The sequence below is a fragment of the Streptomyces sp. NPDC012935 genome (assembly GCF_042900345.1).
Taxonomy (GTDB): Bacteria; Actinomycetota; Actinomycetes; order Streptomycetales; family Streptomycetaceae; genus Streptomyces.
This window is the reverse complement of record NZ_JBIBBC010000001.1, coordinates 56974-169968: the sequence shown is the minus strand read 5'-3', so window position 1 is coordinate 169968 and position 112995 is coordinate 56974. Positions and strand designations below refer to the sequence as shown.

Annotated in this window: 100 protein-coding genes and 2 pseudogenes (2 of these 102 cut by a window edge); 63 read left to right on the top strand and 39 right to left on the bottom strand. The window is 71.2% G+C overall.

The window, feature by feature from the left end; translation table 11 throughout:
- The 8 genes and pseudogenes from ACFY5C_RS00755 to ACFY5C_RS00720 all read left to right on the top strand — a co-directional run.
- On the top strand, positions 1–3776 hold the 3' portion of the coding sequence (locus ACFY5C_RS00755) for a hypothetical protein (RefSeq protein ID WP_389438978.1). It extends 13408 nt beyond the left edge of the window; only the last 3776 of its 17184 coding nucleotides appear in the window; its start codon lies off the left edge, out of view; its stop codon occupies positions 3774–3776.
- Between the two features lie 69 nt (positions 3777–3845).
- Positions 3846–4136, top strand: a pseudogene (locus ACFY5C_RS00750) (nitrate reductase); the annotation flags it as partial.
- Positions 4133–4573 (top strand): hypothetical protein, encoded by a 441-nt coding sequence (locus ACFY5C_RS00745; protein WP_389438976.1) that lies wholly within the window; start codon positions 4133–4135, stop codon positions 4571–4573. The pseudogene ACFY5C_RS00750 and the gene ACFY5C_RS00745, both read left to right, overlap by 4 nt.
- An 85-nt stretch (positions 4574–4658) precedes the next feature.
- On the top strand, positions 4659–5405 hold the full coding sequence (locus ACFY5C_RS00740; protein ID WP_389438974.1) for an SOS response-associated peptidase: 747 nt from the start codon (positions 4659–4661) through the stop codon (positions 5403–5405).
- A gap of 141 nt (positions 5406–5546) precedes the next feature.
- A complete protein-coding gene (locus tag ACFY5C_RS00735) occupies positions 5547–6491 on the top strand; it encodes a metal ABC transporter solute-binding protein, Zn/Mn family (protein WP_389438972.1) in 945 nt (314 codons plus the stop codon).
- Positions 6488–7327 (top strand): metal ABC transporter ATP-binding protein, encoded by an 840-nt coding sequence (locus ACFY5C_RS00730; RefSeq protein WP_389438970.1) that lies wholly within the window; start codon positions 6488–6490, stop codon positions 7325–7327. Before ACFY5C_RS00735 ends, ACFY5C_RS00730 begins: the two co-directional genes overlap by 4 nt.
- A complete protein-coding gene (locus tag ACFY5C_RS00725) occupies positions 7324–8211 on the top strand; it encodes a metal ABC transporter permease (protein ID WP_389438968.1) in 888 nt (295 codons plus the stop codon). Before ACFY5C_RS00730 ends, ACFY5C_RS00725 begins: the two co-directional genes overlap by 4 nt.
- A 41-nt stretch (positions 8212–8252) precedes the next feature.
- Entirely contained in the window at positions 8253–10238 is a 1986-nt protein-coding gene (locus tag ACFY5C_RS00720) for a heavy metal translocating P-type ATPase (protein WP_389438966.1), read from the top strand.
- 166 nt (positions 10239–10404) lie between these two features.
- On the opposite strand, the gene ACFY5C_RS00715 is transcribed toward ACFY5C_RS00720, so the two are convergent.
- Both ACFY5C_RS00715 and ACFY5C_RS00710 read right to left on the bottom strand, forming a co-directional pair.
- Positions 10405–13086, bottom strand: a complete 2682-nt coding sequence (locus tag ACFY5C_RS00715) for a M4 family metallopeptidase (protein ID WP_389440614.1) — start codon at positions 13084–13086, stop codon at positions 10405–10407.
- Positions 13087–13418: 332 nt separating this feature from the next.
- On the bottom strand, positions 13419–13631 hold the full coding sequence (locus tag ACFY5C_RS00710; protein ID WP_389440611.1) for a hypothetical protein: 213 nt from the start codon (positions 13629–13631) through the stop codon (positions 13419–13421).
- 212 nt (positions 13632–13843) lie between these two features.
- On the opposite strand from ACFY5C_RS00710, the gene ACFY5C_RS00705 reads away from it, so the two are divergent.
- The 3 genes from ACFY5C_RS00705 (at position 13844) to ACFY5C_RS00695 (ending at position 16035) form a co-directional block, all read left to right on the top strand.
- Positions 13844–14560, top strand: a complete 717-nt coding sequence (locus tag ACFY5C_RS00705) for a transcriptional regulator (protein WP_389438964.1) — start codon at positions 13844–13846, stop codon at positions 14558–14560.
- The gene (locus ACFY5C_RS00700) at positions 14557–15534 is read left to right on the top strand and encodes a threo-3-hydroxy-L-aspartate ammonia-lyase (RefSeq protein WP_389438962.1); all 978 of its coding nucleotides are present in this window, start codon (positions 14557–14559) and stop codon (positions 15532–15534) included. The genes ACFY5C_RS00705 and ACFY5C_RS00700 overlap by 4 nt, the downstream gene beginning before the upstream one ends.
- A gap of 141 nt (positions 15535–15675) precedes the next feature.
- Positions 15676–16035, top strand: a complete 360-nt coding sequence (locus tag ACFY5C_RS00695) for a cupin domain-containing protein (RefSeq protein WP_369275100.1) — start codon at positions 15676–15678, stop codon at positions 16033–16035.
- Between the two features lie 104 nt (positions 16036–16139).
- Here the strand turns inward: ACFY5C_RS00695 and ACFY5C_RS00690 are convergent, their stop codons facing one another.
- Entirely contained in the window at positions 16140–17117 is a 978-nt protein-coding gene (locus ACFY5C_RS00690; RefSeq protein WP_389438960.1) for an NAD(P)-dependent alcohol dehydrogenase, read from the bottom strand.
- A 182-nt stretch (positions 17118–17299) separates the two neighbouring features.
- Here ACFY5C_RS00690 and ACFY5C_RS00685 point away from each other — a divergent pair, with 182 nt between their 5' ends.
- Positions 17300–18001 (top strand): SDR family oxidoreductase, encoded by a 702-nt coding sequence (locus ACFY5C_RS00685; protein ID WP_389438958.1) that lies wholly within the window; start codon positions 17300–17302, stop codon positions 17999–18001.
- Positions 18002–18024: 23 nt separating this feature from the next.
- Here the strand turns inward: ACFY5C_RS00685 and ACFY5C_RS00680 are convergent, their stop codons facing one another.
- Positions 18025–19383 carry a VWA domain-containing protein gene (locus tag ACFY5C_RS00680; protein WP_389438956.1) on the bottom strand — a complete coding sequence of 453 codons (1359 nt, stop codon included), beginning with the start codon at positions 19381–19383 and terminating at the stop codon, positions 18025–18027.
- On the bottom strand, positions 19380–20237 hold the full coding sequence (locus tag ACFY5C_RS00675; protein ID WP_389438954.1) for an AAA family ATPase: 858 nt from the start codon (positions 20235–20237) through the stop codon (positions 19380–19382). The genes ACFY5C_RS00680 and ACFY5C_RS00675 overlap by 4 nt, the downstream gene beginning before the upstream one ends.
- Positions 20238–20394: 157 nt before the next feature.
- Between ACFY5C_RS00675 and ACFY5C_RS00670 the strand changes: the two genes are divergently transcribed.
- Positions 20395–20964 (top strand): TetR/AcrR family transcriptional regulator, encoded by a 570-nt coding sequence (locus tag ACFY5C_RS00670; protein ID WP_389438952.1) that lies wholly within the window; start codon positions 20395–20397, stop codon positions 20962–20964.
- 266 nt (positions 20965–21230) lie between these two features.
- Here the strand turns inward: ACFY5C_RS00670 and ACFY5C_RS00665 are convergent, their stop codons facing one another.
- The gene (locus ACFY5C_RS00665) at positions 21231–22541 is read right to left on the bottom strand and encodes an FtsX-like permease family protein (RefSeq protein WP_389438950.1); all 1311 of its coding nucleotides are present in this window, start codon (positions 22539–22541) and stop codon (positions 21231–21233) included.
- A gap of 3 nt (positions 22542–22544) precedes the next feature.
- Positions 22545–23336, bottom strand: a complete 792-nt coding sequence (locus ACFY5C_RS00660; RefSeq protein WP_389438948.1) for an ABC transporter ATP-binding protein — start codon at positions 23334–23336, stop codon at positions 22545–22547.
- Positions 23337–23658: 322 nt separating this feature from the next.
- On the opposite strand from ACFY5C_RS00660, the gene ACFY5C_RS00655 reads away from it, so the two are divergent.
- Complete coding sequence (locus ACFY5C_RS00655) at positions 23659–26799, top strand: family 78 glycoside hydrolase catalytic domain (RefSeq protein WP_389438946.1); 3141 nt, start codon at positions 23659–23661, stop codon at positions 26797–26799.
- Between the two features lie 47 nt (positions 26800–26846).
- A complete protein-coding gene (locus tag ACFY5C_RS00650) occupies positions 26847–28385 on the top strand; it encodes an FAD-dependent oxidoreductase (RefSeq protein WP_389438945.1) in 1539 nt (512 codons plus the stop codon).
- 10 nt (positions 28386–28395) lie between these two features.
- On the opposite strand, the gene ACFY5C_RS00645 is transcribed toward ACFY5C_RS00650, so the two are convergent.
- The 6 genes from ACFY5C_RS00645 to rhaI all read right to left on the bottom strand — a co-directional run bounded on the left by ACFY5C_RS00645 (position 28396) and on the right by rhaI (position 36246).
- Positions 28396–29067, bottom strand: coding sequence for a lactate utilization protein C (locus ACFY5C_RS00645; protein WP_389438943.1), 672 nt, complete (start codon positions 29065–29067; stop codon positions 28396–28398).
- Entirely contained in the window at positions 29064–30551 is a 1488-nt protein-coding gene (locus ACFY5C_RS00640; protein WP_389438941.1) for a LutB/LldF family L-lactate oxidation iron-sulfur protein, read from the bottom strand. The genes ACFY5C_RS00645 and ACFY5C_RS00640 overlap by 4 nt, the downstream gene beginning before the upstream one ends.
- Positions 30548–31303, bottom strand: a complete 756-nt coding sequence (locus tag ACFY5C_RS00635) for a (Fe-S)-binding protein (RefSeq protein ID WP_389438939.1) — start codon at positions 31301–31303, stop codon at positions 30548–30550. The genes ACFY5C_RS00640 and ACFY5C_RS00635 overlap by 4 nt, the downstream gene beginning before the upstream one ends.
- 108 nt (positions 31304–31411) lie before the next feature.
- Positions 31412–32851, bottom strand: a complete 1440-nt coding sequence (locus tag ACFY5C_RS00630; protein ID WP_389440608.1) for a rhamnulokinase family protein — start codon at positions 32849–32851, stop codon at positions 31412–31414.
- Between the two features lie 8 nt (positions 32852–32859).
- Positions 32860–34899: a bifunctional aldolase/short-chain dehydrogenase gene (locus tag ACFY5C_RS00625; RefSeq protein WP_389438937.1), complete on the bottom strand. Its 2040-nt coding sequence runs from the start codon at positions 34897–34899 to the stop codon at positions 32860–32862.
- 186 nt (positions 34900–35085) lie between these two features.
- Positions 35086–36246, bottom strand: coding sequence for an L-rhamnose isomerase (gene rhaI / locus ACFY5C_RS00620; RefSeq protein WP_389438935.1), 1161 nt, complete (start codon positions 36244–36246; stop codon positions 35086–35088).
- A 281-nt stretch (positions 36247–36527) separates the two neighbouring features.
- Between rhaI and ACFY5C_RS00615 the strand changes: the two genes are divergently transcribed.
- The 11 genes from ACFY5C_RS00615 to ACFY5C_RS00565 all read left to right on the top strand — a co-directional run bounded on the left by ACFY5C_RS00615 (position 36528) and on the right by ACFY5C_RS00565 (position 48184).
- Positions 36528–38045 carry a sugar ABC transporter ATP-binding protein gene (locus tag ACFY5C_RS00615; RefSeq protein ID WP_389438933.1) on the top strand — a complete coding sequence of 506 codons (1518 nt, stop codon included), beginning with the start codon at positions 36528–36530 and terminating at the stop codon, positions 38043–38045.
- Positions 38042–39082: an ABC transporter permease gene (locus tag ACFY5C_RS00610; protein ID WP_389438931.1), complete on the top strand. Its 1041-nt coding sequence runs from the start codon at positions 38042–38044 to the stop codon at positions 39080–39082. The genes ACFY5C_RS00615 and ACFY5C_RS00610 overlap by 4 nt, the downstream gene beginning before the upstream one ends.
- Positions 39075–40076, top strand: coding sequence for an ABC transporter permease (locus ACFY5C_RS00605; RefSeq protein WP_389438929.1), 1002 nt, complete (start codon positions 39075–39077; stop codon positions 40074–40076). The genes ACFY5C_RS00610 and ACFY5C_RS00605 overlap by 8 nt, the downstream gene beginning before the upstream one ends.
- A gap of 30 nt (positions 40077–40106) precedes the next feature.
- On the top strand, positions 40107–41189 hold the full coding sequence (gene rhaS / locus ACFY5C_RS00600) for a rhamnose ABC transporter substrate-binding protein (protein ID WP_389438927.1): 1083 nt from the start codon (positions 40107–40109) through the stop codon (positions 41187–41189).
- A gap of 74 nt (positions 41190–41263) precedes the next feature.
- The gene (locus ACFY5C_RS00595; protein WP_389440606.1) at positions 41264–41584 is read left to right on the top strand and encodes an L-rhamnose mutarotase; all 321 of its coding nucleotides are present in this window, start codon (positions 41264–41266) and stop codon (positions 41582–41584) included.
- Between the two features lie 40 nt (positions 41585–41624).
- Positions 41625–43055 carry a BNR repeat-containing protein gene (locus ACFY5C_RS00590; RefSeq protein ID WP_389438925.1) on the top strand — a complete coding sequence of 477 codons (1431 nt, stop codon included), beginning with the start codon at positions 41625–41627 and terminating at the stop codon, positions 43053–43055.
- 87 nt (positions 43056–43142) lie between these two features.
- Positions 43143–44168 carry a LacI family DNA-binding transcriptional regulator gene (locus ACFY5C_RS00585; protein WP_389438923.1) on the top strand — a complete coding sequence of 342 codons (1026 nt, stop codon included), beginning with the start codon at positions 43143–43145 and terminating at the stop codon, positions 44166–44168.
- Between the two features lie 132 nt (positions 44169–44300).
- Entirely contained in the window at positions 44301–45602 is a 1302-nt protein-coding gene (locus tag ACFY5C_RS00580) for an alpha/beta fold hydrolase (protein WP_389438921.1), read from the top strand.
- Between the two features lie 28 nt (positions 45603–45630).
- Complete coding sequence (locus ACFY5C_RS00575) at positions 45631–46374, top strand: PIG-L deacetylase family protein (RefSeq protein WP_389438919.1); 744 nt, start codon at positions 45631–45633, stop codon at positions 46372–46374.
- Between the two features lie 33 nt (positions 46375–46407).
- Complete coding sequence (gene sigJ, locus ACFY5C_RS00570; protein ID WP_389438917.1) at positions 46408–47301, top strand: RNA polymerase sigma factor SigJ; 894 nt, start codon at positions 46408–46410, stop codon at positions 47299–47301.
- A gap of 37 nt (positions 47302–47338) precedes the next feature.
- Complete coding sequence (locus ACFY5C_RS00565; RefSeq protein ID WP_389438916.1) at positions 47339–48184, top strand: pentapeptide repeat-containing protein; 846 nt, start codon at positions 47339–47341, stop codon at positions 48182–48184.
- Here the strand turns inward: ACFY5C_RS00565 and ACFY5C_RS00560 are convergent.
- Positions 48146–49669, bottom strand: a complete 1524-nt coding sequence (locus tag ACFY5C_RS00560) for a cytochrome P450 (RefSeq protein WP_389438914.1) — start codon at positions 49667–49669, stop codon at positions 48146–48148. The genes ACFY5C_RS00565 and ACFY5C_RS00560 overlap by 39 nt on opposite strands.
- A gap of 118 nt (positions 49670–49787) precedes the next feature.
- Here ACFY5C_RS00560 and ACFY5C_RS00555 point away from each other — a divergent pair, with 118 nt between their 5' ends.
- Both ACFY5C_RS00555 and ACFY5C_RS00550 read left to right on the top strand, forming a co-directional pair.
- Positions 49788–50396, top strand: a complete 609-nt coding sequence (locus ACFY5C_RS00555; protein WP_389438912.1) for a TetR/AcrR family transcriptional regulator — start codon at positions 49788–49790, stop codon at positions 50394–50396.
- Positions 50397–50501: 105 nt separating this feature from the next.
- Positions 50502–51227, top strand: coding sequence for a DUF2470 domain-containing protein (locus tag ACFY5C_RS00550; RefSeq protein WP_389438910.1), 726 nt, complete (start codon positions 50502–50504; stop codon positions 51225–51227).
- On the opposite strand, the gene ACFY5C_RS00545 is transcribed toward ACFY5C_RS00550, so the two are convergent.
- From ACFY5C_RS00545 to ACFY5C_RS00535, 3 genes are all read right to left on the bottom strand, one after another.
- The gene (locus tag ACFY5C_RS00545; RefSeq protein WP_389438909.1) at positions 51195–52415 is read right to left on the bottom strand and encodes a lactonase family protein; all 1221 of its coding nucleotides are present in this window, start codon (positions 52413–52415) and stop codon (positions 51195–51197) included. The genes ACFY5C_RS00550 and ACFY5C_RS00545 overlap by 33 nt on opposite strands.
- Positions 52416–52578: 163 nt before the next feature.
- The gene (locus ACFY5C_RS00540) at positions 52579–53637 is read right to left on the bottom strand and encodes a hypothetical protein (protein WP_389438907.1); all 1059 of its coding nucleotides are present in this window, start codon (positions 53635–53637) and stop codon (positions 52579–52581) included.
- Between the two features lie 55 nt (positions 53638–53692).
- On the bottom strand, positions 53693–54946 hold the full coding sequence (locus ACFY5C_RS00535) for an FUSC family protein (RefSeq protein ID WP_389438906.1): 1254 nt from the start codon (positions 54944–54946) through the stop codon (positions 53693–53695).
- Between the two features lie 260 nt (positions 54947–55206).
- Between ACFY5C_RS00535 and ACFY5C_RS00530 the strand changes: the two genes are divergently transcribed.
- Positions 55207–56577 carry an erythromycin esterase family protein gene (locus tag ACFY5C_RS00530; protein WP_389438904.1) on the top strand — a complete coding sequence of 457 codons (1371 nt, stop codon included), beginning with the start codon at positions 55207–55209 and terminating at the stop codon, positions 56575–56577.
- 7 nt (positions 56578–56584) lie between these two features.
- On the opposite strand, the gene ACFY5C_RS00525 is transcribed toward ACFY5C_RS00530, so the two are convergent.
- Complete coding sequence (locus ACFY5C_RS00525; protein ID WP_389438902.1) at positions 56585–57079, bottom strand: FBP domain-containing protein; 495 nt, start codon at positions 57077–57079, stop codon at positions 56585–56587.
- A gap of 214 nt (positions 57080–57293) precedes the next feature.
- On the opposite strand from ACFY5C_RS00525, the pseudogene ACFY5C_RS00520 reads away from it, so the two are divergent.
- Positions 57294–57407 (top strand): annotated as a pseudogene (locus tag ACFY5C_RS00520) (DUF3626 domain-containing protein); the annotation flags it as partial.
- 221 nt (positions 57408–57628) lie between these two features.
- Here ACFY5C_RS00520 and ACFY5C_RS00515 read toward each other — a convergent pair.
- Positions 57629–58225 carry a PAS domain-containing protein gene (locus tag ACFY5C_RS00515; protein WP_389440603.1) on the bottom strand — a complete coding sequence of 199 codons (597 nt, stop codon included), beginning with the start codon at positions 58223–58225 and terminating at the stop codon, positions 57629–57631.
- Between the two features lie 189 nt (positions 58226–58414).
- Here ACFY5C_RS00515 and ACFY5C_RS00510 point away from each other — a divergent pair, with 189 nt between their 5' ends.
- From ACFY5C_RS00510 to ACFY5C_RS00495, 4 genes are all read left to right on the top strand, one after another.
- On the top strand, positions 58415–61591 hold the full coding sequence (locus ACFY5C_RS00510; protein WP_389438900.1) for a cytochrome P450: 3177 nt from the start codon (positions 58415–58417) through the stop codon (positions 61589–61591).
- A gap of 24 nt (positions 61592–61615) precedes the next feature.
- On the top strand, positions 61616–62578 hold the full coding sequence (locus ACFY5C_RS00505; protein ID WP_389438898.1) for a phosphotransferase family protein: 963 nt from the start codon (positions 61616–61618) through the stop codon (positions 62576–62578).
- Positions 62579–62637: 59 nt separating this feature from the next.
- Positions 62638–63927, top strand: a complete 1290-nt coding sequence (locus ACFY5C_RS00500; RefSeq protein ID WP_389438896.1) for an ROK family protein — start codon at positions 62638–62640, stop codon at positions 63925–63927.
- 71 nt (positions 63928–63998) lie between these two features.
- Positions 63999–64241, top strand: a complete 243-nt coding sequence (locus tag ACFY5C_RS00495; RefSeq protein WP_389438894.1) for a hypothetical protein — start codon at positions 63999–64001, stop codon at positions 64239–64241.
- Positions 64242–64296: 55 nt separating this feature from the next.
- Here the strand turns inward: ACFY5C_RS00495 and ACFY5C_RS00490 are convergent, their stop codons facing one another.
- The 3 genes from ACFY5C_RS00490 to ACFY5C_RS00480 all read right to left on the bottom strand — a co-directional run bounded on the left by ACFY5C_RS00490 (position 64297) and on the right by ACFY5C_RS00480 (position 67725).
- Positions 64297–65325: an SDR family oxidoreductase gene (locus tag ACFY5C_RS00490; protein ID WP_389438893.1), complete on the bottom strand. Its 1029-nt coding sequence runs from the start codon at positions 65323–65325 to the stop codon at positions 64297–64299.
- An 86-nt stretch (positions 65326–65411) separates the two neighbouring features.
- Positions 65412–66377, bottom strand: coding sequence for an SDR family NAD(P)-dependent oxidoreductase (locus ACFY5C_RS00485; RefSeq protein WP_389438891.1), 966 nt, complete (start codon positions 66375–66377; stop codon positions 65412–65414).
- A 325-nt stretch (positions 66378–66702) separates the two neighbouring features.
- Positions 66703–67725, bottom strand: a complete 1023-nt coding sequence (locus ACFY5C_RS00480; protein ID WP_389438889.1) for a PHP domain-containing protein — start codon at positions 67723–67725, stop codon at positions 66703–66705.
- A gap of 125 nt (positions 67726–67850) precedes the next feature.
- On the opposite strand from ACFY5C_RS00480, the gene ACFY5C_RS00475 reads away from it, so the two are divergent.
- On the top strand, positions 67851–68087 hold the full coding sequence (locus ACFY5C_RS00475; RefSeq protein ID WP_389438887.1) for a hypothetical protein: 237 nt from the start codon (positions 67851–67853) through the stop codon (positions 68085–68087).
- A gap of 15 nt (positions 68088–68102) precedes the next feature.
- Here the strand turns inward: ACFY5C_RS00475 and ACFY5C_RS00470 are convergent, their stop codons facing one another.
- The gene (locus ACFY5C_RS00470; RefSeq protein WP_389438885.1) at positions 68103–69332 is read right to left on the bottom strand and encodes a ricin-type beta-trefoil lectin domain protein; all 1230 of its coding nucleotides are present in this window, start codon (positions 69330–69332) and stop codon (positions 68103–68105) included.
- 213 nt (positions 69333–69545) lie between these two features.
- Here ACFY5C_RS00470 and ACFY5C_RS00465 point away from each other — a divergent pair, with 213 nt between their 5' ends.
- The gene (locus tag ACFY5C_RS00465) at positions 69546–70322 is read left to right on the top strand and encodes a sulfite exporter TauE/SafE family protein (RefSeq protein WP_389438883.1); all 777 of its coding nucleotides are present in this window, start codon (positions 69546–69548) and stop codon (positions 70320–70322) included.
- Here ACFY5C_RS00465 and ACFY5C_RS00460 read toward each other — a convergent pair.
- Positions 70319–70780, bottom strand: coding sequence for a VanZ family protein (locus ACFY5C_RS00460; RefSeq protein ID WP_389440601.1), 462 nt, complete (start codon positions 70778–70780; stop codon positions 70319–70321). The genes ACFY5C_RS00465 and ACFY5C_RS00460 overlap by 4 nt on opposite strands.
- Before the next feature lie 614 nt (positions 70781–71394).
- Here ACFY5C_RS00460 and ACFY5C_RS00455 point away from each other — a divergent pair.
- The 6 genes from ACFY5C_RS00455 to ACFY5C_RS00430 are packed head-to-tail and all read left to right on the top strand — an operon-like array spanning position 71395 to position 75125.
- Positions 71395–71577, top strand: a complete 183-nt coding sequence (locus ACFY5C_RS00455) for a hypothetical protein (RefSeq protein WP_389438881.1) — start codon at positions 71395–71397, stop codon at positions 71575–71577.
- Positions 71574–72026, top strand: coding sequence for a monovalent cation/H+ antiporter complex subunit F (locus ACFY5C_RS00450; protein ID WP_389438879.1), 453 nt, complete (start codon positions 71574–71576; stop codon positions 72024–72026). The genes ACFY5C_RS00455 and ACFY5C_RS00450 overlap by 4 nt, the downstream gene beginning before the upstream one ends.
- A complete protein-coding gene (locus tag ACFY5C_RS00445) occupies positions 72019–72270 on the top strand; it encodes a hydrogenase subunit MbhD domain-containing protein (RefSeq protein ID WP_389438877.1) in 252 nt (83 codons plus the stop codon). Before ACFY5C_RS00450 ends, ACFY5C_RS00445 begins: the two co-directional genes overlap by 8 nt.
- Positions 72267–73007 carry an MnhB domain-containing protein gene (locus ACFY5C_RS00440; protein WP_389438875.1) on the top strand — a complete coding sequence of 247 codons (741 nt, stop codon included), beginning with the start codon at positions 72267–72269 and terminating at the stop codon, positions 73005–73007. Before ACFY5C_RS00445 ends, ACFY5C_RS00440 begins: the two co-directional genes overlap by 4 nt.
- 10 nt (positions 73008–73017) lie before the next feature.
- Positions 73018–73365, top strand: a complete 348-nt coding sequence (locus ACFY5C_RS00435) for a sodium:proton antiporter (RefSeq protein ID WP_389440599.1) — start codon at positions 73018–73020, stop codon at positions 73363–73365.
- Positions 73365–75125 (top strand): complex I subunit 5 family protein, encoded by a 1761-nt coding sequence (locus tag ACFY5C_RS00430; protein ID WP_389438873.1) that lies wholly within the window; start codon positions 73365–73367, stop codon positions 75123–75125. Before ACFY5C_RS00435 ends, ACFY5C_RS00430 begins: the two co-directional genes overlap by 1 nt.
- A gap of 305 nt (positions 75126–75430) precedes the next feature.
- Here the strand turns inward: ACFY5C_RS00430 and ACFY5C_RS00425 are convergent, their stop codons facing one another.
- On the bottom strand, positions 75431–76093 hold the full coding sequence (locus ACFY5C_RS00425) for a DUF4230 domain-containing protein (protein WP_389438871.1): 663 nt from the start codon (positions 76091–76093) through the stop codon (positions 75431–75433).
- Between the two features lie 181 nt (positions 76094–76274).
- Here ACFY5C_RS00425 and ACFY5C_RS00420 point away from each other — a divergent pair, with 181 nt between their 5' ends.
- Positions 76275–77228 carry a ribose-phosphate diphosphokinase gene (locus ACFY5C_RS00420; protein ID WP_389438869.1) on the top strand — a complete coding sequence of 318 codons (954 nt, stop codon included), beginning with the start codon at positions 76275–76277 and terminating at the stop codon, positions 77226–77228.
- 9 nt (positions 77229–77237) lie between these two features.
- Here the strand turns inward: ACFY5C_RS00420 and ACFY5C_RS00415 are convergent, their stop codons facing one another.
- Positions 77238–77618 carry an anti-sigma factor antagonist gene (locus ACFY5C_RS00415; RefSeq protein ID WP_389438867.1) on the bottom strand — a complete coding sequence of 127 codons (381 nt, stop codon included), beginning with the start codon at positions 77616–77618 and terminating at the stop codon, positions 77238–77240.
- A gap of 167 nt (positions 77619–77785) precedes the next feature.
- Positions 77786–78223: a MarR family winged helix-turn-helix transcriptional regulator gene (locus ACFY5C_RS00410; protein WP_389438865.1), complete on the bottom strand. Its 438-nt coding sequence runs from the start codon at positions 78221–78223 to the stop codon at positions 77786–77788.
- A 103-nt stretch (positions 78224–78326) separates the two neighbouring features.
- Between ACFY5C_RS00410 and ACFY5C_RS00405 the strand changes: the two genes are divergently transcribed.
- Complete coding sequence (locus tag ACFY5C_RS00405; protein ID WP_389438863.1) at positions 78327–79778, top strand: aldehyde dehydrogenase family protein; 1452 nt, start codon at positions 78327–78329, stop codon at positions 79776–79778.
- A 25-nt stretch (positions 79779–79803) separates the two neighbouring features.
- Complete coding sequence (locus tag ACFY5C_RS00400; RefSeq protein WP_389438861.1) at positions 79804–80910, top strand: NAD(P)-dependent alcohol dehydrogenase; 1107 nt, start codon at positions 79804–79806, stop codon at positions 80908–80910.
- Between the two features lie 132 nt (positions 80911–81042).
- On the opposite strand, the gene ACFY5C_RS00395 is transcribed toward ACFY5C_RS00400, so the two are convergent.
- The gene (locus tag ACFY5C_RS00395) at positions 81043–81993 is read right to left on the bottom strand and encodes an NADP-dependent oxidoreductase (RefSeq protein ID WP_389438859.1); all 951 of its coding nucleotides are present in this window, start codon (positions 81991–81993) and stop codon (positions 81043–81045) included.
- A 71-nt stretch (positions 81994–82064) separates the two neighbouring features.
- On the opposite strand from ACFY5C_RS00395, the gene ACFY5C_RS00390 reads away from it, so the two are divergent.
- From ACFY5C_RS00390 to ACFY5C_RS00365, 6 genes are all read left to right on the top strand, one after another.
- Positions 82065–83066, top strand: coding sequence for a GlxA family transcriptional regulator (locus tag ACFY5C_RS00390; RefSeq protein WP_389438857.1), 1002 nt, complete (start codon positions 82065–82067; stop codon positions 83064–83066).
- 273 nt (positions 83067–83339) lie between these two features.
- A complete protein-coding gene (locus ACFY5C_RS00385; protein ID WP_389438855.1) occupies positions 83340–85100 on the top strand; it encodes an ATP-binding protein in 1761 nt (586 codons plus the stop codon).
- 5 nt (positions 85101–85105) lie between these two features.
- A complete protein-coding gene (locus tag ACFY5C_RS00380; protein WP_328420191.1) occupies positions 85106–85516 on the top strand; it encodes a roadblock/LC7 domain-containing protein in 411 nt (136 codons plus the stop codon).
- Positions 85513–85884 carry a DUF742 domain-containing protein gene (locus ACFY5C_RS00375; protein ID WP_362385710.1) on the top strand — a complete coding sequence of 124 codons (372 nt, stop codon included), beginning with the start codon at positions 85513–85515 and terminating at the stop codon, positions 85882–85884. The genes ACFY5C_RS00380 and ACFY5C_RS00375 overlap by 4 nt, the downstream gene beginning before the upstream one ends.
- Positions 85865–86470: an ATP/GTP-binding protein gene (locus tag ACFY5C_RS00370; protein WP_389438853.1), complete on the top strand. Its 606-nt coding sequence runs from the start codon at positions 85865–85867 to the stop codon at positions 86468–86470. The genes ACFY5C_RS00375 and ACFY5C_RS00370 overlap by 20 nt, the downstream gene beginning before the upstream one ends.
- Positions 86467–87711 carry a cytochrome P450 gene (locus ACFY5C_RS00365; protein ID WP_389438851.1) on the top strand — a complete coding sequence of 415 codons (1245 nt, stop codon included), beginning with the start codon at positions 86467–86469 and terminating at the stop codon, positions 87709–87711. Before ACFY5C_RS00370 ends, ACFY5C_RS00365 begins: the two co-directional genes overlap by 4 nt.
- 63 nt (positions 87712–87774) lie before the next feature.
- On the opposite strand, the gene ACFY5C_RS00360 is transcribed toward ACFY5C_RS00365, so the two are convergent.
- From ACFY5C_RS00360 to ACFY5C_RS00350, 3 genes are all read right to left on the bottom strand, one after another.
- The gene (locus ACFY5C_RS00360) at positions 87775–89505 is read right to left on the bottom strand and encodes a hypothetical protein (RefSeq protein WP_389438849.1); all 1731 of its coding nucleotides are present in this window, start codon (positions 89503–89505) and stop codon (positions 87775–87777) included.
- A gap of 328 nt (positions 89506–89833) precedes the next feature.
- Positions 89834–91480 carry an amidohydrolase gene (locus ACFY5C_RS00355; protein WP_389438847.1) on the bottom strand — a complete coding sequence of 549 codons (1647 nt, stop codon included), beginning with the start codon at positions 91478–91480 and terminating at the stop codon, positions 89834–89836.
- Positions 91481–91500: 20 nt separating this feature from the next.
- Entirely contained in the window at positions 91501–93006 is a 1506-nt protein-coding gene (locus tag ACFY5C_RS00350) for an APC family permease (protein WP_389438846.1), read from the bottom strand.
- A 139-nt stretch (positions 93007–93145) separates the two neighbouring features.
- On the opposite strand from ACFY5C_RS00350, the gene ACFY5C_RS00345 reads away from it, so the two are divergent.
- The 3 genes from ACFY5C_RS00345 to ACFY5C_RS00335 all read left to right on the top strand — a co-directional run bounded on the left by ACFY5C_RS00345 (position 93146) and on the right by ACFY5C_RS00335 (position 94853).
- Complete coding sequence (locus tag ACFY5C_RS00345; protein ID WP_389438844.1) at positions 93146–93904, top strand: TetR/AcrR family transcriptional regulator; 759 nt, start codon at positions 93146–93148, stop codon at positions 93902–93904.
- 15 nt (positions 93905–93919) lie between these two features.
- Complete coding sequence (locus ACFY5C_RS00340) at positions 93920–94381, top strand: pyridoxamine 5'-phosphate oxidase family protein (RefSeq protein ID WP_389438842.1); 462 nt, start codon at positions 93920–93922, stop codon at positions 94379–94381.
- A 79-nt stretch (positions 94382–94460) separates the two neighbouring features.
- Positions 94461–94853, top strand: coding sequence for a VOC family protein (locus tag ACFY5C_RS00335; RefSeq protein WP_389438840.1), 393 nt, complete (start codon positions 94461–94463; stop codon positions 94851–94853).
- Between the two features lie 69 nt (positions 94854–94922).
- Here the strand turns inward: ACFY5C_RS00335 and ACFY5C_RS00330 are convergent, their stop codons facing one another.
- Together ACFY5C_RS00330 and ACFY5C_RS00325 are read right to left on the bottom strand one after the other, a co-directional pair.
- Positions 94923–95234 carry a DUF4235 domain-containing protein gene (locus ACFY5C_RS00330; RefSeq protein ID WP_362385694.1) on the bottom strand — a complete coding sequence of 104 codons (312 nt, stop codon included), beginning with the start codon at positions 95232–95234 and terminating at the stop codon, positions 94923–94925.
- 24 nt (positions 95235–95258) lie between these two features.
- Positions 95259–96272, bottom strand: a complete 1014-nt coding sequence (locus tag ACFY5C_RS00325) for a glutathione S-transferase family protein (protein WP_389438839.1) — start codon at positions 96270–96272, stop codon at positions 95259–95261.
- 120 nt (positions 96273–96392) lie between these two features.
- Here ACFY5C_RS00325 and ACFY5C_RS00320 point away from each other — a divergent pair, with 120 nt between their 5' ends.
- On the top strand, positions 96393–97364 hold the full coding sequence (locus ACFY5C_RS00320; protein ID WP_389438837.1) for a cation diffusion facilitator family transporter: 972 nt from the start codon (positions 96393–96395) through the stop codon (positions 97362–97364).
- A gap of 110 nt (positions 97365–97474) precedes the next feature.
- On the opposite strand, the gene ACFY5C_RS00315 is transcribed toward ACFY5C_RS00320, so the two are convergent.
- Entirely contained in the window at positions 97475–97924 is a 450-nt protein-coding gene (locus ACFY5C_RS00315) for a nitroreductase family deazaflavin-dependent oxidoreductase (RefSeq protein ID WP_389438835.1), read from the bottom strand.
- Between the two features lie 82 nt (positions 97925–98006).
- Complete coding sequence (locus ACFY5C_RS00310) at positions 98007–98633, bottom strand: LysE family transporter (RefSeq protein WP_389438833.1); 627 nt, start codon at positions 98631–98633, stop codon at positions 98007–98009.
- Between the two features lie 328 nt (positions 98634–98961).
- On the opposite strand from ACFY5C_RS00310, the gene ACFY5C_RS00305 reads away from it, so the two are divergent.
- Complete coding sequence (locus ACFY5C_RS00305; RefSeq protein ID WP_389438831.1) at positions 98962–100170, top strand: cytochrome P450; 1209 nt, start codon at positions 98962–98964, stop codon at positions 100168–100170.
- 12 nt (positions 100171–100182) lie between these two features.
- Positions 100183–100428 (top strand): ferredoxin, encoded by a 246-nt coding sequence (locus ACFY5C_RS00300; protein ID WP_389438829.1) that lies wholly within the window; start codon positions 100183–100185, stop codon positions 100426–100428.
- A gap of 139 nt (positions 100429–100567) precedes the next feature.
- Here ACFY5C_RS00300 and ACFY5C_RS00295 read toward each other — a convergent pair whose 3' ends face one another.
- Complete coding sequence (locus ACFY5C_RS00295) at positions 100568–101119, bottom strand: TetR/AcrR family transcriptional regulator (protein WP_389438828.1); 552 nt, start codon at positions 101117–101119, stop codon at positions 100568–100570.
- 108 nt (positions 101120–101227) lie between these two features.
- Here ACFY5C_RS00295 and ACFY5C_RS00290 point away from each other — a divergent pair, with 108 nt between their 5' ends.
- From ACFY5C_RS00290 to ACFY5C_RS00280, 3 genes are all read left to right on the top strand, one after another.
- Positions 101228–101686, top strand: a complete 459-nt coding sequence (locus ACFY5C_RS00290) for a DUF1348 family protein (RefSeq protein WP_389438826.1) — start codon at positions 101228–101230, stop codon at positions 101684–101686.
- Between the two features lie 31 nt (positions 101687–101717).
- Positions 101718–102251 carry a flavoprotein gene (locus ACFY5C_RS00285; protein WP_389438825.1) on the top strand — a complete coding sequence of 178 codons (534 nt, stop codon included), beginning with the start codon at positions 101718–101720 and terminating at the stop codon, positions 102249–102251.
- A 112-nt stretch (positions 102252–102363) separates the two neighbouring features.
- A complete protein-coding gene (locus tag ACFY5C_RS00280; protein WP_389438823.1) occupies positions 102364–103332 on the top strand; it encodes an aldo/keto reductase in 969 nt (322 codons plus the stop codon).
- Between the two features lie 36 nt (positions 103333–103368).
- Here ACFY5C_RS00280 and ACFY5C_RS00275 read toward each other — a convergent pair whose 3' ends face one another.
- On the bottom strand, positions 103369–104190 hold the full coding sequence (locus tag ACFY5C_RS00275; protein WP_389438821.1) for a phytanoyl-CoA dioxygenase family protein: 822 nt from the start codon (positions 104188–104190) through the stop codon (positions 103369–103371).
- Between the two features lie 64 nt (positions 104191–104254).
- On the opposite strand from ACFY5C_RS00275, the gene ACFY5C_RS00270 reads away from it, so the two are divergent.
- Together ACFY5C_RS00270 and ACFY5C_RS00265 are read left to right on the top strand one after the other, a co-directional pair.
- Positions 104255–105214, top strand: a complete 960-nt coding sequence (locus tag ACFY5C_RS00270) for a helix-turn-helix domain-containing protein (protein ID WP_389438819.1) — start codon at positions 104255–104257, stop codon at positions 105212–105214.
- Between the two features lie 328 nt (positions 105215–105542).
- On the top strand, positions 105543–107846 hold the full coding sequence (locus ACFY5C_RS00265; protein WP_389438817.1) for a ricin-type beta-trefoil lectin domain protein: 2304 nt from the start codon (positions 105543–105545) through the stop codon (positions 107844–107846).
- A gap of 15 nt (positions 107847–107861) precedes the next feature.
- Here the strand turns inward: ACFY5C_RS00265 and ACFY5C_RS00260 are convergent, their stop codons facing one another.
- Positions 107862–108548: a DUF4232 domain-containing protein gene (locus tag ACFY5C_RS00260; protein WP_389438815.1), complete on the bottom strand. Its 687-nt coding sequence runs from the start codon at positions 108546–108548 to the stop codon at positions 107862–107864.
- 52 nt (positions 108549–108600) lie between these two features.
- Complete coding sequence (locus ACFY5C_RS00255; protein WP_389438813.1) at positions 108601–110979, bottom strand: SpoIIE family protein phosphatase; 2379 nt, start codon at positions 110977–110979, stop codon at positions 108601–108603.
- Between the two features lie 315 nt (positions 110980–111294).
- Here ACFY5C_RS00255 and ACFY5C_RS00250 point away from each other — a divergent pair, with 315 nt between their 5' ends.
- Positions 111295–112995: the 5' portion of a glycoside hydrolase family 9 protein gene (locus tag ACFY5C_RS00250; RefSeq protein WP_389438811.1), read on the top strand. 543 nt of this gene lie beyond the right edge of the window; only the first 1701 of its 2244 coding nucleotides appear in the window; it begins with the start codon at positions 111295–111297; the stop codon falls past the right edge of the window.

Genomic DNA, 112995 nt, shown 5'->3' with positions numbered 1-112995 from the left:
CCGGCTGGTACCGGCTCTACCACCCGGGGTCGCCCGAACTCGACCTCGTCAAGAGGGCGTTGTCCAACCCGACCGTCCTCAACGTCAGCGGCCGTGACGCGACCCCGGCCTTCGGGTCGTACGGCTCCGAACACGGCGAGATGACCCTGCTCGGGCACTGGGTCGAGCACTGGCAGAACAACCCCGGTGACCCGCACGACCCGCAGACGCTCGACCTGGGCGGCTTCAAGATGGCCTGCGCCTCCTGCGACCTCGCCTACCAGGCGGTCAATGAGTACATCGGGCGCCCCCTCGGGTACCGGGTGCGGGCGTCCGGGACCCACGGCACGTTCTTCCCCGGCTGGCGCATGCCGCAGTGGATGCAGCAGCGGGCGGAGCTGTGGAACCACATCCGGGACAACGCGGACGGTGTCGGCGGAACTCTCGACGACAACGGCGTGCTCAACGGCGACAGGACCGGTACCGGGAACCCGCAGAATCCCGACGCGTCCTCCTCCGAGTACGAATCCGGCGGCGAGGCAACGGACACGGATGCCGCGATGGACACGGATGCCGCGCCGGACGACGCCGCGCCGAGCCATGAAGCGGTGAGCCCGCGGCTGCTGCAGAACCCCGCCGCCGAACCACCGAGGGCGACCATCCCCACTCCGAGGGGCCCGCGGGACACCCGCCCCCGTTTCGTGGTGCGGTCGGGCTTCGACGCCCGCCGGTTCTCGTACCAGGGGGAGCGGGTCACGGACCTCACGGTACGGCTGGCGATCCGGGGCCCGGAGGGCCGGATCGCCCACGTTCGCGATCAACTCGACGCAGGGGTACGCGACTTCCTGAACCACCCCGCGTACCGGTTGCCGAACGGCGACCGCCTGCATGTGACGGTCGAGCACGTCGATCCGTCCGATGCCCCGCACCTGACGGTGGATCTTGCGGACCGGGACCGGGCGATGGACCAGAACACGTGGTGGGCGGACGCCGACCCGGTGCACATGGTCCACGAACTCACCCACCAGCTCGGCCTGCGGGACGAGTACCGGGATGCCGATTCCCCGCACCGCCCACACATCCCGGGCAGCCTGCTGGGCGACCTGAACGCAAGCCCCGAGGACTCCTCCCTCGCCGCGTCCGGCCTCCGTGGCCGTCACCTCGCCCTGCTCGGCGCGCTCATCGGGAACGTGACCCCGCAGCCTCAGCAGAACGCCGTACAGACCTGGGAAGCGGCGCGCACGGCCACCGCACCGATCACCCGCGAATCCGTCTGGGTCGACCCGGTCTCCCTGCCCCGACCGGCCAACGGCACGGCAGGCACCGAAGTCGCGGCCCACATGCCGCCGGCGGCGACGCTCACACCGTTCAAGTCGGGCGGCTTCGAGTTCACGAACCTGAAGCACACCGAGGAGAGATACCGCGACAAGGCCGTCCGGATCATCGAACTGCTCAGGGACCACCCGACGATCCGGGACTACATCGGCTCCCGCCCCTGCCGCATCACCCTGCATCTGCGTACCACGGAGACGCCGGCCGACGTACGCGACCTGGGGGACGAGGGTGTCCAGATCAACCTGGCCAGCTACTACTTCGAGAAGTACGGCATCGGCCACATCATGGGCATGCTGGCCCACGAGATCGGTCTCCACCCTCTCGCCTCCCGCAACCGGGACATCCCCGACGAGGAGGCGATGTTCCGGGGCATCCCGCTGCCGGTGCCGGGGCTGGCCGATCTGAAGACGCCGCGCACCATGAACACCGACAGCGCGGGTCAGGCCGACCACATCATGGCCGCCTTCCCCAGCAGCACCCGGCACCGGATCTACCGCGACATCGTCCTGAAGATGGCCGACATGCTGGCCGACGCCGCGCGGGACGGCGTGGAGGGCGCCAAGGCCAAGGACGTCACGGACCTGATCGACTGCTATCTGATGGACGTCGCCTCGATCGCCATCACCAGCGACTACCGGATGAACGCGGCCAAGGAACCAGGCAACACCGCCAAGGTCTACAACGCGTACAAGGCCCTGCTCGCCGAGCACATGGCCGAGGACAGCCCCGCTCGCCCCCTCCTTCCCACCGACAAGGGACTGTTCGGCGTCGTACGGGACTTCGCCCAGCTCGCCACCAGCCTCGCGACCAACAACCGCGGCGACAGCATCCAGCAGCCCATCGCGACGGACGAGGCCCAGCCGCGGCTCCCGCAGCCGCGCGAGACGCCCGCGCAGAAGACCTCGCCTCCCACCCCGTCCCCGCACGACACCCGCCCCCGTTTCGTGGTGCGGTCGGGCTTCGACGCCCGCCGGTTCTCGTACCAGGGGGAGCCGGTCACCGACCTCACCGTCCGCGTCGCCCTGCGCGGTACGGACAGGCAGATCGCCCACGTACGTGACCAACTCGACGCCGGGGTAGGTGAGTTCCTCAATGACCCCGCGTACGGCCTGCCGAACGGGGACCGCCTGCACGTGACCGTGGAGTACGTAGACCCTGCGGATGCCCCGCACTTGACGGTGGACCTGGTGGACCGGGACCGGGCGATGGACCAGAACACGTGGTGGGCGGACGCCGACCCGGTCCAGTTCGTCCACGAACTGACCCATCAGCTCGGCCTGCGGGACGAGTACCGGGATGCCGATTCCCCGCACCGCCCGCACATCCCGGGCAGCCTGCTGGGCGACCTGAACGCAAGCCCCGAGGACTCCTCCCTCGCCGCGTCCGGCCTCCGTGGCCGTCACCTCGCCCTGCTCGGCGCGCTCATCGGGAACGTGATCCCGCAGCCTCAGCAGAACGCCGAGCAGACCTGGGACGACGCCCGCGCGGTCACCACACCGCTCCCGCGCGCGTCTGTCTGGGTCGATCCGGTCTCCCTGCCCCGAACGGCCGATCACACCGGCCCCACGGCCCCGGAGGTCCCGCCCCACATGCCGGCGGACGCGAACACGACGGCCACCCCCGCCGAGCCGACCCTCGTCCCCTTCAAGTCGGGGAACTTCGAGTTCACCAACCTGAAGCTCACGGACGACAGGTACCGCGACAAGGCCGTCCGCATCATCGAGCTGCTCCGCAAGCACGCGACCATCCGGAGCTACATCGACGATCGTCCGTGCCGCATCACCCTGCTGGTGCGGACCACGGAGACGCCGGCCAATGTGCGCGACCGGGGCGCGGACGGCGTCGACATCGAACTCGCCAGCTACTACTTCGAGAAGTACGACATCGGCTACGTGATGGGCATGCTCTCCCACGAGATCGGTCTGCACCCGCTGGCCTCCCAGAACACAGGCATCCCCGACGAAGAGGTGATGTTCCAGGGAGTGCCGCTGGCGGTGCCCGGACTGTCCGATCTGAAGACTCCCCGCACGATGAGCACGGAGGGCGCCGGGCAGGCCGACCACATCATGGCCGCCTTCCCCAGCAGTACCAGGCACCGGATCTACCGCGCGATCGTCATGGAGATGGGCCAGGTACTGGCGCGGGACGCGGCGAACGGGGACGAGAACGCGAAGTCCAAGGACGTCACGGACCTGTTCGACTGCTACCTCATGGACCTCGCCTCGATCGCGGTCACCAACGACCACCGGATGAACGCGGCGACCGAGCCCGGCTACACGGCGAGGGTCTACAACGCCTACAAGGAGATGCTCCGGGCCCAGCTGGCACAGGACCCCGCTCTCCCGGCCCTCCTGCCGTCGGACAAGAGCATGTTCGGCGTGATCAACGATTTCCGGCGCATCGGCACTCACATCGCGATCAGCAACCGCGGCGACAGCATCCAGCAGCCCCTCCCGACCTGAGCCCACCCTGCGGCGGCGTTATGCGGCCGTGGCCAGGGGTACCGGTGACGCACGGCGTGACGGGCGTCGCCGCTGGTCTCCGGCTACTGGGACACCAAGGCCGGACACGCACCCGACGGCGGGACACCCGGGCGGGCCGCGAACGAGACGACCGTCACGGACTGGGACCCGACCTCCAAGCAGCCCCTGTTCAAGACCGCCGCCGCAGCACTGAGCCGCGTCGAGCGCGCCGACGGCCGGACCGCTCCCGCCCCGACGACCACCGCCTCCGCACCCTCCCGTGCCGACGCCGTACCGGACACGACCGGCGGCCCGTCAGCACTCGTCAGTGAGAGCAGCCCTCAAGAGGAAGCCCCGTGAACGGCATCAACCTCACCTTGCGCGCTCTCCACCACGGCGAACAGCGCCTGGCGAAGGAGCTGACGGATGTGGCGGAGCGGCACCGCGCGGAGCACGAGGTCCATCACGTCGCCACCGACCTCGCCGGCTGGTCCCGCGAGCACGTCCGACGCTTGGCCGAGAGTGGTCGCGACCACGACCTGAAACTCGGCGACCCTTCCGAGCCCGACACCTCGGGTCTGCTGCCGACGCTCAGGGAGAAGGCGGCCGAGGCGGTGGGCCGGCGTCCGGAACCGGGCCTCCTCCTGCTGCGCGACCTGCGTGAACTGCACCTGGACGCCACGGAGAACTCCCTGTACTGGGAGATGCTCGCCCAGGCAGCACAGGCCACCAGGGACGACGGGCTCCTCGCCCTGGCCTCCGCATGCCATCCGCAGACTCTGCGCCAGCTCGGCTGAACGAACACCATGATCAAGAACCTCGCCCCCCAGGTCCTGACCAGCTTGTGAGGACCGGCGGACCGCACCGTGGCACAGTGGCCGTATGTGCGGACGCTATGCCTCCAGCCGCAGTCCCGAGGACCTCGCCCAGCTGTTCCAGGTGTCCGAGTGGCATCCGGAGGAAACCCTCGCGCCCAGCTGGAACGTGGCCCCGACCGACGAGGTCTGGGCCGTCCTGGAGCGCACCCCGCGCGGCGCCGACGAGGACGAACCGGTACGGCGCCGGCTGCGGCCGCTGCGGTGGGGGCTGGTGCCCTCGTGGGCGAAGGACACCAAGATCGGCGCGAGGCTGATCAACGCGCGGGTGGAGACCGTCCACGAGAAACCCGCCTTCCGCCGCGCGTTCGTCAAACGCCGCTGCCTGCTGCCGGCCGACGGCTTCTTCGAGTGGGACGAGGTCAAGGACAAGAAGTCGGGCAAGGTCCGCAAGCAGCCGTACTTCATCCATCCGCAGGACGGGCAGGTCCTGGCCCTCGCCGGACTGTACGAGTTCTGGCGCGACCCGGAGATCAAGGATTCCGACGACCCTGCCGCCTGGCTGCTGACCTGCACCATCATCACCACCGAGGCCACCGATGCCGCAGGCCGCATCCACCCCCGCATGCCCCTCGCCCTCACCCCCGAGCACTACGACGCCTGGCTGGATCCGCACCACCAGGACACCGACGACCTCCGCGACCTGCTGGCCCCGCCGGCAGACGGCCACCTGGACGCCCGTCCTGTCTCCCCGGCCGTCAACAGCGTCCGCAACAACGGCCCCCAACTCCTGGACGAGGTCCCCGCACCCTGACCCCGAAGGTGAGTTCTGGGTAAGGGTTGCCCGGGCGGACGCCCGTCAGACGCTTTTGACATCCGTTTTCATCTAGCGTGGGGCTCGAAGCCGGGACGGGTGGAGCTCGGCGGACCATTCGCCTTGCCCTCGGAGGGTTCCATGCCTGCGTCCTCGTACCGTCGTCTTCCGCTTGTGCCGTTGACAACCGGCGCATGCCTGATCCTCCTTGCGGGCTGCGGCAGTTCGCAGGATTCCGCAAGCGGCACCGACGCCGGGCAGGGTCCCGCTGCCGCCTCGGTCGTCCCGGTGGTGGCCTCGACGAACGTCTACGGGGACATCGCAAAGCGAATAGGCGGCGGAAAGGTGCAGGTCACTTCGATCATCAGCGACCCCGACCAGGACCCGCACTCCTACGAGGCCAACACGCAGAACCAGTTGGCGCTGTCCAAGGCGAAGGTCGTGATCGAGAACGGCGGCGGCTACGACGACTTCGTCGACCGCATGCTGAAGAGCGGCGGCTCGTCCGCGGAGGTGGTCAGCGCGGTCAAGGTCTCCGGGAAGACCGCGCCGGCGGGCGGGGAGCTCAACGAGCACGTCTGGTACGACTTTCCCACGGTCGCCAGGCTCGCCGACCGTGTCGCCGCCGCCCTGACCGAGGCCGACCCGGCCGACGCCGCCACCTTCACCAGGAACGCCAAGAGCTTCGAGGCGAAGCTCAAGCCGCTGGAGCAGAAGGAAGCCCGGATCAAGGCCGACCACGGCGGCGAGCGCGTGGCCATCACCGAACCCGTGCCGCTTTACATGATCGAGGCCGCCGGGCTGGAGAACGCGACGCCCGAGGAGTTCAGCGAGGCCATCGAAGAAGGCGGCGACGTCTCCGCGAGGACCCTGCAGGAGACTCTGTCGCTCTTCACCGGCAAGAAGGTCAAGGCGCTGGTCTACAACGAGCAGACCTCCGGCCCGCAGACCGAGAAGGCCGAGCAGGCGGCCAGGGCCGCCAAGATCCCCGTCGTCCCCGTGACCGAGACCCTGCCCCACGGCAAGGACTACCTCACCTGGATGACCGACGACGTCGACGCGCTCGCGAGCGCGCTGGCCAAGTGACGCGGTCCACCGCGGCAGCCGACGCCGCGCTGATCAGCCTGCGCGGGGCGGCTCTGTCCTACGGCGAGCGCGTGCTGTGGCGGGACCTCGAACTCGACGTCCGGCCCGGCGAGTTCCTGGCGGTACTCGGACCCAACGGCGCGGGCAAGACCAGCTTCGTGCGGGCCCTGCTGGGTCAACGGCCCTTGTCCGCCGGTACGTTGACGGTCCTCGGCCGCCCGCCACGCAAAGGCAGCCGCCGCATCGGCTACGTACCGCAGCAGGCGACCCTGTCCGCCCACGCGATGCTGCGCGCCCGGGACCTGGTCCGCTTCGGCATCGACGGACACGGCTTCGGACCCCGCTTGCGCACGGGCGCCGTACGCCGCCGCGTGGACGAGGTTCTCGCCGCGGTCGGTGCCGCCGCGTACGCGGATGTCCCCGTCGGCCTGCTCTCCGGCGGCGAACGGCAGCGCGTACGCGTCGGGCAGGCGCTCGTGACGGACCCGCGGATCCTGCTCTGCGACGAGCCGCTGCTCTCCCTCGATCTGCACCATCAAAAGGCCGTCACGCAACTGGTGGACGCCCGGCGCCGCTCCCACGGCACCGCCGTGGTGTTCGTGACCCACGAGATCAACCCGGTACTGGGGCTGGTGGACCGCGTTCTCTACCTCGCCCGTGGCGGCCACCGCATCGGCACCCCCGACGAGGTGCTGACCTCCGAGGCGCTGTCGCAGCTGTACGGCACCCAGGTCGACGTCATCCGCGTCCGGGACCGTGTCACGGTCGTCGCCGTACCCGACGAGGTGGCGCAGTCGCCGCATCATCCCGAACTGCCGCACGGAGTGAGGACATGATCATCGCCGGCGGGCTCTGGCAGCAGGTCTTCGACTTCGACCACTACGGCGAACTGCTCGCCCTGGTCCGCAACTCCCTCGTCGCCGGCGCCGCACTCGGTCTGGTCGGCGGTCTCGTGGGCGTGTTCGTGATCATGCGGGACCTGCCGTTCGCGGTGCACGGGATCAGCGAGTTGTCGTTCGCCGGCGCCTCGGCCGCGCTGCTGCTGGGTGTGAACATCGTGGCCGGTTCGATCGTCGGCTCGCTCATCGCCGCCGGGGTGATCGGACTGCTCGGCTCCCGTGCCCGGGACCGCAACTCCGTGATCGGCGTCATCATGCCGTTCGGCCTCGGGCTCGGCGTGCTCTTCCTCGCCCTCTACAAGGGGCGGGCGGCGAACAAGTTCGGCCTCCTCGCCGGGCAGATCGTCGCCGTCGACACCCCGCAGATGTCCTGGTTGCTCGGCACGTCCGCTGTGGTGCTCCTCGCCCTGACGGTGATGTGGCGCCCGCTCGCCTTCGCCAGCGCGGACCCGGAGGTGGCCGATGCGCGGGGCGTACCCGTACGGGCGCTGTCGTTCGCCTTCATGATCGTGCTGGGACTGGCGGTCGCCCTGTCCGTGCAGATCGTCGGCGCGCTGCTGGTGCTGACACTCGTCGTCACACCGGCGGCGGCCGCGGCCCGGCTCACGGCCTCGCCGGTGCTGCTGCCCCTCCTGAGCGTGGTGTTCGCGGTGGCCTCCATCGAGGGCGGAATCCTGTTGGCGCTGGGCAGCAGCATCCCCATCAGCCCGTACGTGACCACGATCTCGTTCGCGATCTACCTCGGGTGCAGGCTGCTGGGCCGCCGTCGGAAGACCGTCCGAAAGGAGAAGCCCTTCCGGGAAGAAGCCCGCTCGACATGAAGACATGAAGGGGTGTTCATCTATTCCTGTATCGTGTGCGCATGACTTCGACGCTCACCCCGCCGTCGGCCGAGCGGGCCGTGTCCGCGCGAGCCGGAGGCATGCCGCGACGGCGTACCCGGCTCCTCGCGCTGCCCGAGGTCCGCTGGGCTGTCGCGGCCACCGCGCTGTTCCTGCTCGCGCTGCCCCTGCAACTCGCCGGAGCGCCCGCCTGGACGTGGGGCCCGCTCTACGCGCTGTCGTACGTCACCGGCGGCTGGGAGCCGGGCTGGGAGGGGCTCAAGGCGCTCAAGGACAGGACGCTCGACGTCGATCTGCTCATGGTCGTCGCCGCGCTCGGCGCCGCATCGATCGGGCAGGTGATGGACGGCGCCCTGCTCATCGTCATCTTCGCGACCTCGGGCGCGCTTGAGGCCCTCGCCACCGCCCGCACCGCCGACTCCGTGCGCGGACTGCTCGACCTGGCCCCTGCCACGGCCACCCGGCTCGCCCCCGACGGCACCGAACAGACCGTCGCTGTCGAGGAGTTGACGGTGGGCGACACCGTCCTCGTACGGCCCGGCGAGCGCGTCGGAGCAGATGGCCGGGTGCTGGACGGCGCCAGTGAGGTGGACCAGGCGAGCATCACCGGCGAACCGCTCCCCGCGCCGAAGCAGCCGGGCGACGAGGTGTTCGCGGGCAGCCTCAACGGCACCGGGGCGCTGCGCGTCCAGGTCGAACGTGACGCCTCCGACTCCGTGATCGCCCGGATCGTACGGATGGTGGAGGAGGCGTCCGAGACGAAGGCACCCACCCAGCTGTTCATCGAGAAGGTCGAACAGCGCTATTCGCTGGGCATGGTCGTCGCGACGCTCGCCGTGTTCGGGATCCCGCTCGCGTTCGGCGAGGAGTTCTCCGAGGCGTTGTTGCGCGCCATGACCTTCATGATCGTCGCGTCGCCCTGCGCGGTGGTCCTTGCGACCATGCCCCCGCTGCTGTCGGCCATCGCCAACGCCGGCCGGCACGGTGTGCTGGTCAAGTCGGCGGTGGTGATGGAACGCCTCGGCCAGGTCGACGCCGTCGCGCTGGACAAGACCGGCACACTCACCGAGGGCACGCCGCGCGTCGTCGACGTACGGCCCCTGCCCGGCACGGCATTCGACGAGGACGAGTTGCTGACGCTCGCCGCGGCGGCCGAGCATCCCAGCGAACACCCACTGGCCCGGGCCGTGGTGGACGCCGCGCGCGAGCGGCGCCTCCGACTGCCCGACGTGCGGGACTTCATGTCCGCGCCCGGGGTCGGAGTGAAGGCCGTCGCGGACGGACGGACCGTCGAAGCGGGCTCGCCGGCCCGCCTGCTCGACGACACCGACGACGCGAGCCCGGTGGCGGCGCTGGTCGAGGAACTCCAGCGGTCCGGCCGTACCGCCGTCCTCGTGGTCGTCGACGGCATCCCCGCCGGGGTGCTCGGCGTCGCGGACCGGCTGCGCCCCGACGCCGCCGCCACGGTCGCGTCCCTCACCGCACTCACGGGCGCCGCCCCGACCCTGCTCACCGGCGACAACCCGCGGGCCGCCGCCCACCTGGCCGCGGAGGCCGGGATCGAGGACGTGCGCGCGGGGCTGCTGCCGCAGGACAAGATGGCCGCGGTCAAGAAGATGGAGGCGGCGGGCCGTAAGGTGATGGTCGTCGGGGACGGCGTGAACGACGCACCGGCCCTGGCCGCCGCCCACATCGGTGTCGCCATGGGCCGTGCGGGCTCCGACCTCGCCCTGGAGACCGCCGACGCGGTGATCGTCCGCGACGAACTGGCCGCCGTCCCCACCACCGTCGCCCTCTCCCGCCGGGCCCGGACCCTGGTCGTGCAGAACCTCGTCGTCGCCGGGGTGTTCATCGCAGGCCTTGTCACCTGGGACCTGGTCGGCACGCTGCCGCTGCCGCTCGGCGTCGCGGGCCACGAGGGCTCCACGGTCCTCGTCGGCCTGAACGGACTGCGCCTGCTGCGTGACGCGGCCTGGCAACGGGCGGCGGCCGACGGGGTCGGTTGACGGCACCTGCTGACCGGACCTGCCGACGCAACCCGTCGACGGGATCTGTTGCTCAGGGGCCGTACGAGCAGTCGGCCCACAGCGCGCAGCCGTTGGCTCGCCCGGTCGGACTCCGGGCGGGCCAACGGTCCCTTACGCACCGCTCCTGTCGGACTGCTGCTTGAGGTCAGTCGCAGCGGCCCGCCGGCCGAGCGCGGGTCACGACATCGGTGGTGCCGGTCGTCGAGTCCAGCCACACCAGCCGGGCGCCGCCGACCGCGGCCGCGGACGACTGCTCGCCGCGGTTGCAGGAGACCCGGCCCTTGCGGGTGGCCGGATCATCGGGCGCGCCGGCCGCGGCGAACTGGTGGAGCTTGGGCGCTGATTCGTTGCTGAGCGGGGCGCCGTCCAGGTAGCTGCCGACCGTCACCCTGTCCTCGGAGACCGTCAGATCGTAGGCATTGAGGGCGTTCGGCCCGGTCTCCGGGCTCAGGTCCACCACGCCGGAACCGTCCAGCGCGGCGCGGCGCAGGGCCCTCGTCCCGTCCGTGGCGTCGTCGTCGAGGAGCCAGAAGACGTGCGTGCCGTTGATGGCCGTCGGGCCCAGACCGGTGCCGTCCGCGGCCGATTGGACCGCCGTGTTCTCACCGGTCGCGACGTCGATGACCCGGGTGCTCACCGCGTATTCGGCGCGCACCCGCCGCCTCTCCTGGTAGGCGACCTTCCCGTGGCTCACCGACGGAGCCCACGCCCGGTAGTAGGTGCCCCCGCCGATCGTCTCGACGTTCGCCGGATCCTTGATGCTCAGATAGGCCACGGCCCGCCGCCCGCCGTAGGTGACGTAGTCGAAGGCCACGAGGTCACCGTCGACATCCACCGAGCTGCCGGGGGTCCGGCCGTGCCAGAGCTTCTTGACGGGGCCGCCCGCGAGCGGCCTGGCCAGGACGTCGACGCCGTCGGCGCCGTACGCCTGCCACACGACTGTCTTGCCGTCGGTGGCCGGGTTGACGTGGTAGCGACCGTCGTTGGGGCTCATCAGCCTGAGCGGGCCCTCGCCGTCGGCGCGCCCGGCCCACACCGAGTACGGCTCCGTGCCGTCCTCGTCCGACTTGGACGCCGCCCACCAGCCGCCGCCCCCGCCCAGGTGCGTGTTGCTGGTGTTGATCCGGTCGAGGAGGACGTCGGCGTCCAGGCCGAGGGCCGACTCCCAGCCGGGCACTATGCCGTGAGCGGTGAAGGCGCGCTGCAGGGTCTTCCGGCCTGCCGCCGGCATCCCCAGGTCCTGGGCGGCGGCGAGCACGGCGGCCCGGGCCTCGGTGAACCCGTCGAGCGGGGTGAGGTACTCGGTCAGCGCCCGGTAGACGATCTTGTCCATCGTCTCGGCGCCCAGGTCCTCACGGGCGTCCCACAGCGCGCCGCCGACGATGGTCGAGTTGAGGTGGACGCCGCCGCTGTCGGTGGCGAAGCCGACGCCGAGGAACGATTTGGCCGTGGTGCGTCCGTCGCCGAGGTCGCGCAGCGCGCATTCCCGCGGGGTCTTGGTCCGGCAGAGCCGCTCACCCAGGAGGCCCGAGTCGGGGTCCGTCGCGGGGACGCCGTACACGTCCGCCTCGACGGCGTTGCCGAAGTAGTCGGCGATGGCCTCGTTCAGGGCGCCGGACTGGCCGGCGTAGACGAGGTTCGCGGAATGCTCGATCACGCCGTGCGTCATCTCGTGGCCGACGACGTCCATGGCCGCGGAGAGCGGACGGTACTCGGCGTCGCCGCTGCCGTACACCATCTTCTGCCCGTCCCAGAAGGCGTTGACGTACGGCTGCCCGTAACTGGTCACGCCCACCAGGGAGTTGATGGTCATGCCCCGGCCGTCGAGGCTGTCGCGGCCGTGCTTGTCCTTGAAGTAGTCGTAGACCTGCCCGGCGGCCCAGTGGGCGTCCACGGCGCCGGAGTCGGTGGCCTCGGAGCCGAAAGCGGGGGTGGGTGAGCCGAACTCCTGGATGCCCTCGGGCCACACCCCGCCGACGTCGCTGTGCCACCTGCCGCGCGCGTCCCAGGTCGACAGGACGTTGTCGGAGTCGCCGGCGGGTATTCGGGAGCGGTCGCGCAGGACGTACAGGCCACGGTTGTCGTCGTGGTCGACGTCGAGGTCGACGGTGGTGCCGTCGAGCCTGACGCCGGTGCCCACCTCGGCGGCGAGAACCGGCCGCCGGCGCCTGTCGGCCGCGGCCTGCCCGGCCGTCGCGCGAGGCGTGCCGAACGTCTTGATACCGCTGTACTGAAGGACCGGATACCCGGCGCGCGCGTCGACGTAGACCTCGCGGTGCACGGGCGCACCGGTCGCCGGGTCGGTGCCGTGCACCGTGACGTGCCGGGTGAGGACGCCTGCCCCGGCGGGCAGTACGACGAGGCCGCGCGCGGTGCCTTCGAGCGGGCGTGCCTCCCCGGCCCCCTCGCGCGGCGGCGTCGCGGCGAAGTTCCTGTCGCCGAGCTCGGTGAGGACGGCGTCGACGGCACGCTCGACGGCGAGCGCTTCGCCCACTTGGGGCGTCGTGCCGGTGCTCAGCTCGGTGAAGTACTTGCCCGAGGTTCCCGTGACGACCCGCTCGCCGTCCTGCCGCTGCATACGGACGACGTACTGGCCGCCCAGGACGGGCACCCCCCGGTGCCGCTGCTGGAGCCGGACGGTCTCGCGGTCCTCGGCGGCGGTGGTCCCGCCAGGCACCAGATCGCGGTCGGCGTCCGGGATCCGGTACCGGCTCTGCCTGCCGTCCAGATAGGCGCGAGCCGCGGCTGCGGCACTGCCGTCGGCAGGGGCCTGCTCCCGGATGCCCCGTACCAGCGCCGGGGTCAGCGTCTCCCGCCCCGGGATCATCTCCGCCGGGCTCGGCGGCGGTGCCGTCGCCTCCGTCTCGGCGTCGGCGGGGGCCGCCGAGACGACGAGTGCGGCGACGCTCAACAGCGCCGCCGCACCCGGTAATCCGATCGGTTGTGCCCGATGACCGCCTCGGCGGCCGCCGAATCTTCCGGTGACTCTTCTGGGGTGACGCACGATACGCACGGTCTCCCGACCCCCCTCGCTCGCGGTGCCGGGGGCACAGTGCCGCCCGGCCAGGGGTCATCGAAGCGGCGATGTTCCGTTCGATCAACGGGGCGGGTGTGCCCACAGGTGACTTCCGGCCGTACTCGGGGAGGGGCGGCTGCCCGTCAGCACGCGGGCTCGGGCGCAGGGCCGCTGCGGCGGCGGACCCCAGGTCGACCGGGACGAGCGAGTCGATCGGGACGAGCGAGTCTATTGGATGCGGCTCGGCAGGGCCGCCGAGCCGCGTCCAGCAGCAGGCGCAGCGAACGCGTGCCGATCTCGGCGGAGTCCGTGCGCACGGTGGTCAGCGGGGGCAGGAAGTGTGCTGCATCGAGCATGTCCTCGTACCCCACGACGCCGACGTCGCCGGGGACGGACCTGCCGGCTTTGGGCCGAAGTCGTCGACGGGCGGCCGGTCGCCGGCTTGGTGCCCGAGGGCGGTTTGGAATCCGGCTACGTACTTGGACTCCGAGTACAGAACTTGGACGTGTAGTCTAGGCGAGAGTGCGGAGTATCAGGTCGATGAGCCTTTGTGGCAGAGGAGTGTGCGATGGCGGCCGAGCAGGCGCTCGAAGCGGAGCGGGACGCGATCGTGGCTGCGCTGAGGCCGGTCGTCGACGGGCTCGTGGCCACCTTCGGGCCGATGTGCGAGGTGGTCCTGCACGACTACCGGTGGCCGGAGAAGTCCGTGGTCGCCGTGGCCGGTTCGGTGACCGGGCGGGCCGTGGGCGGGGCGATGAGCGAGATCGGCATGCGGGTCGTCGCCCGCGGCGACGGTGCGGGCGACGAGCTGAACTACGTGACCCGCACGCGGAACGGCAAGCTGGTCAAGGCGTCCACCATGGTGCTGCGGGACTCCACGGGCACCGTGTTCGGCGCCCTCTGCGTCAACCTGGACGTCACCGCCGTCCACGACGCCCATGCCCTGCTGGGAGCCCTCGCCGGCACCGGCGCCACGTCCGGCGACGTGCCGGTCACCACCTTCGGCAACGACATCGACTCCGTCGTCGACGCCATCCTCGACGCCCATCAGCTCCGGCAGAACGGCAGCTGGGCCGGTCTCGGACGCGCCCAGCGACTGGAGCTGTTCCGCGGCCTGGACGAGCGCGGCGTCTTCGCCGTGCGGCGCGCGATCGAACAGGTCGCGGGCCGCCTCGGCATCTCCCGCGCGTCCGCCTACAGCTATCTGTCGCAGGCGCGCTCCGAGGCCGCGACGGCGACGGACGAGGCCGCCACCGACACGACACCCTCTGGAGGACACGCGTGACGACCCCCACCCCACCGGTCACCCTCGACGACGTCCGCGATGCTGCCGCCCGGCTCAAAGGCGTCGCACACCGCACCCCGGTACTGCGCTCGCGCACGCTCGACGAACTCGTCGGCGCGGAGGTCTTCCTCAAGTGCGAGAACTTCCAGCGGGTCGGCGCCTTCAAGTTCCGCGGCGCCTACAACGCCGCCTCCCGTCTGACGGCGGAGCAGTTGGAGCGTGGCATCGCCGCATACTCCTCCGGGAATCACGCGCAGGCCGTCGCCCTCGCCGCCCGGGAACTCGGTACCACCGCGGTGATCGTCATGCCCGAGGACGCCCCGCCGTCGAAGCGTGCGGCGACCGTGGGCTACGGCGCCGAGATCGTCACCTACGACCGCTACACCGGCGACCGGGTCGCGATCGCCGAGGAGCTGGCCGCCGAGCGCGGCCTCACCGTCATCCCGCCCTACGAGCACCCGCACATCATGGCCGGGCAGGGCACCGCCGCCCTCGAACTCCTCGAAGAAGTGGGGGAGTTGGGTGCGCTGCTGACGCCCGTCGGCGGCGGCGGGCTGATGGCCGGCAGCTCCACGGTGGCCAAGGGCCTGTACCCGGACATCCGGATGATCGGCGTCGAGCCGGAGGCCGGGGACGACACCAAGCGATCCCTGGAGGCGGGGCGGCGCATCAGTATCCCGGTGCCCCACACCATCGCCGACGGACAGGCCCTGCACACCCCCGGCGAGCTCACCTTCTCCGTCAACCGGCGGCTCATCGACGGGATGGCGCTGGTCAGCGACGACGAGATCCGGGACGCGATGCGGTTCGCCTTCGAACGCCTGAAGATCGTCGTCGAACCGAGCGGCGCCACCCCGCTGGCCGCCCTGCTCGCCGGCCGGACGGACTCGCTGCCGCGACGGGTCGGCGTGATCATCTCGGGGGGCAACGTCGATGCCGAGCGCTTTGCCGAGCTCTGCGGGAGGCGGGTCTGAGCGGGAGTTCCCCGATTGGCGGCCTCGGATGGCCGGGCGGACGATGGAGTGGTAGGGGGCCGGCCGCCGACGGCGGTGCGCAGGGTTCGCCGGGGAGACCGGCCGCGGTCGCGGTGAAACGCGGCCGGAAGGGAGCCCATCATGTTGGAAGTGAAGCCCATCGACAAGCCGGACGAGCGGCGTGATTTCCCCCGCGGGCACCTCGAAGCCGTCCACATGACGGATCTCGACTTCGCCGTGGCGACCTTCGAGCCAGGTTGGCGCTGGACGGAGTCCGTGGCCTCCATCGCGGGCACCGACACCTGCCAGATGCACCACAACTGCTACGTGGTCCAGGGCCGCATGCACATCCGCATGGACGACGGCGGTGAAAGCGAGGTCGGTCCTGGCGATGTCTTCGTCTGCTCGCCCGGACACGACGCCTGGGTCGTGGGCGACGAGCAGGTCGTGGTCTACGACTTCCAGGGACAGACGGCGAGGGAGTACGCGAAGCAGAAGTAGTGCCCGGCCGCCGACCCGGTGCCCGGCCCGTCGGACGGTGACGCGTCGGCCTGCCGCACGGTGGCGACTCCACAGCCTCAGACGGTTCCGACGGTTCCGCGGCGTCAGACGGTGACGACTATCTTCGCGCGCGCGTGCTTCGCCTCCATGTACCGGATCGCCTCGGCCGCCTCGCTCAGCGGATACGTCCGCTCGACGACCGGGGCGATCTTGCCGGACTCGGCGAGTTCGCGCAGCGCGGCCAGGTTCGCCCTGCTCTGCCGGGCCGAGATCTCGAGCAGCTGCTGCGGGCGTGCGAAGGGCGTCGCCAGCCGCCGCTTGAGGAAGAGGCCCATGGGGCCCACGACGCTGCCGCCCTCGTACACCCCGCCGCCGGACAGGATGAGCGTCCCGGTGGGCGTGAGTACGCGCCGGAACTCCCCGAGCGAGCGATTGCCGACGAGGTCCAGCACCACGTCGTAGCGCCTCCCGCCCCGGGTGAAGTCCTCCTGCGTGTAGTCGACGACCCGGTCGGCGCCGAGTGAGCGGACCAGGTCCACGTTCCTCGTGCTGCACACGGCCGTCACCTCTGCGCCGTACGCCTTGCCGAGCTGCACGGCGAACGTGCCCACCCCGCCCGACGCCCCGTTCACCAGGATCGTCCCGCCCGGTTGCAGCCGGGCGACGTCGCGCAGACCGATCAGGGCGGTGTTCCCCGCCAGCGGTATCGCCGCCGCCTGCTCGAAGGTGAGGTTGGCCGGCTTCGGGCCGACCTCGCTGCCCCGCGCGCACACGTACTCCGCGAACGCGCCGTCGGCCTCCCCGAACACCTCGTCGCCCGGCTCGATCCCCGAGACCTTGGCGCCCACCGCCTCCACCGTGCCCGCGAAGTCCCGGCCCCGCACCCGCGCCTTGGGCCTGCGCAGCCCCATCATGCCGCGGCCGATCAAGGGGTCCCCGCGCATGAAGTGCCAGTCGAGAGCGTTGACCGAGGCCGCGTGCACCCGCACCAGCACCTCGTCGGCGGCCGGCACCGGCCTGTCGATGTCCCTGAACTCCAGCACGTCCGCCGAGCCGTACCGGTCCTGAATCACTGCCTTCATGGGATCCCCCTCCATCCCTGGCGAGCCTACGGAAAGCCATCGGAGGCGGATATCGGGGATGAACCCTGATTTTCTCAGGGTCGCCCCCGGCCTTGCCCTGGGAAACCGATCGGTTTACGCTGGGCCCCGAAGTCTGAAACCGATCGGTTTCCTCGCCTCGATCGAGACAGCTGGAGAGTTCCATGACCGCCATCGAAGGATCCGTCGCCCTGGTCACCGGCGGCAGCCGCGGCATCGGCCGTGCCCTGGTCGCAGCCCTGTACGAGCGGGGCGCGAAGAAGGTGTACGCCACCGCCCGCGACCCGCGCACCGTCACCCACCCCGACGCCGTGCCGCTCGCCCTGGAGGTGACCGACCCCGCGTCCGTCGCGGCGGCAGCCGAGCAGGCGCAGGACGTCACCCTGCTGATCAACAACGCGGGCGCGTCGGTGAACGCGAACTTCCTCGACTCTCCCGTCGAGGACGTCCGCCGTGAGTTCGAGACCAATTTCTACGGACCGCTCCTGGTCACGCGGGCCTTCGTCCCCGTCCTGGAGCGCAACGGCGGCGGACACATCCTGAACGTGCACTCCGTGCTGTCGTGGATCGGTCTCGCCGGTTCCTACAGCGCGTCCAAGGCCGCCTTCTGGTCGCAGACCAACTCGCTGCGCCTGGACCTGAAGCCGCGCGGCATCGAGGTCACGGGCCTGCACGTCGGGTACGTCGACACCGACTTGGCCGCCGGCGTCGACGCGCCCAAGTCCTCGGCCGAGAGTGTCGCCGCCCAGGCCCTGGACGGGATCGCGTCGGGAGCCTTCGAGGTCCTGGCCGACGACATCTCGCGGCAGGTCAAGGCGGGCCTGGCGGCCGACCCGGCCACTTTGTACCCGCAACTCGCGGCCTGATCGCCGCTTGGTCTCCGCCCTGATCACACCGGCAGCAGGCGCGCCACCAGCGCGCTGAGCTGCCGGGCGGTGCGGCACTCGTGCATCTCGACCAGCTCGGCGTAGGCGTGCGCGGCGGAGTCGCCCGTGCCCCAGCGGGAGCGCTGCTCCGGGTTCAGCCAGTAGACGCGACGGGCCCGTTCGGAGATCTGCCGTACGGCGGGCAGGTTCGGGTCGCTCTGGTTGGTGCGGGCGTCACCGAGAACGAACACGGTCGTGCGATGCCCGATCGTGTCGACGTAGCGCTCCGCGAACTCGCCCAGCGCCATGCCGTAGTCGCTGCTGCCGTGATAGCCAGTGAGCGTGGCCTCCGCCTCGATGCGGGCGCTGAGCCCCTCCGGGTCGGCGGTCCCGCGCTGGAGCAGACCGGTCACCTCGTCGATCCGGTTGACGAAGGCGAACACGCGCACCTTGCTGAACTGCTCGTGCAGCGCCTGAACCAGCAGCATCGTGAAGTCCGAGAAGCCGGACACCGACCCCGACACATCGCACAGCAGCACCAGTTCGGGGCGGACGGGCCGACGCCGGCGCAGCACCGGCTTCATCGGCACGCCCCCCGTCGACAGCGAACCGCGCAGGGTCCGCCGCAGGTCGATGCTGCCCCGCGAAGCGCGACGACGGCGTGCCGCGAGCCGGGTCGCGAGCTTGCGGGCGAGGGGCTGCACGGCTCTGCGCAGCTCGGCCAGTTGAGCCTTCCCGGCGAAGAGGAAGTCGACCCGGTCGGCGGTCGGAGCCACCGCCCGCCGGGCGATCTCGTCCCGCCCGCGCCGCTCCGCGACCCGGCGCCGCGCCTCCGCGGCCACCAGCGCCCGGAACACCTCGATGCGCTGCCGGATCTCGTCCTCCAGCAGCCGGTCCGTGAACCCCGAATTCCCGCCCTGCCCGCGGATGGTGTCGCGGACGCGGGCCAGCAGGGTCTGCGGACGCAGCCGTTCCAGCGTCTGGTACGACGACCAGCCGTCCGACTCCGGCGAGGAGCCGTATCCACCGAAACCGTCGACCGCCTCGGCCGCCAGCCGGCCCATCAGGGCCTGGTCGTCGGCGGCCAGGGCCGCTGCCAGGCGGTCGCGCAGGTCGTCCCGTCCCGCCGCCTTCTGCTCCGGCGCGCCGACACCACGCGGAAAGTAGAGGTCGAAGACCGGGTCGAACACCTGCCGTTGCCCGTTTCCGTGCAGCAGCGTCGCCGCCAGCCCCTCGCGCAGCAGCTCCCGGTCCGCAAGGCCGAGGGCCTGAATCGCCCGCCCCGCGTCGACCGTCTCGCCGGTGCCGATGCGGATGCCATGCGCGCGCAGCGCCGAGACGAGGGACGTCAGCCGTTCCGCGACGCCCGCGTGCGTCGTCACAGGGCGTCCAGATCGAGCTTGGCGGTCGCCTTGAGGACGTCGTCCTGGTGCTTGAGGAGCACGCCGAGGCTGGCCTGCACGACGGTCTCGTCCAGCGTGCCGGCGCCCAGCGCCAGCAGAGTGCGCGCCCAGTCGATGGTCTCGGCGACCGACGGCACCTTGCGCAGGTCCATCGCCCGCAGCGCGCCCACGACCCGGACGACGGAGCGGGCCAGCGTCTCGTCGAGCCCCGGAACCTTCAGCCGTACGATCCGGCGCTCCAGCTCCTCGTCCGGGAAGCCGATGTGGAGGAAGAGGCAACGGCGGCGCAGCGCCTCGGACAGCTCACGGCTGGCGTTGGATGTGAGGACGACGAAGGGGCGGCGCGTCGCGGTGATCGTGCCGAGCTCGGGGACGGTCACCTGGAAGTCGCTGAGCACCTCCAGCAGCAGGCCCTCCACCTCGACGTCCGCCTTGTCGGTCTCGTCGATCAGCAGGACCTTCGGGTCGTCGCCCCGGATGGCCGTCAGCAGCGGCCGCGTGAGCAGGAACTCCTCGCTGAAGATGTCCGTGCGTGCCTCGTCCCACGTCTCGTCGCGGCCCGCGCTGATGCGCAGCAGCTGCTTGGCGTGGTTCCACTCGTACAGCGCCCGGGACTCGTCGACACCCTCGTAGCACTGCAGACGCACGAGCCGCGCCCCGGCGACCTCGGCCACGGCCTTGGCCAGCTCCGTCTTGCCGACCCCGGCCGGGCCCTCCACCAGGAGCGGCTTGCCGAGTCGGTCGGCGAGGAAGACGGTCGTGGCGACCGCGGGCGAGGCGAGATAACCGGTCTCGGCCAGACGTACGGAGACGTCGTCGACGGATGTGAACAACGGAGCCTCCGGCTGGGTGGGAGAAGTCTGTCCGGACACCTATCTAAGCGCTTGTTCACCTCTGCTGTCATCCGTGATCCCGATGCCTTTTCCGAGGCCTAACTCACTGGATACCGATCGGTTTCCTTCTGGGTCGGGTGCGCGGTAGCCTCGCCGTATGGCCACGACAGACAAGGCGTCCACCAAGGACCGGCTCCTCGACGCGGCGTCCGAGCTCTTCTACCGCGACGGCGTGTCCATCGGCGTCGAGGCGCTGTGCCGGACCGCCGGCGTCTCGAAGCGGTCCATGTACCAGCTCTTCGCGAGCAAGGACGAGGTCCTCGCGGCGAGCCTGACCAGGCGGCTTCCGGCGTACGAGGCGCTACTGGCGCTCGGCTCGCAGGATGCCGGTACGCCCCGCGAGCGGATCCTGCATGTCTTCGAACGGCTGGAGAAGGCGTCCACCGAACCCGACTACCGCGGCTGTCCCTACCTCGCGGCCCTGGTCGAGCTGAAGGATCCCGAGCATCCGGCGAGCGTGGTCGCGCGTGGGGCGAAGGAGTGGATGCGGGACTTCCTGCGCGCGTGTGCGCAGGAGGGCGGGGCGCGTGATCCGGAGCTGCTCGCCCGCCAGCTGATGCTGGTCTTCGACGGGGCCAGTGCCCGGGCGGGCGCGAAGGTCGAGACGCTGGACGGGCTGGCCACCACGACCGTGATCGCACTGCTGGACGCGGCCGGAGTGGAGTGACGCAGGGCGCCCGCCCGCGGTGAGGCAGGGCGCCGGCCCGCGGTGAGGCAGGGCGTCGTCCCGCAGTGACATAGGGCGTCGGCCCGCTGTGACGCAGGAAGGGGCGCCCACCATGGCAACCGCCCCTCGTCCTGCCTGTCGGGCGTCCGCCTGCAGTGGCATAGGGCGTCGGCCCGCTGTGACGCAGGAAGGGGCGGTCACCGTGGCGACCGCCCCTCGTCCTGCCTGTCGTTCTCGTCCTCCTGTCGTTCTCGTCCTGCCTGGCGTCATGACGCCACCGCGACCGCCCCCACCGCCGGAGTGCGCAGCATCCGCCGGGCCGTGGCCAGGCTCGTGCCCAGAGTCACCGTCGCCGCGACCGCGACCACGGCGATTGCCGTGCCGTAGGCCTGGCCCGGCAGCACCCCGTCGGTGCGGACCATCGTGAACGGGACGATCCCGGCCAGCGCGGCCACCATGCCGAGGAGGACGCCGGAGACGGTCAGGATCAGCGTCTCGACGCCGACCGTGCCGAGCACCTGCCCCTCAGTCGCCCCCGCCAGCCGCTGCTGCCCGAACTCCCGGCCGCGGTAACTCGTCGCCGCGTACAGTGAGTTGACCAGCATCACGCAGACGAAGACGACGATGATGCCGACGACCGTGAAGTTGAGCGTCTCCAGGTTCTTGGCGTCGACCGACTTCGTCAGACCCGAGGCCGCGACGGCGTCGCTCTCCACCGCCTGCATGGTCAGCGTGGCCGTGGCCACCGCCGTGAACAGGATCAGCGACATCAGGATCCCGGCCAGCTGACCGGCCCGCTCCCGCAGGTTCCGCACGGCCAGCCAGCCGCTCGCCCCGTTCAGCGGCAGCCGGTCCAGCACGCCCTCCAGGAGCCGCGGCGCCATCAGCGCGAAGCCCACCGACAGCAGGATCGCCCCGTAGGCCGGCGCCGCCATCAGTGCCGCGTCGGTCGCCGAGAACGCGAAGGTGGAGCAGACGGCGACCGCCCCGGTGACCAGCGCGCCATACGCGAGGAACTTCCTTGCTCCGCCTGGCCGTTGTGGTCCACGCGTCGCCCGCCGTACGGCGAGGAAGGCAGCGCCCGCCGACGCGAGCAGTGTGATGTCGATGCCCGACAGGAGCGCGATCGGGCCGAAGGAGTGGTCGACGGACCCGGCGACCTGGCCGCTGTCCTGGAACACCGCCAGCAGCGCCCGACCGCCCAGCATCGCCGGGCCGATCGCCAGTGCCGCGCCCACCAGCGCCACGACCACCGCCTCGCCGACGACCATCCGCTTGAGCTGCGCCGGAGTCGCCCCCGAGCAGCGCAGCAGCTCCAACTCGGCCGTACGCTGACGGACGTTGACCGTCAGGGCGGAGGCGACGGCGAAGAAGACCAGCAGGGTGCCGTAGCCGCCGACGACGCCCGCGGCGGTGGACAGTGTCTCCGCGCTGGTCGAGTCGACGCCGTCCTGCCCGGCCGTGTCGTGCATCGAGTTGAACGTCATGATGATCGCGGCGCCGAGAAACGCGGACAGCAGCGTGGCCAGGAACCGCCCTGGGCGGTGCCGTATCGACCGTATGGCCAGCATGAACATCGCTCACACCCCCGTCGTCACGTTGTCGCCCAGGTGCGCCAGGCGTTCGGCCACCGCGTCCGCCGTCGGGGCGTCCAGCCGGCCCGCGAGCCGGCCGTCCGCCAGGAACACCACCGAGTCCGCGTAGGAGGCGGCGACCGGATCGTGGGTCACCATCACCACCGTCCGGCCGTGCACCCGTACCGCCTCCTGGAGCAGCCGCAGCACGTCGCGCGCGCTGCGCGTGTCCAGGGCGCCGGTCGGCTCGTCCGCGAAGATCACCCGGGGCTCGGTCACCAGGGCGCGGGCGATGGCGACTCGCTGGCGCTGACCGCCGGACAGCTGGTCGGGGCGGTGCCCCAGCCGGTCACCGAGGCCGACGGAGGTCAGCACCTCCTTGGCCCGCCTCCGGTCGACACGCTGCCCGGCGAGCTTGAGCGGCAGCACCGTGTTCTGCGCGACGGTCAGCGTCTCCAGCAGGTTGTACTGCTGGAACACGAACCCGATCCGGCCACGCCGGAACTTCGTCAACTCGGCATCGCCGCCGCCGGTCAGCTCGGTGCTGTCCACGCACACGATGCCGCTGTCGGGCCGGTCGAGACCGGCCGCGCAGTGCAGCAGCGTGGTCTTGCCGGAGCCGGACGGCCCCATCACCGCGGTGAAAGTGCCCCGCCCCAGCCCCAGGGTGACCCCGTCCAGAGCGGTCACCGCGCTGTCCTGCGCACCGTAGGTCTTGGTGACCTTGACCAGCCGGAGCGCCTCGGCGGCGGGCCCCTCGTCGTGCGTGCGTAGTGAGCTTGCCCGAAACATCGTCATCACTCTCCGTCCGGCACTCCCTGTGCCCTGCCGACGAAGCTACGGAGCCGGCGAGTCGACCACATTGGGCACAGAACCCGTATTGCCGGGTGTACTTGGGGACACCCCCTCAGGGGCAGGGCGCACGGGACCCGCACGGATCCAGCCAATTGAACGGTTTCAATTCCATCACCGCCGCACGCTTCACCGGCTGAGTGCTTCTGTTGGAATCTGCACAGAATTCGTGCTGCTCGCACCATGGACTCATGTCACTTCTGCCACTAGCTTCAACCGTCGTTCGAGCTGAATCGTTCCAACTTCGACGAGCCGAAGGGACAACGGCATGAACGACGGAGTCGACAGCACGAAGGGCCGAGGGGTGCGTCGCAGGACCGTGCTCACCACCGCACTGGGCGCCGCACCGGTCGTCCTCGCGGGCGGGATCGCCGCAGGCGGACCCGCATCGGCCGCCCCCACCTCGCACCGCACGGCCGTCGAGGGCCTGACGGTCGAGCACAGAACGAACCCCCTCGGCGTGGACGCCACTCGCCCCCGGTTCGGCTGGCGCATGGCGTCCTCGGTGCGCGGTCGCCGCCAGTCTGCGTACCGGATCCTCGTCGCGACCGCACCCGACCGCCTGACCCCCTCCCGGGCGGACGTCTGGAACAGCGGCCGGGTCACCTCACCCGACTCGATCGCCGTGCGCTACGAGGGCCCCACCCTGCGCGCCTCCACCCGCTACCACTGGACGGTGACCACCTGGGACGAGACCGGCCGAGCCGTCCCTGCCGCCCCGACCGCCCACTTCGAGACCGGGCTGCTCGGCACCGACGGCGTCGCCGGCTGGGGCGGCGCCCGGTGGATCACCATGGCCGGCAAGCAGCCCAACACCGCCGGCGCCCCGCTCCTGCGTCACCAGGCACGCCTGACGGGACGTCAAGTACGGGGCGCCCGGCTCTACATCTCCGCCCTCGGCGTCTACGAGGCCCACATCAACGGCCGACGCGTCGCCGTGCCGCAGGACGACGCAACGACCCATGAACTGCTGACGCCGGGCTGGACCAACTACGACAGCACCGTCAACTACTTCACGTACGACGTGACGGACCTGGTCGTGGGGGAGCGACGTGAGGGGGGCGAGGGGCACGCGGGGCACGTCACCCTCGCCGCCGTACTCGGCAACGGCTGGTACAACAGCCGTGTCTCCGAGAACAGCACCTACTACTCCGCCGACGGCAACCGCCTGGCACTCAAGGCCAAGCTCCTGATCCGGTACGCCGACGGCTCTGAGCAGACGGTGGTCACCGCACCAGGCGACGACTGGAAGGCCACCGACACCGGCCCCTACCGTGCCGACGACATCTACGACGGTCAGACCTACGACGCCCGCAGGGAACTCGAAGGCTGGACGTCCGGCGACTTCGACGCCGCCGCCTGGGCCGGCGTGACCGAGCACGACTTCACCACCAGGTTCCCCGACGCCAGGCTGGTCGCCCATCCGGGAGAGAGCGCCCGCCTGATGCCCCGGTGGGACCGCAAGCCGCAGTCCGTCACCGTCTACACGGGCGTGACCGGCCAGGACGGCAGCCCCAACGGCAAGGGCCGCATCGTCGTCGACCCCGCCCGCACGGTCACCGACCCGGCCGAGGCCGCCAAGGCGGCCGTGACCCTGCACCCCGGCGACACGGCCGTGATCGACCTGGGTCAGAACCTGGTCGGCGTGCCCCGCTACACACTGCGCGGCCAGGCAGGCACCGAAGTCGCCTTCAGGCCCGGCGAGATGCTCAACGACGACAGTGAGGGCGCGGACGGTCCCGTCGGATCGGTCTACCGCGCCAACCTCCGTTCCGCGAAGGCCACCAGCACCTACATCCTCAAGGGCGACCCCGACGGCGAGACCCACGAGGACTCGCTGACCTTCTACGGCTTCCGCTACGTCTCCGTCACCGCGACCGAAACAGTCACCCTCACCCGCTTCACCGGCAGGGTCGCGACCTCCGCCCTCCGCGACATCGGCACGATCACGACCGACGACGCGGACATCAACCAGCTGATCAGCAACGTGCGTTGGGGGCAGCGCGGCAACTACCTCTGGGTGCCCACCGACTGCCCGCAACGCGACGAGCGCCTCGGCTGGACGGGCGACACCCAGCTCTTCTGCAACACCGGGCTCTACAACGCCGACGCGGTCAACTTCCTCAGCCACTTCGAGGACAACCTGATCGACTCGCAGCGCACCTACGGCCTGGACGGCGCCCAGTTCACGGCGGTCGCGCCCGGCAACCGCTACAACGCTGCGGCTCCCGCCAGCGGCTGGGCGGACTGCGGGGTGGTCGTGCCATGGACGGTGTGGCAGATGTCCGGCGACCCCACCATCGTCGACCGCAGCTGGACGGCGATGACGAAGTACGTCGACTGGATCCGCGGACGCACCGGCGACGCGTACGCCGGGCAGGGCGCGATCTTCGGTGACTGGCTTGCCTTCCAGGACACCAGCACCCAGCTGATCAGCGACGTCTACTACGGCTACAGCGTGCGCCTCATGGCGGACATGGCCCGCGGCACCGGCCGCACCACCGAGGCGCGCGCCTACGAAGACCTGTTCGCCCGCATCAAGCGCGCGTTCACCACCAAGTACCTGGCCACCGACGCCACGACGGGCCGGGTGACCGTACGGTCGAGTCTCGGAGACGCACCTCCCACCGGCGGCCGGACCGAGGACGACACCCAGACCGCCCTGCTGTGGGTCCTCAAGCTCGGCTTCTACGACACCGAGGCTCAGCGCCGTCAACTGGTCACGCTGCTCGCCGAGAACATCGGCAACGACGAGGCCTACAAGGAGGCCCACCCCGGCAGCACCCGCGTGAAGTACCCCGAGAACACCCTGTCCGTCGGCTTCCTCGGTGTGAACGTCCTCGCCCCCGTGCTCACCGACGAGGGCCGCGTCGACCTCGCGTACAAGCTGCTCCACCAGGACGCCATGCCGTCCTGGCTGTACTCGGTGCGCAACGGCGCGACCACCATCTGGGAGCGCTGGAACTCGTACTCGAAGGAGGACGGCTTCGGCCCGGTCGACATGAACTCGTTCAACCACTACTCCTACGGCGCGATCATGGAGTGGATGTACGAGAGCATGGCGGGCATCGCGAAGGACCAGGCCCACCCGGGTTTCCGGCACTTCTTCCTGCGCCCGCGCCTCGACCCGACCGGGCAGATCACGCAGGTCGCAGGCTCGCACCACGCTCCGTACGGGGAGATCGTCAGCGAGTGGCGGACGGAGGGCCGGATGCTGACCTACCGGGCCGTGGTCCCCGCGAACAGCACGGCGACCCTGCACATCCCCACGTCCGACCCGGCCTCGGTGCGCACGGGCAGGACCCCCCTGTCCCGGGTACCGGGCGTGAAGTACCTGGGCTTCGAGGGCGGGACGGCGAGCTACCGGCTGCCCTCCGGCCGCTACCAGGTGACCGCCGCCCTCGGCTGACCTGCGGTCCCCCGTGTGGCGGGTCCGGTCGGGGGAACTCGGCCGGCATGGACGAGCCGACCCGCACCCACACGTCGTACTGGATCGAGACGGCACCGCCCGGCGACCCCGCGCCCCCGCCGGACGGTGACCTCACCGTGGACGTCGCCGTCGTGGGCGCGGGGATCGCCGGGATCGCCACGGCCTGGGAGCTGGCCCGGCGAGGTCACGGCGTCGCCCTGCTCGAGGCGGACCGGATCGCCGCCGGCGTCACGGGGCACACCACCGCCAAGCTGACCGCGCAGCACACCCTGATCTACGACCGGCTCCGCCGCACCCGGGGCAAGGACGGCGCACGCCTGTACGCGACCTCGCAGACGGACGCGATCAGGCATGCCGCCGAGGTCGTCGACGAGCTCGGCATCGACTGCGACTGGGAGGAGACGGCGGCCCACACCTACGCCGAGGACAGCGACCGTACCGACGAACTGCGGGCCGAGGCCGACGCCGCCCGGGAGGCGGGCCTGAGCGCCGAGTACGTGACCGAAACGGAGCTGCCGTTTCCGGTGGCGGGCGCCGTGCGCGTCGAGGGGCAGGCGCAGTTCCATCCACGCAAGTACCTGCTGGCGCTGGCCGCCGACCTCCAACGCCTCGGCGGGCAGGTGTACGAGCACACACGCGTGGTGGGTCTGTCCGAGGGCGAGCCCTGCGTGCTGACGACCGAGGACGGTGCGAAGGTGAGGGCCGAAACCATCGTGGTCGCCACCCACTACCCGATCTTCGACCGGGCGCTGCTGTTCACCCGCCTGACGCCCCGCCGGGAACTGGTCGTCACGGCCCCCATCGACGCGGCCGAGGCACCCACCGGCATGTACATCACCACCGAACAGAACACCCGCTCGATCCGCACGGCCCCCTACGGCGACGGAAAACGTCTGCTCATCGTCACCGGCGAGCACTTCACCCCGGGCGCGGGCGGCGACGTCGAGGCGCGCTTCGAGGCGCTGACGCGCTGGGCGCAGGAGCGCTTCGGTGACCTCTCCTTCACCCACCGCTGGGCCACGCAGGACAACGACTCCACCGACTCCGTCCCGCTCGTCGGCCCCCTGCACCCCGCGAGCCGCCATGTCCACGTTGCCACCGGCTTCGGCGGCTGGGGACTCAGCGGCGGCATCATGGCGGGCCGCCTGCTCTGCGACCTGATCACCGGTCGCGAGAACCTGTGGAGCGACCTCTACGACCCCCGCCGTGTGATGTCCGTCGTCCGCGAGGGGAAGGACTTCGTCAAGCACCAGACCGACGTCGCCCGCCACTTCGTCGGCGACCGGCTGCACCACCTGCCCGGCCCGTCGACCAGCTCGGTGGACGACATCGCGCCCGGGGAAGGCGCCATCGTCCACGTGTCCGGCAAGCGCTGCGCCGTCCACCGCGACGACGACGGAAAGGTGCACGCCGTCTCCGCGAAGTGCACCCACCTGGGCTGTCTGGTCGCGTTCAACCGCGCGGAACGGACCTGGGAATGCCCCTGCCACGGCTCGCGCTTCGATCCCGACGGCCGAGTCGTCCAGGGGCCCGCCGTACGACCGTTGGAGCAGCGAGACCTCTGAGGCGGTGCCCTCAGCTGCCGTCTGGGCCGACCAGGACGACCTCCAGCGTGCGCGGGCCGTGCACCCCCTCCACCCGGTCCAGCTCGATGTCGCTGGTGGCCGAGGGGCCGGAGATCCACGTCAACGGGCGGGTGGGAGCGAGGCGTTCCAGCGCCTGCGGGACCGACGACACGACCTGCTCGGGGACCCGAACGACACAGATGTGGTGGTCGGGGACGAGCGTGATGCGGCGCCGGCCCTGGTCGGGGGAGCCGTCGAGGACGATGGTGCCGGTCTCGGCGATGGCGAGCGCGCAGCCGGTGACCACGCTCTCGACCTTGTCGAGTTCGTGAGGCGTACTCACGGCGCGGTCGTGGACGCGGGTGGGATCGGCGGCCGACATCCACTCCGGGGGGAGGCCCGGAGGGACGAGCACGTACTGGGGCCCTCGCTCGGCGAGCAACCGCATGATCAGGTAGGGCACGTCCTCAGTGGTCGTCCGGTGCACGATCGCCCGGTAATCTGCCAGGTTCTCGGCCAGCACATCGACCGTCTCCGCGACACTGCGCTCACCGTGCTCGCGCAGATAGTCCCTCGGCACCGCCTCCTCGTACGGCGAATCGTCCCGGGGCGCGTCCGGCGCGTCCGGTACGTCCGCCAGCGCCCGCCGCACCCGGCCCAGGATCCGTTCCCTGCTGCTCACTTGGCACCGCCCTTTCCACCCTGCGTCCGCTGCCACCAGTCCCGGAACGGCTCCGCGGGCACCTCCGGCAGATCCCGCGTTCCGCTCCACGCCTTGCCCGGCCCCGGCAGCGAGCGTGGATGCAGGCGGCGGGTGCGTGCGGCGAGCCGCTGGCCGGTGCGCAGGGCACCCGGGTGACTGAACGCCCAGCGCGCCGCCCGCATCGCGGCCCGCTCGGCAGCATGGCCCTTCGCTGGTTTCAGGACCACCTTGTTGCCGTTGGAGGTCACCTGGCCGCCCTGAACGACCCGCTCCCGCAGATGCACCAGCACCTCGGGGATGTCGATGGCGACGGGGCAGACCTCGTAACAGGCGCCGCACAGCGACGACGCATACGGCAGCGAGGCGTCGATCTCGCTTGTCACACCGCGGAGTTGGGGGCTGAGGATGGCACCGATGGGCCCGGGGTAGACCGAGCCGTAGGCGTGACCGCCGGCCCGTTCGTAGACCGGGCAGACGTTGAGGCACGCCGAGCAGCGGATGCAGCGCAGGGCCTGGCGTCCGACCTCGTCGGCGAGGGTGTCGGTGCGGCCGTTGTCCAGGAGGACCAGGTGGAAGGTCTTCGGCCCGCCCGCCGTCTCGGAGTCCGTCGTGCCGGTCCACATGGACGTGTACGGGTTCATGCGCTCGGCGGTGGAGGAGCGGGGGAGGGTCTGCAGGAACACCTCCAGGTCACGCCAGGTGGGCACGATCTTCTCGATGCCGACGACCGAGATCAGCGTCTCGGGCAGGGTCAGGCACATCCGCCCGTTGCCCTCGGACTCCACGACGACCAGCGTGCCCGTCTCGGCGACCATGAAGTTGGCGCCGGAGACGCCGACCTTGGCGCGCAGGAACTTCTCGCGCAGATGCAGCCGGGCCGCCTCGGCGAGTTCGGCGGGGGTGTCGGTCAGGCCCTCCGGAGCCGGGCGGCCCCACTCGCCCATCTCACGCCGGAAGATGTCCCGGATCTCACCGCGGTTGCGGTGGATGGCAGGCACGAGGATGTGCGAGGGCCGGTCCTTGCCCAACTGCACGATCAGCTCGGCGAGATCGGTCTCGTAGGCGCGGATGCCCTCCGCCTCCAGGGCCTCGTTCAGCCCGATCTCCTGCGTGGCCATGGACTTGACCTTGACGACTTCCGACTCACCGGTCGCCTTGACCAGGCCGGCCACGATCCGGTTGGCCTCGTCGGCGTCGGCGGCCCAGTGGACCGTGCCGCCCGCCGCCGTGACCGACTCCTCCAACTGCACGAGATACCGGTCGAGATGGCGCAGCGTATGGTCCTTGATCCGTTTCCCGGCCTCCCGCAGCGCCGCCCAGTCGGACACCTCCGCGACGGCCTTGGCCCGCTTGGCGCGGATCGTGTGCGTGGCGTGGCGCAGGTTGCCGCGCAGGGTCGTGTCGTGCACGGCCTCGTGCGCGGCCTTCGGAAACGCCGGCATCCCGAGATACGTTCCACTCATGCCGCCGGCTCCTCCTCCGTGCTCGCCAGGATCTGAGCGATGTGCACCGGCCGCATGCCCGTCCGCAGCCGCGCCATGGTCCCGCCGATGTGCATCAGACAGGAGTTGTCGGCCGCGCACAGCACCTCGGCCCCCGTCGACTCGGCGTTGCGCACCTTGTCCGTGCCCATCGCCGCCGAGACGTCGGCGTTCTTCAGCGCGAAGGTCCCGCCGAACCCGCAGCACTCGTCCGCGCCCGGCAGCTCCGCCAACTCCAGCCCCTTGACGGCCTGCAGCAGCCGCCGGGGCCGGTCGGCCAGCCCCAGTCCGCGCAGGCCGTGGCAGGTCGGGTGGTACGTCACCCTGTGTGGGTAGTAGGCGCCCACGTCCGTCACCCCCAGCACGTCCACCAGGAACTCCGTCAGCTCGTACGTCTTCGGCACCACCGGCGCCAGGGTCGCCGCGAGGGTGTCCCCGCGGCCCTCGGCCCGGGCCCGCTCACCCATCCGCGGATACAGCTCGCGCACCATCGCCCCGCACGATCCGGACGGGGTGACGATCGCCTCGTACTCCCCGAAGACATCGGAGAAATGCCGGGCGAGCGGCTCGGCCTCGTGCCGGTATCCGGTGTTGTAGTGCGCCTGTCCGCAGCAGGTCTGGGCCATCGGGAAGTCGACCTCGACGCCCAGCCTGGTCAGCAGTTTCACCACAGCGCGCCCGGTGTCCGGATAGAGCGTGTCGTTGACACAGGTCAGGAACAGGGCGACACGCATCGCGGCTCCTTGTGATCGGTCATCGGATGAGTGCAGGGTAATGCGGCAGCGCGGCGCAGGGGAGACCCCGCCCGCCCCGGGTGAGCCGGTCACCCTCGGACGAGCCGGTCACGCCCGGACGAGCCGCGCCTCCGCCTCGCTCCAGCGCGCCGCGTCGCCCCGCGGCTCGTACCGGCTCAGCGGTTGCGTACGGGTGAGCAGGCGCCGTCCGTCGGCGAGGTCGCCGACCAGCCCGTGGGTACCTGCCTGGACCAGGACGTTCCCGAGGGCGGCGGCCTCGCTCGGGCCGGCCACCACCGGCAGCCCGCAGGCGTCGGCGGTCAACTGGCACAGCAGGGCGTTGCGGGTACCGCCCCCGACCACATGCACGACGTCGACCGGATGGTCGGCCAGCCGCTCGGCGTCCCTGATCGCGCGCCGGTGGGCCAGGGCGAGCGAGTCGAGGATGCAGCGCGTGATCTCGGCGGGCGAGACCGGCACCGGCTGCCCCGAGGCCCGGCACGCCTCGGCGATCCGCTCCGGCATCCGCCCCGGCGCCAGGAACGCCGCGTCCTCCGCGTCCACGACCGACCGCAGCTCCGGCACCTTGGACGCGTCGAGCAGCAGCCCGCCCAGGTCGGGGTCTCCCCAGGCCCGTACGCACTCCTGGAGCAACCACAGCCCCATGATGTTCCGCAGGTACCGGACCGTGCCGTCCAGCCCCAGCTCGTTGGTGAAGTTGGCGGCCCGGCTCTCTTCTGTCAGCACGGGCGCGTCCAGCTCCAGACCCGCCAGCGACCAGGTGCCGGTGCAGATGTACGCGAACCGCTCGCCGGCCTCGGCCGGAACGGCGGCCACGGCGGACGCGGTGTCGTGCGACCCCACCGCCGTCACCGGCACCGGACCGCTCAGCCCGGTCTCCTCAAGCACCTCGTCGCGCAACACCCCCGCGCGATCGCCCGGTTGCCGCAGCGGCGCGAACAGGCCCAGGTCGATGCCCAGCCGGTCAGCGATGTCGTACGCCCAGTCGCGGGTACGGGGATCGATCAGCTGGGTGGTGGAGGCATTGGTGAGCTCGGTGCCCTGCTCGCCGGTGAGCCAGTACGTCAGCAGATCCGGGACGAGCAACAGCCGCTCGGCGTGCCGTAGCTGAGCCGAGTCCCGGGCCGCCGCCAGCTGGTACAGCGTGTTGAAGGGCGCGTACTGCAACCCGGTGGCGGCGTACAGCTCCGCCGCCGGGACGGTCGCCCACACCTTCTCCGCGACCCCCTGCGTCCGGGAGTCCCGGTAGTGCACGGGGTTGCCGAGCAGGGCCCCGTCCGCGTCCAGCAGGCCGTGGTCGACGGCCCAGCTGTCGATGCCGACGGAGTCGACCTGACCGGCCGCCCGCAGCCCCTCCAGGACGCCCGCGTACAGGGCGAGAACATCCCAGCGCAGCCCTTCGGGCACCCGCACGGGCCGGTTGGGGAAGCGGTGCGCCTCGGCGAGCTCCAGACGGTCGAGGGCGACGCGGCCGACCATGACACGCCCGCTGGACGCGCCGAGGTCGACCGCGGCGTACGACTTCACGGACGCACTCACCGCAGGAAGGCGGCCGCGACGCCGGCGTCGACCGGGACATGCAGTCCCGTGGTGTGGGTCAGGTCCCCGCCGGTGAGCGCGAAGACGGCGTTCGCGACATGCTCCGGGAGCACCTCCCGCTTCAGGATGGTCCGCTGGGCGTAGAACTCGCCCAGCTTGTCCTCCTCGACCCCGTACACGGCGGCCCGCTGGGCGCCCCAGCCGCCGGCGAAGATCCCGGAACCACGGACGACGCCGTCCGGGTTGATGCCGTTGACGCGGATGCCGTGCTCACCCAACTCCGCCGCAAGAAGCCGCACCTGGTGGGCCTGGTCGGCCTTGGTGGCCGAGTAGGCGATGTTGTTGGGGCCGGCGAAGACAGCGTTCTTGGAGGCGATGTAGACGATGTCACCGCCCAGCTCCTGAGCGATCATCACGCGCGCCGCCTCCCTCGACACGAGGAAGGAGCCACGGGCCATGATGTCGTGCTGGAGGTCCCAGTCCTTGGCCGACGTCTCAAGCAGGGGCTTGGAGATGGAGATCCCGGCGTTGTTGACGACGAGATCGACTCCGCCGAAGGCCAGTACGGCCGCCTTGAACGCGTCGGCGATCTGCTCCTCGGACGTGACGTCCACCGCCACCGCCACCGCCTTGTCGGGACCGCCCAGCTCCTCGGCGACGGCCTGGGCGTTCTCGGCGTCGAGATCGGCGACCACCACACACGCGCCCTCGGCGACGAGCCGATGCGCGATGGCCTTCCCGATCCCACTGCCGGCGCCGGTCACGAACGCGACCCGTGTCGCGAGCGCCTTGGGCTTCGGCATCCGCTGCAGCTTGGCCTCCTCCAGCGCCCAGTACTCGATACGGAACTTCTCGGACTCCTCGATGGGCGCGTACGTCGAGACCGCCTCGGCCCCCCGCATCACATTGATGGCGTTGACGTAGAACTCGCCGGCGACCCGGGCGGTCTGCTTGTCCTTGCCGAAGCTGAACATGCCGACACCCGGGACCAGCACGATCGCCGGGTCGGCGCCGCGCATGGCGGGGGAGTCGGGCAGGGCGTGCCGCCGGTAGTAGGCGGCGTACTCCTCGCGGTACGCGGTGTGCAGCTCCCCCAGCCGGGCGATCGCCTCGTCGAGGGGAGCGGTGGGCGGCAGATCGAGGACGAGCGGCCGCACCTTGGTGCGCAGGAAGTGATCGGGGCAGGACGTGCCGAGCGCGGCGAGCCGCGGGTGCTCGGCGCTCGCGAGGAAGTCGAGGACGACCTCGGAGTCGGTGAAGTGGCCGACCTGCGGGCGGTCCTGCGAGGCGATGGCGCGGATGACCGGCGCCAGCGCAGCGGCCCGCTCCCGCCGCTCACCGGCGCCGAGCGCCGCGTACCCCTCGATCAGCGGCCCGAAGGGCTCCGGCTTCCCTCGCTCGGCGAGAAACGCCTCGGCGGTCCGGATGATGTGCAGCGAGTTCCGCTCGCACTCCTCGGAGGTGTCACCCCAGGCGGTGATGCCGTGCCCACCGAGCACACACCCGACGGCCTGCGGATTGGCCTCCTTGACCGCGGCGATGTCCAGCCCCAGCTGAAACCCGGGCCGCCGCCACGGCACCCACACCACGCTGTCCCCGAAGCACTCGTCGGTCAGCTTCTCCCCGTCGGCGGCACAGGCGAGCGCGATGCCGGAGTCGGGATGCAGATGATCGACATGCGCGGCCGCCACGAGCCCGTGCATGGCGGTGTCGATCGACGGAGCCGCCCCGCCCTTGCCGTGCAGGCAGTAGTCGAACGCGGCGACCATCTCGTCCTCCCGCTCGACGCCCGGGTAGACGTCGACAAGGGCCCGCATACGGTCCAGCCGCAGCACCGCCAGCCCGGCCTCGGTGAGCGTGCCGAGGTCACCACCGGACCCCTTGACCCACATCAACTCGACGTCACCGCCCGTGACGGGGTCGGTGTCGATTCCCTTGGCGGACGCGTTCCCACCGGCGTAGTTGGTGTTGCGGGGGTCGGAGCCGAGACGGTGGGAACGGGCGAGGAGGGCGGCGGCTTCGGAATGGGGAGCCATGTGTTCTCAGTCCTTCGAAGAAGATTCCATACGTTTCTGACGGGTGCCGTCAGGGGCGCAGGGGATCAGGCGCGAAGCGCCGATCCCGGGGGCGCGGGGCTGTATTGGATTTGCGGCTACCGCCGCGTGGGCGCGACCAGCCACAACGGCGCCGCAGCCCGCAACGAGACAGATCCCGGCAGACGCTCACGCCCCCCAACCGGCCTGCTGCCCGCCAACCCGCTCAGTCACAACCTTCTCGGCCCACCCGGAACGGCGATACGCACCCATGGGATCCGCATCGAGCCCCATCTCTTCCCGAACCTCGGCCAGCAACGGCCGCACATCCGTGTTGTAGGCATCCATGAGCACCGCATTCGCGCCCAGCACATCACCGCAGGCCTGCGCCGCAGCCAACGCCCCCCGGTCAACCAGCAGCGCCTTCGCCGTGGCCTCCTGCACGTTCATCACGGACCGGATGATCGCCGGGATCTTCGCCTCGATGTTGTGGCACTGGTCGAGCATGAACGCCACGTCGGACGTGAACCCGCCCCCACGCACCACCTCGTACATGATCCGGAACAACTGGAACGGATCCGCGGCCCCCACCATCAGGTCGTCGTCGGCGTAGAAGCGCGAGTTGAAGTCGAATCCGCCGAGCTTCCCCTCCCGCAGCAGCGTCGCGACGATGAACTCGATGTTGGTGCCCGGCGCGTGATGCCCGGTGTCGACGACGACCTGCGCCTTCGGCCCGAGCTTGAGGCAGTGCGCATAGGCCGTGCCCCAGTCCGGTACGTCCGTCGTGTAGAAGGCCGGCTCGAAGAACTTGTACTCCAGCAGCATCCGCTGCCCGTCCCCGAGCCGCTCGTACACCTCCGCCAGCCCCTCGGCCAGGCGGTCCTGCCGCGCGCGCACGTCATCCTGACCGGGATAGTTCGTGCCGTCCGCGAACCACAGCTTCAGATCGGCGGAGCCCGTCGCGTCCATGATGTCGACGCACTCCAGCAGATGGTCGACGGCCTTGCGCCGCACCACCGCGTCCGGATGACAGATGCTGCCCAGCTTGTAGTCGTCGTCCTGGAACGTGTTGGAGTTGATCGCGCCCAGCTTCACGCCGCGGTCCTGGGCGTGCTTGGCAAGCGCCGCATAGTCGTCGACCTTGTCCCACGGAATGTGCAGGGCGACGGTCGGGGCGACACCGGTGAACGCGTGCACCTGAGCGGCGTCGTCCAGCTTCTCCTGCGGTGTCCGGGGAACGCCTTGCTGGGCGAACACCTTGAACCGCGTCCCCGAGTTCCCGTACGCCCACGACGGCGTTTCGACTGCCTGGGTCTTGAGTGCGGCCTTCACCGCGGCGAGCTCGGTCACTGAGGGCTCCTGTGACGTCGGGACGGAAGTCGGACGGTGGACATCTGAAAGCTTCGTCGTGAAACGATTCAAGACGGGAACGTATGAGGCCCCCGAAGGAGTGTCAAGCCCCGCGGCCACGGCTTCTTGTTGTGACTCGCCCGTGACCTTCGTTCATCGAAAGTTTTTCGACACGGACCCATTGACGTGACATGCGCTGCGTGCCTAACGTCCCGGCAACCAAGTTGAAACCTTTCACGACGTCGAGAGGGCCGTCCCGCCGACGTCGTCGAGGAGCCCTCATGACCCACCCGTCCACCACGGGTCCGGCCCCGGTTCTGGCGCTCAGGGACATCTCGAAGTCCTTCGGCGCGGTCCGCGCCCTGCGGGACGTCTCCCTGGAGCTGTTTCCCGGGGAGGTGCACGCCCTCGCCGGGGAGAACGGCGCGGGCAAGTCGACCCTGATCAAGACGCTCGCCGGAGTGCACCGGCCGGACGCCGGCCAGGTGCTGCTCGACGGCGCGCCCGTCGTCTTCCACGGCCCCGGCGACGCCCGCGACGCCGGTATCGCCGTGATCTACCAGGAGCCGACGCTCTTCCCCGACCTGTCGATCGCCGAGAACATCTTCATGGGCCGTCAGCCGCGGCGCGCCCTCGGCCGGATCGACCACAAGGCCACGCACACCGCGACCCTCGCCCTGATGCGGCGCCTCGGCGTCGAACTCGACCCCGACCGGCCCGCGCGCGGCCTGTCCATCGCCGACCAGCAGATCGTCGAGATCGCCAAGGCGCTCTCCTTCGACGCCCGCGTCCTGATCATGGACGAGCCGACCGCCGCACTCACCGGCAGCGAGGTCGCCCGGCTCTTCGGCGTCGTGCGCACCCTGCGCGAACAGGGCGCCGCCGTCCTCTTCATCTCCCACCGGCTGGAGGAGATCTTCCAGATCTGCCGGCGGGTCACCACCCTGCGCGACGGCGCCTGGATCGCCAGCGAACCGCTCGACGGTATGACCGAGGACGACCTCGTACGCCGGATGGTCGGCCGCGACCTGGAGGAGCTGTACCCCAAGCAGGACGTGAAGCCGGGCGAAGTCGCCCTGAGCGTACGCCGGTTGACCCGCGAGGGCGTCTTCACCGATGTCTCCTTCGACGTACGGCGCGGCGAGATCGTCGGCCTCGCGGGGCTCGTCGGCGCCGGCCGTACCGAAGTCGCGCGGGCCGTCTTCGGCATCGACCGCTGGGACGCGGGCGAGGTGTCCGTCGGCGGCAGGGCGCTCACCAACGGCGCCCCCTCCACCGCCATGGCCTGCGGCCTCGCCCTCGTCCCCGAGGACCGGCGGGCTCAAGGCCTGGTGATGGACATGTCCATCGAGCGCAACATCGGCCTCACCGGGCTGCGTACGACCGTGAAGGCCGGCCTGATGGACCGCGGCGCCGAACGCAGCCGCTCCCTCGACTGGGCCGTCAAGCTCCAGGTCAAGTACGCGCGGATCGCCGACACCGTCAACACCCTGTCCGGCGGCAACCAGCAGAAGGTCGTCCTCGCCAAATGGCTCGCGACCGGCCCCAAGGTGCTGATCGTCGACGAGCCCACCCGGGGCATCGACGTCGGCACGAAGGCCGAAGTGCACCGGCTGCTCAGCGAGTTGGCCGCCGATGGCGTGGCGGTCCTGATGATCTCCTCCGACCTGCCCGAGATCCTCGGCATGGCCGACCGCGTGCTCGTGATGCACGAGGGCCGCCTCACCGCCGAGATCCCGCGCTCCGAAGCCACCGAGGAAACCGTGATGGCCGCAGCCACCGGGAGGGCCGCCGCATGACGGTCATCACTCCCAAAGAGGCTCCGGTGACCGACGTACCCAAGTCCAGCGGCACCCGCCTCGTCGACCGCGTCTTCAAGATGCGTGAACTCGCCATCCTGGTCGTCTTCGTGGTGATGATCGTCGTCACCCAGCTGGGCAACAGCGAGTTCCTCACCGAGCAGGGCATCAAGGACCTGCTGCTGAACGCGACGATCCTCGTCCTGGTCGCCACGGGCCAGTCCCTGGTCGTCATCACGAGGAACGTCGACCTGTCGGTCGGCTCGACGCTCGGCATCAGCGCCTTCGCCGCCGGAACGTACCTCCAGGGCGGCGGGAACCCGGTCCTCGCCGTGCTCCTGGCGGTCCTGATGGGCATCGGCTTCGGCCTGCTGAACGGCCTCCTCGTCAGCCTCGGCCAGGTGCCCGCGCTCGTCGTCACCCTCGGCACGCTCTACATCATCCGCGGCATCGACTCCATCTGGGTCGGCTCCCGCCAGATCACCGCGGCCGACCTCCCGGACGGCTTCGTCGACTTCGGCTCCGGCGGCATCCTTGCCGTGCCGTGGCTGGCGCTGATCGCCCTGGTCGTGCTGGTGGCGACCGCGTACTACCTCAGGCACTTCGGCAGCGGCCGCGAGCTGTACGCCCTCGGCTCCAACCCGGAGGCCGCCCGCCTCGCCGGCATCCCGGTCCGCAAGCGGATCCTGGCCGCGTACACCTTCTGCGGTGCCCTCGCCGGTCTCGCGGGGGCCCTGTACCTGGCCCGGTTCGGCAACGTCGACTCCGGCACCGGCAACGGCTACGAACTCACCGTCGTCAGCGCGGTCGTGGTCGGCGGCGTCGTCTTCACCGGCGGGTCCGGCAGCGTCTACGGTGCCGCCCTCGGCGCGCTGCTGCTGACCTCCATCAACAGCGTCCTGCCCGCCCTCGGCGTCAGCTCCGTCTGGGTGCTCGCCATCAACGGCATCCTGCTCATCCTCGCCATCGCGATCGACCGGATCGTCGCGCTGCGCGTGGCCAACGCCCTGAAGAAGAGGAACGCCCGCCATGGCTGACTCGTCGCTCGCGCGCGCCGTTCGCTGGGACACGGTTGTCGGCGCCCTTCTGATCGTCGTGCTCCTGCTGTCCTTCACCACGGTCGATGGCTTCGGAAACGCGCTCAACTTGTCGTTCCTGATCGGAAACACCCTTCCGATCGCTTTGATCGCCCTGCCGATGACACTGCTGGTCGTGTCGGGCGAGATCGATCTTTCGGTCGCATCGACCGCCGGTCTCTCGGGCGCCGTGATGGGTGCGCTGTGGAACCAGGGCATGACGATCGAGACGATCATCCCGATCTGCCTGCTGCTCGGTGTGGTGTGCGGTCTGATCAACGGGCTTTTGGTGACCAGGCTGGGCCTGCCGTCCCTCGCCGTCACGATCGGCACGCTCGCCGCCTACCGGGGCATCGCACAGATCGTGCTCGGGTCGGACGCGGTGACCGACTTCCCGTCCCAGTACCTGGACTTCGCCGCCGGACGGATCGGCGACACGTTCGTTCCGTACGCCTTCCTGCCCTTCCTCGTCCTGCTCGCCATCGCCGTGGTCGCGCTGCACGCCACGCCGTTCGGGCGGTCGGTCTTCGCCACCGGCGCGAGCGAGGAGGCGGCGCGCTTCGCCGGTATCCGCGTCAAGCGGCAGAAGCTGATCCTGTTCACCGTGACCGGGCTGATGGCCTCCCTCACCGGCATCTTCTGGGCGCTGCACTACGCGAGCGCCCGCTACGACAACGCCACGGGGCTCGAACTCTCCGTCGTCGCCGCCGTGCTGCTCGGCGGCATCGACTTCGACGGCGGCAAGGGCACGCTGGGTGGTGCCATCGCCGGGGTGTTCCTGCTGGGGGCGTTGCAGAACGTCATGAGCCTCCAGGACGTCTCCGCCCAGTCGCAGATCGTCGTCACCGGCGTCCTGCTCGTGCTTTCCGTGCTCGGCCCGCGGGTCGCGCGGCAGATCTCCGTGGCGAGGGCGGGCCGTAGAGCCGCCTCGACTCCGTCGACTCCGACCTCGTAACTCAGCCCTTCTTCGTAAAGGACTCCCACCATGCGCAAGTCATCCCTCCGCCGTGCCTCCGCGGCCCTCGCCGCCGCCACTTCTCTCGCCCTCGCCCTCACCGCCTGCGGGGGCACCACCAAGGAGGACGTCAAGAGCGAGGGCGCCTCCGCCGCCACCGCCGGCAAGGCCGACCCGAACGCCGAGCTGAAGAAGGGCCTGACCGTCGGCTTCCTGCCCAAGCAGGTCAACAACCCCTACTTCACCTCCGCCGACAAGGGCGGCGAGGCGGCGCTGAAGGAGCTGGGCTCCAGCTACAAGGAGGTCGGGCCGTCCAGCGCGACCGACACCGCCGGGCAGGTGAGTTACGTCAACACGCTCACCCAGCAGCAGGTCGACGCGATGGCCGTCTCCGCACAGGACCCGGGCGCCCTGTGCACCGCGCTGAAGCAGGCCATGAAGAACGACATCAAGGTCGTCACCTACGACTCCGACACCACCGCCGACTGCCGCAACGCCTTCGTCTCGCAGGCGTCCGCCGAGGACCTCGGCCGCACCGAGGTGCAGCTGCTCGCCGAACAGATCGACTACAAGGGCGAGATCGCGATCCTGTCCGCCGCGCAGACCGCGACGAACCAGAACACCTGGATCGACTTCATGAAGGACGAGCTCAAGGACCCCAAGTACAAGGACATCAAGCTCGTCAAGATCGCCTACGGCAACGACGACGCCCAGCAGTCCTTCCAGCAGACCCAGGGCCTGCTCCAGGAGTACCCGAACCTGAAGGGGATCATCTCCCCGACGACGGTCGGCATCAAGGCGGCCGCCCAGTACCTCTCCGGCTCCAAGTACAAGGGCAAGGTCAAGCTGACCGGCCTCGGCACCCCGAACGACATGCGCAAGTACGTCAAGAACGGCACCGTCGAGGCGTTCGAGCTGTGGGACCCCTCGAAGCTCGGCGAGCTGGCCGCCCGCACCGCCGTCGCCCTGGTCTCCGGCCAGATCACCGGCAAGGAGGGCGAGACCTTCGAGGCCGGGGACATGGGCGAGTACACCATCGGCAAGGACGGCGTGATCAGCCTCGGCAAGCCGACCGTGTTCGACGCCAAGAACATTGACAAGTTCGACTTCTGAACCGTCATCAACTTCTGAGCCCCGTCATCAATTTCTGAGTCCATCTTCAACTTCTGGGCCCCGGAGGGTCGTTGATGCAGCGCGTGTGCTTCCTGCTGAAGGTCCGTCAGGACCGCCTGGACGAGTACCGCGAGCGGCACGCCGCCGTGTGGCCGGAGATGCTCGAAGCGCTCTCGGCCACCGGCTGGCACAACTACTCGCTCTTCCTGCGTGACGACGGCCTGCTCGTCGGCTACCTGGAGACCGAGGACTTCGCCGCCGCCGTGGCCGGCATGGAAGCCACCGATGTCAACGCCCGCTGGCAGGCGGAGATGGCGCCGTTCTTCGAGTCATTGGACGGCGCCCGCCCCGACGAGGCCATGAAACCGCTCACCGAGGTGTTCCACCTCGCCTGACCCACCCTTCCCACCCCTCGCCGACAACGGAGTCCCCGAGATGAAGAGACGCACCCTGCTGGGCGCCGCCCTCGCCGGAGCCGTGACGACCCCCGCCCTCGCGTCCGGCACGGCCCGCGCCGCCGGCCCCGGTCCGTCCCTCACCCTGACCGGTACGACCACGCTCGACACGCAGGCCATCTACTTCGTGTCGTACGACGGGCTGGTCAACAACAACGCCTTCCAGAAGAACGGCCTGCTGACCTACAAGGGCTACCAGTACGCCGTCTGGTACACCGCCGACCGCGGAGCCGTCGTCGGCCGCCGCGCGCTCGGCGCCACCACCTGGTCCACCCTCAAGGTGGGCCACACCCTGCGCTACAACGACTCCCACAACGTCATCTCGATGGGGATCTCGAAGGTCGACGGCCGCCTTCACCTCAACATGGACTCGCACAGCGACGGCTTCACCTACGTCAAGTCCGTCGCCGGGCTGATGGACAACCCGGCGGGCCTGAGCTGGAGCGCGAGCCGCTTCGGCGCACCTCAGCCGACCATGGACGGTCTCGCACTCACCTCGCAGTTCACCTACCCGCAGTTCATCGCCACCCCCGACGGCGGACTCCAGCTCAGCTACCGGGTAGCCGTCTCCGGCAACGGCCGCAACGCCCTGGCCGAGTACGACGGTTCGACCTGGACCAGCCTCGGCGAGTGGTCCAGTTCCACGGGCACGTACACCAGCGAGCACGGCTCCTCGACCGCCCGCAACATGTACCTGCACGGCATCGACTACGACCGTAACGGCCGCCTGCACTCCTTGTTCACCTGGCGTGAGCAGAACGGCGCCGTGATGTGCAACGGCGGCGGCATCACCAACCACGACACCGGCTACGTCTACTCCGACGACCGCGGCCGCACCTGGCGCAACAACGCCGGCACCGTCGTCGGCACGACCGGCGGCTCCGACAAGGTCGCCGTCACCGACAGCGGCCTGGTGATCGACGCACTCAACCCCGACCACTCCCTGATGAACCAGGAGAGCCAGTTCACCGACTCGGCGGGCCTGCCGCACGCGATCATCAGCTACGTCCCCGGCCGCTTCGGGCAGTGCACCACGAACTACGTCGCCGACCGCACCGCCAACGGCCGTGCCTTCCACGTCCGCAAGAACTCCTCGGGCACCTGGCACAAGACCGAGATCCCGGTCCCGCTGAACTCCAGCCAGCGCACCAAGCTGATCCTGGACAAGTACGACAACGCGTACGCGATCTTCCCGTTCTGCCGGATCGCCGGAGCCTCCAAGGCCTCCGGACACACGGACTGGACGGTGCTGTACGACGGTGTCACCGCCGGGCTGAACGCCTTCGGCGAGGTCGTGATCGACGAGACGCGCGTCGGACAGGACCACTACCTGTCGATCATGTACCAGGAGAAGTCCAGCGGTACGACGCCCTCGGCGCTGCGCAACCTCAACTTCCGCCTGCCTGCCTGATCGCAGCCGATGTGGGCGGCATGACGGTAATGTGAAGGCCTTCCCGCCGCCCCGCGTCTTACGAGTCTTTCTGGAGGTCCCTGCCCGATGGCCCAGTCGGTGGGTATCAAGGACGTCGCACGCGCCGCCGGAGTCTCCGTCGGCACGGTGTCCAACGTCATCAACCGTCCGGACGCGGTCGCGACGGAGACGCGGGCGCGGGTGCAGTCCGCGATAGACCGGCTGGGCTATGTCCGCAGCGAGTCCGCGCGCCAGCTGCGCGCGGGACGCAGCCGGATCATGGGACTGCTCGTCCTCGACATGGGCAACCCCTTCTTCGTCGACGTGGCGCGCGGCGCCGAGCGGACCGCGCGTGACGCCGGGCTCGGCGTGATGGTCTGCAACAGCGCGCAGAGCGCGAGCGAGGAGGCCGACTACTTGTCCCTCTTCGCCGAACAGCGCGTGCGGGGCGTGCTGCTGACACCGGCCGACGCCACCGGACGCAACATCGAAACGTTTCGCCGCCACAACATCCCCTTCGTCCTGGTCGACCGGGTCGCCGAGGGCACCACCGAGTGCTCGGTCTCGGTCGACGACGTCGCGGGCGGGGCGCTGGCCGTACGCCACCTCGTCGACGCCGGGCACCGTTCCATCGCGTACGTCAGCGGCCCGCCCGGCCTCAACCAGGTCCGCGACCGCCGCACCGGCGCCCTGAACGCGCTGGCGGAGGCGGGCCTCGGCCCGGAGAACCTGCGCGAGCTGCCCACCGAGCGGCTCGACGTCGCCGCCGGCCGGGACGCCGGCGCCCGCCTGCTCGGCCTCGCCGACCGCCCGACCGCCGTCTTCTGCGCCAACGACCTGCTCGCCCTCGGCGTCCTGCAGGCCATGTACGCCGCCGGCGTCGGCGTCCCCGACGACCTGGCGATCGTCGGCTACGACGACATCGAGTTCGCGGCCGCCGCGGCCGTCCCCCTCACCTCCGTACGGCAGCCCGCGGTCACCATGGGCACGCTCGCCGCGGAGATGCTGCTGGAGGAGACGGAGGAGGAGACCGGGACGAAGCGGCACGAGCACCGGCGTGTCGTACTCCAGCCCGAGCTCGTGGTGCGGCGCTCCAGCCTGTCGGCCCGCTGATCCCGAGGCGGTCCGGACCCGACGTCACTGATCGGTCGTTCAGTACGATTTCATGATCCCAGGGCTCGGTCGGCGGACGAACATGTGTTGAACTGGGACGCGGCCCGAAAACCATCCGTCCCGGGAGCCCTGTTGACCGTCAGCTATCGCCAGCCCGGCGTCGTCCTCACCGACCGCCACTTCACCGTGCCCCTCGATCACGACGCCCCGACGGGCGAGACGATCGAGCTCTACGCCCGTGAGGTGGTCGCCAGCGACAAGGCGCACCAGGACCAGCCGTGGCTGGTCTACCTCCAGGGCGGTCCCGGCTTCGGGGCGAACCGATTCGTCGGCAAGGGCGCCTGGCTCGGCCGCGCACTCAAGGATTACCGCGTTCTGCTGCTGGACCAGCGCGGCACCGGCCACTCAGCGCCCGCCAACCGTCAGACCCTCCCGCTGCGCGGCACCCCCGCCGAACAGGCCGACTACCTCACGCACTTCCGCGCCGACTCGATCGTCCGCGACTGCGAGGCGATCCGCCGCGAGGTGACCGGCGGCGCCCCCTGGACCGTCCTCGGCCAGAGCTTCGGCGGCTTCTGCACGGTCAACTACCTCTCCACCGCCCCCGAGGGCCTGACCGCCGCGGTCGTCACCGGCGGCCTGCCCTCCCTCGACGCGCACGCCGACGACGTCTACCGGGCGGCCTACCCGCGCATCGAGCGCAAGGTCGCCGCGCACTACGCCCGCTACCCGCAGGACGTGGAGCGCGCCCGCCGTATCGCCGACCACCTCCTCGGAGGCGACGTGGTCCTGCCGAACGGCTACCGCCTCACCGCCGAGGCCTTCCAGTCGCTCGGCATCCTCCTCGGCGGCAGCGAGGGCAGCCACCGTCTGCACTACCTGCTGGAGGACGCCTTCGTCCGCACCCCGCAGGGAGCCGCCCTCTCGGACGCCTTCCAGGAGGAGGTCCAGGGCCTGCTGTCGTACGCGAGCCACCCGCTGTACGCCCTCGTCCACGAGGCGATCTACGGCCAGGACGCGCGCCCCACCAACTGGTCCGCCGAGCGCGTCCGCGCCGAGTACCCGCAGTTCGACGCGGCCAAGACCCTCGCCGGCGACGGGCCGCTGCTGTTCACCGGCGAGACGATCCACCCCTGGATGTTCGACTGCGACCCGGCGCTGCGCCCGCTGCGCGAGACCGCCGAACTCCTCGCCGCCCGAACCGACTGGAAGCCCCTGTACGACCCGGCGCGCCTCGCCGCCAACGAGGTGCCCGTCGCGGCCGCCGTCTACCACGACGACATGTACGTCGACACCGCCCACTCCCTCGCCACCGCCCGTGCGATCCGCGGACTGCGGACCTGGGTGACGGACGAGTTCGAGCACGACGGTGTACGGGCCGGCGGCCCTCGCGTCCTGGACCGGCTGCTCGCGCTCACCCGTGACGAAGCGTGATGTCGGTGTCACGCGTTAGTGTGCGGACATGACCGAGCCGACGATCACTCAGCTGAAGCCCATGCCGGAGGACTGGCAGCGCGCGCTCGCCGTCGTCGCGCATCCGGACGACCTCGAGTACGGCTGCTCGGCGGCGATCGCCGCCTGGACCGACACCGGCCGCGAGGTCGGCTATGTCCTCGCGACCCGCGGCGAGGCCGGCATCGACACCCTGGAACCCGCGAAGTGCGCACCGCTGCGGGAGCGCGAGCAGCGGGCCAGCGCGGCCGTCGTGGGCGTGTCGGCGGTGGAGTTCCTCGACCATGAGGACGGCGTGATCGAGTACGGCATCGACCTGCGCCGCGACATCGCCGCTGCGATCCGCCGGCACCGGCCCGAACTGGTGATCACGCTCAACCACCGGGACACCTGGGGCGGCGTCGCCTGGAACACCCCGGACCATGTGGCGGTCGGCCGCGCGACGCTGGACGCGGCCGGCGACGCGGGCAACCGCTGGATCTTCCCCGAGCTCATCGAGCAGGGCCTGGAGCCCTGGAACGGCGTGCGCTGGGTCGCCGTCGCCGGTTCCAGCACACCCACGCACGCGGTGGACGCGACGGCAGGCCTGGAGCGGGCGGTGCGCTCGCTGCTCGAACACCGCACCTACATCGAGGTGCTGACGAGCGAGGACCCGGAGACGTACGCCCGCGGTTTCCTCACCGCGAACGCCGAGGCACTGGGGGAGCGGTTCGGCGGAAAGCCGGCCGTGGCATTCGAACTGTTCGGTCGGTAGGTCCGGCGGACAGATGTGGGAAACGGGGGCACGGTGAACGACACGGAAGTGCTGGCGGACCGCTTCGAGGAGCACCGCGGCCATCTCAAGGCGGTCGCCTACCGCATGCTCGGCTCCCTGGCCGAGGCGGAGGACGCCGTCCAGGAGGCCTGGCTGAAGCTGAGCCGCAGCGACGCGGGCCCCATCGAGAACCTCGGCGGCTGGCTGACGACCGTGGTCGGCCGGGTCTGCCTCGACATGCTGCGCTCGCGCACCCGGCGCCACGAGGAGCCCCTGGACGACACCTTCGTCCCGGACCCCGTGATCAGACCGCTGTCGACGATCGATCCCGAGCAGGAGGTTCTCCAGGCGGACTCGGTGGGCCTGGCCCTGCTGGTGGTGCTGGAGACGCTGGAGCCCGCCGAGCGGATCGCGTTCGTGCTGCACGACATGTTCGCCGTGCCCTTCGACGAGATCGCGCCGATCGTGGAACGCACCTCGGCCGCCACCCGCCAACTGGCCAGTCGCGCCCGGCGCCGGGCGCGTGGCGCCACCCCGTCGTCCGAGCCCGACCTCGGCCGACAGCGCCAGGTCCTCGACGCCTTCATGGCTGCCTCCCGCGCGGGGGACTTCGAGGCGCTGCTCGCGGTCCTCGACCCGGATGTGGTGCTGCGCGCGGACTCCGGGCCGCTGGCCCGCGGTGCGGCGGCGTCGAAGGTCGTGCGCGGTGCGAAGCCGGTGGCCGAACAGGCGCTGCTGTTCGCTCAGCTCGCGCGGTACGCGCAGCTCGTGCTGGTCAACGGGGCGATCGGGATCGTCCACGCCCCCGAGGGGCGGCCGCAGTCGGTCATGGGCGTCACCATCGCCGACGGCCGCATCACGCGCATGTACATCCTGGCGGACCCCGAGCGGCTCGGCGGCCTCGATCTGCGGGGCCTCGGCGGCTGAGTCAGGCCTGAACTCACTGGTGAGCTTCTCGTTCCGTATGCTGAACGGTATGCAAGATCAGATGTTCGATCGGGCTGACCTGCACGGTGACTGCACCAGCTGCTTCGGACTGTGCTGTGTGGCCCTGCCGTTCGCCGCGTCCGCCGACTTCGCGGTCGACAAGGCGGCCGGCAAGCCCTGCCACAACCTCCGTGACGACCACCGGTGCGGCATCCACGACAGGCTCCGGCAGACCGGTTTCACCGGCTGCACCGTCTATGACTGCTTCGGTGCCGGCCAGAAGGTCTCGCAGGTCACCTTCGGCGGACAGGACTGGCGGACGGGCTCCCGTGAGCACGCCCGGCAGATGTTCGACGTCTTCCCGGTCGTCCGCCAGCTCCACGAACTGCTGTGGTACCTCACCGAGGCACTCACCCTGCGCGCCGCCTGTCCCCTCCACGCCGACCTGCGCCGGATCCTGGAGAGGACCGAGGAGCTCACCCGGGGGACCCCGCAGGACCTCGCGGCGCTGGACGTGGCCGCGCATCGCCAGGACGTCAACGTGCTCCTGCTCAAGACCAGCGAGCTGGCCAGGGCCGGCATCGGCGGCGGCCGCAAGAAGAACCGCCGTGGCGCGGACCTGATGGGCGCCCGGCTCAAGGGCGCCGACCTGCGTGGCGCGAATTTGCGTGGCGCCTACCTCATCGCGGCCGACCTGACCGGGGCCGATCTGCGCGGAGCGGACCTCATCGGTGCCGATCTGCGCGACACCGACCTCACCGACGCCGATCTGACGGACGCCTTCTTCCTGACCCAGCCCCAGCTCAACGCGGCCCGGGGCAGCGCGGGCACCCGGCTGCCCGCGTCACTCAGCCGACCCGTGCACTGGACAGCGGACGTCTGACGTCGTGCTCTCCGCGGTCCCGGACGGGACGGGTTCGGTACGCGCTGTGCCGGGCATCCGTCGCTGCACGCGCAGTCGCAACCCCTCCGGCATCAGCGTCAGCCGCTCCGTCACCCGCAGGCGATACCCCGGCTCGGCAGGCAACTCGTACCGCCGCAGCAGCAGGCCCAGCACCAGTGTGGCCTCGTGCAGAGCGAACTGGCGGCCGATGCACGCCCGCGCCCCCGTCCCGAACGGCTTGAAGGTGTGCGACGCCCGCGTCCGCACGGCCTGCGGGTCGAAGCGGTCCGGATCGAAGCTCTCGGCGTCGGGGCCCCACACCTGCGGATCACGGTGCAGCATCGCCGTCAGCACCAGAGCCCAGGCGCCCCGCCGCATCGGATGGTCGCCGCCGAGCACGGTGTCCTCGCGCGCCTCCCGGGCGAAGGCGGGCGCCGTCGGCCACAGCCGCAGCGACTCGTCCAGGATCCGGCGCACATACCGCAGCCGCGCCACCTGGTCGTAGCCGGGCGCCGCCGTGTCGCCCCACACCCGCTCGACCTCGGCGCGGGCGCGGGCCGCGACATCCGGGTGCCGGGACAGATAGTGCAGGGCGAAGGAGAGGGCGCCCGAGGTGGTCTCGTGGCCGGCCACCAGGAAGGTGATCACCTGTCGGCGGACGTTCTGCGCCGAGAGCCGCTCGCCCGTCTCCGGGTGGCTTGTCTCCAGCATCCGGTCCAGCAGATCGCCGCCCCCGCCGCCGCCCGCCGTACGGGCCCGGACCAGGTCGTCGACCGTGCGGTTGAGGTAGTCGATGTCGGCCTGGTTGCGCCGTGCGGCACGCCGCAGCAGGAACGGCGACGGCACGGTGTTGAGCCGCTGCGCGTAGCTGAGCGTGCCGACCATCGCCGTCACGAAGGGATGCGGACGGGCGCGTTCGAAGGAGCCGAAGTCGTGCCCGAACCCGGTGCGGGCGATGGTCTCCAGGGTCAGCTTGGTCATGTCCCCGGGCACGTCCACCCTCCGGCCCGCATCGGCGGCGCGGTCCCAGTGGTCCATGAGCCGGTCGGCGACGGCCAGCATCATCGGGTGGTAGCCCGCCATGGCCTCCCGGCTGAACCCCGGTGCCAGGACGTCGTGCGCCAGCTGCCAGTTCGGCTCGTGGTTGTACGCCGTGAACAGACCGTCGCCGACGACCGGCCGCAGGTTGGCTATGCCGAGCCCCACATGCTTGGCGAACCGGGACTCGTCCGCCATGTCGGCCGCGAGGCCGGCGCCCCACACGAACACGAACTCCTTGTCGAAGGCCTTGCGCCGGAAGATCGGCCCCAACTGCCGGGCGAACCGCAGGGAGTCCTGCAGCGGCGTACGCCGGCTGGCGCCGAGCGCATCGCCGAGCAGCGGGAGCCGGTGCGGGGGGTGCGGGATGCGGGAGAGCTCCGGCCAGCCGTGCTCGGCGCTGCGGAATCCCTTCGGAAGTCCGGACCCGGTCGTTGTCTCCGCCATGACGCGATCTCCCTCGATCTCCCTGGATCCAGCGGCACGTTGAGCTCGTTGTACGTGGGTTCAATAACGCGTTTCAGTCTGGTCCCGCTGTTGAACCCACGTCAAGTAAAGTGCGGGCATGGCCGCGAACCAGGGCGAGCGCACCCGCCGCAGGCTCAGCACGGAGGAACGCCGTGAGCAGCTCCTCGCGGTCGGGGCGCGGCTGTTCTCGGAGAGTCCGTACGACGAGGTCTGGATCGAGCAGGTCGCCGAGATCGCCGGGGTCTCGCGCGGGCTGCTCTACCACTACTTCCCGACGAAGCGTGACTTCTTCGCGGCCGTCGTCGAGCGGGAGAGCGAGCGCATGCTGCGGATGACGGCCGCCGCGCCCGGAGTCCCGGTCCGCGAGCAGCTCGCCGCGAGCCTCGACACGTATCTGGAGTACGTCGAGGCGCACGCGCACGGCTACCGCGCCTTCCATCGCGCCGACGCGGCGGGCGACCAGGCCGTGCGCAAGGTCTACCGACAGGCCCTGGCCGCGCAGGAGAAGCAGATCCTGGCGGCGATGTCGGCCGATCCCGAGTTCGGCCCGGTTTTCGGGGAGCGGCCCGACGTCCGGCTCGCCGTGCGGGGCTGGCTGGCGTTCACCACGGCCGTCTGTCTGGAGTGGCTGCGGGGCTCCGACCTCTCCCGGGACCAGGTGCGCGACCTGTGCGCCCGCGCCCTGCTCGGTGTCATCGCCCGCTGAGTGCCGCCGCGCACATCCGAAGAGATCGCGCCGGAACGCCGTGGCTGGTTGGCGCACGGCTCGATCTTCGATAGGTTAGGTGAGGCTTACCTAAGGAGGTACGGGATGGGTGACAGCCAAACCTGGACGGCGGCACCTTCCGCGGCGGAACGAGCCCGGTCGGTGCTGGCGGGCGCGTGGTCCTGCGGGGTGACCGCGGAGAGCTGCCGTGAGGAACTCGTGGGCGCGCACACCGTGACCGAGGAGGGGCGCGTCCTGCTGGAGGTGCCGGAGGACAGCGTGCTCGTCACGGCGGCGATCTGCGCGCCCCGCGGAGAGCCCTCCGCCGTCCTGGAGTTCGCCGACGTCGCCCCCGTGCCCCTGCGCAGGCGGATCCGCACCCGGCTCTGGATGTCCGGCTGGTTCACGCCCGAGGACGGCAAACTCGCCTTCCGGGCGACCCGGGTGGTGCTGCGCCGGCCCTCCGGTGCCGTGGTCGTCGACCTCGACGAGTTCGCCGACGCCGCGCCGGACCCGCTGGCCACCGCCGAGGCCCGGCTGCTCACCCACCTCGCCGACTGCCACCCGGACGCCGTCGAGCGGCTCACCCGCCTCGTCGAGTCCGACAGTCTGCACGGCGCCGTCCGTGTCCAGCCGCTAGCCGTCGACCGGCACGGACTGACGCTGCGCATCGAACGTGCCAGCTCCCACGGTGACGTACGGCTGCCTTTCCACCGGCCCGCCGACGACGTCGCGCAGCTCACCGAACGGATGCACATCCTGCTCGCCCAGGCCAGCGCCGCCTCCTGCCCGCGTGCGCTACAGCGGCAGCGCACAGACGGCGACGGGTGACGCGAACGGCTTGCCCGCGAGCCGCAGTTCACCGCTGTCCTCGTCGACCTGGAAGACGCTGACGGTGCTCGACCGCTGGTTCGCCGTGAACAGCAGCGCGCCGTCGGGCGAGAGGGCGATCTGCCGCGGGAAGTCCCCGGACACCGGCACCGTGTCGAGCAACCTCAACCGGGCGCCGTCCGCCTCCACCGCATAGCGCGTGAGGCTGTTGTGGCCCCGGTTGGCGAGATAGGCGTAGCGGCCGTTGTGCGTCACCACGAGTTGCGCCGGATAGTTGGTGCCCGAGCCCGTGCCCGTGGTCTGCTCCGCGCCGATGCTCAGTCGGCCCGTGGAGACGTCGTACGCGCAGACAGCCACGGTGTTGTCGACCTCGTTGGCCAGATACGCGTACCGCCCGCCCGGGTGGAAGGTGAGATGCCGCGGGCCCGCACCCGGCTCGGTCTGCGCCCGCGCGACCTCGGTGAGCGTGCCGGCCTTCTGGTCGAGGCGGTAGGTGTACACCGTGTCCGTGCCCAGGTCGACCGCGAGCACATGGCCGCCGTCCGGGCTGGTGACGAACTGGTGCGCGTGCGGGCCGTCCTGGCCCGGACCGGGCGCCGGCCCGGAGTGCGTGACGAGGTCGGTCCGCTCACCGAGCGCGCCCGAAGGCTCGATCGGGTGCACGGCCACGCTGCCCGTGCCGTAGTTGGCGCTCAGCAGCCACCGTCCGCTCGGATGCACGGACAGGTGGCAGGGCGCCGCGCCGCCGCTGCTCCGGCTTCCCAGAATCCTGCGGTCGGCGATGCGGACAGCGGTCACGGCACCGTCGTCACGCTCGTTGACCGCGTACAGCGTCCGGCCGTTCGGGTGGACCGCCAGATACGACGGGTCGGCGACCGCGGTGATGGTGCCGGTGCCGGTGATCCGGCCCGATTCCGGGTCGTACGTGGCCAGGCCGATCCCCTCGCCGCCGCCGTCGACGGAAGTGTACGTGCCGACGTAGAGGGGGCGGGGGCCGGACGGATCACGGCTCTCGTTCTGCGCGCTCGGACGCGTCCCGGGGCCGGTGGCCTCGGGGGCCGCGGTGTCGGACGTGTCCGCGGGCGCGGGCGCGTCGTCGCACCCTGTGGCCGCCGGGAGTGTCACGCCGGCGGCCGATCCCGCGAGGGTTCCGACGAATCGGCGCCTGCTCAGCCCACCACTGCCCATGTCCACACCTCAGGTCGTCGGTCGTCGTGGTCGCGACAGCAACCTTGGCGTGGATCAGCCGCCCAGCGCAAGAACGGCAACGTGCGTTGCGCAGGGCGCAATGAAGTGAGGCTCCGGCTTGGCTCCCGCTTGCCGTCTGTCAGCGGGGAGTTGCTTGCCCCGGCTACCAGTCGCCGTCCTGCACGGGCTTCCCCGGCGCGTCCTTGAGTGGCTTCACCTGGCCCGGCGACGGTGCCTGCCAGGGCTCGTGGTCGTCGCCGAGCCAGTCGCCGACCGGCTTCACCGCCCCCAGCGTGTCCGTGGGTGCGAGATCCTCGGCGTCCTGGTCGTAGTAGTCGAACCAGGGCAGCCCCGCGCGCGTGTACGCCGCCCGGTCCACCGGCGACGGCGGGGGAGCCTCGCCGGTGATGCGGCGCCACTCCGGGGGCGTGACCAGATGGACGAAGACCCGGCCTGCGGGAGTCCCGGCCCAGTCCGAGAGCGGGCGGTCGTCCTCGTAGACCTCCTGGCGCATCGAACCGCCGACGCCCAGGCCCATCGCCGCGGCGGCCCGGCGCGTCCCGCCCGCCGGAGCGGCGGCGGGCGCCGGCACCCCACCCTGGGCGGGTGCCGCCGCCATGGGCATGGCGGCGCCGTAGCCGCCGGACGGCATGAACGCCCGTGCCCGCTCCGCCCGCAGCCGCTCCTCCTGACGCCACCTCGCCAGCTGCGGCTCCTTCAGCGGGAACGACTGCAGCTGTACGCCACCCCAGACCTCCTCGCCCGTGACCTGGCCCTCGACGGTCGCGCCCATCCCGAGCGGCACCGCCACGAACTGGCGGACCGTGCCCTTCCCGGAGTTGATGCCGTCCAGCCAGGGCTGGCGGGGCAGCACCACGTAGTTCTGCGGCTCGCGCCGCAGCCGGTCGCTCCACGGCTTCCCCGAGACCGCGCACACCTTGCCCACCCCGACCTGGAGGGCGGCCGGCTCGGCGGTGCCCCCGAAGCTCAGCCACATCGCCTCGCGCAGATACACCGGGAGCATCACACCGCCGCGCGCCCGCCACTCCCGCGGAACCGTGTCCGCATGGTCCGCAACCCGGCGGACCGGGAACTCCCCGAGCCCCGGCGGCAGCGCATGCGTGCCCGACTCGGGCAGCCGCAGCGTACGGATGAACCGCACCGCCACCCCGCCCGGCAGCCGCAGCGTGTTCCCGTCGATCCGCACGGTCGTGTCCGCCATCGGCCCCTGCTCCCTCGCTCGCGTCCGGCGCCGGCCCCGTCCGTCCCCGCGCTCCCTACCGAGAACGTTCGCCGAACCCCGTCCGGTTCCGCCACAGCTGGTCCTGAACGCCCATCCGCTCGCGCAGCCGGTTCAGGCGCGGCATCCGGGCCCGTGCCTCCTGCGACACGCGGTCCAGTTCCTCCAGCAGGCGGCGCGAGCGGTGCTCGGTGTCGAGCTCGTCGAGGATGCGGTTGACCTCGGTCAGCACGGCGCCGTGCAGCTGCCAGTACTGCGTCTCGCGTTCGGCCTCCTCGCGCAGCAGCAGGGCGAGCTTGTCGCGGGTGCCCGCCGCCGTGCGCAACTCGGCGGCCAGCCGGGACTCCGCCGCGTCCGCGTTGCTGCTGACATGCGTGGTGACCAGCACCGAGAAGCTGACCACCGCGTCGGCGATCTCGGACAGCAACTGCTCCAGTACGGCGCCCGTCTCCTTCGCGAACAGCGGCTCGGGCTCGCGATCCTTCGCGAGGTCCGTGAGGGTGCGGGCCAGCACCCGCAGCACGACCGTGCAGATCTCCAGCGTGTCCAGTCCGGTGCGCAGCACCACGCGGTGCAGCACGCTGTCGCGCACGCGCGGATTGAGCCGCAAGCTGTCCTCGGCCTGCCGCAGTGCCGCGTCCACCTCGACGATGTCGTGGTCGAGGCGGCGCGCCTCGTGCAGCCGGGCCGCGGCCTCCTCGAACGCGGGCCGGCCGGCCGCCTCCTCGCCGATGCGCAGCATCAACTGCCGCAGCCGGCGGGCCAGTCCCCCCATGGACTCTCCGGCCTCGTCCACCCACACCGGCGGTGCGAGGAGCAGATTGAAGCCGAGCCCGACCACCGCGCCGATCAGCGTCTCCAGGACCCGCGCCCATGCCGTGTCCCCGACCGTCGTGACCCCGAGGACCAGCATTGCGCTGATCGCCACTTCGGGTACGTACTCGTTGACCCGCACGAGGCGCCCGACCGCGAGCGAGGCCACGATCAGCAGGGCGAGGCTCCACCACGTCAGGCCGACCAGGAGGCTGAAGGCGATGGCCACCAGGACGCCGGTCACCACCGAGTTCACCCGGCGGATGCCGTTGGTGAGCGTGGCGTAGAAGGTCACCTGGACGACCAGCAGCGCGGTCAGGGGCGCGGTCAGCGGGGCGGCCTCGGGGCTCAGGCGCAGCGCGATGACGTAGGCGATCGTCGCCGCGGCCGCCGATCGCAGCGTCTGGACCACCACGGGGTCCCGGTGCAGCTTCCCGAGCCGTTCCCGGAGCGCCGGCCCCTCACGTACCTCTCGCATCCTTGGGCTGTTCCCTTTCCACAGATGCTTCCCACACCCTGCTTGCGGAACGTAACGGTCCGCAAGGCTCCCCAGGTTGATCGCAACGGCCGCCGTACGGCAAGGGGCCGGGCTGGTGATCGTCGACACCCGCGCGAGGCCGGGCGGTCGACCGGGTCCGGGACTGGGGAAAACCCCCGCCGTCACCCCATGGTTGTCCGCACCCGGGGACGGAGGACCGCCGGATGGTCCCCGCCCTCCCGGAACGCAAGCCTTGGATCATGCAATCGCATCGGCATCGGCATCGGACCGGATTAACGCTGACCCTGTTCATCATCCTCGCCGCCCTGACGACCGGCATCCCGGCCACGGCGGCACCCGCCCCCGCCACCTCCACCACCGTCATCGAGGCGCTCGACCGCGCCGCCCACCCGCTGCGGACCGTGGAACCGGGCGGCGACACCCGCGATCTGCGCCCCCTGGACCGGATGATCGGCGACGCCCGGGTCGTCGGCCTGGGGGAGGCCACCCACAGCTCGCACGACTTCTTCGCCCTCAAGGCCCGCGTCTTCCGGCATCTCGTCGAGGAGAAGGGTTTCCGCACCTTCGCTCTGGAGGCGCCCTGGAGCACCGGCCTGCGCCTTGACGCCTATGTGCTCCACGGCAAGGGCGATCCCCGGCGCATCATGCGGGAGGAGTTCCAGCGGGACTACCTGTGGTGGAACAACACCGACTACCTGCGGTTGGTCGAGTGGATGCGCGGACACAACCTCCGGCACCCCGGCGACCCCGTCCGCTTCGTGGGTGACGACATCGCCTGGACCGGACCCGAGTTGTACGACGCCGTCGAGGACTATGTGGCCGATGCCCGGCCCGGGCTGAGCACCCGACTGGCCGAGCTCTACCGCGGGCTGCGGCCCACCGTGCCGACCGGCGCGTACATCGAGCAGTACCTGGGCCTGCCGTACGCCGAACGCAAGGAGCGGGCGCGGCGCACGGGCGAGGCGCTCGCGCTGCTGCGCCGGCAGTCCGCGGGCCGGGCCGGCGCCGCTGCCGACACGAAGGCGTACGACTGGGCCGTGCAGCAGGCGACGGTGATCGACCGGACCGCCCGGCAGTACGACTTCGACGTCGAGGATCCCGCGCAGGTCGCCGAGGCCATGCGGTACCGCGACGGGGCGATGGCCGCCAACGTGGCGTGGTGGCAGGAGCACACCGGCACCAGGGTGCTGCTGTCGGCCCACAACAACCACGTCGGCTACGTCCCGGAAGTGCCCGCCGAGAACCCCAAGGTCCAGGGCGCCTTCCTGCGCGACCGCCTCGGCGCGGGCTATGTGAGCGTGGGCCTGACCTTCGGGCACGGCTCGTTCAACGCCACTGGCTGGGACGACGACACCATCCGCCGCTGGACACTCGGCCCGGCGGGCCCGGGCACCAACGAGCGGACCCTCGACCGGGTGCGGCACGGCGACTACGTACTGGACCTGCGGTCCGCCGGCTCACCGGCTGACGACTGGCTGCGGCGGGCCCGGCCGACGCGCAGCATCGGCACCGCCTATCCGGACGGCCCGCACGACATCGCGGCCGCCCGCAGCTACGACATCCTGATCCACCTGCACGAGGTGGCGGCAGCGCGGCTGCGGGACCGGTAGCGGTCCCTCAGACGTACAGCCGGTCGATGAAGGCGGCCAGGTTGCCCGTGGTCCGTGCGATCTGCTCCTCCAGCGTCAGGCTCTCCTCGAAGCGGGCCCCGGAGTCCGGGATTTTCCTGCCCCGGACGTAGAGGGAGCAGGCGAGGTCGGTGCACATGTACACGCCGACGGAGTTGCCCTCCCGTCCGGCCGGACCCGCCTTGCGTGCGGTCATCAGCGAGACGCCGCCGCCCGGATGGGTGGTCAGACAGAGCGAGCACATGCTGCGGTGCAGGAATCCGCGCCGCGAGGTCGGGAACCGGAAGGTGACGCCCACCGGCCGCCCGTCCCGCTCGGCCACCAGATAGCTGCGATCGGGCGCTCCCGGGTCCCGCCACCCCAGGAAGTCGAGGTCGTCCCAAGGGCGTTCACCGAGATCGCGGGGGAGGGAGACGCGCTTGGCCTCCCCCTTCGAGCAGTTGATGAAAGAGTTGCGGATGTCCTGCTCGGTGAGTGACCTCATGGGGAGCCTCCTGGGTGGCGGTACCGTCGAACCTACGTCAAACCTAGAGGTACTAGGTTCATGGCTAGGTTAGGCAGGGCGAGAGAGGGGGAGCCAGTGAATTTCAGGGAGGTCGGGGCCCCTCGGGCCAGGGCGGCACTACGGCATGTCGCGGCTTCCTCTGCGGGCCCCGCTCTCGACGCCGACGTGCGTGTCACCCTCAACTTCCCTTTGCGCCGCCCCACGGTTCGGTTCCTCGCACTCCCGGCTGGCCGGCACCGCGCTCGCACGCGCGACCTTCTGCTACCCCGACAGCGCAGCGGAGCCGGCCGACTTCGGGCTGGCCGCGGCCCCGCCGGCGATGTAGAGGCCTCGTCCTGGACGCCTGCTGAGCACTTGGCCGGGAGCACCTCGCCGTGTCGTCGTTCGGCTGCGGCGCCATCGTGGCTGGTCGCGCAGTTCCCCCGCGCCCCTTGGGGTGCCGGCGAACCGAATTCCAGGACCCGAAGGTGGCCTGGCGGGTATGTCGTCGCTCACTTCGGCGCGAGCCCCCGAGGGTGCCGGCACCGCCTACTCCGGCCCGTCCCACGAGGTCGGTGTCGGGGGCCACACCCCCGGGGCGAGGACGCCCAGCGCGTAGGCGCGGGCGACGAGTTCCGTGCGGTTCGCCGCGTTCCAGCGGGACGACAGGCGGCGTAGGTGGTAGTTCACGCCGTCCACCGTGAGGTCGGTCTCGCGGGCGGCCTGGGCGGTGGTGGTGCCCGAGGCGAGGAGGGCCAGGATGCGGGCCTCGATCGGTGCCACCCGCAGGGGGCGCTGTCCGTGGGCCTCGCGCTCGGCGAGTACGCGGAGCATCACCAGCAGCGCCGGCGTGTCCTCCACCGTGTCGCTCACCGGGTCCGCCGTGAGCTCTCCGTACCGCTGCGCACCGCCGGGCGCCTGCCAGCGCACCGACACCTGGTACCGCGACCGGTGCCGCAGCCGCAGGGCCTCGGCGATCCGCTCCACCTGCGTGGCCTCCTGCGGCCGGAACAGCTCCAGCACGTCCCGCCCCCGCAGCCGCCCCGGGGTCGTACCGCACTCGGCCGCCATCGCGGGATTGGCCACCTGGACCGCGCCGTACACATCGCACACCGCGACCGGCACCGAGACGCGGTCGAACAGCATCAGGGCACGGTTGCGCCACACCACGGCCGCGGGGTGGGTCCAGTCCACGGGCACCTCCTGACGCCGGGCGCAAGTGCCGCGCCCGTATCCGCACTACACAATCATGTAGTGCGAGGGCACAGCCGGCCGGGACCCGTCGCTCACGCTTGATCGCAGTACTCCCGTACCGCGAAAGGCACTTGTCGCGCCATGCCCCCCACCGCGCTGCACCCCCGGCCCCTCGATGCCCTCCCCGGCGTTCCCGTCGTCGACATCACCGCCGTAGGACCCGGCCGTACCCCGATCCAGCAGGTCATGGAGCTGATGCGGGAGCACGGGCCGGTGCTCGTGCGGCGGCTGCACGGACGGGACGCACTGTTCACCGCCGACCTGGATCTGGTGGCCGACCTCGCGGACGAGAAGCGGTTCGCCAAGCACGTGGGGCCCGCCCTGGAGAACGTGCGGGAGTTCGCCGCCGACGGGCTGTTCACGGCGTACAACGACGAACCGAACTGGGCCAGGGCACACGACATCCTGATGCCCGCGTTCGCGCTCGGCTCGATGCGCACCTACCACCCGGTGATGCTGAAGGTGGCCCAGCGGGTCCTGGCGTCCTGGGATCGTGACGCCCGTGACGGCCGGCCGGTCGATGTCCCCGACGACATGACCCGCATGACCCTCGACACCATCGGGCTCGCCGGTTTCGGCTACGACTTCGGATCGTTCGAGCGGGTCGAGCCGCACCCCTTCGTCGAGTCGATGGTCCGCTGCCTGGAGTGGAGCATGAACCGGCTCGCCCGCATCCCGGGCCAGGACCACTCCGCCGCCGACGCCGCCTTCCGGGGCGACGCCGACTATCTCGCCCAGGTCGTCGACGACGTCATCGCCTCCCGCGCCGGCACCGATCAGCGCGACGCCGAGGACCTCCTCGGACTGATGCTCACCGCCGAGCACCCGCAGGACGGCAGCACCCTCGACGCCGCCAACATCCGCAACCAGGTCATCACCTTCCTGATCGCCGGCCACGAGACGACCTCCGGCGCGATGTCCTTCGCGCTGTACTGCCTCGCCAAGCACCCGACCGCGCTCCGGCTCGTGCAGCGCGAGGTCGACGAGCTGTGGGGCGACCAGAACGACCCCGAGCCGACGTACGACGAGGTCGGCAAGCTGACGTACACCCGGCAGGTCCTCAACGAGGCGCTGAGGCTGTGGCCCACGGCCGCCGCCTTCAGCCGCCACGCCCTCGAGGACACCCTGCTCGGAGGGCGCATCCCGCTGCGCGCCGGGCAGCCCGTCACCGTGCTCGCGCCGATGCTGCACCGGCAGCCGGTCTGGGGCGACAACCCCGAGCTGTTCGACCCCAGCCGTTTCACGCCGGAGGCCGAGGCGGCCCGCTCGGTGCACGCCTTCAAGCCCTTCGGCACCGGTGAACGCGCCTGCATCGGGCGGCAGTTCGCCCTGCACGAGGCGACCATGCTGCTGGCGATGCTGGTCCACCGCTACCGGCTGCACGACCACGCCGACTACCGCCTCACGGTCAAGGAGACCCTCACCCTCAAGCCCGACGGCTTCACCCTGACCCTGACCCCGCGCACCCCCGCCGACCGCGTGCACAGCCCCCTGCCCGGCGCCGCCCCCGCGGCCACGGACGCCGTGCCCGACACGGCGGCCCTCCCCGCCCGTGTCCGCCCCGGCACCGGTGCCCTGTTCCTGCACGGCAGCAACTACGGCACCTGCCGCGACTTCGCCGCCCAGCTCGCCGACGAGGCCGCCGCCATCGGCTGCGAGACGCAGGTCGCGGCGCTGGACGACTACGCCGCAGGTCTGCCCACGGACCGCCCCGTCGTGATCACGGCGGCCTCCTACAACGGCCGCCCCACCGACGACGCCACCGCCTTCGCCGCCTGGCTGGAGGAGGCGGTCGACGCCACGGACGTCACCTACGCCGTCCTCGGCGTCGGCGACCGCAACTGGGCCGCCACCTACCAGCACGTCCCGACCCGCATCGACGAGCGCCTCACCGAACTCGGCGCCACCCGCCTCGTCGACCGCACCGCCGCCGACGCCTCCGGCGATCTGACCGGTGCGGTACGCGACTTCACGACCAGGCTCCGCACCGCGCTGCTGGAACAGTACGGCGACCCGGACGCCACAGTTCCGGCCGACGACGAGCCGACGACCGCGTACGAGGTCCGCCCCCTGACCGGCGGCCCCCTGGACGCCCTCGCCGAACGGCACGGCCTCGTCCCCATGACCGTCACCGAGGCGTACGACCTCACCGCGCCCGGCCACCCGCGCCGCAAGCGCTTCGTCCGCGTCGCCCTGCCGGACGGCGTCACCTACCGAACCGCCGACCACCTGACCGTCCTGCCCGCCAACGCCCCGGCCCTGGTCGAGCGGGCCGCCGCCGCACTCGGCGTGGACCTCGACTCCGTCCTGGACATCCGGCCGACCCGCCCGCGCCGCGACGCCCTCGCGGTGGACCGGCCTTTGACGGTACGTCAACTTCTTACGCACCACGTCGAGTTGCAGGAGCGGCCGAGCGCCGCCCAGCTCTCCGTCCTCGCCGCCGCCAACCCGTGCCCGCCGGAGCGCACGGCACTGGCGGACCTCACCGACGATCCGCGCACCCTGGTCGAGCTGATCGAGGACTTCCCCGCCCTGCGCGGCGCCCTCGACTGGCCGCAGCTCCTGGAGATCCTCACCCCGCTGCGCCCGCGCCACTACTCCGTCTCGTCCTCGCCCGCCGTCGACCCGGGTCACACGGACCTGATGATCTCCCTGCTCCAGGCCCCGGCGCGCTCCGGCAGGGGCACCTACCGAGGCACCGGATCCGGACACCTCGCCACCGTCCGGCCCGGCGACACGGTGTACGCCCGCGTCCAGCCCTGCCGGGAGGCCTTCCGCATCGACGCCGACGCGCCGGTCGTCATGGTCGCCGCGGGCACCGGCCTCGCCCCGTTCCGCGGCGCTGTCGCCGACCGTACGGCGGCCCTCGCGGCAGGCGCCGAACTCCCTCCGGCTGTCTGCTACTTCGGCTGCGACGCCCCCGACGCCGACTATCTGCACGCCGAGGAACTGCGTGCCGCCGAGGCCGCAGGAGCCGTCTCGCTCCGTCCGGCCTTCAGCGCCGCCCCGCAGGGCGGCGTGGCCTTCGTGCAGCACCGGATCGCCGCCGAGGCCGACGAGGTCTGGGAACTGCTCGGTGCGGGTGCCCGGGTGTACGTCTGCGGGGACGGTTCGCGGATGGCGCCGGGCGTGCGGGAGGCATTCCGTACGCTGTACCGGGAGCGCACGCCGGGTGCCGGTGACACGGCGGCCGGGCAGTGGCTCGACGGACTGGTCGCGGACGGCCGATACGTGGAGGACGTCTACGCGGCCGGCTGACCGAAGGGGCGGGGTGGGCGCACGGTGGTGGACTCCTGGGAACGGGCCCGGCAGGTCCTGGACGCGGCGGGCATACCGCCGGACCACCTCGCCCACCTGCGCCCGCTGCCGGGCGGCACGTACAACACGGTCGAGGAACTGCTCCTCACCGACGGCGGCCGGTACGTGCTGAAGGTGCCGCCCGCACCGACCGTCCCGGGGCTGCGGCACGAGCGCCGGCTGCTGGTGTCCGAGGCCGAGTTCTACCGCGGGGCCGCCAAGGCGGACGTTCCCGCACCGCGTGTGGTGGCCGGCGGGGACCGGCTGCTGATGACGGCCTGTCCCGGCGAGCCCTGGAACGGTGAGCTCACCGATGCCGAACGGACGGCTCTGCGCACGGAGTTGGGCCGTCAGGTGGCTCGTCTGCACCGGGTGACCGGACCGGGCTTCGGCTATCCGTCCGGCGCCCTCGGCCCGCTCGCCGCCGACTGGCGCACAGCGTTCACCGGGATGCTCGACGCCGTCCTCGACGACGCCCGCCGCTACGGGGCCCGGCTGCCCCGTCCCGCCGACGCCGTGGCGCACACGCTGCGGGCCGCCTACGGCGCACTCGACGACGTCACCGTGCCGTACCTGGTCCACTTCGACCTGTGGCAGGGCAACATCCTGGTGGACCGCACGTCCGGGGAGGCCCGGATCGGCGGCCTCATCGACGGGGAGCGGATGTTCTGGGGCGACCCGCTGGCAGATTTCGTCTCCCTGGCGCTCCTGGACGACATCAAGAAGGACGAGGCGTTCCTCGCCGGCTATCGGGAGGCCGGGGGCCGTGCCGACTTCGACGGACCCGCTCGGCTGCGGCTGGCCCTCTACCGCTCCTACCTCTACCTGATCATGCTCACGGAGACGATCCCCCGAGCGGTCGACCCCGCACAGCACCGCTGGGTCCAGGACACGGTGGCTCCGGAGCTCGTGGCAGCGCTGGCCGAGATCGAGGATCTGACGTCGTAGGCCACAATGGGGGACGATTCGAACAGGGCCCGGAGCAGGGCCGACCGAAGGGGAGCCGCATGGCGGGGCGGAACGGGCGCACGGTACGGGACCTCAGACGCGGCAACCGTACGGCCGTGCTGCAGCGCCTCTACTTCGACGGCCCCCTCAGCCGCTTCGAACTCGGCCCCGCGACCGGGCTCAGCTCCGGGTCCGTCAGCAACGTCGTGGCCGACCTGATCGCGGACGGCCTGGTCGAGGAGGCCGGCAGCGTCGACTCCGACGGCGGCCGGCCCCGCATTCTGCTGCGCGTCGCGCCGGGCAGCGGGCACATGATCGGCGTCGACGTCGGCGAGACCCGGGTGCGGATCGGGCTGTTCGACCTGACCCTCACCGAACTCGCCCACGCGGAGCGGCCGTTGGCGCAGCAGCGGTACGAGGTGGAGGGCATCGTCGGCCATGTGCGCGACGGCATCACCGAGGTGCTCTCGGGGGCCGGCGTCGGACCCGAGCGGCTCCTCGGTGTCGGCATCGGCGTCCCCGGGATCGTGGAGCGCACGCCGCAGCTCGGCGCCGTGGTGCACGGACAGACGATCGGCTGGGACGCGGTACCGCTGGAGCAGCGCCTGCGCGAGGGCTCCCCACTCCCGGACTCCGTCCCCTACTTCATCGACAACGGCGCCCGGACCCTCGGCCAGGCCGAGATGTGGTTCGGCGGTGGCCGCGGCGCCCGCAACGCGGTCGTGGTCCTCTTCGGCTCCGGCGTCGGCGCCTGTCTGGTCACCCCCGAGGTGGAGCACGGCCGGGCGGTCGAGTGGGGGCATCTGACGGTACGGGTCAGAGGGCGCCGCTGCCGCTGCGGTGCGCTCGGCTGTCTGGAGGCGTACGCGGGCGCCGAGTCGCTGCTCGCGCGCTGGCGCGAGGAGGGCGGGAGCCTGCCGGAAGGAGCCGACGAGGAGACCGCACTGGCCGCGCTGCTGACCGGCGCGTATCCGCCCGAGGGCGGCGAGGCGGACCCGGCGGCGCTGGCCGTGCTGGAGGAGACCGCCGAGTATCTGGGCGCGGGCCTGTCCGACCTGATCAATCTCTTCCAGCCCGAGCGCATCCTCATCGGCGGCTGGGCGGGGCTGCGGCTCGGCGCGCGCCTCCTGCCCGCCGTGCGCCGTCACGCCGCCGCGTACGCCCTGCGGCATCCAGCCGGAAAAGTCACGATCGACGTGGGCCGGCTCGGCCCGGAAGCCGTCACCGTCGGTGCCGCGATCCTGCCGCTCGCCGACTTCTTCGCCCGCGGTGGCCGACGCGCCGAGCCCGCGACCGACGGCTCGGCGCCCGCCTGGCGGACAAGCCTGGCGCAGCGGGGGGCGCACTGAGGTTTCGCCGGCGGCCCGGGCGGTACTCGCGGGCCTTCGGACGACCTTGAACGACGCGAAAGAGGTGCACCATGGCCGACGACCGTCGCGAGGCGCCGGACGAGACCGGCGAGCCGATACCGAGGGATCTGCCGGACCAGCAGGCCGCCCCGGGGGAGGACCCGTGGGACCTGCCAGCCGGGCCGGGGGAGGACACGACCACCGAAGCGGACGACGTGCCCGACACCGATGAGGCGGGCACGAGCCGACAAGGCGCGCGGCAGTCCGGTGCGGTCCACCACGAACACCCGGCGCCCGAGGAGTCGCCGGGCTGACAGAGCTGACAGACGAGTTCCGGCCGGGGCCGAGCGGGGCGCCGCAGGGCGTGGGTCAGCCCACCTTGCGGCCCCGCATGGGCTCCGTCGGTGCGCCCGCACCGCGCTGGAGGCCCTGCACGAACTCCTCCAGCACCTCGGTCGCCGTGCGCTCCGGCCGCCAGCCCAGTTCCGTACGCGCCCGCGTGCAGTCCATCAGGGGCAGCCCGAGGACCGCGTCGAACAGGTGCGGGGAAGCGGGCAGCAGGTGCAGCCCCCACGCGGCGGCGATCGCCGAGCGGGCAGCCGTGCGCGGGAGCCGGACCGGGCGGGCGCCGAGCATCTCGCCCAGCACCCTCGCGTCGACCGGCGGCTCGGCCGCCAGGTTGAACGCCCCCCGCGCGTCGGACTTCACGGCCAGCTGATACGCCGTGGCCGCGTCGTCGCTGTGCAGTGCCTGCACCCGCAGTCCCGGGATGTCCGGCAGGAGCCGCAGCAGTTCGGGTCGCGCCAGCGGCCCCGGCAGGAACCGCCCGCCGAAGATACGGCGCTGCTCACTCGCCGACTGCCGCTTGAACAGGAACGCCGGCCGCATCCGCACCACCCGCACCCTGGGGTGGGCCCGGTCGAAGGTGTCCAGCGCCCGCTCCAGGTAGGCCTTCTCCCGGCAGTACGCGGCGTCGGGCCAGCCGTGCGTCGGCCATGACTCGTCCACGGCGTGGTCCTTCGGCCCCGGCGAGTACGCGCCGACCGACGACGCGTGGACCAGCGCTGGGACCCTTGCCGCCGCCACCGCCTCGAAGACCTGCATGCCGCCCAGCACGTTCGTGCGCCAGGTCGTCGCCGGATCGTGCGTCGGCTGGAACGCCCAGGCCAGATGGATGACGGCCGCGGCGCCCTCGAACATGTCCGCCAGATCGGAGCGCTCGGACGCCAGGTCCACCGACGCCCACTGCGTCTTCGGCGGCGACCAGTCGGGGATCCGGCGGGCCAGCCCCAGTACGGAGCCGACCTCCGGATCCTCCGACAGGAGCCGCACCACACTCGTACCGACATTGCCCGTGGCACCGGTGACGACGATCCTTCGGGCCGCTTCGCTGCTCACCTGCGGCTCCTCCCGGAGAGTGGGGACGGGGGACCCCCGAGTACCCCCGTCCGGGAGCCCTTGCACGCGCCGGGCACGGGACGTGGCTAGGCGGCGAACGCGTTCACGCCCGTCAGCTCCGCCGACAGCGTCCACAGCCGCGCCGCCTGCTCCGGGTCGGTGGCCCAGTCCTTGACCCCACTGGGGTCTGCGGCGTCGTCGGAAGCGGGCTCCGCGATGTCGCAGTCCTCCAGATAGACCCCGCCCATGCCGTTGAGCTGCGGCGATGTCGCGGCCCACACCTGCGTGGCCGCGCCCTGCTCAGGGGTCTTGAAGGCCTCGGGGTGGAGCATGTTGCCCTGTTCGTCGATCCAGCCGCGCTCCACCATCTCCTCCTTGGCGAGGTGGCGCTGCAGCGGGGTGAGGATGCCGCCCGGGTGGAGCGAGAAGGCCCGTACGCCGTGCTCGGCGCCGAGTTTGTCGAGGTGGACGGCGAACAGGACGTTCGCGGTCTTCGCCTGCCCGTACGCCTCCCACTTGTCGTAGCCGTGCCGCCAGTGGACGTCGTCCCAGCGGATCCCGGAGAGGTGGTGGCCGCGCGAGGAGACCGACACCACGCGGGCGCCGCCGGGTTCGATCGCCGGCCACAGCCGGTTGACCAGGGCGAAGTGACCGAGATGGTTGGTCGCGAACTGTGCCTCCCAGCCCGGCCCCACCCGGGTTTCCGGGCAGGCCATGATCCCGGCGTTGTCGATCACGAGGTCGACCGTGCGGCCGGAGGCGAGGAAGCGCTCGGCGAAGCCGCGCACGCTCTCCAGGTCGCCGAGGTCCAGCTCGTTCACCTCCGCGCCGGCGAGGCCGGACAGGGCCTCCTCGGCGGCGGCGCGGCGGCGGGCGGGGACGACGACATGGGCGCCCGCCTTGGTGAGTGCCCGTGTCGTCTCCAGGCCGAGGCCGGAGTAGCCGCCGGTGACGATCGCGAGCTTTCCGGTCAGGTCGATGCCCTGGAGGACGTCGTCGGCGGTGCTCGTGGCCCCGAAGCCGGAGCCGATCTTGTGCTGTGCAGTGCTCATGTGCGAAACGCTACGAATTGGAGCGCTCTCGAAGTCAAGCCGACCCGTGGGGACACGCCCGGACAGGAAAAAGCCCCGGCCGGACGGGGGATTCCGGTCGGGGCGGTCTTGAGGTGTGGGCGCGGATGGCGGTCGCCTCTCGGCGAAAGGCTCCACAGGGCTTCAGCCGAACGATCGTCCCTGTGGGCAAAAGGTGAGGCCCGGGGACACAGTCCCATCCGCACCCACGGCTGGTTCAACGGGAAACTACCTGCCGGTGTTCCTGAATGTGCGCCGACGGGCGGTGATGTGCGTCACGCCCTGCTCCGGGTCGTCGCCGCCCCGCTCACTTCACCGCTGACTTGTCACGCGTCCAGGCCAGCAGCTCGTCCGCCGTCCAGGTGGTGAGCACCCGTTCGGCGGGCACCTCGCACTCCTCCGCCCGCGCACAGCCGTATCGCTGCCAGTCGAGCTGCCCGGGGGCGTGCGCGTCGGTGTCGACGGAGAACAGCACGCCCGCCGCCACGGCCCGCCGCAGCAGCCGCCGGGGCGGGTCGAGCCGCTCGGGCCGGCTGTTGATCTCCACCGCCGTACCGGACGCGGCGCACGCGGCGAACACCTCGTCGGCGTCGAACTCGGACTCCGGCCGGCCCCGCCCGGTGATCAGCCGTCCGGTGCAGTGGCCGAGGATGTCCGCGTGCGGACTGCGTACGGCGGTGACCATCCGGCGAGTCATCGTGGGGGCGTCCATCCGCAGCTTGGAGTGCACGGACACGACCACCACGTCGAGCCGCTGAAGCAGCTCGGGCTCCTGGTCGAGCGACCCGTCCTCCAGGATGTCGCACTCGATACCGGTGAGCAGCCGGAAGGGTGCCCAGGTCGAGTTCAGGTCCGCCACCACGTCCAGTTGCTCGCGCAGACGGTCCGCCGACAGCCCGCGGGCGACGGTCAGGCGCGGCGAGTGATCGGTGAGCACCGCCCACTCGTGGCCGAGCTCGGCGGCCGTCCGGCCCATCTCCTCGATCGGGCTGCCGCCGTCCGACCAGTCGGAGTGCAGATGGCAGTCCCCGCGCAGCAGCTCCCACAGCCGATGGCCGTTCACGGGCGGCTCGGCCGCCGGCCGGCCCTCCAGATCCGTCAGATAGGCGGGCACCTGACCGGCCAGCGCCTCACGCACGACCTGGGCCGTCTTGGGGCCGACGCCCTTGAGCGACTCCAGCGTCCCGGCCTTAGCCCGCGCCCGCACCTCGTCCGCGGGCAGCGCGGCCAGCACACGGGCGGCCGTACGGAAGGCGCGTACGCGATACGTCGGCTCCAAAGACCGCTCCAGCAGAAACGCGATCCTGTTCAGCGCGTCGACGGGATCCATCGCCACCTCCTCCTCCAGGGTTCCCCGGCCCTGCCGCGCCCGCACGGCGGCGGACGGTGCGGCGGCTGCGTGTCGCGGTCCGCCTGGAGGATTCGTTGACGCGGGTTGCGTTCTACGCTCTATTCATGACCGAAAGCGCGAGCCCGCACATTTCACAGCCGCGGATCATGGTGCTCGGGGTTCAGCCGGGCACGCCTCCGTTCCGCATCATGGAGATCGACGGTGAAGTCGTCGGTCGGCCGAGGACGATCACCGACGTCCTGGAGTACGCCGCCGCGTTCGGCATCACGGTCCACGACCTGGACGACCCGGACGTGGTGCGCTGGGTCGGCGGGGACAAGTTCACCTGGCACCACCACTAGGGGTGGACGGCCCGGTCAGCCGACGGTCCATTTCTGGTTGCCGCCGCCGCTGCAGGTCCAGATCTGCAGCCGGGTGCCGTTGGCCGGGTTGTTGCCGGTCACGTCGAGGCACTTGTCGGCCTGCGGGTTGACGATGTCGCCTGCCGCGGTGACCGTCCATCTCTGGTTGGGCCCGCCGGTGCAGTCCCACAACTGGACCGTCGTGCCGTCCGCCGTGCCGTTCCCGGTGGCGTCCAGGCACTTGCCGAGGGCGCGGAGCGTGCCGTCGGAGCCCACCGACCACTGCTGGGCGGCGCTGCCGTTGCAGTCGTAGAGCTGTACGGGCGTGCCGTTCGCGGAGCTCGCCCCGGCCACGTCCACACACTTCCCGGCCAGCCCCCTGATCGCGCCGCCGGCGGGGCTGTCGCCGGTCGTCACCGAGACGTGGTCCACCACCAGTTGCTGCGGGAACACCGTGGAACCGTCCGGGTCGCCGGGCCAGTAGCCGCCCACAGCGAGGTTCAGGATCAGGAAGTACGGCTTGTTGAAGACCCATTGCCTGCCGCCCAGGTCGGCGGGTGTGCGCCGCTGGTAGACGTTGCCGTCCACGGACCAGGTGATCGAGTCCGGCGCCCAGTCGACGGCGAAGGTGTGGAAGGCGTCCGCGAAGGCCTGTCCGTTCGGGAGGGAGTAGCCGGCGCCTATGCCGCCCGACCCGGAGTAGCCGGGGCCGTGGATGGTGCCGTGGACCGTCGAGGGCTCGAAGCCGACGTTCTCCATGATGTCGATCTCACCCGAGTCCGGCCAGTTGACCGGTGTGCCGAGCATCCAGAACGCGGGCCACATGCCCTGCCCCCGCGGCACCTTCATGCGCGCCTCGATGTGCCCGTACTGCGCGGTGAACTTACCGGAGGTGTTCAGCCGGGCCGAGGTGTACTGACAGGTGCCGTACCAGCACTGGTAGTTGGCGGGGTTCTCGCGCCGGGCGGTGATCACCAGGTGGCCCTGGCCGTCCAGCGCCGCGTTCTTGTTGCCGGACGTGTAGTACTGCCTCTCGTGGTTGTTGACGTTGTCGCCGGTCTCGATCTGCCACTTCGACGAGTCGACCGCGGCGCCGGCGGGCCCGTCGAAGTTGTCGGAGAACGTCACCGCGGCGGCCGAGACGTCCGGGGGTTCGGCCTGCGCGGGGCCGATCGCGGCGGACGCGACCAGGACGGCCGACAGGGCGGCGAGGAGGGCGGTGCGGAGCAGGCGTGAGGAGGCCATCGTGCTCCCTTCCATGCGGCGGCCCGTGCGGGACGGGGCGCGCCGACCGAGGTGGGGGGTGAAGGTGTCGCCACTTGATTTAAGGAGTGAGGTAAGGGGCCGTCAATACCTTGGTACGGACCAGAAATCGAGTGTCCGGATCTCGCGGCGAGATCGGCCCCGCCCGGCACGGTTCGTCCGCTACCGAAGTGTCGTGTTCCTAGGCTTCTCGCCATGAACGCCGCACACATCGGTGAAATGCTCGCCGTCCTGGGCGCGGGCATGGCCGCCGGTGCCGTCAACGCCGTCGTCGGCTCGGGGACGCTGATCTCGTTCCCGGTCCTGCTCGCGACCGGCCTGCCACCCGTCACCGCCACGGTCTCCAACGCGCTCGGGCTGATCCCCGGCTCGATCAGCGGAGCCATCGGCTACCGCGCGGAACTGCGCGGTCAGCGCCGGCGCCTGCTGAAGTGGGGCGCCGGCGCCGTCCTCGGCGGGCTCAGCGGCGCCGCACTGCTCCTCGCCCTGCCCGCCTCGGCGTTCGAACGGATCGTGCCGGTCCTCGTCGGCCTCGCCCTCGTGCTGGTCGTCCTCCAACCGCTGATCAGCAAGAAGCTGAGCAGTCGCCGCGCACGGACGGGAAAGACGCCGCGCCCCGACGGCGGCCCCCTGCTGCTCGTCGGACTGACCCTGGCCAGCGTCTACGGCGGCTACTTCGCGGCGGCCCAGGGCATCATCTACGTGGCCCTGATGGGCATGCTCCTCGACGACAGCCTGCAACGCCTCACCGGGGCCAAGAACGTGCTCGTCGCGGTGGTCAACTCCGTCGCCGCGCTGTTCTTCCTCGTCGCCGCGGAGTTCGACTGGACATCCGTGGGCCTCCTCGCGATCGGGTCCGCAGCCGGCGGCCTCCTGGGAGCCAGGACCGGCCGCCGGCTGCGGCCCGCGGTCTTGCGCGCGTTCATCGTGGTGGTCGGCACGGTGGCCATCGTTCAGTTGGTGCTGCGTTAGACCTTCGCGGCGCCGGACCCGCGGGCGTGCACCACGCGGCTCAGTCGCCGGCCCAGCAGGAGGTAGCCGATCAGGGCGCCGGTGGTGTTGAGGATGACGTCGTCGATGTCGAAGGCGCGCCCTGTCACCAGGGCACCCTGCGCGAACTCGACCAGGAGCATGACGGTCGCCGTCAGCAGCAGAACTCGAAGGACACCGCGCGTTCGTGGTGCGACGACCGGAACGAGGATGCCGAACGGGACACCCAGCAGCACATTGCCCCCGATCTGCTTGACGGCGTCGCGCAGTTCGGGCTGGTCCAGATAGGCCCGCAGTGAACTGCCCGGCTGCAGGTTGGTGTGCGTCAGCGCCTCGGACGCGGGGGAGGGCTGCAGGGTGAGCTTCGCCAGCACGACGGCGAAGGCGACCATGAACGCGAACGCGCACAGCATCGCGAGGAGACGGGCGAGAAAGCGCAGGGGGCTCCGCCTGGGTCGCGTGGTGCGTTCGGATGTGGCGGCGCGTCGGGACTTGGCGGTGCGTCCGGACTTCGCGGTGAGTCCAAGCCTGGCACTCAGCCCGGGCTTGGCCGTGCCTGCCGATTTCGTGCGGCCCGCGGACCTGCCCGTGCCCCGTGACTTCGAGCCTGCGGACTTGGCCGCTCCCCGCGACTTCGAGCCGCCCGCGAACCAGGCTGCCTCTCGCCACTTCGCGCCCATCACGGACTTGAGGGAACCCGCGGACTTCGAGCCCGCCGCCGACCTGCCGGAGCCTGTGGCCTTCGCTCCTCCTGCCGCCTTGGCGGCACCTCTGGATTTGGGAGTGCCGGGGTGCAACGCGGTACGCGAACGTGCGGTCCCACCGGCCATGTGATCCTCCAGTCTTCAACGTCCCTTCGTGGTAGGTCGTTTACCCCGGCACCGCATCGAGATGCCCACCGTGCCGCGCCCGGTGTCACGGCCGCCCACGGTTTCCCTTCACGCTGTCGGGGCACTCCGGGCGGAGGCCCGCGCGCCGCCGCCTCCGTCATCCGGGGTGGTGTTTGGATGACGCGGAACGGAAGTAACGGACATCTGGCTCGCGGAGGTGGCACATGGACCGGCGTACGACGCTGCTCGCCGCAGCCGAGTTCCTGGCCTGGTGGGTCGCGCTCGCCCTGCTGTGGCTGATCCTCGTCACCGCCGTCGACACCCTTGAACTCGCGGTCGGTGCGGGCGTCGCCGGCATGGCCGCGCTCGCCGCTGTCGCCGCGCGCCGGGCGGTGGCCGTTCGATGAACGGCTGGCTCCTCGCGGCGACCGTCGTGCTCGGCGCGGGAGTGGGCGCCACCCTCTGGGGCGTCGCCACCGGACCGCTGCGGAACCGGGTCGTCGCCCAGAACCTGTCCACCGCCCTGGCCTGCCCCGGACTGCTCCTGCTCGCCCAGGGATACGACCGCCCCGCCTACGTCGATCTCGCACTCGTCCTCGCCCTGCTCGGCCCGGTCGGCACCCTCGTCTTCGCCCGCCTGCTGACCGAGGAACTCGCCGCCGACCCGCCCGGCGCCTGGAGCCTGACGTGGGCAGCCGCCGGTCTCGGCGCGGCCGTGGTCCTGGCGCTGTGCGTGGCGGAGGGACCGGGCCGGGCGATGCTGAAGGTCCTGCTCACCGGCGCGCTGCTGATCGGCGGGAACATCGTCGCCTCCCACGCGCTGTCCGGCGGCATCGCGGGGGTGCGCGGTGGCTGACGCTGTGATCGTCGTCGCGCTGCTGCTGGTCGCCGGCTGCGCGACGGTGGCCGTACTGGTCCGCGACCCCGAGCGCCAGGCCCTCGTGCTGGCCGTCCTCGGCGTCGTACTCGCCGTGCTGTTCACCGCGGTGCAGGCGCCGGACGTCGCCCTGTCGCAACTCGCGGTCGGCGGCGCCCTCACCCCGCTGCTGTTGCTCCTGTCGGTCCGCAAGGTCAGGCGGCGCAAGGGGCGTGACGAATGAACCCGCGCACCCGGCTCCGGCTCGTCGCCGTCGGCGGTGCGGGCCTGGCCGCGCTTCTCGTCGCCGCCTGCCTGCGGTTGCCGGACTTCGGCGGCGACAGCCACCCGTACGGCGACCGCGCGGTGCGCGCCGCACTCGCCCGGCAGACCGCCAACACCATCGCCGCCGTCAACTTCGACCAGCGCGCCTTCGACACCATGGGCGAGATGACCATTCTGTTCGCGGCCGTCGTCGGCTGTGTCGTCCTGCTGCGGCAGACCCGCGAGGAGCACCGCGCCCGGCCCGAACCCGCCGAGGTGGCCCCGTCGGTGCGCCGGTACGCCCTGATCGTCCTGCCGATCGCCCTGGCCACCGGCCTGTACGTCATCGCGCACGGGCAACTCAGTCCCGGCGGCGGCTTCCAGGGAGGCGTCGTCGCCGCGACCGCCCTGCATCTGCTCTACCTCGGCGCCGACTACCGCGCCCTGGAACGCGTCCGCCCGGTCGGCCTGTACGAGGTCGGTGATGCCGTGGCGGCCTCGGCCTACCTGGTCACCGGCCTCGCCGGCCTCATCGGCGGCACCGCGTTCCTCGCGAACACCCTGCTGCCGTACGGCACGTTCAACACGCTGTCCTCCGGCGGCACCGTGCCGCTGCTGAACGCGGCCGTCGGCATGGAGGTCGCCTGCGCGGTCGTCGTGCTGCTCGCCCGCTTCCTGGACCAGGCCGTCGAGATCGAGGAGGAGAGCGGGAAGTGAGAGCGCCGTGATGGATGTCCTGCCGTACCTCGTCGCCGTCTGGATCTTCCTGGTCGGCTGCTTCGGCCTCGCCACCAGCCGCAATCTGATCCACGCCGTCGGCTGTCTGGCCGTCTGCCAGTCGGCCACGTACGTCCTGCTGCTGGCCGTCGGCTACCGCGACGATGCCACCGCGCCCGTCTTCTCCGATCTCGAGCCCGGCTCACGCCCCGTCGTCGACCCGGTCGTCCAGGCCCTCGCCCTCACCGACGTCGTCGTCGGCGCGACCGTCACCGCGCTGCTGCTCGCGCTCGTCATCCAGGTCGCCAAGCGGCACGGCACCGTGGACCCCGACGAACTCTCCGAGTTGCGCGGCTGATGGACGACCTGCTGCCGCTGCTCGTCGCCGCGCCGCTGCTCGGTGCCGCCCTCCTGGTCGCCGGTGGCCGCCGCCTGCCCCGCGTCGTCGCGGACGCCGTGGGCTGTGCCGTCGCCGCGGGCACGGCCGGGCTCGCGATCGTGCTGTCGCTGAACTCCTCTCCACCGATGGCCGAATGGGTCGGCGGCTGGACGCCCATGGAGGGCCGCAGCGTCGGCATCGTCCTGGTCGGGGACGGCGCGGGGCTCGGCATGGCGGCCCTGGCCTCCTTGCTGACCCTCGCGGCCCTGGCCTACTCCTGGCGCTACTTCGAGGAGCCTCCGCGCCGGCACGCCGGCTCGTTCCCCGCCCTGGTCCTGCTCCTCCAGGCGGGCATGTGCGGATTCGCAGTCGCGGGCGACCTGTTCAACGCATTCGTGTGGTTCGAGCTGATGAGCGTCGTCGCCTACGCGCTGACGGGCACCCAGGTCGAGGAGGCCAAGGCCGTGCAGGGCGCGCTGACCTTCGGCGTCGTCACCTCGCTCGGCGCCTACGCCATGCTGATGGGCATCGCGCTGCTGTACGCCCGTACCGGCGAGCTCGCCATGGACCGGATCGGCCGCGGCCTGGACACGCACGGGCCGCCGGACGCGCTGGTCCTGGCCGCGTTCGTCCTCGTCCTGACCGGCCTGCTGATCAAGTCGGCAGCCGTACCGTTCCACTTCTGGCTCCCGGACGCGCACGCCGTCGCGCCCACGCCGGTGTGCATGCTGCTGTCGGGCGTCATGGTCGAACTCGGCGTGTACGGCGTCTGGCGCGTGTACGGCACCGTCTTCGCCGGGCCCGGCGGGATCCCGGCGGCCGACCTGGAGCGGGTCCTCGTCGTGCTCGGCGCGGTGACCGCGGTGATCGGCGCGATCATGTGCTGGTACCAGCGGCACATCAAGCGGCTGCTGGCGTACTCGACGGTCGCCCACACCGGGCTGTTCCTGATCGGCATCGGCGTCCTCACACCGGAAGCCGACGACGGGGTCGCGCTGTACGTCCTCGGGCACGCCGGCGTGAAGGCCGCGCTGTTCGCCTGTACGGGGATTCTCCTCGACCGGTACGGCAACGTCGACGAGCACGCGCTGCACGGGCGGGCCCGGGAACTGCGCGGCGTCGCCGTGATGTACGTGGTGGGCGGGCTCGCGCTCGCCGGACTCCCGCCCTTCGGGACCGGATTCGGGAAAGCCGTCACGGAGAAGGCCGCGGGCGGCCCGCTGACCTTGCTGTACGTGGTCGCGAGCGCGGTCACCGCCGCGGCCGTACTACGGGTCGCCGCGCGGGTGTTCTTCGGGCTCGGCCGGACCCCCGAGGACGACACCGAGTACGAGACGACCGGCGCCGGCGAAGGGCCCGAGACCCGGCACCGGCTCAGCCGCATCCCCGACACCATGACCGCGGTCCCCGCCGTGCTGCTCGCCGCCTCACTCGCCGTAGGCGTGGCCCCCGGCTTCGGCGAGGTCGTGGCCCACGCCGTCAACGAGGCCGGCTCCGGCGGCGCCCCCGTCCCCGCCCCGCACTGGACCCCGGCCGGCGTCCTGCTGGACCTCGCCTCGACGGTACTGGCCCTCGGCCTCGCAGCCCTGGCCGTCACCCGCCCCGACCTCCTGGCCGCCCCGTCCCACGCCCGGCCCCTGCGCCGCCTGCAGTCCGGGCACGTCGGGGACTACGTGGCCTGGGTACTGGTGGGAGCCACGCTATTGGGGGCACTGGCCCTGCCGGGCCTGCCGGCCTAGACCCCGCAGCCAGATGCCGGCCCGCGGGGCGGCGTTTGGCGTCGGCCTCGCCGGAGCGCCCACGCGGCTCCTCGCCCGTGAGCGCTCCGGCACCCAGCGTTCGCACGCCGGCATGCTTCATGCGGCTTCGCAAGCCGCCCGTCGGCGAACCGATGTGCTGTCGTGGGCCCTGTCGTCAAAGGCCTGCCGGTCGGGCGGCGTCCGGCTGGCGTCTTGCCGGGGCGCCCATACGGCTTCGCCGCACTCCGGTGACCAGCGAGCGCGCCTTCGTGCCGGCGCCCGTGGGTCCGCCGAAAGGGCATGCATCAGGCCCCGTACGTCACCTTCACCTCCTTGAAGCCGAGGGAGTGGAGCAGGCCTTCGAGCATGCCGGTGGTGTTGGTCTCGGCGCGGGCGGTCAGTTCGCTGTCCTTGGCTGCTTCGCCGATGTGCTTCACCGCCAGTTTCTGCACGGCCTGTTCGCTGTTCGGGTTGTCCGAGAAGAGGTCGCCGAGGCGGTCGAGGAGACCGCGCTCCTTGGAGACGGCGTAGGAGCGGTCGGGGTCGAGGGACGGTTTGCCGAGAGCGGCGTGCGGCAGGCGGAGCGTGGCGGACGTACGGTCGCCGTTGACCGTGACGTCGTCATCTCCGACCTTGCCGAGGTCGACATAGGCGTCCACGGTGCCCGCGCCGACGTACAGCGTGCGGGAGCCGCGGATCGCGTCGGGCAGGAACTTGGCGTCCTTCTCCAGATCCACGACGATCTGGAAGTTGCCGGAGGCGGCGTCGTAGCGGCTCATGTCCTGGATGGACTGGAGCAGTGCGGGACCCGAGCGGTCGTTGGTCTCGGTGCCGAACAGGTCCTTGAGGCCGGGGAGCACGCTGAACCGGATCCCGGCGAAGAAGACGACGAGCACCAGTACGAGGGCGCTCACCACCTTCGCCCAGCCGGGCATGCGCTTGTTGATGCGCTTCGTGGGAGTCGTCATGTCGACGTTCCTCCTTCCCTGCCCTTCGGATACCCCCAAACCCCCGGGAGGACCGGATCGTTGGCCGATTGGCACCTGCGATCCCGGCCGGGACGCTCACGCCCACGGGTGCGCTGCAACGTTTCTGCCGAGGTCAGTAGCATGAGTCCGCCACCCGGAATGATCATTCGAGGAGCGGATCGTGCGAGAGATCGCCGTGTTCAGCGGTAGTGCCCACCCCGAACTCGCGGCGGAGGTCTGCGCGCATCTGGGGGTGCCGCTCAGCCCGAGCCGGGTCAGCCGGTTCGCCAACGACTGCCTGGAGGTGCAACTCCAGGCCAACTGCCGGGAACGGGACGTCTTCCTGATCCAGCCCCTGGTCCGGCCCGTCCAGGAACACCTCGTCGAACTGCTGCTGATGTGCGACGCCGCCCGTGGCGCGTCCGCGCGCCGGATAACCGTCGTGATGCCGCACTATTCCTACGCCCGCTCCGACAAGAAGGACGCACCCCGCATCTCCCTGGGCGGACGGCTCGTCGCCGACCTGATGGTGTCGGCCGGCGCCGGCCGCGTCCTGGCGATGACGCTGCACTCGCCCCAGGTGCACGGCTTCTTCGCGGTGCCGGTCGACCACCTGCACGCGCTGCGCGAACTCGCCGCGCACTTCCGGCAGTACGACCTCTCGCGTACGACGGTCGTCTCACCGGACCTCGGCAACGCGAAGGAGGCCGCCGCGTTCGCGCGGATGATCGGGGCCCAGGTGGCCGCCGGCGCCAAACAGCGGTTCGCGGACGACCGGGTCAGCATCAACTCCGTCATCGGCGAGGTGACCGGTCGGGACGTCATCGTCCTGGACGACGAGATCGCCAAGGGCAGCACGGTGCTCGAACTCCTCGACCGGCTGCGGGAGCTGGGGCCGCGCTCGATCCGCGTCGCCTGTACGCACGGCCTGTTCGCGTCCGGCGCCCTGAAGCGGATCGGCGAGCAGCCCGACGTACTGGAGATCGTGTGCACGAACACCGTGCCGGTGCCGGCGGAGGAGCGCACCGAAAAGCTGCGGATCCTGTCCATCGCCCCGGCGCTCGCCGAGGCCGTGCGTCGCATTCACAACGGGGAGTCCGTCAGCGCCCTGTTCGACGCGCCGGGAACCGAATGACGGGTGCCCTCATAAGGTGCCGGACGTGGCCTCTGGCTGGTTCAGGGCCGCGTCCAGGGTGGGATGCGGGGGCAGCAGCCGCGACAGACCGGTGATTTTCAGGACGCGCAGGGTGAGCGGGTGGGTGCAGACCAGGTGTAACTGCCCGCCGTGGTCGAGCGTCCGGCCGCGGGCCCGGTACAGCAGGCGCAGTCCCGAGCAGTCGAAGAACTCGACCATTCTGAGGTCGATCACGATCCGCGCGTCGGGGTGCGCCGTGACCCGGTCCAGGTACGGGGCGATCTCCACCGCGGCGGCGATGTCGATCTCGCCGCGGAACTCCAGCACCGTGTGCTCGCGGTGCCGATGGACGCGCAGGTGCCGGCTGAACGGCGCAGGTTCCTGCTGCACGACGACATCGCCTCCAACCCGCTCGGGTGCGGCGGGGATGCAGCCCGATTGAGCGCAAATCCGTTCCCCGCACTGCAAGTTACCCTCGATAGAGCGAATCTGAGCATGTTCGATTGACATATGTCTTTGATTTGCGACAGAGGCTTCGCGTGATGTCCGGGGTGTGACTACGACAGTGCGTGCCAGGCCTTGGAGAGTGCCTGGCGGAACTGCTCGGCCTGATGGGCCGTGAGGTCCCGCACCATCTGCTCCTCCAGCTCCCGCACCGGCCCCGCGTGCCGCGCCAGCAGCTCATGCGCGGCGTCGGTGAGCAGGATCAGCAGCTCCCGGCGGTTGTCGGGATTGCGCTCCCGGCGCACCAGCCCGCGGCCCTCCAGAGACCGTACGAGGTCGGCGATCGACTGGGCCGTGACGAAGGAGTCGCGCGCCAGCTGCGCGGCCGACAGTCCGTCGTGGCGTTCCAGGACGGTGAGTGCCGTGTACTGCAGCGCGGTGATCCCGGACGGCTTGACCAGCTCGTCCAGGTGGGAGCGCACGACCAGCTCCACCTGCTTCACCATGTACAGAAGCGAGGGGTGGGCTTTGGCTGCCTGGGTGTCGAGCATGACTTCAGCCTAGAGCATTGACAGGAAACCTGTCTGTATTCAGACTGCGGACAAACAGGAATCCTGTTGGTTGAAATCTTGGCGATGAAGCTGAGGAGTGGGCATGACCACCTTCGAGATCGAACCCGGTCGGCTGTTCATCGGGGGCCGGTGGCGCGAGGCCGCCGACGGAGCGCGCGCCGAGGTGGTCGACCCGTCCCGCGGTGCTGTCGTCACCACCGTGTCGGACGCCGGTGCCGCCGACGTGGACGCGGCCGTGCGTGCCGCGCGGGAGGCCTTCGACGCCGGTGCCTGGTCCCGGCTGAGCGGGCGCGAGCGGGGCCGGGTGCTGCACCGGGTCGCCGAGCTGATCCGGGAGAACGCGGACACCGTCGCCGAGCTGGAGAGCCGCGACGTCGGTAAACCGATCGCACTCGCCCATGCCGTCGACGTCACCAACGCCGCCAACGACTACGAGCACTTCGCGGCCCTCGCCCACTCCCTGGACGGCTCCGTCCGCGACACGCCCATGAACGCCCTCGCCTACGTCCGGCGCCGGCCGATCGGGGTCGTCGCGGCGATCACGCCGTACAACTTCCCCCTGATCCTGGCCGGTTCGAAGCTGGCCCCGGCGCTCGCGGCCGGTAACACGGTGGTGCACAAGCCTGCCGAGGAGACCCCGCTGAGCGCCCTGTACATGGCCGAACTCTTCAAGCGCGCCGGTGTCCCCGACGGCGTCGTCAACGTCGTCACCGGAGGCCCCGCGGCCGGTGAGGCGCTGCTGCGGCACCCTGGAGTGGACAAGGTCGCCTTCACCGGCTCGACCGCGGTCGGCCGCAGGGTCGCGGCCCTCGCCGGTGAGTCCCTCAAGCCCGTGACCATGGAGCTCGGCGGCAACGCGGCCCACCTCGTGTTCGAGGACGCCGACCTGGAGAAAGCCGTCGGGGCGATCATCAAGGGGTTCGTCTTCAACACCGGCCAGTTCTGCATGGGCGGCCCCCGGCTGCTGGTGGCGCGCGCGGTCTACAGCACCCTGCTCGGCATCCTCGCCGACGCCGTGCCCGGCGTTCCGCTGGGCGACCCCCGCAAGCCCGAGACCGTCATCGGCCCGATGGCGGGGGAGCGGCATCTGCGCAAGGTCGAGGAGTACGTCGAGCTGGCCCGCAAGGAAGGCGGCCGCATCGTCTGCGGCGGCGAGCGGCTCGACCTCGACGGCGGCTACTACTACAAGCCCACCGTGATCGCCGATCTGCCGAACGACTCCCGCGTGATCCAGGAGGAGATCTTCGGCCCGGTCCTCACCGTCCAGCCCTTCGACTCCGAGGACGAGGCCGTCGAGCTGGCCAACTCCACACCGTACGGGCTGGCCTCCGGCGTCCAGACCGGCAACCTGGCCCGTGCCCACCGGGTCGCCGACCGGCTCCAGGCCGGCATCGTCTGGGTCAACGACTGGGCGATGCTCGACCCCGCGGTCCCCTTCGGCGGGGTCAAGGATTCCGGATTCGGCCGCGAGTACGGTCCCGAGGCGCTCGACGCCTACACCACGACCAAGTCCGTCGTCGTCTCGCTCGACTGAGCGCCCCCGTCAAGGAGTTCGTACGATGTCCATCCCCACCCGTGCCGCCGTCGTCGAGTCCGGCGGAGCACCCTTCACCCTCTGCGACGTCGAGCTCGACGAGCCCGGACCCCACGAGGCCGTGGTCCGCATGGTGGCGACCGGCCTGTGTCACACGGACCTCGGCGTGGCGAGCGGCGGACTGCCCTTCCCGCTCCCCGGGGTCCTCGGACATGAGGGCGCGGGCGTAGTCGAGGCCGTCGGTCCGGCGGTGACCGGCGTCGCACCGGGCGACCACGTCGTGCTGTCCTTCACCTCGTGCGGTGACTGCCGCAACTGCCGGAGCGGCCACCCGGCGTACTGCGCGACCTGGCTCCCGCTGAACCTGATCGGCGGCCGAAGGGCCGACGGCACCGGCACGATCAGCCGGGGCGGCGAGGAGCTCGGCGGGCACTTCTTCGGCCAGTCGTCCTTCGCCGAGCGGGCGTTGGTGGACCAGCGCAGCCTGGTGAAGGTCGACCCGGAGGTGCCGCTGGCCTCGATCGCCCCGCTCGGCTGCGGGGTGCAGACCGGAGTCGGCGCCGTATGGAATGTGCTGAAGCCGGTCACCGGCAGCACCGTTGTCGTCCTCGGCGCGGGAGCCGTCGGCCTCTCCGCGGTCATGGCTGCCGCCCACACCCCGGCGACCAACATCGTCGCCGTCGACCGGGTCGCCGAACGCCTGTCGCTGGCCCGGGAGTTGGGCGCCACCCACACCGTGAACGCCGCCGAGGCCGGCCTCGGCGAGGCGCTCGCCGGGATCACCGGCGGCCAGGGCGCCGACGGCGTCGTCGAGACCACGGGCAACGTCGGCGTCCTGCGCCAGGGCGTCGACGCGCTCGCCGCCCGCGGCACCCTGGTCGTCGTGGGCGCCCCGCCGTTCGGCACCGAAGTCGCCCTGGACGTCAACGGGTTGCTCGGAGGCAAACAGATCGTCGGCCTCACCCTCGGCGACGCCGAGACGCAGACCTTCATCCCCGCCCTGGTCCGGCTCGTGAAGGAAGGGCGGCTCCCGCTGCACCGCCTGATCAGTACCTATCCGTTCGCGGACATCGATCAGGCGGTGCGGGACATGGGCGCGGGCAAGGCGATCAAGCCCGTGCTGACGTTCTGACCCGGCTGGACCGGCTGGACCGGCTGGACCGGCTGGACCGGCTGGACCGGCTGGACCGGCTGGACCGGCTGGACCGGCTGGACCGGCTCGACCGGCTCCACCGGCTCGACCGGCCGAGCCGACCGATCTGCGTCAGTCGACCGTCAGGACCAGCTTCCCCGTGGTCCGGCCGGTGTCGCCCAGCGCATGCGCCTCGGCGGCATCGGCCAGCGGGAACGTGCCGGCGATCTCGGCGCGCAACTGGCCCTTGTCGACCAGGTCCGCGATCGCCCGCAGGTCGGCGCGGTCGGAGTCGACGAGCATCCGCAGCGCCCGGACGCCGAGCCGCTCGGCCTCCTGGTAGAAGTCGTCCGACCCGACCGGCAGGATCGAGACGACGACGCCGCCAGGGCGCAGCACGCTCAGCGAGCGCACCGATGTCTCACCGCCCAGGGTGTCCAGGACGACGTCCACGTCCTTCGCGGCCTCGGCGAAGTCCGTCTCCCGGTAGTCGATCAGCTCGTCCGCGCCCAGGCCCCGCAGGAACTCGTGCTTGCCCGCGCTCGCCGTGCCGATCACATACGCGCCGCGCGCCTTGGCGATCTGCACGGCCACGTGCCCGACGCCGCCCGCGGCCGCGTGGATCAGTACCCGCTGCCCCGGCTGCACGTCCGCGTACTCGACCAGGGCCTGCCAGGCCGTGAGGGAGACCAGAGGCAGCGCGCCCGCCTGGATGTGGTCGACCGAGGCAGGCTTGTGCGCGAAGACGCGTGCCGGTGCGGTGACGTACTCGGCGTGCGAGCCATGGCCGAACGGGTAGGACAGCATGCCGAAGACCTCGTCGCCGGGCTGGAACCGGACGACGCCGATGCCGACCGCCTCGACCACGCCCGAGACGTCCCAGCCCAGGACGAAGGGCGGCTCGCCCAGGAACCCGCCGTTGTCGCGGTGCTTCCAGTCGGTCGGGTTGAGGCCGGCGGCGCGTACGCGGACCAGTACCTCGTTGGGGCGCGGGGTGGGGCGCTGAACTTCCACTTCCTTCAGGACCTCGGGGCCGCCGAGAACGTCCTGGCTGATGGCTCGCATCGTGTTCACATTGCTCATGGTGAACCAGCCTGCCGGGAGCCGCCGCCTCGGGAAATGGCACGATTGCCAACCTTCGATAGGATCGTGCCATGCATGGTGAGCGGTTCGGTGAGCAGTGTGAGGGTGAGCGACGCGGTGACGGTCGGGTTGAGCGCGTCGTCGTGCTGGCCCTGGACGGCGTCTACCCCTTCGAGCTGGGCATCCCCAGCCGGATCTTCGGCGCGGCCGACGGCCGGTACGAGGTGCTGACCTGCAGTGTCGACGGCGGACCGGTGCGCAGCAACGCCGACTTCACGATCGGCGTGCAGCACGGCCCGGAGATCCTCGCCACCGCCGACACCGTGGTGGTCGCCTCCATGGCCGTCCCGTACATCCCCTGGGAGCTGCCCGCCGAGGTCGCCGGCGCGCTCGCGCGGATCCGCCCGGACGCACGCATCGTGTCGATCTGCACCGCCGCCTTCGTGCTCGCCGCGGCGGGTCTCCTCGACGGCCGCCGGGCCACCACGCACTGGCAGGTGACCGAACCGTTCCGGCGCCGGTACCCGCACGTCGACCTCGACCCGGACGTCCTCTTCGTCCACGACGGCCGGATCCTCACCTCGGCGGGTGCCGCCTCCGGCGTCGACGTCTGCCTGCACATCGTCCGCACCGACCACGGCAGCGAACTGGCCAACGCGGTCGCCCGGCGCTGTGTGGTGCCCCCCTTCCGGGACGGCGGCCAGGCCCAGTACATCGAGCAGCCCGTTCCCGAGAGCGGAGCCGCGAGCACCGCCGCCACCCGATCCTGGGCCCTGGAGCGCCTCGACGAGCCCCTCACTCTGGCCGACCTCGCCGGCCATGCCCGGATGAGTCTGCGCACCTTCGCCCGCCGCTTCAACGACGAGGTCGGCATGAGCCCCGGCCGCTGGCTGATCCAGCAGCGCGTCGCCCGCGCCCGGCACCTGCTGGAGTCCAGCGACCTCTCGGTGGACCGGATCGCCGGCCAGGTCGGCTTCGCCACGGGCGCCTCGCTGCGCCAGCATCTGCACGCCGCGATCGGGGTGTCACCGCAGGCCTATCGCCGCACGTTCCAGACGGCCGCCGCCCGATAGCCTCCCCGCAGCCTCGCCGTCCGCGCGGTGACCGGTTTGGTCAACTGTGCTGGTCAGTAAGGGCATTTGTCGATGTTCGTTCGCTTGGCTGACAGTGACGGAATACTCACGTCCGCCAACCTTCGTGTTTGATCCTTTCGCGTTCAAACCCGATAAGCTCCCGTTCGGCACTGCGAGTTGACCCGGTCGCGATCGGTCAGCTCGCGGTGCGTACTCATGAGTGCGATCGCCCAGCACACCCCCAATGTTCGATCGTCGCCTCGAAGGATGCTGATGGAACTCGCCACTCCGCCCCCGGCGGCGCGGCCCCCTGTCGCCTGGTACAGCTGGTGGCTGATGCCACTGGCTTTAGGAGGTGGGACCGTTGCCGCCACGTTCATGAGCCCGGAGCGAATAACCGCCGGCATCGCCGGTGTGGCCGCCACCACCGCCGGCGCCGTGTGTGTACGGCTCCTGCTGCGCACCCGGACACAACTGCGCCGGTCCGAGGGCGACTTCCGCACCTCGCAGGCCGAGCACTCGCAGCAGTGGCAGCAGCATGTCGCGGGCCTGGAGCGGAAGTACAGCGCCGAGCGCGGCGCCCTGGAGAACCGGCTCGCCGAGCAGTCCGGCGCCTATGAGGCGCAACTGGCCGAGCAGGCCCGCTCCTACGAGGAGCGCCTGGCCCAGGAGAGCGCCTCCTACGAGGAGCGCCTGGCCCAGGAGAGCGCCTCCTACGAGGAGCGGATCGCCGCCCAGGCCAAGTCCTACGAGGCCCAGCTCGCCGACCAGGCCGAGATCTGGCAGGAGCAACTGGCCCACCAGCTCGCCGCAGTCGTCCGGCTTGCCGACGAGCAGCTGCCCGAGGCACTGCGCCAGCTGCGCGAGGGGGCGTCCATCGACGACGTCCTGCCGAGCGTCAACCAGTGCGCGAAGGTCAGCGCCGAGCTGCAGACAAACCTGCGCAAGGTCCTGCGCACGTCGCTGGTCGGCGTCGAGGAGGAGTTCAACCGCTCGACCGCAGCCGAGCACGCCGTCGTCGGCATCGGCAGCCGTATCCACGTCCTGACCAGCAAGCTCCGCGGCCGTCTGCACGACCTCCAGGGCGAGCACGGCCGGCTGCCCGCCGTCGCCCGGGGCCTGATGGAGCTCGACCAGGCGATCGGCCCCGCCGACTGTCTCGCCGCCAGCGTCACCGTCCTCGGCGGCTCCGACCGGCCAGGCAGGCAGTGGCAGGAGCCGCAGCGTCTGCTCAGCGTGGTGCGCGGCGGCATCGGCCGGATCAAGGACTTCCACCGGATCGACGTACGCCACCTGCCCGAACTCGGCGTCGACGGCGGCATGGTGGACCACCTCACGCTGATCTTCGCCCACCTCCTGGACAACGCCGCCCGCTACTCGCCGCCCACCGAGCCGGTCCTCGTCTCCGGCAAGGAGGTCCCGAACGGCGTCGGCATCGAGATCCAGGACTCCGGAAAGGGACTGAGCGAGGAGAAGAAGCGCGAGGCCGAGCACGCTCTCGCGGGCACCGCGCAGGGCGCGGGCCTCGGCGGCATCTCGGAGGACGCGAACATCGGTCTGCGCGTCGTCGGTATCCTCGCCCGCCGGTACGGCATCCGCGTCACCTTCGCGGACTCGCCGTGGCTGGGCACCTCGGTGGTGGTCGTGGTCCCGCACAAGTACTTCAGCCCGCTGCCCGCGGCTGCCTCCGCCACCCCCGCGGCGGCCGCCCCGACGGCGGCGGCCGGCGCCTTTGCACCGGCCCGCGAGCAGGCCGTCGTCGAGACGGCCCCGGCCGACTTCGGCGACGCCGTGGACACCACGCCCGGCGGCCTGCCCCGCCGGCGCAGCAAGCGGAACGAGGAGGCCCGCCACGAGCCGGCCGGGCGTCCGGAGCGGGGGGACGACACGACCTCTGTCGTCGCCGTGCCGCCCGACGCGTCCTTCGCAGGCCTGGCCGCCTTCGCCACCGCGGGCCGCGAGACCGGCGAGGAAGACGGACCGGCCGACGGCGGCGAGTCCACCGAGCCGCACAGCACTGAAGGAAGCGACTAGTCCCCATGACGCAACAGGGAACCGACGTGAGCTGGGCGCTCCGCGACCTGGTGGAGAGCATCCAGGAGATCAACTTCGCCCTGGTGGCCTCCAGCGACGGCAAGGCCATCACCTCCTACGGCGCCGAGGACCCCGACGACGTGGACCGCTTCGCGGCCGTCGTGGCCGGGCTGCAGGCACTGGCCCAGCCGGTCGCCGAGCAGTTCCCCAAGTACGCGGGGCAGCTCAGGCTCGCGATGATCGAGGTCGACGGCGGCCACCTCTTCGTCGTACGGGCCGGAGTGGAGACCTATCTCGGCGTCCTCGCCCGGGAAGGCCTCGACCAGGGCCTGCTCGGCCATCAGATGAGGGACCTGGCGCGCAGGATGGGCGAACTGCTCGGCACCACTCCGCGCCAGGAGGAGCACTCTGGATGAGTGCTCCCCGCCGGCCCACGAACCCGTCCGGTCTCGAGCGCTACTACGTCCTCACCCGGGGCCGTAGCGGACCGGGCGGTTCGGCGTCGAGCCTCGACGTGGCGACCCTCATCGTCTCCCGTACCGCCCCCGCACCGGGGTTGCAGCACGAGCACGAGGAGATCCTCCGGCGCTGCCGCGATCCGCTGTCGGTGGCCGAACTCGGCGCCCATCTCGGATTGCCCTTCAACATTCTCGCGGTGCTGCTGACGGATCTGCTGGAGGCAGGCCACGTCGAAGCCCGTGACCCCATATCGGCACACCACGCCGGCCGCGGGCCCGACCTCGCGCTCCTTGAGGAGGTACTCAGTGGACTTGAAAGGCTTTGACCAGCCGGGCGGGCCCGGTGCCGGGGGCACCCGCTCGGTGAAGGTGATGATCGCCGGCGGCTTCGGCACCGGGAAGACCACCATGGTCCGGTCGGTCAGCGACATCAAGCCGCTCACCACCGAGGAGACGCTCACCCAGGCAAGTGCCGACGTCGACCACCTCATCGGCGTCGCCGACAAGACGGAGACCACCGTCAGCCTGGACTTCGGCAAGATCGGCCTCAACGACAGCCTGACGCTGTACCTGTTCGGCACGCCCGGACAGGAGCGGTTCTGGTTTCTGTGGAACGGGCTGTTCAAGGGCGCGCTCGGCGCGGTCGTCCTGGTCGACACCCGCCGGCTCGCCTCCAGCTTCCGGGCGATCGAGGAGATGGAGCGGCAGGACGTGCCGTTCGTCGTCGCGCTGAACGTCTTCCCCGACTCCAAGGACTATCCGGTCGAGGAGATCAGGGAGGCCCTCGACATCTCCCCGCACACCCCGGTGGTGGCCTGCGACGCCCGCGACCGGGCCTCCAGCCGTGACGTCCTCGTCGCCCTGATACGTCACTTGAAGGAACGCTCCGCCGTCGCCCTGGAGTCCCGATGAACGCCCAGCCGTTAAACGATCCCGACGCGCCCCGCGGTTGCCCCTTCGGTCATGACACCGAGCTCACCCGGCTGTACGGGCCGGAGGCGGCGACCGACCCGCGCGGCATCTACGAGCGGCTGCGCAAGGAGCACGGCTCCGTGGCGCCGGTGCTGCTGGAGGGCGACATCAGCGCCTGGTTGGTACTGGGCTACCGGGACAGCCGGCGGGTGCTCGACAATCCCCTCCAGTTCCCCCGGGACGCGCGGACCTGGCGGGACTGGCGGGAGGGCCGGGTCGCGGACAACTCTCCGCTGGTCCCGATGCTCGCCTGGCGCCCCGACTGCGTGTCCCAGGACGGCGAGGCTCACCGCCGACTGCGCGGTGCCGTCAGCGACGGACTGCAGTCCGCCGCCGACCGCGGTGTCCGGCGCCACGCCACGTACTTCGCCAACAAGCAGATCGACGCGTTCGCGGGCTCCGGCCGCGCCGATCTGGTGGCGGACTACGCCGACTATCTGCCGATGCTCGTGACCGCCCGCATTCTCGGGCTTGCCGAGGCGGAGGGGCGTCGCCTGGTCGAGTCCTGCGCCCAGGTGATGAAGGGCGGCGAGGACGCCGTCACGCACGACGGCGTGATCAGGGAGATCTTCGGTGAACTCGCCGAGCGCAGGCGGTCCGAACCCGGCTCCGACCTCGCCACCGGTCTGCTGGAGCATCACGCGGGCCTCGATCATGACGAGGTCGTGGCCCACCTGCGCGCGGTGCTGATCGCCGCGCACGTCACGACCAACCTGCTGGCGCGGGTGCTGGAGCTGGTGCTGACCGACGCCTCCCGGCTCGCCGGGCTGGTCAGCGGTGAGCTGAACATCTCGGCGCTGGTCGAGGAGGCCATGTGGAACTCTCCGCCGCTGGCCGTCCTGCCGGGGCGTTTCGCCGCCAGCGATGTCGAACTGGGTGGGCACCGCATCGAGGAGGGCGACCTGCTCGTTCTCGGTCTCGCCCCGGGCAACCTCGACCCCGAGGTCCGGCCCGACCCGGGTGTCTCGGTGCAGGGCAACCAGGCGCACCTGGCGTTCGGCTCGGGCCCGCACGAGTGCCCCGGGCAGAACATCGGGATGTCCATCATCGAGGTAGGGGTGGACGTCCTGCTGCACCGTCTGCCGGGCATGCGCCTGGCCGTCCCGCCGGAGGAGCTCACCTCGACCGCGTCCACATGGATGTCCCTGCTGGACAGCCTGCCGGTCGAGTTCGAGGTATAGGCCCAAGGACGCCGCTGCCCGGCCGGGCAGCGGCGTCTGCTCACACGGGGCAGGGCCCGGGCGTCAGCCGTCGAGCCAGTCGCCTGCGAGGTCCGTGGGACGGTATCCCGTGGCGTTCCAGAGGAAATGCGGGTGGGCGCAGCCGAACATGTAGGCGAGCAGCGCGGCGTCCTCCCTCCCGGTCTCAGGGTCGTGCAGCGTGTAGAAGAACTCGGATCCGACTGCGCCGGAGTCCTGTTGGATCTCACGAGCGCGGGCCGTGGACGGCGCGGCGCCGGATGCCTCCACGGCGGCGATGTACGTGCGGCGCAGGATCTCCCATGTGCTGTCGGTGTTGCCGTGCCAGGGGCCGTGCAGTGCTTCGAAAGCGTGCAGCTCGGCGTCGAAGAGGGCCCATGTTCCGGGGGATTGGGCTCGGCAGCGTGCGGACAGCTCGGCGGTCCGGGCGCTCAGGGCCGGTGCGGTGGGCCGCGGGGCGATGGTGAGAGTGGTGCCGTGGGTGAGGATGCCGGTGCATGCGTTGGGCTGCAGGTCGCACAGCGGGCAGTCCTGGGCCGGGGGGAGGCCCTCGGTGATGCCGTCGAACCACAAGGCGTGGCGGCCCGTGAGCCCCAACCAGACGATGGTGCTGGGCATCAGCCAGGTGTTCCACATCTGGGCATGCGCCTCGGGCATGCAGCCGTACTTGACGCTGGCGATGGCGCAGGCAGCGTAGAGGGCCTTGGTGTGGGCGGGCATGTCGGCGAGCCAGAAGTTGCTGATCTCGCCGGTGAGGGCGTCGGCTCGTACGTCGACCATGTCGTCGATGACGCGGCACAGCAGCAGGGAGGCGAGGTGTTCTTCCTGCCAGAGTTCGGTGTCGGGTGAGACGTGCCAGAACAGGCAGTCCATCATCTGCAGCAGTGAGTAGGTGCTCTGGCTGAGCGGGTTGGTCTGGGGGAGTACGACACTGCCCGCGGCGTGCTGTTGGAGCCAGGACTCGTCCACGGATCGCTTGTGGGCTGCGTAGAGTCCGCAGACCAGGGCCCGCGCGGTGTTGGTGCTGAAACTCTCGGCCAAGCGGCCTTCGATGAGTTGGGTGAGGTGCGTGGTGTCTATCGTGTCGATCACGCGTTTGTACTCGTGGAAGAGCAGGATGTCGTCCTCGAAGCGGTGGCGGTAGCCGAGGTCTCGTTCAAGGTCGTTCATCTGCCGGGCCAGGACCCATCCACCGGTCAGGACGCTGTCGAGTTCCCGGTGGTACGGCCAGGTCTTGACGGTGAGGGGACGCCCGGCGCTCTGCCGCCAACCGTAGTCGGCCAGCGTGCGGGCGTGGGGCGTGGGCAGCCGACGGCACAGAGCGCAGGAGCAGGCGGTTGCCTGCTCCTCCTCGCGCGGCGGGGTGAGGGCCCGGCTCCTCCAGGCCCCTTCCAGCATCGTGCACGTCAGCCGGCAGACCTCGACATCAGTGCTGACCTGGGGGAACGCTGCTTCGATCACGCGCAGGCCGGCGTCGAGTCGCCTCAACCTGGCGTACCCCTCCTCGTCGGGCGGGAGGAACGCGCGCGGCGCCGGATTGAGGGCTCCCTTCACATGCAGCGTGGTGCTGGAGCGGGGGGATCCGAGTGCGTCCAGCCGCTGCTGAGCGGCGTTCTGGCTATCTCGGTACTCATCCGTGCACCCGTTGATGTGTTGCCCGAAGAGGTGGGCCAGGGCGTTCTCCGCCTCCGCCGGCTGGAGCTGGGCGCTCGGCTGCGCCGGGAGCAAGCTGTCGGTGGACGTCTCCGGACCGCCGCCCATGACTCGAGATTTCACACCGGTCTCCTTCAAGCTGTGGTCCTGGCAACGGAATCGATCGGCAGCGGTTGTTGGCCGGTCGTGTACGGGGAGCCCGTGAATCCCGCGACGGCCTCGCCGAACAGCCGGACTCACGCGACCGGGAAGCACTCGAACCGGACGTCCTGAGGCACGGGTTTCCTTCCGGGGGACGTGGCGCGAGGTCCCCCCGCCCTGCGGGCGGCCGCACGACCGCCCGCTCATTCGAACTCGCTTTCCCGATACGTAAGTTGAAACGAAAAGCGGTACGAGGCTGCCCCGAGCGTAAATGATCTACGCGTAACCGGACCGTGATCTCCGTTACTGCTCAAGCCTCCTGAGCTGCGTATACTCGCGCGCCCCCGACGTAAGTGACAGCTACACGCGTCTCCGCGATCTCCCCGGCCGGTCCGTCGAACGGGTCGCGGTCCAGGACCACGAGATCCGCCAGCGCTCCTGCGCGAATCCCGCCCGTGTCGTCGAGGTGGTTCACATACGCCGAGCCCGCCGTGTACGCGGTCAATGCCTCGGCGAGTCCGATGCGTTCGCCCGGCAGGAACACCGGCGTGTCGTCGCCGCCCGGTGGCACGTCCGGTGCCAAGCGGTTGACGGCGACATGGATCCCCTGCAGTGGATCGGGGCTGCTCACCGGCCAGTCGCTGCCGGCCGCGAGCCGCGCGCCCGAGCGCAGCAGCGCGCCGAACGGGTACTGCCACGCCGCGCGTTCGGGCCCCAGGAACGGAATCGTCAGCTCGTCCATCTGCGGTTCGTGCGCGGCCCACAGCGGCTGGATGTTCGCCGTGGCTCCGAGCCGGGCGAAGCGCGGTACGTCCGCCGGCTGGACGACCTGGAGATGGGCCAGGTGGGGCCGCGTGTCGCTCGGCCCGTTCGCACCCCGCGCCGCCTCGATCGCGTCCAGCGCGTCGCGTACGGCCCGGTCGCCCAGGGCGTGGAAGTGGCACTGGAATCCCAAAGCGTCCAACTCGGTGACGTACTTGGGCAGTTGTCCGGCGTCGATGAAACTCGTGCCCCGGTTGGCAGTCGCGCAGCCGCACTTGTCGAGGTAGGGCTCCAGCAGCGCCGCCGTTCCGGTTTCGGCGACGCCGTCCAGCATCAGCTTGACGGTGCCGGCGCGAAAGCGGCCATGGCTCAACGCGGCCCTCTTCTCGACCAGTTCGGGAATCTGCTCGGCGCCGCGCTCGCGGTCCCACCACAGTGCCCCGACGACACGGGCGGTGAGCGAGCCGTCCCGCGCGGCCGTCAGATATGCCTGTGACGGGTCGTCCATACCGAGGAAGTCACCGACCAGTGCGTCCTGCCAGGCCGTGATGCCGAGCGCGTGCAGGTGCCGCTGGGCGTGCATCAGGGCCGCCACCCGGTCGGCCGCCGTGGCGGGCGGGGTGAGCCGCCCCACCAGCTGCATCGCCCCCTCCTGGAGTGTGCCGCTCGGCTCGCCGGAGGCGTCCCGGTCGATCCGCCCGTCGGCAGGGTCGGGCGTGTCGCGTGTGATGCCGGCGAGCGCCAGGGCGCGGCTGTTGACCCAGGCGCCGTGATGGTCGCGGTTGGGCAGATAGACCGGCCGGTCGGGCACCACGGTGTCCAGCAGTTCCTTCGTCGGCGTACCGCCCTCGAACGCCTCCATGGACCAGCCGCCGCCGGTGATCCACTCCCGTTCGGGATGTGCGTCCGCATACGCGCGCACCGCGGCGAGGGTCTCGTCCGCCGTCTTCGCCCCGGTCAGGTCGCACTGGGAGAGTTCCAGCCCCGCAGGCACCGGATGCACGTGCGCGTCCTGGAATCCGGGCAGCAGCAGCCGCCCGGCGAGGTCCACCACCTCGGTCCGCGGCCCGGCGAGATCGTGCACCTCCTCCCGCCCCACGGCGGTGATGCGGTCGCCGGTGACGGCCACGGCGGTCGCGGTGCGGCCCTCGGGAGTGAGGACGGGGCCGCCGGTGAAGAGGAGATCTGCGTGCATGTCTGCTTCCTTGTAGGGGGTTATCGGGAGGAGGTGGCGATGAGCTGGGGCGCGTCGGCGTCGGTGCCCCTGCCGGTTCGGAAGTACGGCGACCTGCGCGCCCACTTGGCCCAGGCGGCGGCCACGAAGCCGGACGCGATCATCGCCAGGGGAGTGGCAAGCAGGAACCAGCCGTTGTCCGCGCTGACTTCGAAATGGTCGGCGGAGGTGTAGAACGACCAGCCGAGGTAGCCACCGAGGCCGAGCAGGACGGCCGCGCTCAGCGAGGGAAGCACGACCGCCCGTATGCCCTCGCGCCAGTCCTCGCGCAGCAGGGAGCGAAAGCGCACGGCGGCCGCGATGGCCGTGAGGGCGTAGGACAGGGCGACCACTATGCCCACCGCGCTCACCGTCGCCATGATCATGTCGGCGAGCCGGGGGATGACCAGCGCCAGTCCCGCGACCACCGCCGCGAGCGCGCCGATCAGCACCGTCCCGGCGGCCGGTGTGCCGTACCGGGGGCTGACCTTGGACCACACCGGCCCGAGCGTACGGTCCCGGCTCATCGCGAACATCGCCCGGGCCGTGGGGATCACCCCGGCCTGCAGGGAGGCGACCGCCGAGAACATCAGGGCGATCAGCGGGAGCGCGGCCCAGGGCTGCGACGCCAGCCGGTCGCCGAAGAAGGCCAGGCCCTGCGCGCCGTGGCCGACCAACTCCTCCTCGGACAGGACGCGTTGGAAGGCGATCGAGCCGAGCAGGAACAGGCCCAGCATGGTGAACAGGGTGGTGATCCCGGCCCGGGACGCGTCACGCGGGTCGCGGACCTCCTCGTTGACGCTGAACGCCGACTCGAAGCCCCAGTAGCAGAACACCGACAGCAGCAGCCCCTGCGCGAGCGCCGTCGCCGACGGGATCGCGAACGGGTCGAACCAGCTCAGGCTGAAGTCGTGCGGGCCCGTGACGATGCCGTATCCGCAAAAGCCCAGCAGGACGACGTACTCGAAGACCAGCAGCCCGGCCTGCAGGCGCGCGGCGGTGCGGACGCCGGTCACGGCGGTCAGCGTGACCGCCACCAGGACCAGGATGCCGACCGCCGTCGTCTGCGCGGTCGAACCCGGGTCCAACGCGAGGCTGCCCACCCGGTGCAGGCCGGCGTCCCCGGCCAGCTGGAGCAGGGCCGAACCGGTGACCGCGGTGGTGTAGGCGAGGAACGCGAGCACGGCGACGAGGTTCACCCAGCCGACCATGAAGCCGAGCCAGGGCGTGAGCGAACGACCCACCCACACATAGCCGTTGCCCGCGTTCGGCTCGACCTTGTTGAGCCGGGAGAAGGCGCCCGCGATGCCCAGGACCGGCAGGAACGCCAGCAGCATGATCGCCGGCAGATGCAGCCCGACCACGCCGGCCGTGACGCCGAGCCCGATGCCGATGCTGGTGGTCGCGGCCGTGCTGGACGCGGCGATGGCGACGCCGTCCAGGACGCCTAGGGACTTGCGCAGCTCGGGCCGCGCGGGAGGGTCGACGCTGTAGGGGTTGTCGGACATGGCCGGTCTCCGCTCGCACCGGGGGGCCTGGGCGGCCCCGATGAGCGGACATGAAACTGTCCGGGGGGTTAACAGGTCAACGGTGTTGTCGTAAGGTCTCGCCCATCGACCCCGGTTCCACCGGCCCACGGAGGCGCCCATGAGCGACCGCGTCGTCCCGCCCACCGCCCGGCAGCGCAGACGCCCCACCAAGCAGGGTGTCGTCCTGTCCGAGGAGCTGATCGTCGAGACCGCCCTCAGGCTGATCGAGGAGCACGGCACCGACGCCCTCTCGGTACGCCGCCTCGGCCGTGCGCTCGGCGCCGACCCCAGCTCGCTGTACCGGTACTTCCGGCACACCGACGACCTGATGCTCGCCATCGCCGACGAACTCATCGGTCGTACCCTGCGCACCTGGCGCCCGACCGGCGACTGGCGCGCCGACCTGCGGGATCTCGGCCTGCGCATGCATGCGGGCGCCCTCGCCCATCCCCGGGCGGCGGTGCTCAGCTCGTACCGGGTGACCGGGCGGGCGTACGAGATCCAGGCCGTCGAGACCATCCTCGGCGTGCTGCGCGGTGCGGGCTTCCCCGATGCGGAAGCGGTGCGGATCTACCACGCCTTCGTCGACCAGGCCCTCGCGTACGGCGCCCTCGACTCGGCGAGCGTGGCGATGCCGAAGGCCGCACGCGAGGCCGAGCTGGCCGTCTGGCGGGCGACGTACGCGCGGCTGCCTGCCGAATCCCATCCGCACATCGCCGCCACCGCCCGCCATCTCGTGGCCGACATGCCGAACAGCTCCTATCCGGCGGCCCTGGACCTGCTGCTCATCGCCGCCGCGGCCCGGCTGACGGAAATCCACGCCCGGGCGGGACGTGCGACGGCCACACTGGAGCCGCCCGCCAACGCCGTTTTGTGAGGAGCCCCTTCGCCGATGCCCCGACCACCCGCCCGCCCCGCCGAGCAACGCAAGCAGGACACCCTGCACCGACTGGAACACGACGAGGACGTGTGGGTCGCCACCGCCGCCGCGGGGGGAGTGCCGTACCTCGTCCCTCTGTCCTTCCTGTGGGACGGTTCGACCCTGCTGCTCGCCACGCCGGCCACGAGCCCGACCGGTCGGAACCTGAGAGCGACACGCAGAACCCGCCTCGGCATCGGGCCGACCCGCGACGTCGTCATGGTCGAGGGGACGGTCGAGACGATCGCCCCGGCCGAGCTGTCCGAGGAGGAGGGCGACCGCTTCGCGACCCGGACCGGCTTCGACCCGCGTCGACTCAGCACGCCCTACCTGTACTTCCGTGTCCGGCCGACCCGGGTACAGGCCTGGCGTGAGGCCGACGAGCTGGACGGGCGGGAACTGATGCGGGACGGCGAGTGGCTGGTGGCGGACTGAAACCGCCTGGCCGGGACACCCGTTGGGGTGCAGGCGACGGGGCAGGACCGTCCCGTGCCCCGGACCTTTCGGAGGAGTCATGCCACTGGTGAAAGCGGGTTTCGTGGTGCTCGACTGTGCCGAGCCCGAGAAGCTCGCCGAGTTCTACCGGGATCTGCTGGAAGGCGAGATGACGGACGCGACCGCCAACCGCGTCGAGATCAAGGGCGCCGACGGGACCCGGCTGGCGTTCCGTCGCGACATGAACGCCACGCCGCCGAGCTGGCCGCGCCCCGAGAACTCCCTCCAGGCCCACCTGGACTTCGTGGTGGAGGACCTGGACGAGGCGGAGCGCAAGATCGTCGGACTGGGCGGCCGTCCCTTGGAGGCCAAGGACGCGGCAGGCCCCTACGAGGAGCGCGGTTTCGCCGATCCGGCCGGCCACTCGTTCATGCTGCGCACGGTGGCCCCGACGGCACCGAAGCAGGGCTGAGTCCCTCCGCCGGCATCGCAGCGGGGGCCAGTCCTCCCTCGGTGCCGGCGGGTCCGCCGGGGCGGGACGTCAGTCCCGGCCGCCCTTGTCGCTGACCGGCCACACGCCCGTCGAGCGCTCGATCGCCTTGGCGCCCGTGCGGTCCGCCAGGCTGCGCGCCGCCGCGAACAGGGCGCCCTGGACCGCTGCCGCGAGCAGGATCTCTCCCCAGCCGCGGTCCCGGTCCAGCGCGTCGGGGGCGTCCTCCTCATGCCGAATCGCCATCCAGGTCTTGCGGAAGGCGAGCCCGGCCAGCGCCCCGCTCGCCCAGCCGAGGGCGAATCCGAGGGGCTTGTAGGCGAGGGGGAGCTTCATCTTCTTCTGCTTGTTCTTCTTGGCCATGTGCGTCTGCGCCTCCTTCGTCGGTCAGGGTCGCCCGTGCGCCGGTACCCGCTCGGCGTCGGGAACCGGACCGGGCGGTGTCCCGTCGCCGAACGGCCTGCCGCCCAGCTCCTGACGGTGATGCGGCGTCAGCCAGCCCGACAGGTCCGGCCCGATGGGCACGATTCCGGTCGGGTTGATGCCGCTGTGGACTTCGTAGTAGTGCCGTTTGATGTGGTCGAAGTCGACGGTGTCACCGAACCCCGGCGTCTGGTAGAGGTCGCGGACGTACGCCCACAGCACCTGGTTCTCCGTCAACTTCCAGCGGTTGCACTTGAAGTGGCCGTGATAGACGGCGTCGAAACGCACCAGTGTGGTGAACAGCCGGATGTCCGCCTCGGTGATCGTGTCGCCGACCAGATAGCGCTGTCCGGCCAGTCGATCGGCCAGCAGCTCCAGCCGCCGGAACAGCCGCGCGTACGCGTGCGCGTACTCCTGCTGCCCGGTGGCGAATCCCGCCCGGTACACCCCGTTGTTGACGTCGTCGTAGACGTCCGCCATCACGGCGTCGATCTCGTCCCGCAGCCGCTCCGGATAGAGATCGGGTGCCCCCTCGCGGTGCAGTGCCGTCCACTCGGTGGCGAGGTCGATGGTGATCCGCTGATAGTCGTTCGTGACGAGCCGGCCGCTGGGCACGTCCACGATCGCGGGCACGCTGACACCGCCCGGGTAGTCGGTCTCCCGCTTGTCGTAGGCCTCGCTGAGGAAGCGGATGCCGAGCACCGGGTCACGGTCGTCGGGGTCCAGCGTGAAGCGCCAGCTGCGGTCGTCCTGGATCGGGTCGGCCACCGCCAGGGACAGGGCGTCCTCCAGGCCGAGCAGCCGCCGGGACACCAGGGAACGGCTCGCCCACGGACAAGCACGGCTGACCACCAGACGGTAGCGCCCCGCCTCCACCGGCCAGCCGTCCCGCCCGTCCGCGGTGATCCGGTCCGTGAAATGGGCCCTCGACCGCTGGAACCTCTTCCTGCCGTAGGCGGTGTTGCCCCCGCCGCTCATGACCTGGCTCCTCTCTGCCGTACGCGTCTGCCGCATGCCGGGTTCCCCGATCTCACCGAGTCCCCCGAAATCCGCCGACGGCACTGTGTGAGCCCTGCCGACCGGGGGATTCAGTGACGAATGAGCAGCCCCTCCAAGGAACCGAAGGCCGACCACAGGACCCGCGTCACCGTTCTGGTGGCGCTCGCGGCCAATCTCGTCATCGCCGTCGCCAAGGCGGTCGGTGGACTCCTCGCCCAGTCACCCGCGCTGCTGTCGGAAGCGGCGCACTCGGTGGCGGACAGCATGAACGAGGTGTTCCTGCTGGCCGCGCTGCGCCGCAGCCGCCGTCCCGCTGACGCCCGCCATCCGTTCGGCTACGGCAAGGAACGCTTCTTCTGGTCACTGCTCGCGGCCGTCGGCATCTTCGTGATGGGTGGCTGCTTCTCCTTCTTCCAGGGCTTCGAGGCGCTGCGCGGCGGCGGCGAGGAGAAGTTCACCGGCTATGTGGCGGGCATGGTCGTGCTCGGTGTCGCCTTCGTCGCCGAGGGCCTGTCGCTGCTGCGGGCGCTGTACCAGGTACGCCGGCAGGGCGGCGCCGCCGGCGGCCTGCGGGACCCCGCCCTGCGCACGGTCGTGGCCGAGGACGGCACGGCGGTGGTCGGGGTGACCCTCGCCTTCGCAGGCATGGCGTTGCACATGGTCACCGGGCAGGTCGTGTGGGAGGCGTCCGCGTCGCTGGCGATCGGCGCACTGCTCGTCTACGTCGCCTTCCGCCTGGGCCGGGACGCCCGCGACCAGCTGATCGGGGAGGCCGCGGACCCGGAGGCCGCCGCCCGGATCCGGGCGCTGCTGGAGGCCCAGCCGGAGATCGACAGCGTGGAAGCGCTGCTCACCATGAAGACCGGACTGGAAACGGCCCTGGTGGCGGCCCGGGTCGATCTCGTGCCCGGCATCGACAGCGAGCAGGTGGAGGAGGTCGCGGTCCGCATCAAGCGCTCCATCGCCCGGACCGTGGCCGAGGCGGACCAGATCTTCCTCGACGTGACCGAACGCTCCGCGCGTGAGGCAGAAGAAAGCCCCGCCGCGACGGGGGAACGCGGCGGGGCCTGACGCACGTGTGCCCGGCGAACGGGGGTTCATGCGTTCCCCGGGAGAAAAAGTTTCCGGAGCCCGGATCGGTCCTGCGGGAGGTCCGGTCCGGCGGCCTTCTTCGGTCCTGATCAGTCCTGGTCGAACGGCTCCAGGACGAAGACCGGGATCACCCGGTCCGTCTTCTGCTGGTACTCGGCGTACGGCGGATACGCCGCGACGGCCCGCTCCCACCACTCGTCCTTCTCCGCGCCGGTGATCTCGCGGGCCTTCATGTCCCGCTTCACCGGGCCGTCCTGGAGCTCCACATGGGGGTCGCCCTTGACGTTGTGGTACCAGACCGGGTGCTTGGGCGCCCCGCCGAGCGAGGCCACCGCGGCGTAGCGGCCGTCGTGCTCGACGCGCATCAGCGGCGTCTTGCGGATCTTTCCGCTCTTGGCGCCCCGGGTCGTGAGCAGGATCACGGGCAGCCCGGTGTTCATCAGGGTCGTGCCCTCGGTGCCGCCGGAGCTCTCGTACAACTCCACCTGATCGCGGACCCATTTGGTCGGGCTGGGCTCGTACTCGCCGTCAAGAGGCATGGCATCGGTCCCATCGTCGTGTCCTGGTACTGACTGACGTCGTGCTGCAACACCGTTGCGTGCAAGATTCATCCTGCGGGGACTACACCAGCATCCGCACGCCCAACGCCAGGATCACGCCGCTCGAGACCAGCGCCGTCACCAGCCGTCCGCGATGCCCCGTCAGCACGCGCCCTAGCAGCGCTCCGCCCCCGGCGAGCAGCAGCTGCCAGCTCGCCGACGCGGCGAAAGCGGCCAGGACGAAAACGGCCTGGTCCAGGGGTTGCACGGGGCCCGTCGCGCGGGTGCCGAGGACGAGGGCCGCGAAGTAGATCACGGTGGTCGGGTTGAGCAGGGTGATACCGAGCAGCGCCAGGTAGGCGCGCGCCGGACCGGGGGGAGCGGGCCTGGAGCGGGTGGTGGCGAGCCGGTGGGCGCGGTACTGGCGTACGGCTCTCACCGCGCCCCGTACCGCGAGGGCGGCCAGCACCAGGGCGGAGGCCCAGCGCAGCGGCACCAGCACCGGACGCAGCGCGGCGGCCAGTGCGGAGCCGCCGAGGGTGGCGACGAGGGCGTAGAGCCCGTCGGCGGTCGCCACGCCGAGCGCGGCACAGACGCCGGTCCGCAGGGACGTGCGGGCGGTGAGGGAGACGAGGTAGGTCGCGACCGCGCCGACGGGGACGGCGATGCCGTAGCCCGCGAGCAGTCCCGCGACGAGCGCGCCGGTCACGACGTGCGAAGCGTCGGCCTCCACGGTCGGCCGGGCTGCTGCTGGAACGGCACCGAGGCAAAGGTGTCGGTCAGCGGCAGGAAGACGATGGTCGTAGGCATGGCCGGATTCTGTGGGTGGGGGCCGCCCGCCGACAAGCGAATTTCTGCGGACTCCGGCAGGGCGGGCCCGAGATCGAAGCTCTGTGCGATCTTCCCCGGTCTCCGTGCGACCATCCCCGGCCAGATTGCCCGTGCGGCTGATCTGGCTGAACTTGACGTCGCCCATTGGATGCCCCGGGCATCTAATGAAGATCAGCACGACGCACTCTTCGTCTGTGAGGTCTTCCATGACGGACATGACGGAATCCCACACCGTCGCCTTCCCGCAGAGCCGCACCTGCCCGTACCACCCGCCCACCGCCTACGACCCCCTGCGTGACGCGCGGCCGCTGGCCCGTGTGAAGCTCTACGACGGCCGACTCGTCTGGCTGGTCACCGGTCACGCGCTCGCCCGCACGCTGCTGGCCGACCGGCGCCTGTCCACCGATCCCAACCGGCCCGAATTCCCCGCGACCAACGCCCGGTTCGCGGAGGTCCGCCGCCGCAGGACCGCGCTGCTGGGCGTCGACGACCCCGAACACCGCGTCCAGCGGCGGATGATGATCCCCAGCTTCACCCTCAAGCGCGCCGTCGAACTGCGCCCGCGGATCCAGGGAATCGTGGACGAGCGGATCGACGCGATGATCGCCCAGGGGCCGCCTGCCGAGCTGGTGAGCGCGTTCGCACTGCCGGTGCCGTCGATGGTGATCTGCGCCCTGCTCGGCGTCCCCTACGCGGACCACGAGTTCTTCGAGGGCCAGTCCCGCAGGCTGCTGCGCGGGCCGACGGCCGCCGACTCCATGGACGCACGCCGCCGCATGGAGGCCTACTTCGAGGAGCTCATCGACCGTAAGCACGAGCAGGGGGAGGCGGCCGACGGCGTCCTGGGTGAACTCGTCCACCAGCAGCTGCGCGACGGCGATCTGGACCGCGAGGAGCTCATCGCCATGGCGATCATCCTGCTGGTCGCCGGCCACGAGACGACCGCCAACATGATCTCTCTGGGCACCTTCACGCTTCTGCAACACCCCGACCGCCTGGCCGAGTTGCGCGCCGACCCGGCACTGCTGCCCGCCGCGGTCGAGGAGCTCATGCGGATGCTGTCGATCGCCGACGGGCTGCTGCGGGTCGCCGTCGAGGACATCGAGGCGGACGGCGAGACGATCCGGGCGGGCGACGGCGTGCTCTTCGCGACCTCGGTCATCAACCGCGACGAGGCCGTCTACCCGGACCCCGACACCCTGGACTGGCGGCGCCCGGCCCGCCACCACGTCGCCTTCGGCTTCGGCATCCACCAGTGCCTCGGCCAGAACCTGGCCCGCGCCGAGATGGAGATCGCCCTGCGCACCCTGCTCGACCGGCTGCCGGCCCTGCGGCTTGCCGTCCCCGCGGAGGAAATCCCCTTCAAACCCGGCGACACGATCCAGGGGATGCTGGAACTCCCCGTGACCTGGTAAGAGGCTCCGGTCATGCACAACGAAACGCGCGAAACGCGCGAAGACGACAAGATGCCCATCGACATCGACATCGACCACGACCTGTGTGTCGGCGCCGGGCAGTGCGCCATGGTCGCCCCGTCCGTCTTCACCCAGGACGACGACGGCTTCAGTTCCCTGATCCCCGGCCGCGAGGACGGCGGCGGCGACCCGATGGTGCGGGAGGCCGCCCGGGCCTGCCCGGTCAGCGCCATCACCGTGTCGGAAACGGGGAGTTGAGGCCCGGCGCATCCCGCACGGCCCGGTTGGCCCGCAGCTCCGTCGCCGCACTCGGCGGCAGGGCTGCGGGTTCGGCCCGGCGGGCGTCCGGCGCGGGAATGCGCCTCGCCGGCCTGCCGGCGCCGGTCGAGCCGGGGGCTCAGCGCACCGCCAGCAGCGACCGCGCCGCCTCCCGGGCCTCGGCCGCCGGTCGCGTACTGCCCGTGATGCCCGCCGTGACCATGGCGCCCTCGGCCAGCAGAAACAGCTGCCCCGTCAGGGCGTCGGGCAGCCCGGCCGCTGTCACCAGTGAGCCGACGTAATCCCGGAACGCCCGCTTGTGCCCCCGGACCTGGTCCGCCACCCGCTTTGACCGGGCGCCCAGCTCGCCGTACGAGTTGATCCATGCGCACCCGCGGAAGTCCGCCTCGCCGAACCACTCCTGCAGCCAGTCGAAGACGGCCAGGAGTCGTTGCTCGGGGTTCTCCTGCAGCTCCACGTAGGCGGCGAGCTGTCCGCGCCAGCGCACGTCGCGTCGCTCCAGATACGCCTCGACCAGCTGTTCCTTGGCCGGGAAGAGCTGATAGAGGCGCTTGAGGGAGACCCCGGACGCGCCGCGGATGTCGTCCATGCCGACGGACTGGATGCCGCGGCCGTAGAACAGCTTCTCCGCGGCCTCCAGTGCCTGCTCCCGGGCGGTTGCGCTGTCCATGTGCGGCCTCTCCTTGACGTGAGAACGAGCGTTCTCCTACGGTAGCAGCCAGCGGGAGAACGCTCGTTCTCCCTGTCGCTGTCGCCGTTTTCGACCCCGGAGGACGACATGACCGACCGCCCGCCCCTGCCGCCGTTCACCCGCGAGAGCGCCGCACGGAAGGTGCAGGCCGCCGAGGATGCCTGGAACACCCGCGACCCGCGCAAGGTGGCCCTCGCCTATTCGGAGGACTCCGTCTGGCGCAACCGCGGCACCTTCGTCACCGGCCGCGCCGAGATCGTCGAGTTCCTCACCGCCAAGTGGGCGCGCGAGCGGGAGTACGCCCTGCGCAAGGACCTGTGGGCCTTCGACGGCGACCGCATCGCGGTCCGCTTCCAGTACGAGTGCCAGGACGCCGAGGGCCGCTGGTGGCGCTCGTACGGCAACGAGTTGTGGGAGTTCGACGAGCACGGGCTGATGACCCGGCGCGAGGCGAGCATCAACGACGTGCCGATCGAGGAGAAGGACCGCCGGATCTTCGGCCCGCGTCCCGAGAACGAGCGCGGGCTCACCTTCCCGCTGCGATAGGCCCGTTGAAGAGGCTGAGTAGGGTTCCCGGGTGACCCAACAGGCCAGGAAGCCCTTCCTCTACGTCGTCGTCTGCGCGGCAGGGATCGCCGCGGACGTCAGCAAGCTCGTCACCGCCGCGCAGGAGCGGGGCCGGGAGGTCGGCGTCATCGCGACGCCGGTCGCCATGAACGGCTTCTTCGACACCGCCGCCGTCGCGGCCCTGACCGGCCGTCCGATCCGCTCGGCCTGGCGCACGCCCGCCGACCCGCGTCCCTTCCCGCCGCCGGACGCCGTCGTCGTCGCCCCGGCCACCTTCAACACGATCAACAAGTGGGCCGCCGGCATCGCCGACACCCTCGCCCTGGGCACTCTGTGCGAGGCGTCCGGTCTCGGCGTCCCCGTCGCCGTGCTCCCCTGCGTCGCCGACGCGCTCGTCGCCCATCCCGCGTACGCGGACAGTCTGATACGGCTGCGGGGGATGGGCGTGCGCTTCGGGGACCCGTACTCCGGCGAGGCGGGAGAGGACGGCGGGCGGCCGGAGTTCGGCTGGGAGCGGGCGCTGGATCTGCTCGATCGCGGCTAGCGGCGGCCCGGTGACGAGAACCCGTGGGGCGTCGCCGACGGAACCGGCGTCGAGCGTGCCCGACCACGTACGCTCCCCCTGGTACCCCACCCCGAAGGCAGGAGCAGCAACGATGCAGTACGTGAAGCTCGGTTCGACGGGCCTGGACGTGTCGCGGATCTGTCTGGGCTGCATGACCTACGGGCTCCCTGATCGCGGCACGCACGAGTGGACCCTCGACGAGGAGGCGTCGCGGCCGCTGATCCGGCAGGCGCTGGACGCGGGGATCAACTTCTTCGACACCGCCAACGTCTACTCCGACGGCACCAGCGAGGAGATCGTCGGCAAGGCGCTGCGCGATTTCGCCCGCCGGGACGAGATCGTGCTCGCGACGAAGGTCAACGGCCGCATGCGGCCCGGTGCGAACGGCGCCGGGCTCTCCCGCAAGGCCATCATGACCGAGATCGACCACAGCCTCGCCCGCCTCGGCACCGACTACGTCGACCTCTACCAGATCCACCGCTTCGACCCGCACACCCCGGTCGAGGAGACGATGGAGGCGCTGCACGACCTGGTCAAGGCGGGCAAGGTGCGTTACATCGGGGCGAGTTCGATGTACGCCTGGCAGTTCTCCAAGATGCAGCACACGGCCGAGCGGCACGGCTGGACCAGGTTCGTCTCGATGCAGAACTACTACAACCTGCTCTACCGCGAGGAGGAGCGCGAGATGCTGCCGCTCTGCGCCGACCAGGGCGTCGGCGTACTGCCGTGGAGCCCGTTGGCGCGCGGCCGGCTCACCCGGGACTGGGGCACGGTCACCGACCGCAGCGCGACCGACAACTTCGGCAGCCGGCTCTACGTCGACAGCGACCGGGTCGTCGTCGAGGCCGTCACCCGCGTGGCGAGCGAACGCGGCGTTCCACGTGCCCAGGTCGCCCTCGCATGGGTGCTGCGCCAGGACACGGTGACGGCCCCCATCATCGGCGCCGCCAAGCCGCAGCACCTCGAGGACGCGGCCGCCGCGGTCGAACTGGAGCTCACCGAGAAGGAGTTGGAGGAGCTCCAGCAGCCGTACGCGCCGCATCCGGTGATCGGTCACTGACGACTCGGTCACCGGCCAGGGCCGCCTTCGCAGGCCCTAGTGGGGCCCGTACGGCGAGAACTCGCTGCCGCACGGGCCCGCCCCCTCGCTTTCCGCCAACGGCACACGGTCTCCGCTCATCGACAGAGTCCGGTAGTGCTCACCGATCCGCTCGGCCGAACGCCCCACATAGTGGCCGATGAACGAACGGCGGAACCGGTCGTGTGTGCGGTTGGGCTGCGAACCGTGCACCAGGCTGCCGTTGAAGAACAGAACGTCCCCCGGCCTCATGTCGACGGGCACGGCCTCCAGACCGGGCGGCGGCGGGACGTACTCCCGGGCGAAGGACACCTCGGCGTCCGCCGTCTCCGGGCAGAACACATCCATCTCGTGCGTGCCGGGGACGACTTCGAGCCCGCCGTTGTCCCGGTCGATCACATCGCAGGCGATCCACGCCGCCACACACGTGCCCGGCTCGACCCGCAGATAGAAGTTGTCCTGGTGCAGCGCCTGCCCCCGGGCGCCCGGCGGCTTGAAGTAGAACATGCTCTGCGCCGCCAGCACCTCCTCCCCGAGCAGCACCTCCAGCACAGCGCGCAGCCGCGCGTCGAGCAGCACCCGCAGTGACAGCTCGTCGATCTCGTGCGGGTGCATCACCCTCGGATACGCCCGCAGCGGATCGCTGTCGGACGGGTGCGGCTCGAAGTGCCCGGGCACCGGCCCGGCGGCGTGCAGCGCCGCGAACCGGGTGCACAACCGGTCGATCTCGGCGCGGGCGAACAGTCCGCGTACGACCGTGAAGCCGTCCTCGCGGAACCGGCGGAGCCCGGCCTCGGGCAGGATGGGGGCGTCGGGGGCGCCCATGTCCGTGGCTGTCATGCGTCCACTCCTCGGTCAGGTGTCCTCACACGGATAACGCTAGGCCGACGCCCGCCCGAGGGGGATGACTGTGAGTGCTGACGGATTGCCCGAGGCTGCTGCACCCGGTGTCCCCGCACCGCCACCGGGCCTGGTGGTGGTCGGCCACTTCGACCAGCCGCCGGCCTACGCGGTGAGCCGGCCGCGCGGCGCCGACAGCTGGCTGTTCACCTGGACGACCGGCGGACGGGGACGCTTGCGGCACGGGGACTCCGAGGCCCGGGCCGGGGCGGGGGACCTGGTGGTGCTCGCGCCGGGCGTGGCGCACGGCTACGGCGTCGCCCCGGGCGCGCCGCACTGGGCCTTCTGGTGGGTGCACTGCCAGGCCCGCCCCTCCTGGCGGTCCTGGCTGCGCCCGTATGACGCCGGTGAGGGGATGTACGTCGTCACGCCGACGCCGGACGCCGTGCACGGCCGTATCGAGGCGGCGTTTCGCCGGATGCTCGACGATGCCCGCTGGACGGGCACGGAGGCGCCGCCGGTGACGGCGCCTCGGGAGCAGCCGGGGGAGGAGGCGGTCGCCGTGGCCCACGGCACCGCGGCCCGCGAGCTCGCCCTGTGCTCCCTGGAGGAGGTCGTCCTGCTCGCCGCCGGCACCGCGGGCACCGCGCGGACCCAGCCGCCGCGGCCCGGCGTGGACGCCCGGGTGCGCCGCGCACAGGCTCTGATCGCCGCCGATCCGACCGCCCCGCACACCGTCCGCTCGCTCGCCGAGCACGCCGCGCTCTCCCCCTCCCGGTTCGCCCACCTCTTCACCCAGCAGCTGGGCCAGTCCCCGATGCGCGTGCTGCGCGAGGCACGGCTGCGGCACGCCGCCCGGCTGCTGGAGAGCACCGACCTGTCCGTGGAACGCGTCGCGGCCGCCTCAGGGTTCGCCAGCCCGTTTCACTTCAACCGCGTGTTCCGTGATCGGTACGGGAGACCACCGGGCGCCTACCGGGGGAGTGGCCCAATGGTTGGCGCGCGACTTGTGAAGGAGCTGTGAAGGCAGTCGCATCCGTATGACCAGGCAAAAAAGTCGGAGATCACCTGCTCAATGGTTCCTGGCGGGCAGCCCGAAAGGGCGTTGAGTGAATACCGTTTCCAATTGCCCCGTCGATACGCCGCAATGCGTCGGCCGCTTATTGACCGCTCGTCAAATAGTGATCGTCCGGCACGCGATGCGCAAAAACTGGAACCGGTTGTTCTCTGTCCCTGACCTGTGCAAAGGTGTGTCTCGCTCCCCCCGCGCCCGCGCTTCACAAGAGCCGCGTCCGGAGCATACTCATTGGTATGGACCTTCAATGCCGCATGCCCTCCGGAGGAATGCCGCCGTGCGTGACGCAGGCCTGTCGAATTCCCCCAGCGACGCCCGCCTCTTTGATGTGACGGACGCTCAACTGAGCGCCGAACTGAAGAAGTGGACGGGGGCGACGCCGGCGCTGCATCCCGTCGGTGAACTTCTCGACCGGCACTGGGAAGCGGGATTCGCCTACGCACGGCTGTGCACCGCCGACGCCCGGGCCGCGGGAATGCTCACCACCGCGGCATTCACCCGGCTTTTCGGGGAAACGCTGCGACAGACCGGACCGACGGCCGCGTGGCGCCCCCAACTCCTCGTCACCGTGCGGCGTATCGCGGCGGAGTGGGACACGGACCGCAGACGGGATGTGCTCCACCCCGCGCTGCAGTCCGAGGCGGAGGGCGCGGAGCGTGTGGCCGCCCGTCTGCTGCCGCCCGCGAACCGCCGGCTGCTGTCCGGGGCCTTCCAGCGGCTTCCCCAGTCGGCCTGCTGCCTGCTGTGGCACACCGAGGTCGAGGCCGAACCGCTCGCCGTACCGGCAGGACTGCTCGGACTCGACGCGGAGTCCGCCCGCGTCGAACTGGGCCGCGCCCACGAGCGGTTGCGCGAGGAGTGCCTCCAGGTCCACCGTGAGCTGGCCCCCGAGCACGAGTGCCGGCAGTACCTGCGGATGCTGGATGTGACGTACCGGCGCGGCGGCGTCGACGTCGACCCCGACCTGCGCGGCCACCTCGACCGCTGCGAGCACTGCAGCGACGCCGCCGGCCAGCTCGCCTTCTTCAACGAAGGACTCGGCGCCGCACTCGCGGAGGCGGTGCTCGGCTGGGGTGCGCGGGACTATCTGGAGTCGAGAGCGACACGGGCCGAGGCACCGGCCGCGCCGGACCCGGCCGCGGCACCGCCGATCGTCGGCGAGTCGTTCTTCGCGGACGGCGCCAACGCTTTCGCGCCGCCGGGAGATGCCGCTGCCGCCCCGGGAAGTACTGCCGCCTCCCCGGTGAATTCCCGTGCCTCTGCGGGCCGAAGGCGCCGTGCCCCTGCCGCAGAGGGCTTCGCAGCAGAGAGCTTCGCAGCAGAGAGCTTCGCAGCAGAGGGCTTCGCCGCAGAGAGCTTCGCCCCCGGCGGTGAGCCGCCGGCCCCTGTCGGAGAGACATCGGCCTTCCAGGGGCGGCCCGGCGATCCCGCCGGTGAGCCCGTCACAGCGGCTGGTGCCCCCTTCGCCTCTGCGGGCGAGTCCTTCACCGCCCCGGACATGGCCTCCTCCCCAGCGGAGGCCGGCCCGCGAACCACCCGCAGGGCCGCCCGCAGGACGGCTCCGAAAACCGACCCCGCCACCGCCACGCCTTCCGCCGCCACCCGTACCTGCACCGGTCGCGTGGCCCTCAAGGCCGCCCGCCGCGCCGCCCGCCGCCGCAACCTCACCGCGGCCGTCGCCACCGTCAGCGCCCTCGTCGTCCTCCCGCTCGTCATCTGGTCCACCAGCGGATCCGAAGACGGTTCCGCTCCGGCAGCGAACGACCGGCCCACCGAGACGCCGGGCCCCGGCACGGGCTCCGCCACCAGCAACCCCTCCTGGGCGGGCGCCGCCGAGGCCGCGAAGGGCGAGCTGCAAGGCCGGCTGTACAACATCGGGTCCGGCCTCTGCGTCGGCGTCGTCGGCGGGAAGGCCGTCAAGAACGCGGAGACCGAACTCACCAGATGCTCCTCGGCCCAGGCCGGTCAGCAGTGGTCGTACGAGACCGACGGACTGGTGCGCAGCGGCGCGAACCCCGATCTCTGCCTCGACTCCCATCTCGGCTACTCGGTCCGGCTGGCCCCCTGCACGGGTGCCGGCGACTCCGCGACGAAGAACGTCCGTTACGACTTCACGCTCCAGGGCACCCTGGTCCCGCGCTTCAACCAGGACCTCGCCCTGAGTCCCGCCGCCACCGACGGATCGGGCGCGCTGGTCCTCAAGACCCGCGAGGACGACAGCGACGCCCAGCACTGGGTGGTCGACACGTCGAAGCCGGAGCTCCAGCTGGAGGTGGTCAACTGGGATTCGGAGGCCGAGAGGGTGAAGACGGCCGACCCGACCCCGACCTCCACCCCCGGGCCGGCGAAGTCACCGACGCCGGAGCCGACCCCGTCCGCGACCACGACGGCATCACAGCCGACGGCCACGAGCCCGACCCCGACCGACGCGTCCTGCTACTCCTACCCGTACTCCTGCTCGTCGGACGGCCAGAACGGCTGGTCCGGCGGCGGATACGGGGGGTATGGCGGCTACGGGGGGTATGGCGGATACGACGGCTACGGCGGGTATGGCGGCCACGGCGGTGGCGGCCGCCGCTGAACGCAAGCCGACTGATCAGCCGCCGGTCCCCGGCTGAAGCACCGTCAGTCGCACCGAGGACTCGTTCCCGGCCACGGGCACCTCACCGGCCGTCCACGCCACCTCGATCGACTCCCGTTCGTCGGGCGGTGTCACGAGCAGCGCAGTCGGCAGGGCCGTACGGGCCCCGCTGATCTCGGGGCTGGCGAAGGACAGCCCCGCCCAGGCGCTCTGTCCGGGGGCCAGCGTGACCGACGTCGGCGTGTCGGGGGAGCGCTTCGGGTCCGGGCCGAGCTGCTTGCCGGACGCGTCCACGAAGGCGGCACCGGGGTAGCCGCGGACCGTGCAGGTGCGTTCGGCCGTATTGGTCAGCACGATCGGGAAGTTGCGCTGTCCGGCCCCCGGACTGGGTCGGCCGATCTTTGCGCGCAGCTCCGGAGTGTGGCAGCGCGGGGCGGCGGCGCCCGACTGGGTCACGGGGCTGCCGGTGTCGGCCGTGCCTGGTGCGGTCGTGGCAGGTCCGGTCGTGCCTGGCCCGGTCGTGGGGCTCCCGGTCCCTGCCGTGGGCGCGCCGGTCGTTCGGTCGCTCGTGCCGGCCGGTGTCTGTGCGCTGCCCGTGGAGTCGGCGCCGTTGGCGCAGCCGGCCAGCAGGCTCACCAGCGCGACGGCACTCACGACGGGAATCGCTCGGTTCAAGGGGTGGAGTGTCCGTGCACGTCCCATGTCTGTCACGCCTCCCCGCTTTCCGGCCGAGTAGTCACCCGGCGTCAAGGAGTCACCCCTCGCCGAGGAGTCCGATCTCCGCCCAGATCGTCTTGCCGTCCGGCGTGTGCCGGCTGCCCCAGCGCTGGGTCAGCTGAGCGACCAGCAGCAGGCCGCGGCCACCCTCGTCGAACGTCTTGGCGCGGCGCAGATGCGGTGCCGTGTGGCTGGTGTCGGACACCTCGCAGATGAGCGTGCGTGCGTCATGGATCAGCCGGAGCCGAATGGGTTGGATGCCGTAGCGGATTGCGTTCGTCACCAGCTCGCTCACCACCAGCTCGGCCGTGAATGACGCCTCGCTCAGGTTCCAGACGTCGAGCTGCTCCAGCACCTGCTTGCGGATGGGCGCGACGAGTGCCGGGTCCGCCGGGATGTCCCAGGTCGCGACCCGGGAGGCGGGCAGCCCCTGAGTGCGGGCCAGCAGCAGGGCCACGTCGTCCGCGACGCCGCCCGCCGGGAGCAGGGCGCCCAGGACGCGGTCGCAGGTCTCTTCCAGGGAGTCGGAGGAGACCGCCAGCGCTTCGCACAGGAGCGAGTGGCTGGCGTCGACATCACGCGCCCGGGTCTCGATCAGGCCGTCGGTGTAGAAGGACAGCACTGTGCCCTCGCGCAGTTCGATCTCGGTGGACTCGAACGGCAGCCCGCCCAGACCCAGCGGCGGCCCCGCGGGCAGCTCGATCTCCCGCGGCTCGCCGCCGGGCGGGACCATGACGGGCGACGGGTGCCCGGCCCGGGCCAGTGTGCAGCGCCGGGAGACCGGGTCGTACACGGCGTACAGGCAGGTGGCGCCGACGTCACCGGAGCTGCCCTCGGTGCCTGCCTCGTCGGACAGCCGTACGACCAGGTCGTCGAGGTGGGTCAGCAGCTCGTCGGGCGCGAGGTCGATGTCGGCCAGGGTGCGCACGGCGGTGCGCAGCCGGCCCATGGTGGCCGAGGCCTGGATGCCGTGACCCACCACGTCCCCGACGACCATCGCCACCCGCATCCCCGACAGCGGAATCACGTCGAACCAGTCGCCGCCCACTCCGGAGCGCGCTGCCGGGAGATAGCGCGAGGCCGCTTCGAGGGCCGCCGTGCGCGGCAGGGACCGGGGCAGCAGGCTGCGCTGCAGGGCGAGGGCGGTCTCGCGTTCGCGGGAGTAGCGGCGGGCGTTGTCGATGCAGACGGCCGCGCGTGCCGTGACCTCCTCGGCCAGCAGCACGTCGTCGGGCGTGAACGGCCCGGGGTTCTTGAACCGGCTGAGCACGGCGACCCCGAGGGTGGTCCCGCGGGCCTGGATCGGTACGGCCATGGTGGTGTGGATGCCGTACGCCTTGATGCGCTCGGCGCGTTCGGGGTCCCAGGAGAGCCATCGCGTGAGGTCGTCGGTCGATGTCGAAGCCACGATGGTGTGGCCCGCCAGCAATGCGTCCGCCTGGGGCGACGGGGTGGGATACACATCGACATGGCCCGGCTTGACCACGGCTTCGGGGTTGCCCGTGTTGACGGACCGGTGGGCGGCGCGGCGCAGGCCGACCGGGGCGGTGGGCCGAGCGGTGGGTGATTCGCCCCCGTGCTCCGGCGGGTCCAGCAGATCGACGCTGACGAAGTCGGCGAGCGCGGGGACGCAGATGTCCGCCAGCTCTTGGGCCGTGCGTGTGACGTCGAGGGTGGTGCCGATGCGGACGCTGGCCTCGTTGACCAGCTGCAGTCGCTCCTGGGCCATGTACTGCTCGGTGAAGTCGTGCGCGGCGACGGACACGCCGCGCACCCGCCCCTTGGCGTCGGTGATCGGGGCCATGCGCGCCAGCCAGGCATGTGTCCGGTCACCGCCGACCGGGACGTACGTCCTTACGTCGGTGCCCTCTCCCGTGGTGAGCACGCGCAGGAGGTGTCGCTCCATGTCGTAGCTCTGGCGTCTGCCGGTCAGCTCGGGCGCCCGCAGCCCTCGCACATGCTCCTCGGAGAGCTGGAGGACCTCCGCCATGACGGGGTTGATCCTGCGTAGCCGGAGCCGCTCGTCGTAGACCGCGATGGCGCAGGGTGACTCGAGGAGCCCGACATGGGCCAGGGGATCGTCCGGCGGACGTGGGCCCTGCCCTTCGAGCGGCGTCACCACGAGCCAGCGAAAGGGGCCGCCACGCTCCGGGCGTACACGATGGGCGAGCACCCACACGGACAGCGTGCCGCCATCGCGATGGCGCAGGGTGAGAATGCCGTCCCAGCGGTCGCCCGGCGGGGCGCCGCTCCCCTGCCCGTCGGCCAGCAGCTCCGCGGCCGGGCGGCCCACGACCTCGGCGGCCCGGTGGCCCAGCAGCCGCTCGGCACCGGCGCCCCACTCGACGAGCACACCGTCGTCGCCGATGACCGCCCGGGCCGTCGCGGCCTCGTCGAACGGATACTCCGGGCTCATGCTCGCCACTCCAACGCGCACACTCACGGTGAACAAGCGTGTCAGCTGGGCTCCAGCCTAGTGCGTCGGCGACTCGCCCGTACCGGAACAATCGTGCGCGCCCTCGACCGCTCGGCCTTGCGTCCCGTCAGGATCTGGGCCACTGCCCCGGGTGCCACGGGCCGAGGCGGTGAGCGGTCAGGACAGGAATCGGTCCCGCCAGTTCCCGTCCGAACCGTTGACGGGGTGTCATGTCGCGAACAAGCATGGCAGCGTCCGCCTCTGGGAGCGCTCCCACCCTGAGCGTCACCCGTACCTCCCCCGAGGAGCCCAGACGTGAAACGACGCAGAACCACCCTGTTGTCCCTGACCGCCCTGCTGGCGGCGGGACTCACCGCACTCCCGTCCGCACCGGCCGGCGCCGATGAGGTCGAGCAGCTCAAGAACGGCACCTTCGAGACCACCACCGAGCCGTGGTGGACGAGCAGCAACGTCACCGCGGGCCTGTCCGACGGGCAGCTCTGCGCCGACGTGCCCGGCGGCACCGCCAACCCCTGGGACGCGGCCGTCGGACAGAACGACATCGCCCTGGTGAAGGGGCAGTCGTACCGTTTCTCCTTCACCGCGAAGGGCTCTCCCGAGGGGCATGCCGTGCGGGCGATCGTCGGTCTGTCGGCGGCGCCGTACGACACCTACTTCGAGGTGACGCCGCAGCTGAGCGTCTCCGGGAACTCCTACGCGTACACCTTCACCTCGCCCGTCGACACCCCGCAGGGCCAGGTCGCCTTCCAGCTCGGCGGCAGTGCGGACGCGTGGCGCTTCTGCATGGACGACGCGTCGCTGCTGGGGGGTGTCCCGCCGGAGGTGTACGAGCCGGACACCGGGCCCCGGGTGCGGGTGAACCAGGTCGCCTATCTGCCCGCCGGACCGAAGAACGCCACGCTGGTCACCGACGCGACCGGGAAGCTGCCCTGGCAGCTCAAGAACGCCTCCGGTGCTGTCGTCGCCCACGGCTGGACCGTGCCGCGCGGCACCGACGCGTCCTCCGCGCAGAACGTCCACTCCATCGACTTCGGCGCCTACCGCAAGCAGGGTGAGGACTTCACGCTCGTCGCCGACGGGGAGACGAGCCGCCCCTTCGGCATCGGCACGGCCGCCTACGACCGGCTGCGCCTGGACGCGGTGAAGTACTACTACACGCAGCGCAGCGGCATCGCGATCCGCGACGATCTGCGTCCGGGCTACGCCCGCGCCGCCGGACATGTCGACGTCGCGCCCAACCAGGGCGACGGCAACGTGCCCTGCCAGCCGGGCGTCTGCGACTACCGGCTCGACGTCACCGGTGGCTGGTACGACGCCGGCGACCACGGCAAGTACGTCGTCAACGGCGGCATCTCCGTGTGGGAGCTGCTGAGCACGTACGAACGCGAACGGCTGGCCCGCACCGGGGAGCCGAAGAAGCTGGGCGACGGCACGCTCGCCATCCCGGAGAGCGGCAACAAGGTGCCGGACATCCTCGACGAGGTCCGCTGGGAGCTGGAGTTCCTGCTGAAGATGCAGGTGCCCGCGGGGCAGCCGCTGGCCGGCATGGCGCACCACAAGATCCACGACGAGCAGTGGACGGGCCTGCCGCTGCTGCCGAGTGCCGATCCGCAGAAGCGGGAGCTGCATCCGCCGTCCACCGCGGCGACCCTGAACCTGGCGGCGACGGCCGCGCAGGCGGCGCGCCTGTACCGGCCGTACGACAAGGAGTTCGCGGCGAAGACCCTGGCGGCCGCTCGGAAGGCGTGGTCGGCGGCGCTCGCGCATCCCGACCGGTACGCCTCCGAGAGTGACGGCATCGGCGGCGGCACCTACGCCGACGGCAACGTCACCGACGAGTTCTACTGGGCGGCGGCCGAGCTGTATCTCAGCACCGGTGAGCGGGAGTTCGCGGACCACGTCATCAACTCCCCGGTGCACACGGCCGACATCTTCGGCCCGCTCGGCTACGACTGGGCCAGGACGGCGGCAGCGGCCCGGCTCGACCTCGCGACC

What these genes read in the sequence shown, in the direction of transcription:
- ACFY5C_RS00740 (WP_389438974.1), top strand. Translation starts at nt 4,659, where the DNA reads ATGTGCGGACGCTATGCCTCCAGCCGCAGTCCCGAGGACCTCGCCCAG.
- ACFY5C_RS00735 (WP_389438972.1), top strand. Translation starts at nt 5,547, where the DNA reads ATGCCTGCGTCCTCGTACCGTCGTCTTCCGCTTGTGCCGTTGACAACC.
- ACFY5C_RS00725 (WP_389438968.1), top strand. Translation starts at nt 7,324, where the DNA reads ATGATCATCGCCGGCGGGCTCTGGCAGCAGGTCTTCGACTTCGACCAC.
- ACFY5C_RS00720 (WP_389438966.1), top strand. Translation starts at nt 8,253, where the DNA reads ATGACTTCGACGCTCACCCCGCCGTCGGCCGAGCGGGCCGTGTCCGCG.
- ACFY5C_RS00715 (WP_389440614.1), bottom strand. Translation starts at nt 13,086, where the DNA reads ATGATCCCGGGGCGGGAGACGCTGACCCCGGCGCTGGTACGGGGCATC.
- ACFY5C_RS00710 (WP_389440611.1), bottom strand. Translation starts at nt 13,631, where the DNA reads ATGCTCGATGCAGCACACTTCCTGCCCCCGCTGACCACCGTGCGCACG.
- ACFY5C_RS00705 (WP_389438964.1), top strand. Translation starts at nt 13,844, where the DNA reads ATGGCGGCCGAGCAGGCGCTCGAAGCGGAGCGGGACGCGATCGTGGCT.
- ACFY5C_RS00695 (WP_369275100.1), top strand. Translation starts at nt 15,676, where the DNA reads ATGTTGGAAGTGAAGCCCATCGACAAGCCGGACGAGCGGCGTGATTTC.
- ACFY5C_RS00690 (WP_389438960.1), bottom strand. Translation starts at nt 17,117, where the DNA reads ATGAAGGCAGTGATTCAGGACCGGTACGGCTCGGCGGACGTGCTGGAG.
- ACFY5C_RS00685 (WP_389438958.1), top strand. Translation starts at nt 17,300, where the DNA reads ATGACCGCCATCGAAGGATCCGTCGCCCTGGTCACCGGCGGCAGCCGC.
- ACFY5C_RS00670 (WP_389438952.1), top strand. Translation starts at nt 20,395, where the DNA reads ATGGCCACGACAGACAAGGCGTCCACCAAGGACCGGCTCCTCGACGCG.
- ACFY5C_RS00665 (WP_389438950.1), bottom strand. Translation starts at nt 22,541, where the DNA reads ATGTTCATGCTGGCCATACGGTCGATACGGCACCGCCCAGGGCGGTTC.
- ACFY5C_RS00660 (WP_389438948.1), bottom strand. Translation starts at nt 23,336, where the DNA reads ATGACGATGTTTCGGGCAAGCTCACTACGCACGCACGACGAGGGGCCC.
- ACFY5C_RS00655 (WP_389438946.1), top strand. Translation starts at nt 23,659, where the DNA reads ATGAACGACGGAGTCGACAGCACGAAGGGCCGAGGGGTGCGTCGCAGG.
- ACFY5C_RS00650 (WP_389438945.1), top strand. Translation starts at nt 26,847, where the DNA reads ATGGACGAGCCGACCCGCACCCACACGTCGTACTGGATCGAGACGGCA.
- ACFY5C_RS00640 (WP_389438941.1), bottom strand. Translation starts at nt 30,551, where the DNA reads ATGAGTGGAACGTATCTCGGGATGCCGGCGTTTCCGAAGGCCGCGCAC.
- ACFY5C_RS00635 (WP_389438939.1), bottom strand. Translation starts at nt 31,303, where the DNA reads ATGCGTGTCGCCCTGTTCCTGACCTGTGTCAACGACACGCTCTATCCG.
- ACFY5C_RS00625 (WP_389438937.1), bottom strand. Translation starts at nt 34,899, where the DNA reads ATGGCTCCCCATTCCGAAGCCGCCGCCCTCCTCGCCCGTTCCCACCGT.
- ACFY5C_RS00615 (WP_389438933.1), top strand. Translation starts at nt 36,528, where the DNA reads ATGACCCACCCGTCCACCACGGGTCCGGCCCCGGTTCTGGCGCTCAGG.
- ACFY5C_RS00610 (WP_389438931.1), top strand. Translation starts at nt 38,042, where the DNA reads ATGACGGTCATCACTCCCAAAGAGGCTCCGGTGACCGACGTACCCAAG.
- ACFY5C_RS00605 (WP_389438929.1), top strand. Translation starts at nt 39,075, where the DNA reads ATGGCTGACTCGTCGCTCGCGCGCGCCGTTCGCTGGGACACGGTTGTC.
- rhaS (WP_389438927.1), top strand. Translation starts at nt 40,107, where the DNA reads ATGCGCAAGTCATCCCTCCGCCGTGCCTCCGCGGCCCTCGCCGCCGCC.
- ACFY5C_RS00595 (WP_389440606.1), top strand. Translation starts at nt 41,264, where the DNA reads ATGCAGCGCGTGTGCTTCCTGCTGAAGGTCCGTCAGGACCGCCTGGAC.
- ACFY5C_RS00590 (WP_389438925.1), top strand. Translation starts at nt 41,625, where the DNA reads ATGAAGAGACGCACCCTGCTGGGCGCCGCCCTCGCCGGAGCCGTGACG.
- ACFY5C_RS00585 (WP_389438923.1), top strand. Translation starts at nt 43,143, where the DNA reads ATGGCCCAGTCGGTGGGTATCAAGGACGTCGCACGCGCCGCCGGAGTC.
- ACFY5C_RS00575 (WP_389438919.1), top strand. Translation starts at nt 45,631, where the DNA reads ATGACCGAGCCGACGATCACTCAGCTGAAGCCCATGCCGGAGGACTGG.
- ACFY5C_RS00565 (WP_389438916.1), top strand. Translation starts at nt 47,339, where the DNA reads ATGCTGAACGGTATGCAAGATCAGATGTTCGATCGGGCTGACCTGCAC.
- ACFY5C_RS00560 (WP_389438914.1), bottom strand. Translation starts at nt 49,669, where the DNA reads ATGGCGGAGACAACGACCGGGTCCGGACTTCCGAAGGGATTCCGCAGC.
- ACFY5C_RS00555 (WP_389438912.1), top strand. Translation starts at nt 49,788, where the DNA reads ATGGCCGCGAACCAGGGCGAGCGCACCCGCCGCAGGCTCAGCACGGAG.
- ACFY5C_RS00550 (WP_389438910.1), top strand. Translation starts at nt 50,502, where the DNA reads ATGGGTGACAGCCAAACCTGGACGGCGGCACCTTCCGCGGCGGAACGA.
- ACFY5C_RS00545 (WP_389438909.1), bottom strand. Translation starts at nt 52,415, where the DNA reads ATGGGCAGTGGTGGGCTGAGCAGGCGCCGATTCGTCGGAACCCTCGCG.
- ACFY5C_RS00540 (WP_389438907.1), bottom strand. Translation starts at nt 53,637, where the DNA reads ATGGCGGACACGACCGTGCGGATCGACGGGAACACGCTGCGGCTGCCG.
- ACFY5C_RS00535 (WP_389438906.1), bottom strand. Translation starts at nt 54,946, where the DNA reads ATGCGAGAGGTACGTGAGGGGCCGGCGCTCCGGGAACGGCTCGGGAAG.
- ACFY5C_RS00530 (WP_389438904.1), top strand. Translation starts at nt 55,207, where the DNA reads ATGCAATCGCATCGGCATCGGCATCGGACCGGATTAACGCTGACCCTG.
- ACFY5C_RS00525 (WP_389438902.1), bottom strand. Translation starts at nt 57,079, where the DNA reads ATGAGGTCACTCACCGAGCAGGACATCCGCAACTCTTTCATCAACTGC.
- ACFY5C_RS00515 (WP_389440603.1), bottom strand. Translation starts at nt 58,225, where the DNA reads ATGCTGTTCGACCGCGTCTCGGTGCCGGTCGCGGTGTGCGATGTGTAC.
- ACFY5C_RS00510 (WP_389438900.1), top strand. Translation starts at nt 58,415, where the DNA reads ATGCCCCCCACCGCGCTGCACCCCCGGCCCCTCGATGCCCTCCCCGGC.
- ACFY5C_RS00500 (WP_389438896.1), top strand. Translation starts at nt 62,638, where the DNA reads ATGGCGGGGCGGAACGGGCGCACGGTACGGGACCTCAGACGCGGCAAC.
- ACFY5C_RS00495 (WP_389438894.1), top strand. Translation starts at nt 63,999, where the DNA reads ATGGCCGACGACCGTCGCGAGGCGCCGGACGAGACCGGCGAGCCGATA.
- ACFY5C_RS00485 (WP_389438891.1), bottom strand. Translation starts at nt 66,377, where the DNA reads ATGAGCACTGCACAGCACAAGATCGGCTCCGGCTTCGGGGCCACGAGC.
- ACFY5C_RS00480 (WP_389438889.1), bottom strand. Translation starts at nt 67,725, where the DNA reads ATGGATCCCGTCGACGCGCTGAACAGGATCGCGTTTCTGCTGGAGCGG.
- ACFY5C_RS00475 (WP_389438887.1), top strand. Translation starts at nt 67,851, where the DNA reads ATGACCGAAAGCGCGAGCCCGCACATTTCACAGCCGCGGATCATGGTG.
- ACFY5C_RS00470 (WP_389438885.1), bottom strand. Translation starts at nt 69,332, where the DNA reads ATGGCCTCCTCACGCCTGCTCCGCACCGCCCTCCTCGCCGCCCTGTCG.
- ACFY5C_RS00465 (WP_389438883.1), top strand. Translation starts at nt 69,546, where the DNA reads ATGAACGCCGCACACATCGGTGAAATGCTCGCCGTCCTGGGCGCGGGC.
- ACFY5C_RS00455 (WP_389438881.1), top strand. Translation starts at nt 71,395, where the DNA reads ATGGACCGGCGTACGACGCTGCTCGCCGCAGCCGAGTTCCTGGCCTGG.
- ACFY5C_RS00450 (WP_389438879.1), top strand. Translation starts at nt 71,574, where the DNA reads ATGAACGGCTGGCTCCTCGCGGCGACCGTCGTGCTCGGCGCGGGAGTG.
- ACFY5C_RS00440 (WP_389438875.1), top strand. Translation starts at nt 72,267, where the DNA reads ATGAACCCGCGCACCCGGCTCCGGCTCGTCGCCGTCGGCGGTGCGGGC.
- ACFY5C_RS00435 (WP_389440599.1), top strand. Translation starts at nt 73,018, where the DNA reads ATGGATGTCCTGCCGTACCTCGTCGCCGTCTGGATCTTCCTGGTCGGC.
- ACFY5C_RS00430 (WP_389438873.1), top strand. Translation starts at nt 73,365, where the DNA reads ATGGACGACCTGCTGCCGCTGCTCGTCGCCGCGCCGCTGCTCGGTGCC.
- ACFY5C_RS00425 (WP_389438871.1), bottom strand. Translation starts at nt 76,093, where the DNA reads ATGACGACTCCCACGAAGCGCATCAACAAGCGCATGCCCGGCTGGGCG.
- ACFY5C_RS00410 (WP_389438865.1), bottom strand. Translation starts at nt 78,223, where the DNA reads ATGCTCGACACCCAGGCAGCCAAAGCCCACCCCTCGCTTCTGTACATG.
- ACFY5C_RS00405 (WP_389438863.1), top strand. Translation starts at nt 78,327, where the DNA reads ATGACCACCTTCGAGATCGAACCCGGTCGGCTGTTCATCGGGGGCCGG.
- ACFY5C_RS00400 (WP_389438861.1), top strand. Translation starts at nt 79,804, where the DNA reads ATGTCCATCCCCACCCGTGCCGCCGTCGTCGAGTCCGGCGGAGCACCC.
- ACFY5C_RS00395 (WP_389438859.1), bottom strand. Translation starts at nt 81,993, where the DNA reads ATGAGCAATGTGAACACGATGCGAGCCATCAGCCAGGACGTTCTCGGC.
- ACFY5C_RS00390 (WP_389438857.1), top strand. Translation starts at nt 82,065, where the DNA reads ATGCATGGTGAGCGGTTCGGTGAGCAGTGTGAGGGTGAGCGACGCGGT.
- ACFY5C_RS00385 (WP_389438855.1), top strand. Translation starts at nt 83,340, where the DNA reads ATGGAACTCGCCACTCCGCCCCCGGCGGCGCGGCCCCCTGTCGCCTGG.
- ACFY5C_RS00380 (WP_328420191.1), top strand. Translation starts at nt 85,106, where the DNA reads ATGACGCAACAGGGAACCGACGTGAGCTGGGCGCTCCGCGACCTGGTG.
- ACFY5C_RS00375 (WP_362385710.1), top strand. Translation starts at nt 85,513, where the DNA reads ATGAGTGCTCCCCGCCGGCCCACGAACCCGTCCGGTCTCGAGCGCTAC.
- ACFY5C_RS00365 (WP_389438851.1), top strand. Translation starts at nt 86,467, where the DNA reads ATGAACGCCCAGCCGTTAAACGATCCCGACGCGCCCCGCGGTTGCCCC.
- ACFY5C_RS00355 (WP_389438847.1), bottom strand. Translation starts at nt 91,480, where the DNA reads ATGCACGCAGATCTCCTCTTCACCGGCGGCCCCGTCCTCACTCCCGAG.
- ACFY5C_RS00350 (WP_389438846.1), bottom strand. Translation starts at nt 93,006, where the DNA reads ATGTCCGACAACCCCTACAGCGTCGACCCTCCCGCGCGGCCCGAGCTG.
- ACFY5C_RS00345 (WP_389438844.1), top strand. Translation starts at nt 93,146, where the DNA reads ATGAGCGACCGCGTCGTCCCGCCCACCGCCCGGCAGCGCAGACGCCCC.
- ACFY5C_RS00340 (WP_389438842.1), top strand. Translation starts at nt 93,920, where the DNA reads ATGCCCCGACCACCCGCCCGCCCCGCCGAGCAACGCAAGCAGGACACC.
- ACFY5C_RS00335 (WP_389438840.1), top strand. Translation starts at nt 94,461, where the DNA reads ATGCCACTGGTGAAAGCGGGTTTCGTGGTGCTCGACTGTGCCGAGCCC.
- ACFY5C_RS00330 (WP_362385694.1), bottom strand. Translation starts at nt 95,234, where the DNA reads ATGGCCAAGAAGAACAAGCAGAAGAAGATGAAGCTCCCCCTCGCCTAC.
- ACFY5C_RS00325 (WP_389438839.1), bottom strand. Translation starts at nt 96,272, where the DNA reads ATGAGCGGCGGGGGCAACACCGCCTACGGCAGGAAGAGGTTCCAGCGG.
- ACFY5C_RS00320 (WP_389438837.1), top strand. Translation starts at nt 96,393, where the DNA reads ATGAGCAGCCCCTCCAAGGAACCGAAGGCCGACCACAGGACCCGCGTC.
- ACFY5C_RS00315 (WP_389438835.1), bottom strand. Translation starts at nt 97,924, where the DNA reads ATGCCTCTTGACGGCGAGTACGAGCCCAGCCCGACCAAATGGGTCCGC.
- ACFY5C_RS00305 (WP_389438831.1), top strand. Translation starts at nt 98,962, where the DNA reads ATGACGGACATGACGGAATCCCACACCGTCGCCTTCCCGCAGAGCCGC.
- ACFY5C_RS00300 (WP_389438829.1), top strand. Translation starts at nt 100,183, where the DNA reads ATGCACAACGAAACGCGCGAAACGCGCGAAGACGACAAGATGCCCATC.
- ACFY5C_RS00295 (WP_389438828.1), bottom strand. Translation starts at nt 101,119, where the DNA reads ATGGACAGCGCAACCGCCCGGGAGCAGGCACTGGAGGCCGCGGAGAAG.
- ACFY5C_RS00290 (WP_389438826.1), top strand. Translation starts at nt 101,228, where the DNA reads ATGACCGACCGCCCGCCCCTGCCGCCGTTCACCCGCGAGAGCGCCGCA.
- ACFY5C_RS00280 (WP_389438823.1), top strand. Translation starts at nt 102,364, where the DNA reads ATGCAGTACGTGAAGCTCGGTTCGACGGGCCTGGACGTGTCGCGGATC.
- ACFY5C_RS00275 (WP_389438821.1), bottom strand. Translation starts at nt 104,190, where the DNA reads ATGACAGCCACGGACATGGGCGCCCCCGACGCCCCCATCCTGCCCGAG.
- ACFY5C_RS00270 (WP_389438819.1), top strand. Translation starts at nt 104,255, where the DNA reads ATGACTGTGAGTGCTGACGGATTGCCCGAGGCTGCTGCACCCGGTGTC.
- ACFY5C_RS00260 (WP_389438815.1), bottom strand. Translation starts at nt 108,548, where the DNA reads ATGGGACGTGCACGGACACTCCACCCCTTGAACCGAGCGATTCCCGTC.
- ACFY5C_RS00255 (WP_389438813.1), bottom strand. Translation starts at nt 110,979, where the DNA reads ATGAGCCCGGAGTATCCGTTCGACGAGGCCGCGACGGCCCGGGCGGTC.